Here is a 115343-nt window from a genome sequence, read left to right as displayed (position 1 = left end):
GGTCTAATTCTTTTACATCATCAAAAGAAACGTTAAAAGCAGTTTGAATAACGGGTCTTTCAGAAGCCACTACAACAACTTCATCATCTTTATAATAATATGCAGGTCTAATTCCTGAAGGGTCTCTTAAAACAAAAGCGTCACCATGACCAATTAAACCAGCCATTGCATAACCACCATCCCAGCTTTTTGCTGCTCTTTGCAGAATGCGTTGAATATCTAATTCCTTTTCAATTACCTTAGAGGCATCCCTTTTACTTATATTTTTTTCTTTACACTCATTATATATTTTCTCAACCTCATCATCTAAAAAATGACCAATTTTTTCCATTACGGTAACGGTATCGGTATTCTCTTTTGGGTGTTGACCAAGCTCAATTAGTTCTTCTAATAATTCGCTAGAATTGGTCATATTAAAGTTACCCGCAACAATTAAATTTTGGTGTTTCCAGTTATTTTGACGTAAAAAAGGATGTACACTCTCAATACTATTCCTACCAAAAGTACCATATCGAACATGACCTAAAAATACATTACCTACATATGGCAGGTTGTTAAGTTGCCATTGTACATCGTCTTTTTTTGTAGGATGTTTTTCTAACTCCTTATTTAAACGATCGTTAATTTGAGCAAAAATATCTTGAATGGGTGCCGACTGATTTGAACGAACACGGCTCATAAAACGAGTGCCAGGTTTAACATCAAATTTTACACTTGCAAAACCAGCACCGTCTTGACCACGGTTGTGCTGCTTTTCCATTAATAAATACATTTTATTAATGGCGTAAAATGAAGTGCCATATTTTTCCTTATAGTAAGATAATGGCTTTAATAATCTTACTAGTGCTATTCCACATTCGTGCTTAATGGCGTCACTCATTCTTATTTAGTATTTAATAAAAAATCCGCATAAAAATGCGGACTATAATTAATTTAACTCTATTTCAAACTGTGTCAGTTCCTTAAATTGACCAAGGCGTTTTTTAATTTCATCCTTAGTTAACTCTTCCATTCTTCGTGTTCCAAATTTTTCAACAGAAAACGAAGCCATGTTAGATCCATAAATAATGGCATTTTTCATATTTTCAAAAGAAATATCTTTTGTTTGAGCTAAATAGCCAATGAAACCACCTGCAAAAGTATCACCTGCTCCCGTTGGATCAAAAACCTCTTCCAATGGTAAAGCTGGGGCAAAAAAGATATTTTCTTCATGAAATAACAAAGCACCATGTTCTCCTTTTTTTATTACCACATATTTTGGCCCCATTTTAGAAATTTTTTGTGCTGCTTTTACTAAGGAATATTCACCACTCAATTGTCTTGCTTCTTCATCATTAATGGTAATTACATCTACTTTTTTAATTACCTCTATCAAATCATCCCAAGCATTATCCATCCAAAAATTCATAGTATCTAATACTACTAGCTTTGGTCGGTTTGGAATCTGTTTAATTACAGACATTTGTACTGCTGGATGTAAATTACCTAACATTAAAAATTCTGTGTCTTTGAAATTTTCAGGAACAATAGGATTAAAATCTGCTAACGTATTTAATTCTGTTACTAACGTATCACGAGTATTCATATCATTATGATACTTACCACTCCAAAAAAATGTTTTACCACCTTTTACAATTTCAACACCAGTAGTATCAATATTTTTGCCTTTTAGCATGTCTAAATATCCTTGAGGAAAGTCATCACCAACAACAGAAACGATACCTGATTCTACATCAAATTGTGATGCTGAAAGACCAATAAATGTGGCAGCACCACCTAAAATTTTATCTGTTTTTCCAAACGGCGTTTCAATTTTGTCAAAAGCTACTGTACCTACAATCAAAAGTTTACTCATAATATATTATAATTTTAAAGGGTAAGTTTCTATCTTCTACAGACTCCCAACACGGGTCTTCCGCCTTTTCCCTATCTTTGCAAAAATAACTTTAAAAAATGACTATAAAAGAAATACAAGAAGAAATTATTGATGAATTTTCTATGTTTGATGACTGGATGGAACGTTATGAATATATTATAGAATTAGGTAAATCAATTCCTTTAATTGAAGATCAATATAAAACAGATGATAACACTATAAAAGGTTGCCAATCTAAAGTTTGGTTAAATGCTGATGTAAAAGATGATAAAATTTTATTTACTGCAGACAGCGATGCCATATTAACTAAAGGGATAATTGCGTTGTTATTGCGTGTTTTTACAAACCATACGCCTAAAGAGATTTTAGATTCAGATACTGATTTTATTGATGAAATTGGATTAAAAGAACATTTATCACCAACAAGGGCTAACGGTTTGGTTTCAATGATTAAGCAATTGAAATTGTATGCAATTGCATATCAATCTAAAATGAGTCAATAAGTAGTATCTTTGTGCCAATAAAATTATGAATTATGACAGATATAGAAGTTCAAGATATAGGAGATAAAGTAGTTACCGTTTTAAAGACAATTTATGACCCAGAAATACCAGTAGATATTTATGAGTTAGGCTTAATTTATGATGTTTTTGTAAATGATAATTGCGAAGTTAAAATATTGATGACATTAACTTCACCTAATTGTCCGGTTGCAGAAACGTTGCCTGTAGAGGTTGAAGAAAAAGTAAAAACACTTGAAGAAGTTAAAGACGCAGAGGTAGAAATTACCTTTGATCCTACATGGACACAAGATATGATGAGCGAAGAAGCTAGGTTGGAGTTAGGTTTTTTATAAATGGATAATGAAATTGTAAATAGAGTAGCTAATAGTAAACTACTTACTATTGACTTAGAAGATTTTTATCCAGACGGAGAAAGAATACTTTTAGATATTTCTGATTGGTTATTTGAAGGCATTATTTTAAAAGAAAAAGACTTTAGAGAAAGTCTTCAAAATCATGATTGGACGCAATACAAAAATGCATATATAGCATTAGCTTGTAAAACAGATGCTATTATCCCTTCATGGGCATATTTGCTTATTTCTACCTATTTAAGTCCTTATGCTAAAAAAGTTGTAGTTGGTAATTTGGAATTGCTAGAAACGTCTATTTTTCAAGATATTATAAATAATTTAGATTTTACAGTTTATAAAGATAGTCCCGTTATTATTAAAGGTTGTTCTAGTAAACCAATACCAGAAACCGCTTCGGTAATGCTTGTGGAAAAATTAGTGTCAGTAGCTAAAAACATCATGTTTGGCGAGGCCTGCTCTACGGTTCCATTGTATAAAAAGACAAGGTAAACTTTACAATTAGTGGAGCTTTTTATGCTATATATTTTAAATTGTTTATTTTTGCACGCTCAAAACAAAAACTAAAAATGAAAAACATGAGAAAAATTGTATTAACGTTAGTTGTAATGTTAGCAATAACAAGCACTTACGCACAAACACGTGAAGAGTTAAAGGCTGAACAATCAGCAAAAAAAGATTCAGTTACTGCTATTCAAGGAAGAGTTGACGCTATTCAAGGTCAAATTGATGCTCTGCCAGGTTGGAAAAAAGGAGCATTTGGAACTATTGGTGGAAATATTTCTGGTTTTAATGACTGGTATTCTAAATCTGCACCAAATTCTTCAACAGGAAGTGTTGGAATTACTTTCAATGGTTATGCAAATTTAATGCAAGAGAAATTCTTTTGGAGAAATTCTTTAGGTGTTAATTTAGCTTGGATTAAAAATGATAATACAGATGATCCTACTGATAGTGATAATTTTGACGCGGCTAATGATGTATTTACATTAACATCATTATATGGTCGTAAATTAAATAGTAAATGGGCTATATCTGGTTTAGCAGAATATAGAACTGCACTTCTTGAAGGTAACTTTAACGATCCTGGTTATTTAGACCTTGGTGTTGGTGCAACTTGGACACCAATTACAGAGTTAGTAGTAGTTATACATCCTTTAAACTACAATTTTGTTTTTAGTAAAGGTGCTACTTCTTATGAGTCTTCTTTAGGTGCTAAAGTTGTTGCTGATTATACTAAGAAAATTGCAGGAGTAAACTTCAAATCGAATTTATCAGCATTTTTAAGTTATAGTGAAACTGATTATTCTAACTGGACATGGACGAACTCAATCGGTTATACATTTTGGAAAGGAATTGGTGTAGGAGCTGAATTAGGATTAAGAAAAAATAAACAAGAAGCTTTTAATTCTGCTGATAACACTAGTCTTACTTTAGCTGGTGCAGATAGCGTTTTACAGAGCTATTGGTTAGTAGGTTTAAACTACGCGTTCTAATTAGACAATATAAAATTTTCAAAAAGCACTCTCTAGTTAATTCTAGACGAGTGCTTTTTTATTTCCAATTTATTTTACCTTATTTTTGTATTAAATTATATCTTAAATGACCTTACTGATAATATACGCCGTAGTTTCTATCTTTTTTTCTTTTTTATGTTCAATTTTAGAAGCTGTTTTATTGAGTATTTCTCCTACTTTTATAAATCTTAAAAAGAAGGAAGGGAAGCCTTTTGCTGATACTTTAGAAGTTTTAAAGAAGGATGTAGATAAACCTTTAATCGCCATACTTACATTAAATACCATTGCCCATACAGTAGGAGCAATTTTAGTAGGTGTACAAGCGGAAAAAGCATTTGGATCTGGAACTAATTTGGTGGGTATTGTATCGGCAATTATGACTTTTTTAATTTTGGTATTGTCAGAAATTATTCCAAAAACTATCGGAGCTACATATTGGAAACAATTGGCCAATTTTACTGCCAAAACCTTAAAAATAATGGTGGTTATTCTAAAATACACAGGTATTTTATGGATACTGCAGTTGTTTACAAAAATGGTTGGTGGTAAAGGGCATCATGGTAGTATATTAAGCCGTGAAGATTTTCATGCGATGGCAGACATCGCCCATGAAGAAGGTGTTTTTGAAGAGGCAGAAAGTACCGTAATAAAGAATATGTTAACGTTTAAAGATGTCTTAGCAAAAGATATTATGACGCCCAGAACAGTTATGATTTCTTATAATGAAGAGAAAACTGTTGAACAGTTATTTTCCGAGCACCCAAACCTTCGCTTTTCTAGAATTCCTGTTTATAGTGGTAAAACTGATAATATTACAGGATTGGTTCTAAAAGATGAGGTGTATAAAGAAATGGCTTTAGAACATGGTTCTAAAAAATTATCTGAATTGAAAAGAAATATTATTGTAATAGACCGAAATATGCCTATTCCTTCTTTATTTAATCAATTAATTGAAAGTAAAAACCATATCGCTTTAGTGGTAGATGAATATGGTTCAGTTAGTGGACTTGTTTCTATGGAAGATGTTATTGAAACCTTGCTTGGTTTGGAAATAATGGACGAAAGTGATGTTGATTCTGACATGCAACATCTGGCCAGAAAGAATTGGGAAAAACGAGCTAAACGTTTGGGGATTATTGATGAGAATAGTGAACTATAAGTTGTCAATTGTAGCTTACAAACAAATCTCATAACCATAGAGAATAGACCTTATTTATTTTCATTCTAATTTCAATAATTATATTCTTAAAGTGATCCTTATTTTTAGCCGTTTTGTATCTTTGTAAAACACCCATTTTACTTAGAACCCTTTACAATGGTTAAGGCTAAGAAATACATAATTGCCCTTCTCTTTTTAATAGTATTGCCTACTTCTTTTTACGGTCAAAAGTTAACTGAATATCAAGTAGATAGCTTGTTTAATGAATTGCGAATTAAGCCAAATACAACCGTCAAAGTTGATAACCTAATATCATTGTATAAACAGGCAAATAGGTCTAACATAAAAGGTGAAGTTATTATAGATGAAGCCATTGCCGTTTCAGAAGAATTATTTTACCTCAAAGGTCTTGGTGAAAGTTATAATAGAAGAGGGTTGGTGGCTAGATATAATTATGATTATGAAAGTTCGGTTAACGATCATAAAAGAGCTCTGAGTTATCTTGACAAAACAACAGATACTTTATTAAAAATTAAATGCTTAAATAATTTAGGTGTTAGTTTTAGAAAATTAAATTTGGAGAAAGAAGCCTTTGAATACTATTTTCAGGCCTTAGAATTATCTGAAAAGTTAAATCATGAAAAAAGTATCAGCATTGCGTTAAACGGAATTGGTAATGTTTTTCTTGACATAAAAGATTACGACAAGGCTATTCATTATTTTAGAAAAGTTTACGCGTTTGACATAAAGAATAAAAATATCGAAGGTCAGCAATATAGTTTATCAAATATTGGTGAATCATATTTGTATAAAAAATCATATGATACTGCTTATTTTTATATTAATAAGGCGTTAACGTCTACTAAAAAATTCAATAACAAGGAAAGTGAAGCTATTAGATACAATCTTTTAGGATTGCTTTTTCAAAAGAAAGGAGAGTATAGTAATTCAACGGAATATTACAAGCAGGCTATTCCTATGTTTGTAAAATCTAACAATATTAGGTATTTAAGCAATACACTTATTAATATTGGTCGTAATGAACTTAATTTGGGTTACTATGATGAAGCAATGATTAATATTACAAGTGGCTTAAAAAATGCAAAAATTGTAAAATCTAAAGAAAACATTGCTTTGGGTTACAATGCCTTGGTAGATTATTATTCACTTACAAAAGACTATGAAAAAGCACTTGATGCTTATAAAATGGCAACTACCTTTAAAGACAGTATTGTAAACGAAACCACACAAAAAAGCATTATAAGTACTCAGATTGCTTATGAAACTTTGAAGAAGGATAACGAAATAAAACAATTGGCTATTGAAAATAATGTAATACAAGAAGACGCAAAAACCAATTATAATAGGTTGCTGATTTCAATATTTTTAGGTACTGGTGCACTAGTTGTTTTATTTGTGCTGTTTTATTTATATCGTAAAAATTCTGATTTAGAAATTGAACATAAAAACAATCAATTACAGAATTATATTTATCAGATTAAGGAGTTGAAAAACAAGGTAGATTATAAGGATGAATTGAGGCATCAAAACTTTATAGAAAATTTGAATGATTATGATTTAACGAAACGAGAAATTGAAGTTTTTACGAATATAGCTCAAGGCCTAAATAATGACGAAATTGCAAAAAAAATGTTTGTTTCAAAAAATACTATAAAAACACACATCAAGAATATTTATTCAAAACTAGATGTAAACAATAGAATTCAAGCAATTAAAAAATTAAATACTTATTCTTCTCCACATCCCACTAAAATTTAGGTTTTAGAGCTTGAAATCACCCTTTTGGGGGAGAAATATCATACTTTTTAATGAAGTAATTTCTGTTATTAGAAATTAATTTAGCAACGAGAAAATTGCTAACATTAAATTCAAACGCATGAAAAATTCAATCCATCATTACCGATTTAGTATGGCTATTAAATTAGTACTTGTAGCTATGTTATATGTTTTTGCACCGCAACAAACGGAGGCACAAATTTTAAAAAGAATACTAAAAAAGACCGAAAAAAAAGTTGAAAGTGAAGCGGAAAAAAGAACTGAAAAAAGAATAAATAAAAAGATTGACAAAACCTTTGATGATGCTGAAGATACCATCGATGGTAAAAAGAAAAAGGGCGAGGAAACAGACAAAGAAAAGTCCAATGACGAGGTGGCAAAAAAAATTAATGGTAATACAGACCCAAATGAAATTCAACGGCCTAAAAAACCAAATGTAGTTTGGAATAAGTTTGATTTTATTCCTGGAGATACCGTAATTTTTGAAGATGGGCCAAGTGCCGATGAAGAAAATGGAGAATTTCCAAGCCGATGGGATTTATATAAAGGTAATGCTGAAATTGGGAATGTTGATGGCGAAAATGTGATTATGTTTCTTAGTCACCAATCTTACATTATACCCTACCTTAAGAATTCTAATGAAGATTATTTGCCCGATGTTTTTACTGTAGAATTAGATGTATGGTTTGCAAAAGGATACACAACATCAAACAGATTATGGATTTATTTGTGTGACCAAAAAAACAATAGGCAAAAGACAGAACGATTGGTTGTAATGCCTCACGCTTTATCGTTTATGGATTCAGATAAGTCTTATCCAGGAACTGAAAAGATAGGATGGTCAAAAGAGATTGAAGGATCATGGAAACACATTTCTATGGCTTATACCAACGGGAAATACAAAGCCTATTTTAATGATACACGTTTAATAAATGTACCTCATTTAGAAGTTAATCCTTCAGGAATTACCATTGAAGCAGGTAATGACAATATGTATATTAAAAATATCCGTATCGCCAAAGGTGGTGTTAAATATTATGACCGTGTACTTACTGAAGGGAAAATTGTGGTAAACGGAATTAAATTCGATGTAAACAAAGCCACGTTGAAAGCCGAAAGTATGGGGCCAATTAACAAAATTTATGAGTTAATGCAAAAACAACCTGAACTTAATTTTAGTGTAGAAGGCCATACAGATAGTGATGGTGGAGATGATGCAAATATGACTTTATCTAAAGCAAGAGGTGAAACCGTAATGAATCAGTTAATTACAATGGGAATTTCTTCAAACAGATTAAAATCAGATGGTTTTGGAGAATCTAAACCTATAGACAATAATAGTTCACCAGAAGGTAAAGCAAATAATAGACGGGTAGAATTTGTAAAATTTTAGTCCCTAATAGACAATTATAACAATCTAAAATCTATTAAAATGAAAAAATTACAACCATTAAAATCAGTCTTATTTATACTCTTTTTTATTCTAAGTACAAATGTATTTGCTCAGGAGAATAAAACCTATACATCCGTTGAAGAAGCATTAAAAACTCCAGATCAAGTTTTTAGTTTAGAATTAAGTGGGCAAGAAACTACCACTATATCTAGTTCAATTAAGAAACTTAAAAGTTTAAAATATCTAACCATAGCAAATACACAAATTACAATCCTTCCTAAAGAAATTGGCGAACTCCAAAACCTTTCAACTATTGAATTTAGGATGAATCAGTTTACAAATCTGCCAGAATCTATAGGAAATCTTAAAAATTTAAAATACTTAAATATCTCCATCAGCAAAATTACCGAATTACCGAAGTCTATAGGAGAATTAACCAATTTAGAAAGCCTTTCTATTTCTCAAAGTGACCTATCAAGCCTTCCAGAATCCATAGGAAAATTAAAGAATTTAAAATCTATTAATATCTCTTCCAGTAAACTGACAATTATTCCAGAAACTATTGGAAACCTTACTAATTTGACGGAGTTATCATTGGGTGGAAACAAACTTACCGAGTTACCTGAAGCTGTAGGTAACCTCATAAATCTTAAAACATTATTTCTGATTGATAATCAAATCTCTATAATACCTAAATCAATTGGTAAACTATCTAATTTGACCAAACTTTCATTTAGTAGTAATCAACTTACAACCTTACCAGAATCTCTTAATGAGTTAACAAATTTGGTAGGGTTTGATGTAAGTGGTAATAAACTGGATAGTTTACCCAAAGTTATTTTATCTTTAACTGCATTAAATGAACTTAATCTAAGTGCTAACCAATTAAAGACACTTCCAGAATCTATAGGGAACCTTAACAATCTTTATACTCTTAATCTTTATGGAAATCAGTTAGAATTACTTCCAGAATCTTTTGGAAATTTATCTAATCTTGAAGAATTATACCTTACAAGTAACCAGCTCAAAAAGTTACCTGAAACCTTTGGAAACTTAATAAGCTTATCAATGCTTTATGCACAAAAGAACCAATTATCTAGTCTTCCAGAATCAATAGGAAAACTGAATAACTTAACCTTCTTAAATTTAAATAATAACCTATTTGAAAACCTCCCTGATGCAATTGGTAATCTCACCAATTTAAACAGCCTTACAATGGAAGATAATCAATTGGTAGAACTGCCTGATTCATTTGGTAATCTCACCAATTTAAACAGTCTTTCTTTAGAAGGTAATCAATTAAGTAGTTTACCTAAATCTTTTAGCAAATTAACAAATTTATACAATCTTAATATTTCTGATAATCAATTAAATGAACCAGAAAGAGAACAAATTAAGGAGCTATTGCCTAATTGTGACACTTATTTTTGAATAAAAATAAATCTATAAAAACAACATTATGAAAACAACTGTAAAAATTTTATCGGCATTACTTATGTGTTTCGTATTTATATCTTGTGACGACGATATTTTAGACGTAGATTTTGATACTACAATAAAATCTACCATTGTTGCTCAGGTTAAACAAGGTCAAGAAACCATTAACGAAAGTGTTGATTTAAGTATCGACAACAATGATACACACGATTATTTAAACAAGATAAAAGATGTGAAAATTAAAAAATTAACCTACAAAATCATAAGTTTTTCTGGAAATACAGAAGCTTATGTTGATGTAGATTTTTATGCTAACACTATTATTTTAAAAACAGAAGGTTTTAATGTAAAATCAGCTTATGATGCAGCCACTATTTTCGAAGTTACAGAGGTTAGTAAGCTAAACAGTATGGCCGATTTATTAAAAAACAATAAAAGTATAATCGTTGGTATTTCAGGGCAAACAACTTCAGATGAAAGTGACGTAAATTTTACTATTGAAGTCACAGCAGAATTAGAAGTTACAGCAAACCCGTTATAATCTTTAAATATAAACAAATGAAAAAGTCGAGTTTATTAATTTTCTTATGTGCAACGTTGGTAAGTTGCACAGGAAACAGCCAAAAAGAATTGAAACGTTATCAAATAAAATCAGGTATTGTAAGCTATGAATCTACAATTAATGGTAAAGTTTTAGGAAGTACCATGTCTGGATCAGGTACAGAAACTATTTATTTTAAAGATTGGGGAGCCATTGAGCTAAAAGACGAAAAGTCAACCCAAAACACGCAAACCAAAATATTTGGAAAGAAAACGGAAGAGAAAGAGGAATCTCATATCATCAATAAATTAGATAATGGTGAATGGTTTACGGTAGATTTTGATACTAAAGAAATTATTGCTCAACGTTCAATACCTATGGATATGATTACTGCATTTCATCCAGATGCTGATGCTGGAGATGTTGGTAGAGGTATGATAAAAAACCTAAATGGAAAAATGATTGGTGAAGAAGATTATATGGGTTATAAATGTGAAATCTGGGAAGCTATGGGTGTTAAACAATGGGTGTATAAACATTTTACACTTAAAATTGAAAGCACAGTAATGGGAATTACAACTTCTAAAAAAGCAACTAATATTCAATTTGATATTAATGTACCTGATTCAAATTTTGAATTACCTGATTTTCCAATTAAGAAAACAGAGAACTTTTTTAGTAACGAAAATTTTGATGAAGACATGGATATGGACATGGAGAGCATAGATGAAGACATGGATAAACTAAGTAAACTCTCTTTTACGGAATGGAAAAAAATGGCATTGGCAGACAAAGAAGACGACGAAATGCAAAATATGAGCGAAAAAGAATTGCGGGAAATGTATGATATGATTCAGAAAATGGTAAAAATGAGACAGGGAAAATAAACCTATTCATTTTTCAAAAAAAAAGCATCCTATACAGTAGGATGCTTTTTTCTTTTACTCTTCTTCTTCCTTATATTCATGATATAAGAAATCATTATAGGGAAACCGTTCAATATGAATTTTCTTAACAGCTTCAAAAACCTTATCCTTAAAGTCGTCTATATTTTCTTTGTTTAAGGCAGAAATAAAGATGCAATTCTCATCTAATTTAGACATCCATGTTTTTTTCCAATCGTCTAAGGTATAATGTGCTGAAGTTTTTTCAGTAACTAAATCATCATCATCAATAGTATCATAGGTATAATTGTCAATCTTATTAAAGATCATTAAACTTGGTTTATCTGCACTTTTTATCTCATCTAAAATTTTATTTACAGAATCTATATGTTCTTCAAAATTAGGATGAGAAATATCAACTACATGTAATAACAAATCTGCTTCACGTACTTCATCCAACGTAGATTTGAAAGACTCTACCAGTTGTGTAGGTAATTTTCTAATAAACCCAACAGTATCGGTAAGTAAAAAAGGAATATTTTTAATAACCACCTTTCTAACAGTGGTATCTAACGTAGCAAACAACTTGTTTTCTGCAAAAACATCACTTTTACTGATAACATTCATTAACGTAGATTTACCCACGTTTGTGTAACCCACTAAGGCCACACGTACCATTTTACCACGATTGCCACGTTGCACGGCCATTTGTTTATCAATGGTAATTAATTTCTTTTTTAATAAAGTAATTCTATCTCGTACAATACGTCTATCTGTTTCAATTTCTGTTTCACCTGGTCCACGCATACCAATACCACCTTGTTGTCTTTCAAGGTGCGTCCACAATCCTGTTAAACGTGGTAATAAGTATTCATATTGAGCTAATTCAACTTGCGTACGAGCATAACTTGTTTGGGCACGCTGAGCAAAAATATCTAATATTAGACCTGTTCTGTCTAATATTTTACATTTCAGCATCTTCTCTATATTTCTTTGTTGTCCTGGTGATAATTCATCATCAAAAATAACGGCACCAATGTCATTTGCCTCAACGAATTGCTTTACTTCTTCCATTTTTCCAGAACCAATAAAGGTTTTCGGATTAGGCGTGTCAACTTTTTGTGTAAATCGTTTTACGACTTCACCTCCTGCTGTAAACGTCAAAAATTCTAGTTCATCTAAGTATTCTTGAGATTTTTCAGCATCTTGTTCTTGATTCATTATACCAATAAGTACAACTTTTTCAAGCTCTAAACTCTTTTCTTCTATCATGTTACAAAGGTATGAAGAATACCGAACTTAATGATGAACTGATTTTAACTTTTTCCATTCGGTATAAAATTATCCTTTTTCACCTATTTTTTTCCTTTTTATCCTTTCATAGCTGTGCTATGCAACTTTAAAAAGCCTTCAATTGGACAAAAAATCAATAATACTCGCTTAAATGTGAAAAGTAAAAACCAGTTCAATATTTTTTGTACTTTCGATGCATACTAATTTTATATTTTGACGGAAGACAAAGAGAAGCACAATTTATATTCTATTGCATTTTACAATCTCGAAAACCTATTTGATATTACAGATACAGATAAGGTGTTGGATAGAGATTATACACCAACAGGTAGAAATAAATGGAATAAAAAAAGATACGAAAGAAAATTAAATCTATTAAGTAAAGCCATTTCTCAAATTGGAGTTAATGAAACAGGTTTTTTACCTGCAATAATTGGTGTTGCCGAGGTTGAAAACAGAAACGTAATAAATGATTTATTAGATAAGAACGAGTTAAAAGATAAGGGATATGAAATTGTTCATTTTGATTCTCCTGATGAGCGTGGTGTAGATGTTGCTTTTTTATACAGGAAAGCTGTTTTTGAATTAATTAGTTCTGAATCAATTACACTTTTGGTAGATAATTTTGATGGGGTTAGAGATCAAACTCGTGATATTTTATTGGTAAAAGGGAAATTACAAGGTAAACTGATTCACTTTTTTGTAAACCACTGGCCATCTAGACGAGAAGATGGAGATACACAATATAAAAGAGTACAGGCAGCAGCTCTAGTTCATGAAACTATAGAAAAAATTAAACTTGAAACACCCAATCCAACTATCGTTATAATGGGCGATTTTAATGATGATCCAACAAACACAAGTATTAAACAACATTTGGTAACTGAAGATTTTTACAATCCATACGAATCAATCTTTGATAAGGGATTTGGAACATCTACTTATAGAAGGCAATGGCATCTTTTTGATCAGATAATTGTAAGTAAAAACTTACTTGATGCAACTGAATTCACTTTTAAAGAAGCTCATATTTTTGATGAAGAATTTTTAAAAGAATGGAAAGGTAAACATAAAGGGAGACCATTTAGAACCTATATTGGCCCTTGGTTTCAAGGTGGGTATAGCGATCATTTTCCAGTCTATATTATTGTAAAAAACAATAAACCCTAATCCAGCAACCAGCTTTGGAAAAGGGTTTACCTATTAATCAACTCAAATAATTAACTTCTATTTTGCATAACAATTTTTAATGGCATTTTGAAAATCTTACCTTTTAGCAATGAATTAGGCTTTACCCTTTTATAATTTAATCTGCTTTTTACAAAACTTTCAACTTGGGTTTCAGCACATTTAACTTCAATAATGACTATTTCATCATTGGCATTTAACATTAAAAGAACAGTTGCATTTAATTCTTCCTTGGTTGACTTAAATTCTGGAGATTCAAGCATTTTTTTTATTTGAACCGTAAGATTAATATCTGGTTCGTTGTTAATGTTTGTAGGAAAGGCAGTTAGGCATCCCATAAAAATCATTACAATTGCTACTTTTAGTTTTTTCATGATACATAGTTTTTTGTTTAACACGAGTCAAAAATACCATATCATATAAAAAACTAGATTTAATTAAAATTACGAAAAGATTGTGATTACTTTAAATATTGACAGACTTTACGTCGTTTTAAAGTTAAATTTCCATAAAGATAATCTGAGGCTATTATAAAAAAAAACCTCTTATAAATTAAGAGGTTTTTGTGAGATAAAATGTTGGAATTATAAATTTGGTTGCGGTGTCATTCTCAAATAAGGTTTTATTTCTTTTACACCTTTTGTGAATATTTTTTTCGCATCTTCAGTTGCAATTGCAGGACTCACCACAACATCATCACCTTGTTCCCAATTGGCAGGAGTGGCTACTTTGTGATAAGCAGTTAATTGTAACGAATCTATAACACGTAACAATTCTTTAAAGTTTCTACCTGTTGATGCAGGATAGGTTAAAATCAATTTAATGGTTTTATCTGGTGCAATAATAAATACAGAACGTACTGTTAAACTATTATCCGCTTTTGGGTGAATCATATCATACAACGTAGATACATTTCTATCTTCATCAGCAATTATTGGAAAGTTAACTTCCGTTTGCTGTGTTTCATTAATATCTTTTATCCATTCTTTGTGAGACTCAACACCATCTACACTTAATGCAATCATTTTTACATTGCGTTTATCAAATTCAGGTTTATATTTTGCGGTTGTACCTAATTCAGTGGTACAAACAGGAGTAAAATCTGCTGGGTGAGAAAATAAAATTCCCCAACTATCTCCTAAATAGTCATGTAAATTTAATTCACCTATTGAGCTTTGAGCTGTAAAATTTGGAGCTGTGTCTCCTAATCGTAAAGTTGCCATAATTTTTGTTTTTATTTTAGTATCCTACAAATTTAGTAGATTAATAATACATATGTATTTTTTTTGGCTAAATAAATGTTAAAGTTGTTTTTAGGCTTTCAATTTAATAGGTATCCAGACCTCTTCTTCGGCATTAGGGTCATTTGGTTTATTATGTTCTGGTATATATTCAAAATGGGGACGGTTATCTAAATCATAATTAGAATTTGGTAGCCATTCACCATAAATAAATGCGGCTGTTTTCGGAAATTGTTGGGGTGTACCTTTATGAATAAAAACAGCATAGTCTCCTCCTGGTAAAGTAAAAGATTTTAAACCTTCTGGTGTAGTATCAACATCAGAAACCTCAGTGGCTGCCCATTTTTTAAAAATGGTATGGGGTGTAAATTGCCGTATATCAAAATCATCATTGTAAACCTGTATTGAATAATAACCTGTATTTATTCTCTTATTTATTTCTTTTACACGGGGTTTAAAGGCTTTCCATAATTCAAAGGCTTTATTTTCTGCTAAAGAAGTTTGGATAGACAAGCCTATTAGTTTTTTGTCTTGTATGTTTATAATTTTTGCTTGCTGCATAACTGCTAATTTATAAAAACTATCTAACTCGTGGCGTAAAATTTCCTAGTGCAGTTTGTGGTAACTTCGTTGTTCCTGCTGCACCGGTATCATTCCAGATTTGCCATTCAGAAAATGTATACACTGGATTTCCTTGTGTTACAGAGGTGTTTCTTAAGGCACGATCATTTTCAAATTCATGATTGGTGTTAGTTCCATCTTCTCCAATTACTCCAAAAATATCTATGATGGTTCCATTAGGGTCAACTAATTGAAGAATATCATTGCCGTTTCTTGTTTTTGATAGTGAAATTTCTTATTTTTAATGATTGTAAATACTAAGAAATAAAATTAAACGTTGTAACCAAATATGTTCTTTTACGTCTAATGTTAAAAGGATGATGTTCTTTTGTTTACATTTGTAGTCTTATTTAATAGACAAAACTGCAATTATTGAGTCATTTAAAAAATAAATCGGAAATTAATTTGGCCGCTGCGGAAGTATTAATAGAGAGAGATGATTTTTTTGCTCCTAGTGTGCATTGTTCTTACTATGGATGTTTACAATATATAAAGTCTAAATTAAATCAAATAGGTATCTCATATCAACAAATGAATTCGGAAATATCAGCATCTAGGCAAGTTGGTGTTAGAACACTTAACTCACATGCTTATCCAATTGATTTAATTTGTCGTAAAATTGAAGAAAAATCAGATTTGATTTATAAAAAGTCTGTAAAAGACAAAATTAAAACGTTGAAAACTTTTAGGGAAATTTCAGATTATCAGAATGAAAATATTAATAGGGAAAAAAGTATAGCAGCTTTAGAACTTAGTAAAGAAATAATAAAATTAATTAAAAATAAGATTTAGATGGAATCAATAGATTTTTTAAAAGAAAAATTAGAATTGCTCCATGATATTTGCCCATATTTAGAAATTAAATATGAGTATAGGAGCTATATAAATACTCACATTATTGAAGTTAAACCTATTCATTGTTTTGAGAAAGATATAGAATATGTAAATGGTCAAATTTTATTAGAGGATGATTTTGAAGAATCATTTCCTGATGAAGAAATCTTATTTATTACTGATAATGAGTTAATATCAGTTGAAAACCCAATTTTAGAATTAGGCATTTTACAAGATGATTGTGAATATGATTTAATTACACCTCCGGTCATAGCTGAATATAGCATGAATAATTCAATTTTGTATGGAGTTGATTCTACAATGCCTTATGAATTTGAAATACCAATTGCAAAGCATAATCATTGGTGGAATAGACCATTTAAAAATAAAAAAGACTCTGAACAATATTCAGAGTCTTTTTTTTTATAATTTTGTTTTATGGAAAAACCGAAAAAAGCAGCATTTAGTTTTAAAAAATTTACAGTACCAAGGTTTTCATACAATCAATCGCTAAATGAAAAACCAGAATTGGATTTACTTTTTAACCCGAGAGGTGAATATAATAAAGAAAAGGGTTTGTTTAATCTTATTTTGAATTTAAGTGGGACTGAAAAAACTGACAAAGCAGAAATAATTCAAATTGAATCGGTAGCTACTTTTAAATTTTCCGAAAATATTGATATTAAGGATATACCTGAATATTTTTATGCTAATTCTATTGCAATTATGTTCCCTTATGTAAGATCATTTATAAGTACTCTTACTTTACAGTCTAATACTGGTATTATAATGCTCGAAATTTTAAATTTGTCGGCCATGAAGGAAACTCTTAGAGAAAATACTAAAGCAAAATAAAAACTATTTTCCAAAAAGAAATCTGGTGAAAAAAGAAGAATAGTCTATTATCTATTAAATATCTTTTTTAGATTTTATATTACCTAACTCCTGGCGTAAAATCATCAGGTGCATTTTGTGGTAATTTCGTTGTACCTACTGCTCCCGTATCATTCCAGATTTGCCATTCAGAAAATGTGTACACCGAATTTCCTTGGGTAACCGAAGCGTTTCGTAAGGCTCTACCATCTTCAAACTCATGGTTGGTGTTAGTTCCATCTTCTCCAATTACTCCAAAAATATCTATGATGGTTCCATTAGGGTCAACCAATGTGATATTGTCATCACCATTTGAACCTGCTGGGCCTGTGCTGGTACCATCCATATTTGGAGCAAAACCATAAACGGCTTCAAACTCAACATCATTTACCGCAATTACAAATGCTTGGTCTACGGCAAGGGTGATTCCGGTCAAATCCATAGATGAAGATATGGTTTCGCTATCGTTGGTATATCTGTTGAGTGTCCATGCCGTAAGGTCGATGGGTTTAGAATCGGCATTATAAATTTCTATAAAACGAGCATTGGCATTGTTATCTGGGTCGGCTATTTCTGAAATAAAAACTTTATTGGTAATATCTCCTGTGGGTACACATCGGGTTGCGGTCATGTTAACCGTGGCCTCTATGTTTTTAAGTAATAATACAGGGTCTGTATAGGTTGAAGCAATTCCTATAATTGTTCCGTTGCCAGTCGGATACTCTTCATTGGCAAATGTAGCGGTTGAAACGGTTAAAACATCTACTAATTTTTTGCAATCGGTTAAAGGAATACTACCTTTATACGTACCTTCTTCCTCTTCAAACTGTACATTGTCTATACGTACCAATTGAGCTTCGTAATTACCAGTATTAAGGTCTTCAATGGTAATGGAGGTTGGAGTTGGTAAAGTAACATTATCAGCTACAAAAAGTACATGCTTGTATTGCGTAATATTTGCTTGTAATAATCCTCTTAAGCTCCCTAATACAACATCTTTCAAATTGATTTTTACTTGATAGCCACTGCGTAATGAACCTGCAGAAGAGAATCGTAATGCGATGGCTCCTGATTCATCTTGAATAAATGCATTACGGTCTGACATATTGTTTTCATCAATTCCTGACATGGTAATAACACCCTCAATATAAATATCATCGGTAATTTTAGAATCTGTACCTGTAAATAATGTTCTTATCTCTGCAATTGATGCTTTGGTGCCACTAATATTTTCGGCAAAACCAATTCTTTTTCTATCATTGTTTAATTGAACATCTTCAATACTTCTTATCAATATTTGATAGGTATTGCTAAATTTAGATAATACACCTCTAATGGTACCATTTCCGCTTGGAACTTCTGTAGTTCCAAAGTTTGCAAAGGCACTTGTTCTAAATGAAATGGATGATGTTGAAATGTCTTCAATTAAATAATTTGTGCCTCCACCAGAATCTGTATTGGTTTCGTATAATGTTTTGCCCAATGCAGCATCTTCAAATTGAACATCTTTAAGCTCTATTAACGTGTTTAGATGTGCATCTGTAATTTGGCTCAATGTTATTTTATTAACGAGTTGTTCTTCATCCACAATATCGCAAGTTTTTACCAACACATTCTTAAAGTTTGCAGCCGTAATTTTACCGATAGATTCTTCCTTGGTACGTTCATCAACATATAAATTACCAATTTCTAAGCTCTCAAAATTTAATTGTGTAAAGGTGTTTTTAAGGTTTATGGATACTTTTCTACCGGGATTAAAAATGGTGTATAAATCGGGCACATCAACAGGAATACTAAAACCATGACTTCCGTCTAGCGTCTGAAAATGCAATTCATTATAAAAATTTCCTGATTGGTCGTTGGAAGTTACATAGGCTTCAATAACATCTGCCTCTGTGTATTGTGAGGTAATACTTGTTGTTAAATTATATATTTCTTCAACTGTTTTTGTTGGTGTCAAAATAGATGCATCACAATCATTAATATTTGGAATTTTATAATCATCATCTTGTACACATGAAACTAGGGCAAGAAAGACGAAAAAAAAGTATTTTTTTAATCCATTCTGCATTTTGAATAATAGAGTATGATAGAACGCCTCCCGAGGGTTCGGGATGATTGATTTTGAGGAACTAAAAATAGTATCGAGAACTACATTTGACTCAAAATTCTTATTCTCGATACTAATTTTACGCTTTTCAATCGCAAAATTCACTCGAACAGACGAATTTTTATCAAAATGAAAAATGGTTCTAGTTATTGTCTTCATAACGTTTGTGATTTTTAAAACTTAAAGCAAGATTTATAAAATAAGTCCGCCCAAATCCATACCAGTATTTTGGTCCGAAATTGCGTTGTGCAGAACCATTGGCAGTATCTGCTACCAAAGAAGCATAATTTGCAGTTCGTGATTGTTCATAACCTCCAGAGATGTAGTTTACATCAAATAAATTATGAATACTAGCGACTAGTTTTAGATTGATATTTTTATAATGCCATAACTTTCCTCCTGATAAATTAACGATTGAATAACTACTAAATTTTTCTTGTTTAAGTAAGGTTCTTGCTAGATCAAAATCAATATCCTGATATGGCTGACCATAATCATTTGGGTTACTAAAAAAGGCATCTGTTCGTGTTATAGCAGAAATATCTAAATATCCATTTGAAAAATAATTTGCAGATGCATTAAGCCACCAGTTTTTAGAATTTTTATAAAATAGGCCTATAGAAAAGGCTTGTTGTGGACCATTTGCTACCTTATAATTTTTGAGATAGGTTTCACCAAGATCAATAAAACCTGTATTGTTAATAATGTCTTCACTGAGTCCAGCAGTATCAAAATTAACACCTACATTGGCATTGTTTGTATAGGTATGTTGCCCCAATGCTGCTACAAAAGAACTGCTAAAATTGGAGTTGATTTCATACTCTAATCCTAATTCTAAACCTAGATGTCGTTTGTCAATTCCAGTAATTACTTCTTGAAAAAAATCGGCTCCTGTTCCTATTTCTGCAAAAAAGGAATTGACTGTAGTCCCATCTTTAAAATCAGTAAAATAACCCGTTAATCGAGACTGTAATTTGGGACTATTGATAAGGTATGTAACATCTGCTGAGGTAATCTTCTCTGATACCAAATTGGGAACAATGGCATTGTTTTCTCTACTATTTATAAATGAATTTTGAATTGTTGGCCCTTGGGTTAAGTAAGCAGTGTTTATTTCAAAATAATGTTTTGATATAAATTGATATTTAGTGCCTGCTTTAAAAGCGTAATCATCAAAGATTAGTTGTTCACTATTACCTAAAGAATTATTTACATAAGCTTGGTTCAAGAATAAACCCTCTCTTTGAAATTCTTTTCTCGAGTAGTTGGCAGCAATAAAAAATTCAGTTTTCTCCGTTTTGTATTGTAATTGCGTAAATGCCGAAGCTTGATATGCTTGTAAATTAAAATTGTACTTGATTTTATCATTTAAACCTTTGTTTTCTGGGTCTAATACATCATTATTGGATGGATTGCCCTCAATAAGGGTAAACGGATTTACATCTAAATAAAATTGCCCTCCTAAAAGATCTTTTGGCTGGGCGTAATTATTAGAATTACTGTTTTTAAAAGATAGTCCAATGTCAAAATTTAGCTTGTCATTTAGTTTCCTATTTAATACGGAGTTTACCATAAAAACAGCATCTTTTTTTACATTGTTGTATATTAAATATCGAGCAGAACCGCCATCGGAAATGTTAGTTGTATTTAAATTGGTTTCATATAAGTTAATCCAATCTATTTGTGGATTTTCACTAATTTCAGGTAAATACTTCCAATAATTGGGATATGGGTTTGGAGCATCTGTATAATCTAATCTACTATTTTTTTGATCAATAGTTTGATAGGAAACAGAAGTAGTAAATGTTGATTTGTCATTTTTAAAATCATAACCTAGTATAAACATAGGAGCCTTAAATGTAGAAATACTAGAATTTCGTTTTTCGTCTTCTTGCCATCCCCAATAGGGATTGTAATTACTACCAAATTCATTAAAAGTACGTTCGGTTATGGCTGTAGTTTGTCCTTTTCTACTGGGAGCGTAAATTGCAGTGGCATTAATACTGTGAGCTTCGTTTATGTTATATGATACAGCACCAAAAAGACTATAAGCATCATACAAGGTAGCATTAACATAGCCTTCATTTCCCCAACGTCTTGATGCTGAAATACTATAGGCCAATCCGTTATTTTGAAGGCCTGAATTATAGGTTGCCATGGTGCTACCCACATAGTTTTTATTAGAGACAGAACTTGAAATACGCAAGCCTTTTCGCATTTTAGAGGCATCAGTTGTTATTGATGTTATTCCAGATAGCCCACCAAAATTTTGAGAGGAATACGAAAGCCCTACAGTTGATTCCCTATTTCTAGTAATATCATTTAAACCGCTAAATGTATTCCAAAAGGGTCTATTATTGTATAAATTGGTTATATCTAAGCCATTCAGTAGTATTTTAGATTGACTAGCACCGTATCCTCTAAAACTGAAAAATGTGGGACTAAAATCAAAACTCACACGTTGCAGAAAAATATCCTTTGCCGTTGCGTAATAGGTTTGATTATTTTCATAACTATTTTCATCAAGCCAAATTAGTTGGTCTGAATTGTCAAAAACAATGTCGTTAGGATAGAGGTATATGGTACCTAAATCAAGAATTTCACCTTCTTTTATTGAAATAGGATAATTTTGTAACTCATAATTTTCATTAAAAAGTTCAATAATATAATCTCCAACAGGAACTTTTAATAATGTAAATTGGCCATTAATATCAGTAAGAGTAAGGTTGTTTAATTCTTTTATAGTAACAGAAACATTTATAAGTGGGTTTTGATTTTCATAATCAATTATAACTCCTTTGATTGTGCCTGTTTCTTGAGAAAAAACACAAATAGAGGTAAGTATATAAAGAGTAAGTGTTAGCGAAAATCTACTCATATCCTATTATAAGAGATTTATAAGTTACGAAATTTTTAACAAGTGCTCATAAAAAGGCAATTAATCGTTAGTAAATTCGTTAATTTTTTACATATTTTTGCGTAAATGAACTATTCAAAAAAATGTAAATAGGTCATTTTTATTTAATCTTTAAAATAGTAATTCATGAAATTTAAAATTGTATTTGTATTGGCTGCACTAATAGTAGTTAGCTGTGGAAAATTAGGAGATAAAGCCAGTAGTGCATTAGATGCTGTAAGTGATATGGGTTCTGGAGGAGCCAACAGTGTTATTGCCTACAATAATGCTATGGTAGACTATATGAACGATGCAGGTGATAAAATAACTAAGGCTAGTGATGATTATGAGAAAATGAGTAAAATGGTAACTCAAAAGAGAAAACCAACGTTGTTTTTAGGTCATGCTTTTATTGGTAGGGTTCCTGATATTAACAAAGAGAGAGACGATATTTTCTTATTAAACCCAGGTAATAACTTACCATCTGAAATTAAAGAAGAATTGACAAATAGTGTAAAAGCGACTGGTGAGGCATTTGCAAACACACATGAAGCGTATAAGAAGTTTAAAGATTATTATGATAATGAAGATTTTAAGGATGATGATTGGGCAAAAGGAGGTGAGTATCTAGAAATTATAAAAACGAATATTACTGCTTTTTATGAAAAACGTTCTGAAGCGTATAAAATACTAAGACCAATTTCTGATCAAGCAGAAATAGAGCTTTTAAAAGATCATCCATTAAAAGAAAGTATTATCGCTTCAAAAACAGATTTAGCTATTGCTGAAGAAATTGTAGATATAGTTTATGCTGAAGAAGTTGATATTGATGCATTAAATGCTAAATATGACGAGTTAGAAGCTAATCATGCAAAAAATAAAGGTTTAACACCTGAATTATTAGAAGAGCAAAATAAAGCGACTTATTACAAGAATTTTTATGATGAAATTGAAGAGTATTTGGGAGAGGTAAGAAAGAGTAAGAGAGATGGTAAAATTACTGATCGTGAAGCTGAAAGTATTGGTCGTGATTTTAAAAGTCTTATTAACTATTACAATAGGTTCGTTTAAATAAAAAACAATGTTTATATTTATCCTGCAAAGTATTTTAAATATTTTGCGGGATTTTTATTTTAAAAAGGCATCATTTTTGATAATTGATTAAGGGAGAAAATCAAACCATTTATATGAGAAAAAAGATATCCACAAGTATTTTTTTATTGCTATGCGTTTTTTTATCAAGTTATGCTCAAGATGATTGGGGTAATTATGTTATTGAAAAGGAAAAAGGTATAATGTCAGTAACCGTCAATTACAAATATATGTTGGGTAAACCCAATTATAAAAATCTTGTATTGGTTGGTAAAAGAACAAGTAAATGTTTTAATAACGGAATGCCAACTACTGAAGGTCTAGAAGAAATTTATGACTACTCAGATGCTGTTGCTAATGAAATTATTGAATCATCTAAAAAGAATAGACTGGTAGGTATACTCACTTACCAATGTACAGGTTTTGATGTCTATTATGTAAAAGATACGATTAACTTGAGAACTAAAATTGATTCGTTATACAAAGCTAAATTCTCTGATTCTAAGAATTACTTAGTTATAAATCGAGATAAAAAATGGGAATATTATAAAGAAGTGCTTTACCCAAAAGATGTATCTGATAGCTTTTTTATGAGCCAAGATCTTTTAAGTCAAATGTTTTTAGAAGGAGCAGACCTTACTAAAAAACGTAAAGTAAATCATTATTTTTATTTCAAAAGAGAGACGAATAGGAAGCGGTTTTTAGAGAAAATTAAAACCATTGATTTTAAAGTTGATTCTTTAAAGTTTACTGAGGATAAAGACTTTCCTTATGAGTTGCAAATTCATCGAGAAGATTCTTTATCTCCCACTTTTTTAGCGGAATTGACCAAAGCATTAAAATCATTTGCATTATCTAACATGGGGTATTATGATGGTTGGGGAATTGATTAAACTTACAATAGTTTATGGTAATGGGTGCTTAAAAACAAAAATAAATGACCTCAAATAGCCAATTTTTTGATGAGCTTTCAGATGATTATGATGTAATGATCAATTTTGAAAATGCACTTAAGAATAAAACCTCTTTTTTTAAAAACTTTCTGCTGACAAATTATAAGATGGCTCTTGACTTAGGTTGCGGTACGGGTGCAGATTCAATTGCATTGTCTAAATTAGGACTGCAAGTTGATGCCATTGATCACTCTAAAGGAATGTTGCAGCAAGCCAGAAAAAATGCTGAAAAATTTGATGCTAAAATTAATTTTATAGAATCAGGATTAACTGATTTTTCGTTAAAAGACAAGAGATATGATTTTATTGTTTCTCTAGGTAACACCATAGCCAATATCAATATGCAAGAGGTTAGTGGTCTAGTGTCAAAACTATATGGTATTTTAAATTTTGGAGGTGAGGTACTTTTCCAAATTGTAAATTATGCGAAGCTGCCCAAAAGTGGAATCCATATACTGAATGTATATGAAAATGATGCGGTTTCTATTCTTAGAAAGTACAACATCAATACAGATAATATTGACTTTATCATAGAAAAAAATGACAAAAAAAAGAACCAAGTTAGCCAGATAATAACAACGTTATACCCTCATTCAAAAATTGATTTTGAAAAAACGGCAACTGAAATCGGATTCACTAGTAACTTCTATGGAAATTTAAAAAAGGATAAATTTGTAGCTACAGATTCACCAAATCTTGTTGTGCAGCTAAAGAAAGTTAAGTAGTTATGCATTTATTTGACATAAAACCAATATACACCAATTGGTTTGTTTTTAGAATTACTTATAAAGGTAGGTAAAACTATAGAGTGCTTGACAATCAGTAATTTAATACTTTTTAGAGTTGTGTTAAATACTAAGTAGTATTTTTTCTTAACGTAAAATTTCTAAAAATTATTGATAATTCGTTAAAATTAAGTCTAAAATAACTGCTGATATACATCTTCAATTTTAGAAACGAGTACTATTTTAATGTTATACTTTTTAGATGGAATTTTGTTGTACTTTGAAACCATAATCTTTTGGAATCCTAATTTTTCAGCTTCTAAAATGCGTTGTTCAACACGATTAACGGGTCTAATTTCACCTGCCAAACCAACTTCAGCTGCAAAGCAATAATCTTGAGGAATGGCTTCATCTTCATTTGAAGAAAGTATAGAAGCTACAACTGCTAAATCAATGGCGGGGTCGTCTACTGAAATTCCCCCTGCAATATTTAAAAAAACATCTTTTGCACCCAAACGGAATCCCGCTCGTTTTTCTAATACGGCTAAAATCATATTGAGCCTTTTGGTATTATAACCTGTTGTAGATCGTTGAGGTGTACCGTAAACTGCTGTGCTCACTAATGCTTGAACTTCTATCATTAAGGGTCGCATGCCTTCTAATGTTGCTCCAATAGCTGTACCGCTTAATGATTCGTCCTTTTCTGAAATCAGTATTTCAGATGGGTTTTCAACTTCTCTTAATCCTGAACCTTGCATTTCGTAAATACCAAGCTCTGCAGTGGAACCGAAACGGTTTTTTTGTGCTCGTAAAATACGATAGGTATGGTTTCTATCGCCTTCAAACTGTAAAACCACATCTACCATGTGTTCTAAAATTTTTGGTCCTGCAATAGTTCCTTCTTTAGTAATATGACCAATTAAAATAACAGGTGTTGCCGTTTCTTTAGCAAATTTTATAAGTTCTGCAGTGGTTTCTCGTATTTGAGAAATACTACCAGGTGACGCTTCAATAGTATCAGTTTGTAAAGTTTGAATTGAGTCAATTACAACCACATCTGGCTGAGTTTCTTCTATACTTTTAAATATGTTTTGGGTTTTAGTTTCAGTAAGAATCAAACATTCTGTATTGGTGTTTTTTAGCCTTTCTGCTCGCATTTTAATTTGCGATTGACTTTCCTCACCCGATACATATAGTACTTTTTTATCTATGGTTAAGGCTACTTGCAAAATCAAGGTCGATTTACCAATACCAGGTTCACCGCCTAATAGCGTCATAGAACCTTTTACCAAGCCCCCACCCAATACTCTATTTAGCTCATTATTTTGGGTGTCAATTCTATCTTCTTCATTAATGGCAATATCATTAATTTTTAATGGTTTAGCTACTTTTTTAGAAGGTGAAGATTGTTTCCAAGCACGTTTTTCTTCTTTTTGAATTACTTCTTCAACAATGGTATTCCATTCATTACATACATTACATTTACCCGCCCATTGAGCATGTTGTGCACCACAGTTTTGACAGAAAAAAGTTGTTTTTGTTTTAGCCATTGAAAAAATGTTTAATCGTTGGGTTGTTTAATTTTGTAATCGTTTAATTCTATCAATTTATCTGTTGCGTCCTTAACACCAAGTTCTCCTGATTTTTTAAAGTGCATATAGGCGTTTATTGTGTCTTTTTTTTTAAAAAAGATATTGCCTAAAAAAAATTGGCTTTCACCGATTAGATAATTGGATTCAATACATTTAGTAAAATCTAAAATTGCCATATCATACTGATTATCTAAGAGGTAAGCATGAGCTCTTTCATAATAAACTTTATAATCATTTACATAATAATCGGCATCATTATCTTCTTCATTATGAAATCTCAATTCGATTACACTAGATCCACTTTTTATTGCTCCTTCAGTAATTAAAGCCTTATCATAATACTCAATAGCTTTTTTTATATTTCCTAAACGCTTATAACTATTTCCAATATTCAATAATGCTATAGAATTATCCGAATCAAACACCAGGATTTTTTTGTAATCCTCAATTGCCCCCGTGTAATCTTCAAGCATTGATTTATCTACTCCTCTGTTTAACAGTGCTGGTCTGAAATCAGGTTTTCTTTTTATGGCTTTATCTAAAAAGAGAATTGCTTCCTTAAAATCACCATTCTCTTCTAAAACAGTCGCCTCATTAAAATAATGGGTATGCGATATAAAGTCACATGACACCAAAGGTATCAGTAGAAGGATTACTGGAGATATTAATTTATTCAAGACTATAGGTTTTCAATTCAACTTCTTTTCCATCAAAAACACCATAGGTAAAATGGCTAATCCAATCGCCTAAATTGATGTATCTGCTGTTATCTCCGACTTGAATTTCCATTGGTAAATGACGGTGTCCGAAGATAAAATAATCGTAATGTTTTGTTTCTAATTTTCGTTTACAATATTGTGCCAACCATTCATTTTCTTCGCCCAAAAATTTAGCGTCTTCATCTCCAGAAATCATTTTGTTTTTGGTAGATAAATACACGCCTAATCGTATGCCAATATCAGGATGCAACCAACGGTATAACCATTTTGAAACGGGATTGGTAAATACTTTTTTCATCCTTTTATAACCTTTGTCTCCTGGGCCTAAACCGTCGCCATGACCAATTAAGAATGTTTTATTGTTGATGATATATTCTTTAGGTTTATGATAAATTGGAATGTCCAATTCTTTTTCAAAATAATCATCCATCCATAAATCGTGATTACCGACAAAAAAGTAAATGGGGATGCCACTGTCTCTAATTTCGGCCAGTTTGCCTAAAACACGTACAAACCCTTTAGGCACAACCTTTTTATACTCAAACCAAAAATCGAAGAGATCGCCTAATAAAAAAATGGCTTCTGCATCTTGTTTGACAGTATCTAACCATTTTATAAAAATTTTTTCGCGTACTAAGCTATCTTTATGATTGGGTAACCCCAAGTGTTGATCAGATGCGAAATATATTTTTTTGTTGCTAGGAATGGTGATGTTCATTAAGGCTATTTAAATTCAAAATTAAGGAAATTTTTACCACAGTGGTCATTGCGATTTTTCTAAGACTGATCTGAAGCAAACCATTCTGCATATGAATTATTGGTTTCGCATAATTTTAAAGAATGTAATGTAACTGAATTTGGTAAATTTTTACTGATTTTATTGGCAAAATCTACAAGCATATTCTCACTCGTTGGCTGATAATCTACCAAAATAACTCTTGACGAATGGCTTTCAATTTTAGCCGCTAATTCTTTGTGTGGTGAATTCGCATTTAATACTGTGGCATGGTCAAAAATATCTATAACCTCAGATTTTACAATATTTTTTAAATCTCCAAAATCGAGTACCATTCCGTTTTTTACATGATTGGCATCGTTAATTGGGATACCTATTATGGTAACATACAATTGATAACTATGCCCGTGAATATTTTTACACTTACCATCGTAACCATATAGTGCATGTGCTGTTTCAAAATCGAAATGTTTAGTAATTCGTATGATGCTCATAGGTTAAATTTATTGAATGACATTAAGTTGTTTTCCTACTTTAGTAAAAGCAGCGATTGCCTTATCTAAATGTTCTTGACTATGTGCTGCCGATAACTGTACTCTGATTCTCGCCTTTTCTTTTGGTACTACAGGAAAGAAGAATCCAATAACATATATACCTTCATCTAACAGAGCATTTGCCATATCTTGAGATAATTTTGCATCGTATAACATTACAGGCACAATTGCAGCATCTGCACCTACAAGGTCAAACCCTGCTTTTTCCATCCCGTTACGGAAATAATTGGTATTCCATTCTAATTTATCTCGTAAGGAAGTGTCATTTTCTAGCAAGTCAAATACTTTTAAAGAGGCTCCAACAATAGCTGGAGCTAACGAATTTGAAAATAAATAAGGTCTAGAACGTTGTCTTAATAGTTCAATAATTTCCTTTTTAGCGGTCGTATATCCACCCATGGCTCCGCCCAATGCTTTTCCTAATGTTCCTGTAACAATATCAACACGATTTAGTACATTTTTTAATTCTAATGTGCCTTTTCCTGTTTTGCCAATAAATCCTGTGGCGTGACATTCATCTACCATAACTAAGGCATCATACTTTTCAGCTAAATCACATATTTTATCTAAGCTAGCAACAATTCCATCCATTGAAAATACGCCGTCTGTAACAATTAGTTTAAATCGAGCTCCCGCTTCATTGGCTTCTTTTAATCGAGCTTCCAATTCCTCCATATTGTTATTTTCATACCGATAACGTGCTGCTTTACACAGACGAACACCATCAATAATTGAAGCATGATTTAAAGAATCAGAAATAATAGCATCTTCTTTTCCTAAAAGGGGTTCAAAAATTCCGCCATTGGCATCAAAAGCAGCGGCATATAAAATAGTGTCTTCAAAACCATAAAAACTAGCTATGCGTTTTTCTAATTCTTTATGAATGTCTTGTGTGCCACAGATAAAACGAACGGAAGACATACCGTAACCATGTGTGTCCATAGTGTCTTTTGCTGCTTGAATAACTTCAGGATGGTTAGAAAGTCCTAAGTAATTATTTGCACAAAAATTAATCACTTCTTGACCAGTAGATATTTTTATAACGGCATCTTGAGCGGAAGTAATAATCCGTTCAGATTTATATAAACCTGCTTCTTTAATATCTTGTAATTCGTTTTGTAAGTATTGTTTGATATTGCTGTACATAATTGAGTGTTTTTGTAAAAATACAAATGTAATAGATTTCTAAGTATCCTTTTGGAAAAAGGTCTAAAAACAGGTGACTCGTTAATTTAAAAATATTATATTTGCCTTCCATAAATCTGGAATATTAATGTTGAAAAAAAGTCTTTCTATTATTTTATTAGTAGTATTTGTTAATTTTATTTTAACACCTACTATTATTTCTTTATTAGATAGTTCTAATGATATTTCTTCGGTGTTTAGTTTAAATGAAGAAGAAAAAAAGGAAAACGAATTGGAGAAGGACATTAAAATTAAAATATTCCAAAATGAAAATAATGAAGATTTTATTTCAGAATTTGCCCTATTAAGTAACCAACGTTATGGGGAGTTATCTTCAAATTATTTTCCAAAACTTCTCTTACCACCGCCTGAATTTTCTTAATTTTATAGGTATAAATCTTTATTGAAGATTTATCTTTTACTTTTTAACATATAAACCATACTATTATTGGTTTAGGTTAAAGCTATTATAATAATATATTAAACATAAAAAAATTAAGAATGAAAGCACATACAAAAGAAACTCAGGCTACAATGACTCCTCAAAAATCATTGGAATATTTAAAAGAAGGAAACCAAAGGTTTCAAAACAATCTAAAAGCTAACCGAAATCTTCTAGAGCAAGTAAACGATACAAGTGACGGACAATTTCCATTCGCTACTATTTTAAGTTGCATAGATTCAAGAGTGTCAGCTGAATTGGTATTTGATCAAGGACTTGGCGATATTTTTAGTGTACGTATAGCAGGTAATATTGTTAATGAGGATATTTTGGGTAGTATGGAATTTGCCTGTAAGTTAGCTGGAACGGAGCTAATTGTAGTTTTAGGACATACAAGTTGTGGTGCGGTAAAAGGTGCATGTGATCATGCAGAAATGGGCAATTTAACTAAGTTAGTTCAAAAAATAACACCGGCAGTTCATGCTGTTTCAGAGCCTAAAGATGAAAAGTTAAGAAACTCGAAAAATTTAGAATTTGTAGACGAAGTATCACATGTGAATGTGCAATTAATGATTGATAGAATCCATGCTGAAAGCCCAATACTTACTGAAATGGAAAAAAATGGTGAAATTAGAATTATTGGAGCCATGTATGATGTAAATTCGGGTGAAGTAAAGTTTGATGAATAATCTTTCTGATTATACAAGACTACTGTAATAAAATATAAATTATGCTCTAAAAATGGCATAACAATTAATCAAAACGATAAAATAGTATTATATGAAAAAATTATTTTCAAATTTTAGAGGAGATGCATTTGGAGGAATTACTGCAGGGATTGTAGCTTTACCATTAGCTTTAGCTTTTGGGGTATCTTCTGGATTAGGACCAAGTGCAGGATTATATGGAGCTATCTTTATCAGTTTTTTTGCAGCACTTTTTGGAGGTACCAGCACACAAATATCTGGACCAACGGCACCAATGACGGCGGTAAGTATGGTGATAATAGCAGGTTTAGTAGCTGCTTATGATGGGGATGTCAATAAAGCCTTACCAGTAATTTTAGCAGTTTTCTTATTAGCCGGATTAATGCAAATAGGTCTTGGTGTACTCGGAATGGGTAAGTATATTAAATATATTCCTTATCCGGTTGTATCTGGTTTTATGACGGCCATTGGGGTCATTATTTTAGTTACCCAAATACTACCAGCCGTTGGTTATTACCCAAAGGAAGATGTAGCATATGTAAATCAATTTAAACCGCAGGCTGAAGAGATTATTTTAGAGAATATACTAAAAGAGGAAGCAGGTGAAGGTCTTTTAGTTTTAGAAAATTTTACAGAAACAACTAGAAGAGCCGAATTAATAACCGAGGAAGATATCAATAAAGAATCTAAAACCTTAGCAGGTAAAGAGGCTTCTGGTGTTTTGGGTACTTTTAAAGTTATAGGTAGAGCCTTGCAAAATATTAATTTTTTAGAACTAATATTGGCGTTAGCTACTATTATCATTATTTACGGTTTTAAGAGAATTACAACGAAAATTCCAAGTGCATTAGTGGCACTTGTTGTTGTGTCAGGAGTTGCTGTTGGTTTTGATTTGCCTTATAGACCTATTGAACAAATACCAACAGGGTTACCCATTCCTAAATTAGAAATTTTTACGGAGTTTAGTTTAAGCAGCCTAACGCCTTATATTTTTACGGCTCTTACCCTAGCTTTATTAGGAGCTATTGATTCCTTGTTAACGAGTGTTGTAGCAGATAATATGACAAAAACAAAGCACAAACCAAATAAAGAATTAGTGGGTCAAGGAATTGGAAATTCTATTGGAGCACTTTTTGGAGGTTTACCAGGAGCAGGAGCAACGATTAGAACGGTTGTAAATATTAATGCTGGTGGTAAAACAAAGCTTTCAGGAATGATTGCTGGTGTTATGTTACTTGTAATTCTATTGGTTTTGAGTCCTGTAGCATCACAGATACCAGCAGCAGTATTGGCAGGTATTTTAATAACCGTAGGTATTGGAGTAATGGATTATAAAGGCCTAAGAGCAATTCCTAGTTTACCAAGAGATGCAAAAATTGCCGGAATAAAAGTGAGTTCTGAAGTAATAATTATGATTGTTGTTTTGTTGCTTTCTACGTTTTGGAATTTGGTTTATGCCGTAGGTATTGGACTTGTAATTGCTTCGTTAATGTTTATGAAAAAAATTGGTGATCTAACAGCGAAACGTTCAGATGTGAAGTCATTGTCAAAAGAGAAATATTGGGATGATGAAATGGAAATGCCAGAGAAATTAAAAGAAGAGGTGTTTATAAAACATGTTAAAGGTCCATTGTTTTTTGGTTCTACAAGCGAATTTCAGAGTTTATCAAAACAAATACCAGAAACAGCAACTGCCGTTGTTTTCAGAATGGATAGGATGCAATACTTAGATCAATCAGGATTGTATGCTTTAGAGGATGTTTTTGTAGATTTAAAACAACAAGGAAAAGATGTTTTACTGGTTGATGTTTTAGAGCAGCCTTATTATTTAATGGAACGTATTGATATTATTCCTGATCTAATTCCAAAAGAGAATATTTTTGCTACTTTTAAAGAATGTTTAGTTTGGATAAAAGCGAATGTTAAAGATAATGGCACTAAAAATAATAAATGAATCTAGATAGTATTTTTGATAATAATAAACAGTGGATTCATAATAAGTTAGCTGTTGATAATGACTACTTTACTAAATTAGGAAGTGGTCAAAACCCAGAGTTATTGTATATAGGATGCTCAGATAGTAGGGTGGCAGCTGAAGATTTAATGGGCTTAGAACCTGGCGATGTTTTTGTACACAGAAACATCGCCAATATGGTTATTAGCATTGATTTAAATGTAATGTCAGTTGTTAATTATGCAGTTGATCATTTAAAAGTAAATCATGTTGTTGTTTGTGGGCATTATGCTTGTGGTGGTGTAAAAGCGGCTATGCAATCAGCAGATTTAGGTATTTTAAACCCGTGGTTGAGAAATATTAGGGATGTATATCGTATTCATAAGGCTGAGTTAGATGGCATAAAAGATGAAGAAAAAAAGTATGATAAATTAGTTGAACTAAATGTACAAGAACAATGTATTAATTTAATTAAAACTGCAGCCGTACAAAAAGCATATAGAGAAAGAGATTTGAAAGTTCATGGTTGGGTTTTCGATATACATACGGGTAAACTGATTGATTTGAAAATTGATTTTGAAAATATCTTAGAACATATCATGGAGATCTATCATTTAGATTAAATTTGCAAGGTTTTTATAAGAAAGAAGAATGTCTAGAGATATAGAATTAAAAGAAAAATGGGAAGTGTTGAAGTCTAAAATTTCAATGCAATTTGCCGATGGAGAAGCCGTTGACCTGGATGCTATTATCTATTTAATTGGTGTTCAAGAATTAGGGCAAGGGTATCGTAAATTTAAGAAAGACGATAAAGTCGACTTAATGCATATTGCTATTTGTAGATTATTAGAACCGCTTGGTTATTACGAATTTGATTTTTTCGATGATGATGGCTGGCCACATTTCAAAAGTAAAGAAGAATTACCTTTTTTAAAAGCAGGCGAACAATCTGTTTTAATGAAAGAGGCCGTGGTACAGTATTTTGTTGAAAAAGGAGTGATATAATTGCGTTTAAAAATTTAAATAGCTTCAAAAATTTTACCTGGCAACGGTTTAATTACTCCTTTCAATTCTAATGTTAGTAGTAAAGTAGCAATTTTAAAAATAGGCAAGTTACAGTGCAATGCAATAATATCTAGTTGTTGTTTTCCTTCTTTTAGTAGATAATTATAAACTTTTTTTTCAGTGTCATTCAGTTCAATAAACAATTGTTGCTGAATAGCTTTTTTCTTTTCATCATCTTTTTCCCATCCTAAGATGTAAGCTATATCTTTTGCAGAAGTTAAGGAAGCTGCTTTGTTGGTTTTTATCAACTGGTTGCAACCTCTGCTATAGGCATCAGTAATTCTACCAGGAATGGCAAATACATCTCTGTTGTAAGAATTGGCGATATCAGCCGTAATTAGTGAACCTCCTTTTTCAGCAGATTCAATGACAATTGTCGCTTGCGATAGCCCGGCCACAATTCTGTTTCTTTTAACAAAATTCTCTCTATCAGGATTCGTTTTTGACCAAAAATCTGTTATTAAACCTCCATTTTTGAGCATTTGATCAGCTTGTTTTTTATGTAGGGTAGGGTAAATTCTATCCAAACCATGAGCCAATACCGCAACCGTTTGCAATTTGTGTTCTAAGGCTAGTTTATGTGCATGAATATCTACACCATAGGCCAAGCCGCTAATAATAACAGGATTGTATTCTTTTAAATTTATAATGAGTTCTTCTAGTACAGCTTTACCATAACTAGTCATCTGTCTCGTACCTACTATGCTAATGGTTTTATAATTGTTAATGTCAATGTTTCCTCTTTTGAAAAAGAACATTGGGGCATCAAAACAATGTTTTAGGTAATTAGGATAATCATCATCTTGAAAATAGGAATATTGAATATTGTTATTTTCAATAAATTCAATTTCTTCTGCAGCTCTTTCAAATATAGTTTTGTCTTTTAAGGCATATGTAATTGAAGTTCCTACGCCTTGAATTTTCGCTAAACTTTGTTTGTTTTCTGAAAATATAGCTGTTGCACTACCACATTGAGCTATTAATTTTTTAGCCATAACATCACCAACGCCATTGGCATTAATTAATGCTAATAAATGAAGTAGTTCTTCGTTTTTCAAGTTTTAGGTTTTAAAAATTTCAAGATACAAACTTTGTTAATAAAAAAGTGAAGCATTACTAAATTAAACTAAAGTTTTTTTTACATTTGTTGCACTAGACTTTTAACCCCTAAAACTTTACTCAACTGAGACTTTGTAATTACATAAGTGATTTATTATATCGTTACGAATGTGTAATTGTACCTGGGTTTGGTGGTTTTGTAACGAATACAAAATCGGCAATTATCAGTCCGTATTCCAAAACATTTTATCCTCCTCATAAGCTCATTACTTTTAATAGTCATTTAAAAAATAATGATGGTTTATTGGCAAATTATATTGCAGCGTTAGACCAAGTACCTTACGAGCATGCTTTAAATTTTATAAAATTTGAAGTTGGTCAATGGTATGATATTATTAAACAATCAGATTTAACGTTAGAATCTATAGGTAAGTTTTCTTTAGATAATAATGATACTATAATCTTTGAAACTCAAACAGAGATTAATTATTTAACGGAATCATTTGGAATGTCTTCTTTTGTTCTACCAGAAGTGAAAAGAGAAACGTTACTTAAGGAAACGCCACCAATTGTTGCAAGACCAGTTCAGTTAGACGCAAAAAGGAAAAAAGAATCTAATGCATTTTTAAAATATGCAGCCATATTCGTAATAGGGCTTTCTTTATTAGGTTTGGGAGCTAATTCTATTTATCAAAAAAACCTTTCAGAGCAGCAAAATATTGCGAATCAAGAACAGTTGCGTGAAACGCAAACCAAAATTGAAAAAGCTACTTTTATTGTATCTGAAGCTTTGCCATCATTGAGTGTAGAAGTGTCGTTAGATAAAAAACCTTATCATATTATAGCGGGTGCCTTTCGTTATCCAGAGAATGCTCAGCGTTTGGTAAATCAATTGATCTCAAATGGTTACAAGGCTCGAGTTTTAGGAGCTAACAAATGGGGGTTGACGCAAGTTTCTTACGAAAGTTATAGCGAAATAAATGACGCTATTAATAGCTTATACAGAATTAGAGAAACCGAGGCCAATGCTGCTGCTTGGTTATTAACTCAAGATTTGTAAAGACCTTTCTATATCCTTCCATTTAACGAATTACTGACTACATTAATATTTTTTTCATTATACTATTTATTTAGAGTTACCGTTCTATCTTTGCCTACTTAAATAACGATTAACATTTTTAAAATGAAAATAAAAACTCCAAAAGAATCTTTAACGGTATTAACTGATATGGTACTGCCTGGAGAAACGAATTCTTTACATAACCTTTTTGGTGGTGAGCTTTTAGCAAGAATGGATAGAGCTTGTAGTATTGCCGCACAAAGGCACTCGAATAGAATAGTAGTAACGGCATCTGTAAATCACGTAGCTTTTAATAAAGCCGTACCTGTAGGTAGTGTGTTAATTATAGAATCGAAGGTTTCTAGAGCTTTTAACTCGTCTATGGAAGTTTATGCTGATGTATGGACAGAAGATCGTGAAAGTGGTGAGAAATCAAAGGTGAACGAAGGTATTTACACTTTTGTCGCGGTCGATTTAACGGGCTCTCCTGTAAAAGTACCTGTTATTAAACCTGAAACAGAGTTAGAAAAAGAACGTTTTGAAGGAGCTCTACGCAGAAAGCAATTAAGTTTAATTTTGTCTGGTAAAATGAAACCTGAAGAAGCCGATGAGTTAAAGGCTCTTTTTGCTTAAGTCTTTAAAGGATTTTACCAATCCAAGATTCAGGGTTTTGAGGATGTATCTCTTTCATAAAACTGAATATGAGAACGGTTTTACCATTAATTGCATCCGTATGAATTGTGCCTATTTCAACTCCAGTATCAACATTATCGCCTAATTTAACCAATACATCATCAAGGTTTTTATATGCAGTAATGTAATTACCATGTTGTATCAGTACCATTTTTTTTCTGCCAGATTGTAGTTGGATAGATAAGACTTTTCCCTTAAAAATAGCTCTGGCTTTGGCTCCTTTTTCCGTTGCAATATGTATACCACTTGAGTTAATGGTAATGCCTGGCATGGTGGGATGTTTTTGCTTTCCGAATTTTCTGATAATAAGACCTTTTTTTACCGGCCATGGTAACTTACCTTTATTAGCAACTAGATTACTAGCCAATTTTTTATTTTCAGGAGTTAAATGAAACCCTGAAGATGCTTTTTTTCCGGCACTTTTATTTGATTTGGCAATAGCAGCGGCAATTATTTTGTCTACTTGTCGGTCAATTTTACGCTCTTCAGCTTGTTTGCTTTTTATTTGAGCAATATATTTTCTTTCTTTTGCTTTTACCTTACCAACCAACCTTACTTGTGAATTTTTTTCACGTCCAATGCTGTCTTTTTGTTGTGTGTGAAGAGCGATAAGCAGTCGTTTTTCGTCTTCTTTATTTCGTAAAGAATCAGTTAAGACACTTAAGGTATTTGCAGAAATCTTTATTTGTTCTCCTTGTTTTTTTCTATAAGTAGCGTACTGTTTTATATACTGTAAACGTTTATAGGCTTGAGTAAAACTTTCTGAGGATAGTAAAAATAGTAAACGACTTTGTTTATTTTTACTTTTATAAGAACTTACCACCATGTTGGCGTAATCCTTTTTTAAAACAGATAGATTTTTTTCTAATGAATTGATTTCCTTTTCATTTTTTGCAATGGCTTCTGAGAGCACTTCTGCCTCCTCGTCAATGGTTCTAATTAATCGAGAACGAACACTTATTATTTTAGTTAAATCATCAAGTTCAGACAATAAGGTCTCGGCTTCTTTTTTCGATTTAAATAAAAGATTTTGCGTTTCTTTTATTTCTTCTTGAAGTTGTTTTCTCTTTTTTTCTAATTGAGATTTCGATTGCCCCAACGAAGAAATCGTGAAGAATATGGAGATAATAATAAATAAGACAACTCTTAAGTTCATATTACAAAACTATCCTTTTTTAGATAAATAGCATTTTAGATTCTAAAAATATTTCAACAAAGTTATACCAATTTATTTGGACTAAAATATTTTATTATTTCAGTTCTATCTTTTCGTAATTTTTTGGTATTTCAAAAGGGAAACTAAGTGATTTATTGAATTCAACGGTTTTATAATCAACATCTATGGTAGAAGTATTTTTTTTGTCTGACGCAATAATGTAAATTTCTCTAGGAAAAAATTCATTTTCTATAGTTTCATAATTACCATAATTAATAACCAACGTATTGTTTTCTTCTTTTTGATTCAGTTGTTGACTATTAATTTTAAAGTTAATAGGGTTTATTAAAAAAAGAATATCAAATAAAGGATTGCTAACTTTTGGTTTTAACTGATAATTTTTTTCAGAAAAAGAGATATCAAAAGACTCTTTTTTAAGGTCTAGTAAACTCTGCCCCAATAAAAGATCTTGTACTTTTTGAAAATCTAATTCTGTACCTAAGAAATTACTTAATAACTTAAAATCACCATCAAAATAGGTTCTGTTTATTTTTTCATAAAAGCTAACTCTATTTGGAGTTATTAATACTTTACCTACAGAAAAACCTAATTTTGATAAGCTAATCCAGATGGTTTCATCTTTTTGAAGTCTTAATGAACCTGTTACACTTGGTAAATTACTTTTTCCTTTATATTTAATTTTTAACTTGGCGTTGATGGTCTTTTTATCAAAGGAATTGATGTAATGATTCTTGATTACTCTTTTAGATGACAAAGCCGTATTCTCTGATGTGTTTGTTATTTTTTTTGATTTACAGGCCGAAAATGACAATAGTACAATAGCTATAAAAGCAATTTTTTTTAACATTTTATGATTTTTTTTGTCTTATTGCTGTTGCTTTATTATAATTCTTAGAAGCTTCAACATTATTTTTTAATCCTTTATAGCTCAATCCCATTTGATCATAAAAATCAGCTTCAAGGACAGCATCATCAACTATATAATCTAATCCTACTTCTAATTTAAGAAGTGCTTGATCATATTTTTTGGTATAATTAAGAGCTTTAGCATTCATTAAATAAACGAAAGGTTGGGCAGGAAAAAGTTCTGTTCCAGTTGCACTTTCTTTTTCCAGCTCTAAATATTTCTCTTTATCATTCAACTTAATCAATAACTGCTTCAACACTCTAAATGATTTTTCAGATTGATAGGTAGCTTTTAATTCAGTTAGAGTTTGATCTTCTATATTTTTGTCATTAGATGCATCGACTGGTGTTGAAACGCTACCGCTTAAAATGGATTCTTTAAAGGGTAGGAAATTTTCGTCTAATGTTCCCTTTTTTTCTAGATCTAACAGAATCTTTTTAGCGTCTTCAATTTGATTATTTTTAATATACAGAATAACTAAATCTAATTCGGAATTGGCATTTTTTTCAGCAATTTTTTTCTGAACTTCTAAAGCTGCTTTAAAGTTGTTTTGACGGTTATAAATATCTCTCAGCAAAATTTGCATAAACAAATTATTTACATCTTTTTTTAAGGCACTTTTTACAAAGGCTTCAGCTTCTGTGTATTTTGCAAGTTCAAAGTAATTTTTACCAAACTCAAAATTTAATGCCTTGTCATCACTTCTTATATCTTGACATTTTTCTAGAGCTACGATAGCTTGATCAAAATTTCCGATAGCTTTTTGTTGCAAGGCTTCAAAGAAATACTTTTCAAAATCTAGATCGCTTTGTTCTTTTTTAAGCTCTTCTACATTTTTTGTTTCTAAAAATACTTGAGCCAATGAATCATTCTGAGTAAATCCCATAAAAGAAAAACTCATCATAATTAAAACAATGATATGCCTAATCCACTTTGTCATTAAACTTAAACCAAATTAGAATAATCGCCTATACTTATTGAGGTGAAATCACCATTGTATTCAACATTATTACCAATCATTGCATTATCTAAAGTTGCATTCTTAATCGTAGTATTCGTTTGAATTAATGAATTACTAATTGTTGAATTTTCTACAACACTATTTGTGCCAAGTGATACATTTGGTCCAATTTTAGCATTAATTAACTTTACATTATCACCGATATAGCATGGTTCTATAATTTCTGAATTTTCTAAAATTACAGATTTTGATACCAAGTTTTGTCCAGCTTGCTTTGCAAATTGCAAGACTCTACCATTTGTTTCAACGGTGATTGCTTTATTACCACAGTCCATCCATTCGTCAACTTGACCAGGTACAAACTTCATACCTTTTTTCTTCATGTTTTCTAATGCATCAGTTAACTGATATTCGCCTTTGTCTTTGATATCATTATCTAACAAATATTGTATTTCGTCTCGTAAAATTTCACCCTTTTTAAAGTAATAGATACCTATAATGGCTAAATCTGAAATAAATGTTTCTGGTTTCTCAACGAAATCGGTAATAACACCATTTTGCATTTTTATAACACCATAGGCACTAGGGTTTTCAACTTGTTTTACCCAAATAGCACCATCTGCATTTTCATCAAGTGTAAAATCAGCTTTAAAAAGCGTGTCGGCAAAAGCAACGACACAAGGACCATTTAAAGATTCCTTTGCACATTGTATAGCATGAGCTGTACCTAAGGCTGTTTCTTGAACTGTTACCACACCTTTTGCTCCTAAGTCTTTTGCTATAGCCAATAATTTACTTTCAGTATCCTTAGGAAAAGTAGGACCTATTATAAAAGCAATTTCTTCAACATTTTGTTTTAAAACAGCAGCAATGTCTTCAACCAATCGTTGTACGATAGGTTTTCCGGCTATTAATGTTAAAGGTTTAGGAATTGTTAAAGTGTGAGGTCTTAGGCGAGAACCTATACCTGCCATAGGGACAATTATTTTCATAAGTAACTTTGTTTTTAAAGAAAGCAAATATAGTTATTTGAACTGGTTTAGTATTTTTCCATAAATGCTCCATCTTTAACGGTGTAATGGAAGTGAATATTGTTGGTTTTACTCGTTTTTTGCCATTGTTCTACTAGGTTTTTGTAGTTTGAAGCATCTGCAATTATTGTTTTTGGTTTCATTTGATCTATTAATCGGTCTAAATTTAACTTTGGTGAGTTTCGCAACCAAATTATTTCCGGATTAATGTTTAGATTTTTGTAAACACCAAAACTATCTATTACAACTATGCTTTTTGACCCAAATTGATAGGTGTTTTTAATTAAATTTTCATCAGATGCAAGCTTTGAATTTGTGCCGATTAAATAATCTTTAATAAAACCTTTATTTGTTAAACTGTCTAAATTATGTTCAATACTGGTTGCATTACCATTTCTTTTTAAAAGAATTGAATATCTCGATTTATTAAAAATTACAAATTCAGATCCATGATGGGTATTGTATTTTTCTAGAATTAAATTCGATTGAAAAAAAATAACAGCTATTAAAATATATTTTATGGCAGTTTTGTTTCTAGTTTCAAACCATTTAAAAAATGTGATTATAAGCAAATAGCTTAAAATAGTAGAAACTACGGTAAAAGAAATGTTCTGAAATAAGAAAGACTCTTGTTTTCCTATCCAACCCACTGTTGTATTAAGTATAGAGATTATTTCTTCATATATATTGGCTATGAAATTCGGTAATATGTCCAACAGAGCGAGGAGAATTACTAATATCCCCAATCCTAAAATTAGCCCTAAAAAGGGAATAATTATAAGATTTGCCACTAAAAACAGCCCTGGAAATTGGTGAAAATAATACAAACTCAGAGGTAAAACACCTAACTGAGCGGCTATAGAAACCGTAAACAGTTGCCAAGGGTAATCAATTACTTTATACTTAGGTTTCCATAGATTATATAATTTTGGTTGTACCCAAACTATAAAAAACACAGCTAAATAACTGAGTTGAAAACCAACTTCAAAAAGATAAAGAGGATTAAATAATAACAGAAAGAAAACAGAAATTAATAAGGTTTTATACGTGTTAATCTCTTTTTTGGTTGCTAATGCTACGGCAACGGCAGTAAACATTGTGACTGCTCTAATAACGGAAGCTGATAATCCCGCAATAAAAGCAAATGCCCATAAAAAGAATACAACAATACATAATTTTATAACCTTACCCTGTTTTAGTCTTTCTAAAGGTTTAAACAAAAAGTTGAGCAGTAATAAGATTATTCCCACATGCAATCCTGAAACAGCTAAAATGTGTATGGCTCCAGCATTTTGGTAATTTTCTATGATTTCTTTTGATATTTCTTTTCGCTGCCCTAACAGTAATGCATTAATTATGGCTAACTCATCTCCCTCAAACCCATTTTCAAGTAATGAAGTATTTATTTTTTGTCTAAAGGTATGTGCTAATCCTTTTAGAGATGTTTTATTATTATTTAAGGGTATTATGGTACCGTCATAAATTGTCATTTGATGATGAATCTGCTGTCTGGCTAGATAATTCTTATAATTAAATTGATAGGGATTTAAAGGTTTATCAATTTCTTTAAAATCTTCAAAAACCATGATTTTATCATCTATGGAAAAATCATTCTTTGTGGAATCTTTTAAAATATTAAGTTTTATTTTCCCTACTGAATGAGCACTGTTAATGCTTACAACTGTAGCAATGTAGCTATCGTAATAAGCGTTGGGTTTTAAAATGTCTATAATTATTAACTCCGTTTCATTTGAATTATCTGACAAATGGTTGAGATAATTTTTTTCATTTACATTAGGATTTTTAAAGGTAACCGAAGCAAAACCTATGAGGATAAAAATAGCGTACGTACAGACCGTAAAATAATGATACTGATTTTCCTTTTTTTTTGAAAGTAAGTATGTTATTAATAGTAATAGTAATGAAAAAACTAAGAGTGCACTAACCAGAAGAAAACGTAATTCAATATAGAACCCTAACACAATACCAATAATTAAAAAAAAGACAAGTTGTGCAGGTATGTATTTTAGTATTTTCAAATATGTACAGTATTAAATAAGTCTCAATTTACCATTTATTGTTAAATCTATACCATTTGTTAAGAAAAACAATACTTACGTTTAATTTACTTTAAATTAATCCTTTTCTGACCTATCTTTGAAGTAAGTATCAACCCAAATACTTAAAAATATTGTGAATAGTCAAAGTACTATTTAAAGAAATTAAATTTAGAGTTATTTAATTAAAAGCCTCATCTGCATCTCATGTCATTTGGGGCTTTTCCCATTTTTATAGCCAACTATTTTTCTCTTTTTTATTCCTTCTTTTTTGATAATTAATTGCCGAACTTTGCATTTTAAAACCGGCTGATTTAGTAGCATGCAATCCAAACCAAAAATTACCTTTACATATATTAATAAATTAGCACTACCAGCACTAATAGCAGGTATTGCAGAACCATTGCTTTCTCTAACAGATACTGCGATAGTCGGTAATATTGATGTAAATGCTACAGAGGCATTGGCTGCGGTAGGTATTGCAGGTTCATTTTTGTCTGCTTTAATCTGGATTTTAGCTCAAACACGTTCGGCTATATCTGCCATAATTTCACGTTATTTTGGAGCTAATAGATTAGATGAAATACAATCTTTGCCAACCCAAATTATTGTAATTAATTTAGCATTAAGTGCTATTCTGTATTTTGTATCCATAGCTTTTGTTGAATTTATTTTTAAACTCTATAATGCAGAGGGACTTATTTTAAATTATACAGTTTCTTATTATAAGATTAGAGCTGTTGGTCTGCCATTAACGTTATTGGTATTTTCAATTTTTGGTGTTTTCAGAGGTTTGCAAAATACGTTTTGGCCTATGATAATTAGTATTACAGGCTTGCTTTTGAATGTTGGTTTAGACTTTGTTTTGGTATTTGGTATTGAGGGTTTTATTCCAGCAATGCATATTGAAGGTGCGGCATATGCCAGTCTTATTTCTCAAGTTGTTATGGCGGTAATGGCTTTGTATTTATTCATAAAAAAAACACCGTTCGAATTGAAGTTTCTATGGCCATTTAATACTGAAATAAAACGATTGCTATTGTTAAGTTTAAACTTATTTATAAGAGCATTGTCTTTAAATATTGCTATTTATTTCGCCAATTCCTATGCTACAGCTTATGGAAACAATTATATAGCCGCTCAGACAATCGCATTTCAAATATGGTTGTTTTTTGCTTTTTTTATTGATGGATATGCAAGTGTTGGTAACATTGTTTCGGGTAGGTTATTAGGAGAGAAAGATTATAAAAGCTTATGGAAATTAAGTGTTGACCTCAGTAAATATGCTATTGTCATAGCGTTTATTTTGGCGATTATTTGTTTTATATTTTATATACCTATCGGTAAGGCTTTTACAAAAGAAACAGACGTTTTAGATTCCTTTTATGGAATTTTTTGGATTGTATTATTGATGCAACCCTTAAATGCCATTGCTTTTGTTTTTGACGGATTGTTTAAAGGCTTAGCAGAAGCCGTAACATTAAGAAATACACTACTAATTGCGACATTCTTAGGATTTATACCTGTGTTATTAATCGGAGATTATTACGGATTAAAACTATATGCGATATGGATAGCTTTTACCGTTTGGATGTTTTTAAGAACAATTATATTGGTGATTGTTTTTAGGAAGAAGTATTTGGTCAATACTACTATTTAGAGTTATAGATTAGCCCAGCTGCTTTATCACTTGCACCTTTACCTCCTAATTTTTTTTCTAATTCAAAATAGTCTAAAAAGAGTTTTTCCCTGTATTTATTGTCCAATATATTAGTGAGCTCTTTCTCTAACCTTTTCGGATTAAAGTCATGCTGAATAAGTTCAGTGACGACTTCACGATCCATAATTAAATTCACTAATGATATGAATTTTAACGTGATAATTCGTTTAGCTATTTGATAGGATATATTACTCGCTTTATAACATACCACTTGAGGTACTTTAAACAAAGCGGTTTCTAATGTGGCAGTACCAGATGTTACTAAAGCAGCATATGAAACGGATAATAAATCATATGTTTTATTCGATATAAACTTAACATTTGAATCTTTTATGAAAGGTTTGTAAAATTCAAAATCTTGACTTGGAGCACCTGCAATTACAAATTGATAGTCCTTAAATTTATCAACCATTTTAAGCATTACTGAAAGCATTTTAGTTATTTCTTGCTTGCGACTTCCAGGTAATAGTGCTATAATAGGTTTTTCGGATAGGTTGTGTTTTTTCTGAAAAATTTTTTCACTTACTTGAGTTCTATCTGAAATGGCATCAATCAAAGGATGGCCTACAAAATTAACTTTATAGTTATATTTTTCGTAAAAAGCCTCTTCAAAAGGTAAGATGACAAACAAGTTATCTATATCCCGTTTTATGTCTTTTACACGGCTTGCTCTTGACGCCCAAACTTGAGGTGATATATAATAATTGGTTTTAAAACCTTCTTTTTTTGCCCATTTTGCGATACGCAAATTGAAACCAGAATTATCAACAAAAATAATATGATCTGGTTGATATTGTGCAATGTCTTTTTTACAGAAAGAAATTAGTCCTAAAATTTTACGAAGATTGAAAATAACTTCCGCAAAACCCATAAAAGCTCGGTCTTTATAATGCTTAACTAAGGTGCCGCCAACGGATTCCATCAAGTCTCCACCCCAGAACCTAAACTCAGCATTTGCATCTTTTTTTTGCAATGCTTTCATTAGATTTGAAGCATGTAAATCACCTGAGGCTTCTCCTACAATGATGTAATATTTCACTTAATTTAATCTTAGGTTTAGATTTAAAGTTTTATTGAACCGTAGGACCCCTCCGCCCATAAAAATTCTCTAAAGCTTAAAACGGCCACTGAACACCTCCCCTTGAAAAAAGAGGAGGACCATTCGTTTTTCTATTCATTATAATTTTAATGACATCATATCATCTTCAAATTATTAACTTCTTGCTGTGTTAAGTGCTTCCAATGTCCTCTTGGTAAGTTTTTCTTGGTCATACCAGCAAAAATAACACGGTCTAATTTAGTTACTTTATATCCAAAATGTTCAAATATTTTTCTAACAATTCGGTTTCTTCCAGAGTGTATTTCAATACCGATTTCAGTTTTTGATTCATTTTCTATATAAGAAATTGCATCTACAAAGACCATTTTACCTTCTAGCACAAAGTTTTCAGAAATTTTTTGTAAATCGGTTAATGCTAACTTTTTATCAAGAGAGGCATGGTATAATTTTTTAATATTATGCTTTGGGTGTGTTAGCTTTTTAGCCATTTCACCATCGTTAGTGAAAAGTAATAAACCCGTAGTATTTCTATCCAACCTTCCTACTGGATAAATGCGTTCTTTTGTAGCTTTTCCAACCAATTCCATTACAGTATGTCTACCACGTTCATCATCCATAGTGGTAATGTAATTCTTTGGTTTATTAAGTAAAACGTAGCGTTTTGGTTCCGGATTAATTGATACGTCATCAAAACGAACATCATCTGTCGGTTTTACTTTATAGCCCATTTCGGTAATTACTTTACCGTTAACAGTAGCACTTCCAGCTTTAATGTAGGTATCAGCTTCTCTACGAGAACAAATTCCAGAATTAGAAATGTATTTATTCAATCTGATTTCGGTAGGCTCTTCAAGACGTTGTTTTGGAGTGTCTTTTCTGATATCCTTTCTATATGGGTTTGCTTTACCTTTTGTAAAAGTTTTACCTTTATTAAAAGATTTTCTTACCGTAGTTGATTTCTTTTTTGAATCTGAATTTGGAGAAGACGTTTTGGCTTGTCGTCCTCTCGACGAGTTTTGTTTTGCCATTTTATATATTTTATGAACTTCTTATTGTTAGAAGTTTGAACGGCAAAATTAATACATTTAGGGAATTTAAACTACTCTTTAATCTCAATTATTTGTTGTCGCTCTCTGTTTACCATAAGTTTAGTAACATCTGGCCGTGAATAATGCCCAACAGGATCGAAATTCTGACGTTCTTCTAATACACGATTAAAATCTAATGTTTCAATAAGTAGCCCTTCTTTATGTAAAACAGGTTCTAACAACCATTCACCATCCGGACCAGCAATACACGAACCTCCATTGGCTAAAACTTCTGGAGCATTTTTAAGTATTTTTTCTAAATGTGGTGTGTTTTTAGGAAAATCACTTTTAGCCATTAAGCTAGATACAGAGATTACAAACGAACGTGATTCTCTTGCTATAAATCGAGTTATGTCTTTGGTGTTATGGTCACTGCCAGGCCAAACTGCAATATGTAAATCTTCTCCCATACCATACAAAGCAGTTCTTGGTAATGGCATCCAATTCTCCCAACAATTTAAACCACCTACCGTAAAATTTTTAAGTGGATGTACTCGTAATCCGTTTCCATCGCCAGGGGCCCAAGTTAATCGTTCGTCATAGGTTGGTTGAAGTTTTCTATGTATCGACTGTATTTCTCCTTTCTGATTGATATATACAAGTGAACAATATAGGCTATGACCTCCTCTATTTTTTGCTCTTTCAATTATGCCTAAATATATGGAAATAGTATTTTCTTGTGCCAATTTACAAATACTATCTAGCTCTCCAGCTTCAATTTGAATTGAATTATTTGCATAATGAGCATGGAGTTCTTTATTTGTTTTAGTATTCCACTCGGCACCGCCTGTTAGTGCCAGCCAAAAAGGATAACCTGGCAATAGAGCCTCTCCAAAAACAACTAATTCACAATTTTGATCTGCAGCAGTCTTAATATTTGAAGCAATTTTTTCAAGAGTTTTGTCTTTATCTAACCAAACAGGTGAAATTTGAGCTAAAGCAACTTTTAGTAAATGTGAATTCATCTGTTATTATTTTTTAATGGTCAGATGGAATGCCAAGATTATGATATTGGTGTTCTCCAAATTTTATTTAGTCATTTCATAGTATTCTTTTAATTATTACAGAAGTGTCAATAAAGGCTAAACTAAACACGCCCGCAATAATTAATAATTTAAGAATGGTATGCAAGAGCATGTAATTTTTTTTAGTATTTGATCGCCATAATAAGATTAGAAAGACTAATAAAACTATTGCCGTGAAATAAAAATAATACTTCATTAAACCTATTTCAGGATATTTTAATAAGAATAAAATAGGAGGTATGGTTAAAAATACAATGAGTGTAATAAGGGTTTTAGTAAACCGTTCGCCATATTTTATGGGTAAAGTCATGTAATTTGAAACAATATCACCCTGTATGGTTTCTAAATCTTTGATAAGTTCTCTTATTAATAATATAAAAAACAGGAAACAAGCATGGGTAAAAATGATAGTAGAAAAGTTCCTATAGTATACAAAAATTACAAAAAAAGGTAATAGTGCTAAAATGGCGGCGGAGAATAATTTTACTAATGGATAATGGCGTAGTTTGTGAGAATAAAACCAGATTGAAAAAATATAAACTGCAAAAAACACTGCTGCTTTCCATGACACAAAAAATGCAAATGCGAAACCTAAAAAGTTAAGTGTAAAGTAAATATATAATTTAGTTTGCTGAGTAACAATACTATCTAGCTTTGTTTTTTGAGGTTTATTTATTTTATCTTTATCTACATCATAAAAGTTATTGATAATATAACCTGAGGCAATTACACATATAGTCGCCAAAACGATTAGATACAAATCTAAATTAAGTAAGACGCCACGTAACGATTTTTCAGGAGCAAAAATAAATATAGACGCTAAATATTGTGCAATTACGATAATTACAATATTATAACCTCTTACTACAGATAGTAAACTGAAAAATTTATAGTAAAAAGGGTATTTTTTTGGTTTTTTGGGTGTGTTCTCTTCCGCGGCTTTAAGTAAGTCCATAACCCATAATTAAAATCTGTAAACTAATTCTAGCTTATAATTTTTTAGAATCTCTTGAGCTTTTGCATAGTCAGGTGTAAAACCTAAAATATAGCCACCTCCACCAGAGCCACATAATTTTAAATAATAGGCATTGCTATCAATACCATGTTGCCAAAGTTTATGAAATGCTTTAGGAATCATTGGTTTAAAATTAGCCAACACAACTTTAGAGAGTTGTTTTACATTTCCAAAGAGCGATTTCGCATTTCCATGTAAAAAATCATCAATACAAGCATCAGTATATTTTGCAAAATCTTCATTGATCATTTTTCTAAAACCTTCATTTTTCATTTTATTCATGAAAAGGCTAACCATAGGTTCAGTTTCACCAATTTGTTCAGAATCTAATAAAAACACAGCACCTTTACCTTCTTTTTGAGATGGTATTCCTGTTGGCTCTAAATTATCTTTAGAGTTGATCAGAATGGGTAAACTTAAATAACTGTTTAACGGATCTAATCCGGAACTTTTACCATGAAAGAAAGATTCCATCATTCCAAAAATTCCTTTTAACTTTAATAATTTATCTCTGGTTAAATTTTCTAATACAGTAATTTTGTCATCGGCATATTTGTCGTAAATCGCAGCTACTAAGGCACCTGAACTTCCAACACCATAACCTTGAGGTATACTAGAATCGAAATACATACCATTTTGTATATCTCGCTTTAATTCATCCAATCTAAAATGTACAATATTGTTATCAGTCTCTGATAAATAGTTGTAATATTTCAATAAATTTTCATTGGATTTTTTAGCAGTATCCGATAAATTATTTGATGTTTTTAAGGCACCTTTAAAAAAATTATATGGTATCGCCAAACCCTTAGAATCTTTTATAATTCCGTACTCACCAAAGAGTAAAATTTTAGCATAAAATAAAGGTCCTTTCATCAATTTATGAATATTAACATAATAATATGTTGCAAATATAATATAATCTCACTAATAATATTGCTTCTATGGTTCTTAAACGCTGTTATATAACGTTTATTATCAAAACAAACGTCATTGTTTAATCTTCTATGGTACCATCATAATAATATACTTGCCATGTTTCTGACTTTTTTCCATTGGCATATTTACCTTCGGCTTTTAATTTTCCACTTTTATAATGTTCTTTCCAATCACCAATTCTTTCTCCAATTTTATAGTTACCAGATTCTGAAAGTTGGGCGTTTTCATGATATGCTACATACGCACCATCAATTTTACCGTTAACATAAGAATATTCACTTTTTAACGGACCACTCATATAATAATTTTTACGTAAACCATGAGGTACATTATTTTTATAATGAACGGTTTGCATTACTTTTCCATTAGGATGGTACCAAATTACTTTTCCGTGGAGAACTTCTTCATTTTCTTTTAATGACAAGGCTTCCATTTGTTTAGTACCATCAATATAATAGTCTTTCCACCAATAACCATTATCTTTTTTATCAGGTGCGGGTCTGTAATATGAGGCTTGGGCTCGTGCTGTTTCTCCCCAATTAGAATCGTACCAAAGGGTGTCTTTTTGAGCAAATAAAAGTGTAGAAAAAAGGAATGTAAGTAGGCAAAATAATGTAGTTAAGTTTTTCATGACCGAAATTTTAAGTTAATAAAATTCAAAACGATATACCTAGCTTTTGCATGATTAAGCTCTATGTATATATATCGTTTTGCTAATTCAGTCTGAATTTATTATAACGTTGTATCGGCCAAAAAATCAAAAGAACAAATTATAAAAGGATTGGAAATCTATTGAATTTGCCTCGCTCCAAATCCGACCCTGTCACAAATATAATGATTATTTTGACAAAATTGAATTAATTCACTGATAATAAAATCGTTAACTTTTTCCTTTTCTTTTTCAGGAAATAAGATATGAACATTGGCACCAGCATCTAACGTAAAGCAGATGTTTGAGTTTGTCTTTTCTCTGAATGCCCAAATTTTATTTATTATTTCTAACGTATTCGGCTTCATTAAAATAAAATATGGATGGCTGGTCATCATCATAGAATGGAGCGTAAGTGCTTCGCTTTCAACAATACTTATAAACGATTTTAAGTCGCCCGATTTTAAAGCTTCTGAGATTTTAATCATGTTTTCATTTGCTTGTACAAATCGTTGTTGAGCAAAAGGATGATTGTTCATTAAGTTATGGCCTACGGTACTCGATACTTGTTTTTCTCCCTTGTCAACTAGTAAAATTGTATCGTGGTAATTTTTAAAATTTTCATGAACAGTTCCAGATAATTTTACTCCAAACAGGTCAGAACTCTTATCAATTTTATCGTGTTTACCCCAAACGACAAGCGGACCCTCGATGCTCCTAGCTGCACTACCTGAACCTAAACGAGCCAAAAAAGAGGCTTTTTTGCTAAATAATTCGTCTGAAATATCGGGATTTAAGGCTTTTTCCATGCTCATAATACACAATGTTAAAGCCGCCATTCCGCTAGCTGAAGATGCAATTCCGCTACTGTGCGGAAATGTATTCTGTGTTTTAATTACAAAATTATAATCTGAAATAAATGGAACATATTGTTTTATACGCTCAAAGAACTTTTCTATTTTCGGTTTAAAGTCATCCTTCTTTTCGTCTTCAAAATAGATATCGAAATTGACATTTTCGTTAGGTTGACCTTTTCTAAAATCAATAGTAGTGATTGTTGAGCAAGCATCTAAAGTAAAACTGATAGAAGTATTTTTAGGAAGTTGCGGTTCTTTTTTTCCCCAATATTTTACTAATGCAATATTACTTGGAGCTTTCCATGTAAAAGAGCCATCATCTAATATTCTTTTCTGTGTTGGTTTGTAAATAAAATTGTCGCGTTCCAAAGTTGAGATTTTTCACAAAGATAAATGTTAGGGAACAAGTTTTCTATTTTTTTTAGATTTATTCAGAGAAACAAAAGTAATACCAATGATTACAATTACTGCACCTAATAATTGCATTATGGTTAATCTTTCATCAAGAAAAATATAAGCTAAAATTATGGTAGATATTGGACCAATACTACCGATGATTGAAAAATTAGAAGCTCCTATTTTTTTAATAGCTAATGAGACTAAAAACGAAGGAATTAATGTTGATAAAATAGCCATCATAAAACCAAGTAGATATACTTGATAGGAATATTGAAAAACACTTGTTCTGTCGAATATTAAGTAATGAATTATGACACAAACTGACGATATTATCATAGCGTAAGACGTAAAACGCAAGACTCCAAATTTTGGTATTAACCATCCGCTACCAACGAGATAGGAGGCATAGGTGAGGGCACTTAAAAAGATAAGAAATCCGCCAAGGAAAATATGGTCACCGTTATATTGCAATTCTCCACTAAATGTTATAATTACTCCAAAATAGGTGATTAAAATGGCGATAATCTGCTTTGGTGAAATTCTTTCTTTTAGAAAAACTCTTGAGATTAAAAGCACCAAAGTTGGGTACACAAACAGGATAATTCTTTCTAAACCAGCCTTGATGTATTGTAGGCCTAAAAAATCGAAATAGCTAGCTAAATAATAGCCGATAAATCCAAAAAAGAGCAACCACAGATAATCTTGTTTCTTAATATTTGTTGTTGATTTTGATTTCTGAAAGTATAGAATTATCAAATAGAAAGGAAGTGAAAAAAGCATCCTAAATAATAGTAAATGTAACGAACTTACATTGTATTGGTAGGCTAATTTAACCATAATGGCTTTTGCGGAAAACAAAACGATACCAACAATGGCAATAAGTACAGCCGAGTTTTTGATTTTTGAAAATAGCATAAGCAAATGTATTGTAATGCAATTTTCTGAATATCATGAATTACTTATAATTACGATGCTCAATACTGTATTATAGACTTTCTAATTTTTTAAGCACATCATTTTTGTAGGTTCTGCTTATTGGGATGGCTTTGTTGCCAAGTTCTACAAATTCATTGGTAAATAATTCTATTTTATGAATTGAGATTATAAATGAACGATGTATTCTTAAAAATTGATGTTGTGGAAGTTTCGCTTCTATATTGCTTATAGTTTCTCGTGTAGTAATGGTTTTATCAATTAAATGAATTTGAATATAATCGCTTAAACTTTCAATATATAGTATTTCAGAAAAATTAATTTTAACCATTTTTCTATCTGCACGTACAAAGATAAAATCATTTTTTTCATAAGCTTCAACAATTGGCTTCCCAATTATTTCAATATTTTCATTGCTGAATTTGTTGATGGCTTTCAATAAACGTTCAAAAGATATGGGTTTTAATAAATAATCAACGGCTTGTAAATCAAACCCATCAATGGCATATTCGCGATAGGCGGTTGTGAAAATTACCTTTATATTTTTATTGATTGATTTCGCAAAGGCTAATCCCGATATTTCGGGCATATTGATATCTAAAAAGATCAAATCAATTTTATTTGAACTGATGGCATTAAAAGCTTCCACAGCATTTTTGCATAATTTAGAAACCTTTATAATATCGATTTTTTGCAAATGCGTATCTAAAATTTCACGAGCTATAGGTTCGTCATCTACAATTATGCAGTTAATCTGTTTCGCCAATTTAGTTTGCTTTTAAGTTTAAAACGTTGAGGTTAACATTATACCAACCCTCAAATTCAGAGATATTTAATGTATAATTATCAATATACAAAATATCCAATCTTTTCTTTATGTTTTTAAGTCCAATACCATAATTTTCTTTTGTGGCTTCATTTTGAATAGTGGTATTTTTTATAGTAAATTTAAGGTTGTCATTTGAAAAACGTATTACAATCTCCGTGTTTAAAAACCCATCTATTAAATTACCATGTTTAAATGCATTTTCTACGAATGGTATTAAAAGCATTGGAGAAATTTGAATGGATTCAGGAATTTCATCAGCAATAAAGGACACTTTTAATGTATCTTGAAATCGTATTTTTTCAAGTTCTATATATTCTTTAATATGAGCAATTTCTTCTTTTAAACTAACTTTAGGTTTGTTTACTTGGTATAAAATATAATCTAACAAATTTGATAATTTTAATATTATTTCAGGTGTATCTTCAGATTGTTTTAAGGCAAATCCGTAAATAGTATTTAATGTATTAAATAGAAAATGTGGGTGAATTTGCTTTTTTAAATATTGCAATTCTTGATTTTTAATCTGCAATTGAGTTTCCAAAATTTTGTTTTCTAATGCTTTGTTTTTAGAAATGGTTTTGAAGTTCTGATTTAATAAACTGATAAAGCTAAAAATGGCAACCACTAAATACACTAGAATTAAAACAAATACAAAGTTTCTACTCATGGGAGGCATTTTTTTTATTTCCATATTTGATAAGAAAATAAAGCCCCCAAAAATTGCCAACACAATCAGGTAAGTAGAAAAAATAGCGGTGTATAAACTATAAATACTGAAAAGAACATATTTTTTAGTTAATAAATATCTTGGAATTAAGTAGTACACCATAAAGTACGTGGTGACCATAGTTATAGGCAATAAAAAACTTGAAAACCAAATGATATAACTGGTGTTGTTGGAATTGTAACTGAAAAAATAAACAAAGAAAAAATACACAACAACCCACAGTAAAAAATGTACGAGTACAAATTTGCTTTTATGCAATAGGTTTATATTCATCATTACAATCTGTAAATGGTTAATTATTTTTAAGCTAAGTTTAGTGTTGCAAGTTGCTTAATTTATTTTAAAATGTATAATATCATAGGTGAATTACCATTTTAGTTATGCTTTTTACAAATAAAAGGTTAAAAGTAGGCTTAGGATGTTAATTATCGTGGTTAATACTGATTCTATCGCTAAAGTATAAATCAATGCTTCTTTCACTTTATATTTGATTATTATTAATCTTAAAATATAATTATTATGTCTGTATTATTTGATCGTCTCAACGAAGGTGGTGCATTTTTTATGTATCCTTTATTATTGATATTAATTCTAGTCATCGTACTAATTGTTAAAGGATTACTTAAAAAAGAATATTCCGAAAAAACAATAAAACTAATAAGTTCTATAACATTATTTGCGTTGGTTTGGGGTTTTTTAGGGCAACTAATTGGTATGATTGGCGGGTTTGATGCTATTGACTCCATTGACACTATTTCGCCAGCGGTTCTGGCAGGAGGTTTAAAAATTAGTTTGTTACCACCCGTTTTCGGTACTGTAGTATTTTTAATAGGTAGGCTGGGAATTATTGCTTTAACATGGATAAAAAAATAAAATATGATACGATTTGTTTTAATAATAGCACTTTTATTTTGCTCATACTTACAGTCTCAAACTGGTGATAAAACGAAACTTGATAGTTTATTTAGCAACATTGAAGAAAATAAAATAGGAATGGGAACGGTTTCCATTTTTAAGGATGGGAAAGAGGTCTATCAAAAATCTATAGGTTTTTCTAATATCAATTCAAAGTCAAAAGCTAATGCTTTAACTAAATATAGAATAGGTTCTATTACCAAAACATTTACAGCTACAATCATTATGCAATTGATTGATGAAGAAAAACTCAACCTTAATTCGAATTTAAGTACTTATTTTCCTGAAATTGAAAATGCCGAGATAATAACAATAGAAAACCTTTTGTATCATAGAAGTGGTTTACATAATGTAACAAATGAAAAAGATTTTCAACTTTGGATAAGCAAACCAAGAACACGAAATGAAATGCTTGAAAAGTTCATTAAAAACGGTGTGGATTTTGAACCTAATGAAAAAACGGCATATTCAAATACAAACTATATTTTACTTTCTTATATAGCTGAAGATATTGATAATAAGTCCTTCTCAGAAATTTTAGATACTAGAATATCTAAACCAATTAAATTAAACAAAACAATTTATGGTAAAGATATTATTCCGAGTGAAAATGAAGCGGTTTCCTATTATCAAGAAAATTCTGCATGGAAGCCTATCACATTAGAAACAGATTTAGCCGGGCCAATGGGGGCTGGGGCAATTGTGTCAACACCAAGAGAGCTAAATGTTTTTTATGATAACTTATTTTCAGGAAAATTAGTTTCAAGGGTGGCTCTAGAACAAATGAAATCTGTAAAAGAGAATATGGGGATGGGATTGTCAAAATTAGTTTTTAAAGGTTTGGAAGTATATGGCCATGATGGAGGAATTGATGGTTTTAGATCTATGGCTGCCTATATACCGAGTAAAAATGTTTCAATTGCCTTTTCTTTTAATGCGGCAAGCACTTCAACGACACCAATTTTGATAGCTATATTAGAAACCTATTTCAGTGATGACCCAAGCCTTGAAAATACATCTAAAATAGTATTAAAGTCTGAAGATTTAGAGGTGTATTTAGGCGTTTACAGTGGTTCAACATTTCCAGCAAAAGTAACTTTTACTAAAGAAGGAAATACATTATTTGCTCAGGCCACAGGACAACCTATTTTTAAATTGATTGCAATCGATAAAGATAGTTTTAGCTATGACTCTATGGGGATCAAGTTTACGTTTAATCTAGCCAATAATTCTATGATTCTTAATTTTGGAGGAAAGATACATGACCTGCAGAAGGAATAATGGTTATTTTTGTGTTTTAAAAACTATACGTTGAGCAGAAAAATAAAATTAATATGGGACTTTAGAGGCCCCGAAGCTTTACCGACAGCAAAGCACCATGCCATTCATTTAAAGGAGTTTGCAGTCAAGGAAAAGCTGTCATATCATCAAGTTGATGTTACTCAACATTCAGAATACTTTGCCATTGCCTTTATCGTTGTGGATGAAAAAGATATGCTTACCTATCGTGATGCGTTAAAGCCACATAGAGGAGAAGTAGCACCTTAAAAAATAAATCTCAAAAAAGGAAATAACGAATTTCAAAAATCTTAGAACAAAATTTTGGGATTTTGAGTTTTTATTTTTCGATGGTTCTAAACGTCAAATTTACTCTTGGTTTAAAGAATTTCTTAGTTGGCGGTAATCTATGTAGCCAATGTGTTTGTGTTTCGTCTTTCATTACCAACAAACTACCATGTTCCAAAACTAAAGAGACAACTTCTTTAGTTAGTTTGTGCTTAAAAGCAAATTTGCGTTCAGCACCAAAACTGAGGGAGGCAATGGCACCATTTTTCTTTAAATCTTTTTCGCCATCGCTATGCCAAGCCATACCTTCTGATCCGTTATGGTATAAATTTAACAGGCAAGAATTAAAAGTTTCTCCTGTTTCTTGCTCAATTAAAGTTTTAAGTTTTAGTAACTCTTTGGTCCAAGGTAATGCTAATTTAGTATTGTTAGAATAGGTATATTCGAAAGGTTTTTCACCGTACCATGCCACCTTTCTTTTGGTTTCAATTCGTTTTCCAAATATAATGGCGACATCATTTTTCCACTTAATATTTTTTAATAAGCTTTCGTAGTATTCAGTTGCTTTTTGTTGCGTAAATAGCCTGCCGTAATAATTTACAGTGCCTTCTTTTGGTAAAAGATTATTTTTGGGGTTTATAAGGTCATCAAAAAGATACATTCGGAAAATTATTTTATCAAAAGTATTAATTTTCCACCATTGTATTACCAACAATATAACCACCTGTCCAAGCATTTTGAAAATTAAAAGATGGTATTACAATTTCTGGTTTTTAAGAATTATTGAGTGAAACGTAATTATTAATCTATTCTCTTCAATTCTTTACTTATTTCTAACTCAACCTTATAATCATGTTGATTTATTACTTCATTATTTTCTGGATATGGAAGTAATTTGATCAGTTTGATCCTGTAGCCATTTATTAAAGTGTCACCTCTGTATTCATTATTGGAATACGTATGTAAAGTAAAACCTGTTTCAATCCCAATAGAGTTCTTAAAATTAAATAGAATTGATGCGTTTCCGGCCCATATACAGTTAAATTGAGATGGACATCTTCCTTCTGAAACGGAGTCAAATTTTATTTCAATATTTTTCATTTGATATATTTCGTCAAAATTAAGTTTTACAATTTCAGGCTCTTTTATATCATCTGATTCACAACTCATAGTTAGTAACCCTACGAAATTTAAGACTATGACAACTACCATTAAACTTTTATTCATAATTAATAACTGTTTTTTTAAAAGATACAGTTCTATGTTTGAGGTTGCGTTCTTATATTTAATTTTCGGCCATTGAATTCCCAACAATAAAACCACCCGTCCAAGCATTTTGGAAATTAAATCCGCCTGTAACTGCATCTATATTTAGCACTTCACCCGCAAAAAATAAATTACTATGGAGTTTACTTTCAAAGCGTTTAAAATTAACTTCTTTTAAATCTATACCGCCCGCGGTTACAAATTCCTCTTTAAACGTACTTTTTCCATTAGCATTAAAAATTCCTTTAGTAAGTTGATTGCTGAGGTTTTCGAGCTGTTTGTTAGATACATCTGCCCATTTAGATTCTCTTTTAATCTCAGAAGCTAAGATTAAGTTTTCCCATAGCCGTTTTGGTATTGCTGGAAAAACAGATTTAATAATTATCTGTTTTTTTTGATTGTCTTTTCTTATGCCCTTTAAGGTCTCCAGAACATGTTGAGTTGGTTTTGATAACCAATTTACTTCTACATTATATTGGTAGTCTTTTTCGGCTAAAAAGCGAGCTCCAAATGCAGAAAGTTTTAAAATGGCTGGTCCACTCATTCCCCAATGGGTAATTAATAAAGGACCGTTCGTTTGGAACTCTGAATTTATTATTGATACTGTTGCATTGGCTACAGAAACCCCTGGAATTTCTTTGATTCTCTTGTCGTTTATTTTAAAGGTAAATAATGACGGTACGGGCTGAACAATGGTATGTCCAAGTTTTTCCAACATTTCCCATATTTTGGTGTTACTACCTGAAGCTATCAATAATTTATCAGCGATAAAATCACCTTTATTGGTAATTATACTCCATTGATTTCCGACCTTTTTAAAAGATTCAACTTTGTGATTTAATTTAGTATCTATTCCCAATTTTGTAGTTGAATTAAGCAATACATCCATAATGCTTTGTGAAGAATTGGATACAGGAAAAACGCGATTGTCAGCTTCAATTTTTAATTCGACACCACGATCTTCAAACCATTGCATGGTGTCGCCAGTCATAAACTGATGAAAAGGCCCAAGTAATTCTTTATTTCCTCTTGGGTAAAATTCACAAAGTTCTTTTGGGTCGAAACAAGCATGTGTTACATTACATCTTCCTCCGCCAGATATTTTTACTTTTTGAAGTACTTCTTTACCACGTTCTAAAATTATAATTTCAGTATTTGGATTGTTTTCTGCACAGGTTATTGCAGCAAAAAATCCTGCAGCTCCACCTCCAATAATTACTATTTTTTGTTGCATAATATCATGTCAGTATATGAAATTATGGTTCCATAACCTTTTTGCTTAAAGTATTCAGGCGTATCCTCATTTCCTGTAGCTAAAATAAAATCGCCTCCCCAAGCACCTAGACTTTTTGTGTGACCAAAATAATCAGAAAAAAATTGCTCTTGAACAGGTTTTTGTTTAATTATTTTTGAAATAATCTTTTCGTGCTCAGCTATTAACTTTTCAAAATTTGATAAAGATTCAACATTACTAATTTCATTGGTTAAATTAGATATTTCGAGGGCCAATTCTTGTACGTTACCCTTAAAATTTCTATACGAAGCAATTCCCTCTCTACTATTCTGTTTTTTGTTTAGGTGTACAAAATAAAGTTGTTTTTTAAACTTTGGATTAAAAGCTATTGGTTCAACGATGGGGTTTTTATTTAATATCTGGTACACAATTGGAGTGTCATTTTGTGCACAAGCAATATCATATCCGCTACCACCAAAATTAGAAAATTGCAACTGAAAAGCATTAATAGCTGCCCATTGAGCAATGTTATTGATTAAAGTAGAGGAAGAGCCTAATCCCCAATTTCTCGGAAAATCAAGTGTTGATTTTAAATAATATCCCTGTTTTTCTGCGAGAAAGTTTGTCCCGAGTATTTGGGATTGCGATTTAGCACTTAGCAATATTTCTCGAAGTTTTTCAGCTAATAAATCGCCGCCGCCCTCTTTACTAGATTCAAAAGTAGCCGAGATAATTCGCAATCTAGGCAAGTCAAATTCTACTTGTAACCACAACTCATTTTGGTCAGTATAACTTTCCCAAACTAGTTTATCTTCTTTAATTTTTTTGATGGTTATGTTCTGCCCAAATTTTGTAGGTAAAGCCAAGGCTTTTGCTCCGTCAAGGACAAGATATTCGCCAGTAAGCAGTAGTTTTCCGTTACTGTAATAAGTTTTCATTACGTTCTATTTCTATTGTAGATAGGTAAAATTAAGAAAGATAAAGCACCAAATAACAATACCATTAACGTTTGGGCTGTCCACATTATCCATGCAAAAGCTCTTGCTGGATTGTCAGGTATATCATACAAAATTAACACACTAGCAACGGCAATAGGGTAGGTTCCTAAACCTCCATTAGTTACTGCCATGCTTATTCCGCCAACTACAAAACCAACGATGATGGCTTCAAAAGGTAAATTTGAGGTTTCTGGTAAAGCAAAACTCACAGCATAAAACATTAAAACATACATTAACCAAATAAACAGCGTATGGAAAATGAATGACCATTTGTTGTCCATTTTAAAAATACTGATAGCACCTTCTATAAGTCCATTAATAAATTGCTTTATCTTAATAAAAAATGGGTTTTTTGATTTTTTGATGATAAAGTAAAAGCTAATTGCAAATACTGCTATTACGGCAAATACAATATATTTTTGAATGCCACTATCTTCACCTTTAAATAAATATTCTGAAAGCAATTCAGCTTGGAGAAAAAAGGCCAATCCTATAATTCCAAGTAGCATAATAGCATCTGCAATACGTTCAGCAACGATAGTACCAAAAGCTTTTTCAAATGGAATGTTTTCGTACTTTGAAATTCCTGTTGCACGAGCAATTTCACCAGCCCGTGGTATACCAAGATTCACTAGATATGCAACAAAGACGGTCATAACACTATTGGCAAATTTTGGTTTATAACCCAACGGTTTTAACATGAATTGCCAACGATACGCTCTTGATAAATGGCTTAAAGCCCCTAAAACTAAAGACAGTAATACCCACCAATAATTAGCTTCCTTAAATGAGTTAATTATAGCGGTTTTATCTTCGGGTGTTAGTTTTGATAAAAAATACCAAACTAAAAAAACTCCCAAGGCAATTGGGAGTATTAAAAATAATGATTTTCTAAGTTTTTTGTTCAATAAGGTCAGTTTAACTTAACAACGTATTTGTTTTTTCATCAGGAAATATTACAGTCGGTTCAAAGGTTTTTGCTTCTTCAAAATCCATTATACCATATCCAATAATAATAACAATATCTCCTTTAGCAACTCTTCTGGCTGCAGGTCCGTTCAACACAATTTCACCTTTCCCTCTTTCACCTTTAATAATGTAAGTTTCAATTCTTTCACCATTATTAACGTTAACAATTTGTACTTTTTCTCCTTGAATCATATTTGCGGCATCCATTAAATTTTCATCAATGGTTATGCTTCCAATATAATTTAAATCGGCACCAGTAACGGTAACCCTATGTATTTTTGATTTTAATGCGACAATATCCACAAGCGTTTTTTTAATTTTGTGCAAAGATAATTAATTTTAAGGTCTTTTATAACGCTAAATTGTCAATTAATCTAATCTCACCTGCAAATACAGCAATATATGCTCTGTAATTATTGCCCTTTCGTTTGCGGTTTGCGGATATTAAAGTTGTTTCATTGGCAATTTCAAAATATTCTAACTTTAGAATACTATTGGCATTGAACTGTTGTTCTACCCACTTTATAACTGTAGAAATAGATTCTGATTTAAATTTTTCTTTGGCCGTTTTTAATGTTTGAAATATAAATGGAGCTTCTTCTCTTTGAATGTTTGTTAGTCTCGTATTTCTAGAGCTCATGGCTAATCCATCATCTTCTCTGTAAATGGCACACGGAATAATTTGAACGGGTAAATGATGCTTTTCAACCAGTTTTTTTATTATTTGTAATTGTTGAAAATCTTTTTCTCCAAAATAAGCCCTATTTGGTTTTACTATTTCGAACAACTTTTTTACTATAGTTCCAACACCATCAAAGTGTCCTTTTCTGTGTTTACCTTCCATTTGATGTTCTAATCCATCAAAATTGAATGACTTAGATGTAATTTGATTGTTATAAATTTCTAAGGCATTTGGGGTATAAACTACATCGCAATTGACACTATTTAGAAGCTCGAGATCTTTTTTTAAATCTTTAGGATATTTTATCAAATCCTCTTCTTTGTCAAACTGTGTTGGGTTAACGAAAATGCTCACTACCACTATGTTATTCTCAGATTTTGCTTGTTCAATAAGTGAAATATGACCTTTATGCAAAGCTCCCATTGTAGGTACAAATCCTACAGAAACAGTACTATCAAGCGAGTTTAAATACGCTCCGATAGTTTTATTTTTATAAAAAACATCCATCAATTTTAATGTTAATTAGTGTTAAAAGGGCGTAAACTTAACATTTTAAGCCTAAATCTAAGCAAAAATTCGTAATTTTGCTTATTCTTAAATACAGACGGATTTTATGAAAGATAAGAGAATATTGTATGTATCATCGGAGGTAATTCCTTATTTACCAGAAACAGATACAGCAAGCACTTCCTTTGAGTTGGCTAGACTAATGCACAGTAAAGGTGCTCAAATTAGAATTTTTATGCCAAGATTTGGTGTTATCAATGAGCGAAGACACCAATTGCATGAAGTTATTCGATTGTCGGGTATGAATTTGATTATCAATGATATGGATATGCCGTTGATCATTAAAGTTGCTTCTATACCAAAAGAAAGAATGCAAGTTTATTTTATTGATAATGATGAATATTTTAAGCGTAAGGCTGTTTATTCAGATGAGGATGGAAAATTATTTGAAGATAACGATGAACGTGCCATATTTTTTGCAAAAGGAGTCATAGAGACCGTCAAAAAGTTAAATTGGACTCCTGATATTATTCATGTACATGGATGGATGGCTTCATTATTACCTTTGTATTTGAGAGAATACTATAAAAATGATCCTTTATATATCAATAGTAAAATAGTTACTTCTGTTTACGATACTGGTTTTAAAGGAACCATAGGTGATAAACTTAAAGATAAAATTAGATTTGATGGTATAAATGACGAAAAACTACAGTCCATTTCTACCACTAGTTATAATAATCTGATGAAAATAGCAATAGAAAATTCAGATGCTGTTATTAAGGGAAGCGAAACTATTCCTGAAGAAATAGTAGCGTTTATTAATCAAAAAGAAATTCCTCTACTAGGGCACCAAGATGGAGAAGAACCTTCAGATATATATTCCAACTTTTACCTTACCGAAGTTTTATAAAAAATTAAAGATAATTTATTGTTTATGACTAAAAAAATTGTGAGCAGCATTAAATATATTGCTATATTTTCTACTGTATTATTGGGTATAATTTCTTGTGAAAAAGATTTTGAAAATGTTGGTGTAGGTTTGGTAGATAATGAGTTATTTACAACTGAAAGTCAATCTTTTGAGGTGGTGGCTTATAACGAAAATGTTACTAGATCTCAAATTAGTACTAGTAACCCTCACCTCTTAGGTGTAATTAATGATGATAAATTTGGACTTTTAAAATCTTCAGTTATCGCTCAACTAAGTTTAGGCTCTATATCATTCACTGATAATATGTCTATTGATGCTGTTGTCTTAGATATACCTTATTATACAACTCAATTAGAAAATAATTCTGGAGGTACACCTAATTTTGAGTTGGACTCAATTTTTGGAAAAGAAGATGAGGAATTCATGCTTTCGGTTTATGAAAATGGAACTTATCTGAACAATTTGGACCCATTAGATCCAACTCAAGGTAAAAAGTATTATTCTAATGACTCTTACACAAAAAAAGACCTACTTTATTCAGGTCTTTTTAAGCCGAATGCAAATGATACGGTTTTATATGTTAAAAGAAATTTCTTAGATGGAGATGCAAATACAGTTGATGATACGGATACCATAAAATCGGCAACAATTTCACCTTCAATAAAAATACCTTTAGATACTACCTTTTTTAGAACGAATTTTATTGATCAGCAAAATTCTGGTGCTTTTGATTCTAATGATAATTTTAAAAATTATTTTAGAGGCTTAATTATTGAAGCAGACGGTACAGATGGATCGATAATGAACCTTGCAATGTCAAATGCTACAATGACTTTTTATTATAGTAATATTGTCTTAACAGATGAAACTACAACTACGGGCGATCTAAATGGTGATGGAGATACAGATGATGAAGATGTTCCAGTAAAAACGAAGCAAACAGCAATTTTTCCACTAAGTGGTGTTATAACTGATACTTATAATAGAGATTACTCAGAAGCTACATCTGACATCTATACTAAATTGATGAGCCCTGATACTAGTAATGGCGAAGAAAGTTTGTATATTCAAGGAGCTGCTGGTTCCATTGCAGTTGTTGAGTTATTTAAAGGGCTTGATGAAACTCAATTTGAAGAAATTAAAAATAAAAATTGGTTAATTAATGGAGCAAAACTTTCATTATATATAGAAACTCAAGAAGATACAATAATACCGCAACAATTGTTTTTATACAATTATGATGCTCATACCCAAATTCTTGATGCCATGACAGAAGCTTCATTACGAGAGTTTGAAGGGGTGTTGAGAAGAGATGACGACAATAAACCTTTAAAATATGAGTTTACTATAACGGATTATATTTCAGAAGTTTTAAAATCAGATGAGTCTTTAAGTCTAAATAAGCTGGCAATTAAAGTAGCTCATTCATCGGCTAGTTTTTCAGATGCACCAACAAGTACTCTTGACACTATTGTTAAAGATTATAGTTGGAATCCCAAAGGGGTAGTAGTAAAAGGCAATAATCTTATTAATACTGATGAACAAAGATTAAAACTTGAAATATTTTACACAGTTATTAACGAATAATAATTAAAAACAATAATTGCAATGTGTGGAATTACGGGTTATATAGGGTATAGAGATGCTTATCCTATAATTATAAACGGTTTACAACGATTAGAGTATAGAGGTTATGATAGTGCAGGTCTAGTACTATATGACGGTAATCAGATAAATTTAGCAAAAACAAAGGGTAAGGTAAGTGACCTTATTGAAAGGGTTACTAATAAAGAAGGTCATTTAGGAATCGGTCATACACGATGGGCTACCCACGGTGTGCCTAATGATATAAATTCACATCCGCATACTTCACAATCAGGCAATTTAGTAATTGTGCATAATGGTATTATTGAAAATTATGATACTATTAAAAAAGAATTAATAAACAGAGGCTATATTTTTCATAGTGATACAGATACTGAAGTTTTGATAAATCTGATAGAAGAAGTTCAGAAAAACAATAATGTAAAACTTGGTAAAGCGGTTCAAATTGCTTTAAATGAAGTGGTTGGTGCATATGCTATTGCAGTGTTTGACAGAAGAAATCCAGATGAAATTGTTGTTGCACGTTTAGGAAGTCCAATTGCTATTGGTGTTGGTAAAGATAAAAAGGAGTTCTTTATAGCTTCAGATGCGTCTCCTTTTATAGAATATACCAAAGATGCTATTTATTTGGATGATGAGGAAATGGCAATCATAAGAGTTGGTAAAGATGTCAAAATTAGAAAAATAAAAGATGATTCATTAGTCGATGCTGATATTCAAGAGTTGCAAATGAATCTTGAACAAATAGAGAAAGGTGGCTATGAGCATTTTATGCTGAAGGAAATTTATGAACAACCTAGAGCTATAAAAGATACCTATAGAGGACGATTATTACGAGACGAAGGTATTATTAAAATGGCTGGTGTTGAAGATAATATGAAAAAGTTCTTAAACGCAGATCGTATTATCATTGTGGCATGTGGTACTTCTTGGCACGCAGGTTTAGTTGCTGAATATATTTTTGAAGAATTTTCTAGAATACCCGTTGAGGTTGAATATGCCTCTGAATTCAGATATAGAAATCCAATTATAACAGAAAAAGATGTTGTAATTGCAATTTCACAATCTGGAGAGACAGCGGATACCTTGGCTGCAATCAAGCTAGCAAAAGAAAAAGGAGCGTTTGTTTTTGGAGTTTGTAATGTCGTAGGATCATCTATTGCAAGAGAATCTCATGCTGGTGCGTACACGCATGCAGGACCAGAAATTGGTGTAGCTTCAACGAAAGCATTTACTACTCAAATAACGGTGCTATCTTTAATTGCCTTACGTTTAGCGAGAGCAAAAGGAACAATGTCTAGTTCTGACTATAGGTTACATTTACAAGAGTTAGAATTAATTCCTGGAAAAGTAGAACAAGCATTAAAGGTAAATGATCATGTAAAAGAAATTGCTAAAGAATACTTACTATCTACTAACTGTTTATACCTTGGAAGAGGTTATAATTTTCCCGTTGCCTTAGAAGGTGCGTTAAAATTAAAAGAAATCTCTTATATACACGCTGAAGGTTATCCAGCTGCTGAAATGAAACACGGACCTATTGCCTTAATAGATGATAGAATGCCTGTAATTGTAATCGCAATAAATAGAGGGCATTACGAAAAGACGGTAAGTAATATTCAAGAAATAAAATCTCGTAGTGGTAAAATTATTGCGGTAGTAACTGAAGGAGACACCACGGTTAAAGGAATTGCAGATCATATTATTGAAATTCCTGATACTGAAGAAGCATTTTCGCCATTGTTGACTACTATTCCATTACAACTTTTATCGTATCATATTGCGGTAATGCGTAACTGTAATGTTGATCAACCTAGAAATCTAGCGAAATCGGTTACGGTTGAGTAAATAGCAAAGATAATTAGAAAAAAAACTCCAAAAGAACATTTGTCTTTTTGGAGTTTTTTTATTTACCATTAAAATCACTCATCGTATTATTCAATCCGGCAGTACCATAAGATTTGATAAGTTCACAAGATTTATCTAATCTTTCTACCAGTTTAGTCTCTTCTTCTGGAGTCCATTTACCTAATACATAATCAATTTGTCGGCCTTTGCTAAATTCATCACCAACACCAAATCGAAAGCGAGGGTAGTTTTGCGTGTTTAATTGTACATTAATATCTTTTAGACCATTATGTCCGCCAGCACTACCTTTGCCCTTTACTCTAATTGTTCCAAAGGAAATGTTTAAATCATCACATATGATTAGTACATTTTCCAGAGCAATGTTTTCTTTCGTCATCCAGTATTTTACAGCTTTACCACTCAAATTCATATACGTAGAAGGTTTTAATAGGATAAAGGTTCTTCCTTTAAATCTGAATTGACTAATGGCTCCTAGTTTTTTATTTTCAAACGTAATATTTTCTTTAGAAGCTAAGCTATCTAAAACTTTAAAGCCAATATTGTGACGCGTATTGTCGTATTCTGAACCAATATTACCTAGTCCTACAATTAAGAATTTTTTCATATCGGGTGAGGTATTATTTTTTGTGCTTAATAATGATTTTATAAAGGATAACAATCCCATTTTGGTTGTGTTTAGATGACAAAAATAGAAAAAGCCTCACTATCGCGAGGCTTTTTTAACTATTTATGAAAAGTTGCTTTTTAAGCTTCTCCTTCTGCAGCTGGGGCATCTTCACCTTCAGCAGTTGCTCCTTCTTCACCTTCTTCACCTTCTTCTTCATCAACTACAATAGCCGCACGTGCAGTTCTTACTTGCACAACAACCATGTCTTCTGGATGTAAAATTTCAAATTCATCACTCATAAGAGATTCAACAAATACTTTATCTCCAATTTTAAGTTTAGAAATGTCAATATTGATAAAATCAGGTAAATTACCAGGAATTGCTTTTACTCTTAATCTACGATTTGGAAAACGCAATACACCACCATTGATAACACCAGGGGCACTACCTTCTAATTTTACAGGAATATTTAACGATACTGCTTTGTCATCAAATAATTGATAAAAGTCAATATGAATAATTTTATCCGTAACTGGGTGAAATTGAATATCTTGAACAATGGCACTAAACTTGTCTCCGCCTTCTAGTTCAATCGATGCAGTATATACATTTGGAGTATAAACTAAATGTCTGAACTCTAATTCATCTGCTGAAAAGTGAACAGGTTTTTCTCCTCCGTATAATACGCAAGGTACCTTTCCAGCATTACGTAAAGCTTTGGTTGCTACCTTGCCTACGATTTCTCTTTTGGATCCTTTGATTGTAATCGATTTCATTTATTTATTTATTTAATTGTTTCTGATTTATATTACATTAAAAATTGTCCACTGATAGAATTGTTATTTTGTACTTTATGCATAATATCAGCAAATAAAGGGGCACAAGATACTACTTTAATCTTATCAATTTGTTTTTTTAATGGTATTGTGTTTGTAATTATAAGTTCCTCTAGTTTAGAGTTTTGAATTCGTTCATATGCTTGACCAGATAAAACGGGGTGTGTACAAATTGCACGTACACTTTTAGCTCCTTTTTCCATCATTAAATCCGCAGCTTTAGTTAACGTTCCGGCAGTATCGATCATATCATCAACTAGAATTACATTTCTACCTTCTACATTTCCAATGAGCTCCATATGAGAAATTACATTCGCTTTTTTACGTTCCTTGTAACAAATTACAACTTCGCTTTTCAAAAATTTAGAATAAGCATACGCTCTTTTTGAACCTCCCATGTCTGGAGATGCAACCGTAATATTATCTAAATTAAGAGCTTTAATTGCCGGTAAAAAGATGGTTGAAGCAAAAAGATGATCAACGGGCTTTTCAAAGAAACCTTGAATTTGATCTGCGTGTAAATCCATGGTGATAATTCTTGTTGCACCGGCAGATTCTAATAGTTTAGCAACTAATTTAGCTGCAATAGGCACTCTTGGCTTGTCTTTACGATCTTGTCTAGCCCATCCAAAATAAGGTATAACTGCAGTTATATGTCTAGCTGATGCTCGTTTAGCGGCATCAATCATTAATAACATTTCCATTAAATTATCAGAATTAGGAAATGTTGAACCAATGATAAAAATACGACGCCCTCTTATAGACTCCTCAAAAGAAACCTGAAACTCACCATCACTAAAAACATTCTTTTTAGATTTGCCTAATTTACAACCGTAAGCTGCAGCAATTTCTGTAGCTAATTCAACAGACTGAGAACAAGCAAAAAGTTTAGGTTTAGGTATTTTTTGTTTCATAGGGAATGCTATGTTAGACTTTATATATGAGATTTAGACACTCGTATTCAGAACTCACAATTTATAACTCTTTTAGTACCTTGGGTGGGAATCGAACCCACACTCCCGAAAGAACTGGATTTTGAATCCAGCGTGTCTACCAGTTCCACCACCAAGGCATTGTAAACAAACATTAACATATCATGTTGGATATGAGGGTGCAAAAGTAAAAAATATTTTGATTCCCTTGACATTTAATTGTTATATTTATTTTTAAAGTTTAAAGTACTTAATATAACTCGTTATAGTAGCTCTTTATTTTACGTCATATCTATATGGACATGATGCAAAAAATTCTATTCTTTTTATTACTTTTGCTAAAAATTAAATAAAGAGAAATGAGTTCAAAAAAGAAAGATGTTACATTTGATGTATTGATTGAAATACCAAAAGGTAGTAGAAATAAATATGAATATGATTTTGCCTTAAATAAGATAAGATTTGATCGTATGCTCTTCTCATCAATGATGTATCCAGGGGATTATGGGTTTATACCAGAAACGTTAGCTTTAGATAGTGATCCTTTAGATGTCCTAGTTTTAGGACATGAGCCTACTTATCCAATGGTTGTTATGGAAGTAAGACCAATCGGAGTTTTTCACATGACAGATGAAAAAGGACCTGATGAAAAAATCATTTGCGTACCAGTTTCAGATCCTATTTGGAGTAATAATAGTGACGTTAGCGATTTAAATCCACATAGATTAAAAGAAATTGAACATTTCTTTCAAGTGTATAAAGATTTAGAAAAAAAGAAAGTTGATACAGGTGGCTGGGGAAATGCTGAAGAGGCGTTGAAAATATATAATGAATGTGTTCAAAGATATAATGACAGTGAGCATAAAAAGAATAGAACTTTTACTATTTAATTTCTAAATAGTTATTTATAAATTGTTTAAACTACGTTATTTTATAGCGTAGTTTTTTTTATATATACAGTTTTACTACTTTTGTTTGTATAGACGTTTGAAACTCAAAAACGTCTAAAACTTAAACTAACCTAATTTATACTCTATGGAATTAATAATAAAATTTTTACCACTATTTGGTGTTGTAGCTTTAATTTTCGTTTTACTAAAAAGCGGATGGGTTTCAAAGCAAGAAGTTGGTGATGAAAAAATGTCAAGAATTGCAAAGAACATTGCAGACGGAGCTATGGCATTTTTAAAAGCAGAATACAAAGTTCTAGCAATTTTCGTGATAGCAGTTGCTATCTTACTTTTCTTTAAAGGTACTTCTGAATATGGGGAGGAAACCGATGTTCACATTTCACATTGGATGGTAGCGATATCATTTATTGTAGGAGCTATTTGTTCTGCCTTGGCTGGATTTATAGGAATGAAAGTTGCAACCAAAGCAAATGTTAGAACGACACAAGCCGCTAGAACATCTTTAGGGCGTGCATTAGAAGTAGCCTTTGCCGGAGGTGCTGTAATGGGATTAGGCGTTGTAGGTCTAGGTATTCTAGGATTAAGTAGTTTATTCATGTTCTATCAAAATATGTGGCCTGGCAGTGAAAATTTAGCAATGGTATTAAATGTGCTTTCAGGATTTTCATTAGGAGCATCTTCCATTGCATTATTTGCCCGTGTAGGTGGTGGTATTTATACTAAAGCTGCCGATGTAGGTGCAGATTTAGTTGGTAAAGTGGAAGCGGGTATTCCCGAAGATCATCCGTTAAACCCTGCTACAATTGCAGATAATGTTGGTGATAATGTTGGTGATGTTGCAGGTATGGGAGCAGATTTATTTGAATCTTATGTAGGTTCTATTATTGGAACTATGGTATTAGGTGCTTTTATCTTAACTCCTGATTTTGATGGCTTAGGTGCTGTATATTTACCTTTAGTTCTTGGAGCAGTAGGTATAATAATGTCAATCTTAGGTACATTTTTTGTAAGAGTAAAAGATGGTGGAAACCCACAAACAGCATTAAATATTGGAGAATTTGGTTCTGCAGGTTTAATGGTGGTGGCTTCTTATTTTATAATTAATGCTCTAATTCCAGAATCTGTAGAAGGGTTACCTTCTGGTGCTATGGGTGTATTTTGGGCAACAGTTGCTGGTTTAATTGCTGGTTTGGGTGTTGGTAAAATAACCGAGTATTATACAGCTACAGGTAAAAAACCTGTAATGTCAATTGTTAAACAATCTGAAACAGGGGCAGCTACAAATATTATTGCTGGTCTAGGTGTGGGAATGATGTCTACAATGATTCCTATTCTTTTAATTGCAGCTGCAATTATGGTATCACATCATTTTGCTGGTTTATATGGTATTGCTATCGCTGCGGTGGGTATGTTAGCAAATACAGGGATTCAATTGGCAGTAGATGCTTATGGTCCAATTTGTGATAATGCAGGTGGTATTGCTGAAATGGCAGAATTACCAAGTGAAGTTCGTCAACGTACAGATAAATTAGATGCAGTGGGTAATACAACTGCGGCGGTTGGTAAAGGTTTTGCAATTGCTTCTGCAGCATTGACTGCTTTAGCTTTATTCGCAGCTTTTATGAAGACAGCAGGTGTTATTGCAATTGATGTCTCTCAGCCTAAAATTATGGCAGGTCTTTTAGTAGGTGGTATGTTGCCATTTGTATTCTCTGCCTTGTCAATGAATGCTGTAGGCCGTGCTGCTATGGCGATGATTGAAGAAGTTAGACGTCAGTTTAGAGATATACCAGAATTAAAGGCTGCATTAGGTATTATGCGTAAGTATGATTCTGATATGACCAAAGCTTCTAAAGAAGATAGAGCTATTTTTGATGCTGCTGATGGTGTAGCAGATTATGGAAAATGTATTGATATTTCTACAAAAGCTTCAATAAGAGAAATGGTATTACCAGGTTTATTAGCAATTGCTGTACCTGTAGCTGTTGGTTTTATTGGTGGTGCTGAAATGTTAGGAGGCGTATTGGCAGGTGTAACTACCTGTGGTGTGTTGATGGCAATTTTCCAATCAAATGCAGGTGGTGCTTGGGATAATGCAAAGAAAACAATTGAAGAGGAAGGTCGTAAAGGTACAGACGCTCACAAAGCAGCGGTTGTAGGTGATACAGTTGGTGATCCTTTTAAAGATACTTCTGGTCCTTCTTTAAACATTCTTTTAAAATTAATGTCAGTGGTAGCTTTAGTTATTGCTCCTAGTATTGCAATTTCTGCTGAAACAGTAACAGCCTATACTAACGAAAGTACATCAGCTCAACAAGAGACGGTAATTTCAGTTGCTGACGACGTTAATAAAGAAATGAAAGTTTTGGTTAAAAAGGAAAACGGTGAAAAAAATGCTACTGTTATTACTACTACGGAAGTGGATGGTGTAAAAGACGTTACTGTTGAAACTGTAGAAGGTGACGATGTTGATTTATTAGTTGCCAATCATTACGAAGAGTAAATAATAAATTAAATAATTATAAAAAAGCCGTCTCATCCCAATACTTCGGAAGAGACGGTTTTTTGCTTTATAACGATTACCTTTACCAAGTTTTGTTAGACCAGTTTTCTGAACATATCACCACTAGTTTTCCTTATCTAAAAGATAAGAAACTACTTATTGCCATTTCAGGAGGTGTAGATAGTGTTGTGCTTGCTGAACTGTTAAATGAGTTGGACTTTGACATTTCATTAGCCCATTGTAATTTTCAATTAAGAGGAGCTGACGCTCATCAAGATGAGGTTTTTGTAACCGAAATGGCGAGTAGAATTCAAAGTCCCCTGTTTACAAAGAAGTTTGAAACCAAAGCAATTGCAAAAGCGGAAAAGCTTTCCATTCAATTAGCAGCTAGAGAATTACGATATAATTGGTTTGAAAATTTATTAGTTGATAACGATTTAGATTATATAGTAACAGGACATCATGCCGATGATAATTTGGAAACTTTTTTAATCAATTTAAGTAGAGGTACAGGGTTAGATGGATTGACAGGTATTCCAGAAAAAAATGGAGTTATTGTAAGGCCTTTGTTACCTTTTAGTAGAAATCAAATTGAGCAATATGCTCGAAAACAAAATTTAAATTGGAGAGAAGACGCTTCAAATGCAGAAACTAAATATCTAAGAAATAAATTAAGACATGATGTGATTCCTGCATTAAAATCAATCAATCCAAGGTTTTTAGATACTTTTTCAACCACTATTCATCACCTAAAAGGTACACAACAAATAGTTGCAGCATCTGTAGATAATATAAAGCTCAAAGTTGTGCATTCTGATGCTAATGGTATTCTAAAACTAGATATTGTTGAGCTTAAAAAATTGGTACATAGTAGAGCCCTATTATATGAGCTTTTAAGGGGTTATAATTTTACGGCTTGGGATGATATTTTTAATTTGTTGGAGGCACAAGCAGGTAAATTTGTTGTGAGTAATTCACATCGTATTCTCAAGGATAGAGATTTTTTAATTATATCGCCAATATTAGTTGAACCTGGAAATGAAGTTTATACTTTAAATAGCTTTCCAAGTAGTCTTCAAACGGCATCGTTTCAACTTAAAATCACTAAATCTGATAACTTTTATCCTGTTAAGGAATCACATATAATATTTGTAGATGCTGATCAACTTAAATGGCCAATAGCAATAAGAAAATGGCAACATGGTGATTATTTTTACCCTTTTGGCATGCAGGGTAAAAAGAAATTGAGTAAATTTTTTAAAGACCAGAAATACTCTTTATTTGACAAAGAAAATACTTGGGTATTAATTTCAGATGATAAAATTGTTTGGGTTATTGATTCCAGGTTAGATGAAAGATTTAAAGTAACTGACAGTACAAAAACTATTCTGAAGTTAGAATTGATTTAAACTATATTTGTGTATCAAATTATACGGAATGGATAAGAACATTGAACAGAGAATAAAACTATTAAAAGAAAAATACGACGCCATCGATCAAGATTTAGAAACGCAATTGGATGGATTGTTGTACAGTAAACCCATCACTTATTGGGATTATATTCAAACCGATGCCTTGCTAAATTTACAAGTACAGCGAACCGGTTTTAAAGATGAAATGGTCTTTATCATGTACCATCAAATTAATGAACTTATCTTTAAAATGATACGTTGGGAAATTGAACAGGTGGCCCATCATGAAAATTTGACTACTAAATTTTTTACAGAAAGGTTAATGCGGATAAGTCGTTATTTTGATATGCTTACTGCCTCTTTTACTATTATGGGAGATGGCATGGAACGTGAGCAATATGCGAAATTTAGAGATACATTAACACCTGCGAGTGGGTTTCAAAGTGCTCAATATCGATTGATTGAGTTCTGTAGTACAGAATTAATTAACTTAATAGATTATAGATTTAGGTCAAAAATTGATCGGAATACTCCATTTGAAAATGCCTTTGAACATTTGTATTGGCAAGCTGCTGGTAAAGATTATAAAACAGGTGAAAAGTCATATTTATTAGAACAATTTGAAAAAAAGTATAAAACGAAATTTTTAGATACTATGAAGGAATATAATAGTATCAATTTATGGGCAAAATTTAAATCGTTACCTAAAAAAGATAAAGAAAATATTGATTTAATTAATGCCATGCGTCATTTAGATTATTGTATTAATATTAAATGGGTAATGTCGCATTACGAGGCTGCAGGTAAGTACATAGGCACTCAAGATGAGGCTACAGGAGGTAGTGATTGGCGAAAATACATGCACCCAAAATATCAAAAAAGAATATTTTTTCCTGATTTATGGAGTAGAGAAGAATTTGAGAATTGGGGAGTAACAAATTTAGAAGCTTATAAAATATTGACTTAGTTTTCTCGTTAAGGTAGTCAACCTAATGATTAACTACTAATGAAAACCTTTATATTATTACTTACTGTTGCCATAACTTTTATGGCTTGTGACAATAATGAAGACGCTTCCAATCAAGATGAATTACTTGGAAAATGGAAGTTGATTGAAATTAGGTCTCATGGAATTGTGAATACAATAGATTGTAAAGATGCCGTTTTACTTGATTTTAAGACAGATGGACTCTTTGAGGTGGAACATTTTGGTTCTAATGATACTAATGCATGTATTTCAATGGGTAAAATTGATGAAGGTTCTTGGGTAAACGTTGGCAATAGCCTATATAATATTGATGGTGATGTGGTAACTCCTAAATTTGATGGTGATCTACTAATTATGGTTTCAAATAGCGGAGAAGAAACTGAAAGTAGTGGTGTTTTTGAGCGACAATAAATTACCTCTAATAAAAAGAATAAATTGACCGTTAGAAACTATAGGGATGATGAGGTTTTGAAAGTATTGAACAAGCTACTATAATAAAATTGACAATGAAATTAGTTAAACTCTTAAAATGTATTATTTTTAAGGGTTTTCTTTTTTGGAACAATAATTGTATTTTATCATACAAATAGATTAAACATGTATAAAAAGACACTATTTCTTTTACTTATCTTTTCTTTTGTTCTGCAAGCACAAAATGTTAGACCTGCGTTTAAAAAGGGAGAATTATTAAAATATAGAATCAGTTATAGTAATTGGTTTAATGCGGGTAGTGCAACCTTAGAGATTAAGGAAAGTACTAATAATGGGAAGTCTTCTTTTCATATCAAGGGGAAAGGAAAAACTACTGGAGTTACAGGATGGTTTTTTAAAGTTAATGATGATTATCAAACCTATTTTTATAAGAATAATTTACTTCCATATAAATTCATTAGAAAGATAGATGAAGGTGGTTATACAAAAGATAAAGAAATACATTTCCATCAAAATAGTAATAAAGCTACTGTTAAAGATCATGAAAAAAAGACAGAAGAAATGTTTAGCACAGCTCAGGGTGTGCATGATATGCTTTCTACTTTATATTATTTAAGAAATCAAGATATTTCAAAAATGAAACCTGGTGATGAAGTCAAATTAACCATGTTTTTTGATGAAAAAAATTATCCTTTTAAGTTACGTTATTTAGGTACAGAAACAATTAAAACAAAATTTGGTAAAGTAGCCAGTGCAAAGTTTAGACCATTGGTGCAGGCGGGTCGTGTTTTTAAAGCTAAGGAAAGTATAACCGTTTGGGTTAGTAATGATAAAAATAAAATACCACTTCGTATTAAGGCAGATTTAGCTGTCGGATCGTTAAGAGCAGACTTAGATATTTATAAGGGTTTGGCAAATTCTTTTCCTATAATTTTTGATTAATATCTGTGCTTTCAAAATCCTAGATACAAATTTTTGTTACTTTAACTTTATTCATAGTTGGTAAAATAGTAGATTTGTGGCATTCTATTAAAAAAAGCCAATAAAACACAGTGAAAAACGTTATTTTTCTCCTCATAATTGTATTCTTTTTTTCATGTAAAAGTGATAAAATTGAAGAAGAAGTTATCTCAACTAAAATTGAAATTCCCGAACTGATTCAAAAATTTGGTTATACTTTGGATGATTATAAAGTAATTGAAGACACCATTAGAAATGGTGATAGTTTTGGTGAAATACTAAACAGTCATCATGTAGATTATAGTGAAGTTTACAACATAGTGGAATCGGTTAAAGATACATTTAACGTAGCCAAATTAATAGTTGGTAAACCTTATGTTATATTAGCCAATAAGGATACTACAGAAAAAGCTCAGGTATTTGTATACCAACCCAGAATAACTGAATATGTGATTATTGATTTTACAGACACTATCTTTTACGAATTTCATGAAAAGAAAATTAAAACAGTAGTAAAAGAAGCTTCTGGAGCTATTTCTGATACTTTATATGCCCTTTCTTTGGTGATGCAAGACAAAGGTCTAGATTATGCTTTGGTAAATGAATTGTCTGATGTTTATGCTTGGACGGTCGATTTTTTCCACCTTCAAAAAGGCGATAATTTTAAAGTTATATACGAAGAAAAATTTATTGACGATACTATCTATGCTGGTTTAGGAGAAATAAAAGCAGCATACTTTGAACATAAAAATCAACCTTTTTATGCGTTTAATTTTGTAACAGATTCTACTAAAAATATATCTGATTATTATGATGATACAGCCAACTCATTAAGAAGACAGTTTCTTAAGGCTCCTTTAAGTTTTAGTAGAATATCATCTCGATATAACCTAAAGCGTTTTATTAGATATTATGGTAAAATAAAGCCACATAGAGGTACTGATTTTGCCGCTGGAGTAGGTACACCAATTATGAGTACCGCAAATGGTACGGTAATAGAATCTGCTAGAAGAGGAGGTAACGGAAATTATGTTAAGGTTAAGCATAATTCAGTGTATACTACTCAATATTTACATATGAGTAAACGTGCTGTAAAAAAAGGCGATTTTGTTAAACAGGGCGATGTCATAGGCTATGTTGGTATGACTGGTAATACTTCTGGACCTCATGTTTGTTATCGTTTTTGGAAAAACGGAGTGCAGGTAGATCCATTAAAAGAAAAATTACCATCAGCAGAACCTATTAAAGACAGTCTTAAAACAGGGTATTTAAACTTTATTAAACCATACAGACAACAGCTTGATAATTTAAGTGTTGATTAAGGTTAAATTTACTTCATTATAGCCACTAGATAAATGCCTAACCTATAATTAATAGGAATTGTGCCTAAACACATTTGATATTTCATTAAATTTGTAGTACTAAAATCTAGATTAAAATGGCATTAAAAAATCAAAACCCAACGAAAACTAACGCTTGGAAGAGTTTACAAGAATTATATCAAGGAATTAAAAATACTGATATGAAAAAACTCTTTATGCAAGATTCAGAGAGACTAGAAAAATATAGCTTAAAACACGATGATTTAAGTTTGAATTTTTCTAAAAATAGAATTAGTGATGACGTTTTAAAATCTTTAGTTGCATTAGCGAAAGAGGTTGATTTACAAGATGGTATTGATAAAATGTTTGCAGGTGACATTATAAATGAAACTGAAAACAGAGCTGTTTTACATACTGCTCTACGTAATAAATCGGGTAATGCAGTAATGTTTGAAGGAGAAAATGTAATGGTTGAGGTAAATGAAACGCTTCAAAAAATGAAAGTTTTTTCTGAAAAAGTAATTTCAGGTAAGCATAAAGGATATTCAGGTAAAGCGATTACTGATGTTGTAAATATAGGTATTGGAGGTTCTGATTTAGGCCCTAGAATGGTTGTAGATGCTTTGCAATATTATAAAAACCATTTAAAAACCCACTTTGTTTCTAATATTGATGGCGACCATGTTGCAGAGATTATTAAAGAGTTAGACCCTGAAACTACGTTATTTGTTATCGTTTCTAAAACATTTACTACACAAGAAACCTTGACCAATGCCGAAACAATTAAAAAATGGTTTTTATCAAAAGGAGCAACACAAAACGATATTCAACATAATTTTGTAGCGGTATCAACCAACTTATCTAAAGTTGTTGCTTTTGGTATAGCTGAGGATAATATTTTTACCATGTGGGACTGGGTTGGTGGTCGTTATTCATTGTGGAGTGCCGTTGGTTTATCAATTAGTTTAGCATTAGGGTTTGATAATTTTGATCAATTATTGACGGGTGCTTATGAAATGGATGAACATTTTAAAACAACATCGTTTGATGAGAATATTCCAGTTACGTTAGCATTAATTAGTATTTGGTATAATAACTTTTTTGAAACCGAATCTGAAGTTGTTATACCTTACTCTCAATATTTAACACAATTTGTACCTTATTTACAACAAGGGTCAATGGAGAGTAATGGTAAATCGGTTGACCGTGATGGAAATCCAGTTGATTATCAAACAGGAAATATCATTTGGGGAAATACGGGCACCAACGTACAACATGCTTTTATGCAATTGGTACATCAAGGTACAAAGTTAATTCCAGTCGATTTTATCGGATTTAAGGAATCGTTATACGGAAATGAAGATCATCATAATAAATTGATGTCAAATTTTTATGCTCAATCGGAGGCTTTGTATTTAGGAAAAGCTAAGGAAGAGGTGCATTTAGAGCTAAAAACTGCTGGACAACAAGATAAAATTTCAAAATTATTACCCTTTAAAGTGTTTGAGGGTAATAAACCGTCAAATTCCTTTTTAATGGATAAACTCACTCCAAAAAATTTAGGTAAGCTTATAGCAACCTACGAGCACAAAACTTTTGTACAAGGCTATATTTGGAACATTTTTAGTTTTGATCAATTTGGTGTTGAACTAGGAAAAGAACTAGCAAAAAAATTTTTAGCATAAAATTTCAACTAGTTATTTAGTAAACCTTTGTAAAGGTTTTATATAAATAATTGTGATTGTTAAAATTATTAATAGCAACGGTTTTAAGAATATCTAATCTTAAAAACGTTGCTATTTCTATGTTGTTTGTAATCAATCTCATTTTTTTTTCAATCTTTTTTTTCTACTCAATCTTATTGAGTTACTTTTTTTTCTCTTCATTTATTTTACAAAACAAGTTCGTCATAACATTAAGATAAACTAAACGTAACAAATCTTTAATTTTCAGTTAACCTAAACTTTACATTGGTGTTATTTATTTGCAACGTAAAATTTAAACAAAAAAAGTAAACTAAAAATTAAGAAAAAAATGAAGAAATTATTTTACTCGTTAAGTATCGTGGTTTTATTAGCATCATGTACAGGTAATGATGATCCAGAGGTTATTATTGAGCCACCTGTAGATACAGTACTAGAGGGTACTATATCAACTGACAGAACGTTAACTCAAGACAAAATTTGGGAAATTAGTGGTCGAGTTATCGTAGCTAATGGAGCAAAATTAACTATTGAGCCGGGTACAATTATTAAAGCATATGCAGGTACGGGTACGCAAGCTTCTGCATTAATTATTGCTAGAGGAGCTAAAATTGATGCTCAAGGAACTGCTTCTGCACCAATTATTTTTACTTCATCAGCAGATAATGTAACAATTGGACAAACTACTGGGACAAATTTATCTGAAAATGATAGAGGTCTTTGGGGTGGGCTTATCATATTAGGATATGCTCCAGGTTCTTTTAAAGGAGACGTTACTGAAGTACAAATAGAAGGTGTTCCTGCAACAGATACAAATGGCCTTTTTGGAGGTGATGATGCTGCTGATAATTCAGGTATTTTAAAATATATTTCTATCCGTCATGGAGGTGCAGAATTGAGCCCAGATAACGAAATCAATGGTTTAACATTAGGTGCAGTTGGTAGTGGAACCGTTATTGATAATATTGAAGTTGTAGCAAATGTAGATGATGGTATTGAGTTTTTTGGAGGTTCAGTTAATGCTTCTAACTTGGTAGTTTGGTCTGCTGGTGATGATGGTTTAGATATTGACCAAGCTTATTCTGGTACAATTACTAACTCAGTTGTAATTTTAGGAACAGCTTCTGATCATGCATTAGAAATTGATGGTCCTGAAGGAAGTTTAGAAGGTCAATTTACGATTGATGGTCTTACTTTAATAGGTAATGAGACTACAGAAAGAGGTGAGTATGCAGATTACAGAAGTAGTGCAATGGGAACTACAAAAAATGTTCTTGCTTATGGCTTTAAAGCTGATTCAGATGTTGAATTAGATAATGATGGTGTTGCTGCAAATTATACTGCTGGTAAATTATCGTTTACTAACTGGCAAATTGTTTTACCTGAAGGTGTAAGTACATCAGCATCAATTTTTGCTGATAAGTCAGACGTGGGATCAACTTTTGGAGCAGATGCAGCTACTTTCTCTTCAGATGTTACTTCAAGTTCAAAAACTACTGGTGCTGATATGTCTGGATTTACATGGACAATGGCAGACATTAAAAATGCTTTAGAATAAACTAAAATTAATAATTTGAATTATTCAATTGCTCATACTACGGTATGGGCAATTGACATTTAAAGAATATACAAGAAAGAGCACAACTTTAAATGCTTTGTAATATAAAATAACATGAAAATTAAATTTATACTATTCCTAACTTTTACCTTAATTATTAATTTGTTAAATGCTCAGAAGGGAACTTTATCTGGTACAATTAAAGATGGCGAAATAAACGATGTTTTACCGTTTGCAACAGTGTTAATTAAGGGTTCTGATAAAGGAACAACATCAGATTTTGAAGGAACGTATTCCATGGAATTAGAAGCAGGAACATATATCGTTGTTTTTAAATTTTTAGGATTTGAAACTACTGAAGTTACTGAAGTGGTTATAAAACCAGATGATGTTACTGTTTTAGATATTACTTTGAACGAAGCTTCAGGTACTCTTGATGAGGTAATTATTACTGCAGAAACGGCTCGCAATACAGAATCTTCAGTATTAAATATTCAAAGAAGATCTGTTAATTTATTAGATGGTATTTCTTCTCAAAATTTTAAAAAGTTAGGAGCAAGTGACTTGGCAAATGCCGTTAAAAGTGTTCCAGGAGTTTCTATTCAGGGAGGTAAATATGTTTATGTCCGTGGTTTAGGAGATAGATACACCAAAACTATTTTAAATGGAGTAGATATACCAGGATTAGATCCTGATAGGAATACAATACAAATGGATATTTTTCCAACAAATATTATTGATAATATTATTGTTGTAAAATCAGCAACTGCTGATCTGCCTGCAGATTTTACAGGTGGTATTGTTGATATTGTTACTAAAGAATTTCCTTCCAAAAAAGAGTTTAGCCTATCGTTAAGTGGTTCTTATAATCCTGATATGCACTTTAAAAGTAATTACTTAAGTTATGATGGTGGTAATACAGATTTTCTAGGTTATGATGATGGTACAAGGGCATTACCAATAAGTCCTTATCAGCCCATTCCAAATACGTTTGATAATAGTGCAGTATTAACAGAAATCACAAAAAGGTTTAATCCAAATTTAGCGGCTCTAGAATCAAATAGTACAATGGACTATAGTATTGGGTTAACAGCTGGTAATCAATATACCATAGGAAAGAAGGACCATAGATTGGGTTATATTGCTTCTGTATCTTATAAAAATGAAACAAATTTTTATGAGAATGCTCAGAATAATTTTTATAGAAAAGACCCAAACACATCTAATATAGAAATGCCTTTAAGTAAAAGTCAAAAAGGTAATTTGGGTGAACAAAATGTAGTACTTAGTGGCTTGGTTGGCTTGTCTTATAAAACAGATCGATCTAAATATAAAATAAACGTAATGCGTATTCAGAATGGTGAGTCAAGTGCAGGTTTATTTGATCAAGAACTGAATGAAGGAGATTTCGCTTTGGCAATAAAGAATAGCTTGGTCTATACAGAAAGATCAATTACCAATGGTTTACTATCAGGTACACATACTAATAATGATGCTTCATGGAAAACGGAATGGAAGTTGGCTTCAACACTATCTACAATATACGATAAGGATGTGCGTGCAACTTCATTTAGAATAGAAGAAGATGGTAGTTTTAGTATTCCTCAAAATAGTGAACCAAGAAGAATTTGGAGAAACTTAGAAGAAGAAAATCATGTAGGTAAATTAGATGTAACTAGAAAATATAGTTTATTCCAAAAAGACGCTAAATTAAAAGTGGGTGCATACGGTTCATATAAACAAAGAACATATAATATTTATACTTTTAGAATTGGTATTGCTGGTCCAAGTGGATTTAATGGTAATGCTGATGCCATCTTAGCAGATGAAAATTTATGGACAACGAGCGATCAAGAAGGTTCGTTTATAAGAAATACTTCAGTTGTAGATCCTGTTAATATTTTTGAATCTAATCAAATGAATATGGCTGGTTATATTTCTAATGAATTTAATTTAGGAGATAAACTGAAAACTATTGTTGGTGTAAGAGTTGAAAATTTTATGATTAACTATACCGGTGAAAACAGTAGCGGTGCTGTATTAAATAATGAATCTATTATTAATAAATTCGATTTATTTCCATCGGTTAACTTTATCTATGCTTTAAAAGATAATAAAAATATACGATTATCTTATGCAAGAACTACAGCTCGTCCTTCTTTTAAGGAAGCATCAAATGCTGAAATATTTGACGCTCTTTCTGACATTACTTATATAGGAAACATAGATTTAAAACCAACTTATATTAACAATATTGATTTGCGTTATGAAGTGTATGGAGAGAATTCTGAATTGTTTGCCGTGAGTGGATTTTACAAATCATTTAAAGACCCAATTGAGTTAACTTACTTTCAATCAGCGTTAGATAATTTTACACCGCAAAATTTAGGTGAAGCTGATGTAATTGGAGCTGAACTAGAATTTAGAAAAAACTTAAGTTTTCTATCTTCTCGTTTAGAAAACTTTAGGTTCAACTTAAACGCCTCTGTAATACAATCAAAATTAAAAATGGGTGCTGACGAGTTTGCATTACGAACAAATACCGCAAGACCAGGAGAAGAGGTTGACGATACTAGAGAGCTTCAAGGGCAATCACCATATTTAATTAATGCAGGTTTAGATTATGACAATGATAAAATTGGTTTACAAACTGGAGTCTTTTATAATGTACAAGGAAAGACGTTGGAAGTTGTAGGTGGTGCAAACCCTGATGTGTTTACAAAGCCTTTTAATAGTTTAAACTTTACATTAAACAAATCAATAGGTAAAGAGAGAAAGTCGAACCTAAGCTTTAAGATTACAAATTTATTAGGCTCTAAAAAAGAGAGTGTTTATGAGTCTCATAATGCAGCAGATCAAATCTTTTCTAGCAGAAATCCTAGCACTTCTATTTCATTAGGATATAGTATAAAGTTTTAAATTTAAAACAAAAAAAAGGAGCTTACAAGCTCCTTTTTTTGTTTATTTTATAAATTATTTTACTCATTTTTTGAGGCTATTGCAGCATCACGAGACCAAGAATTTACTTTTTCTATTTGATCGTTAGAATAATCAACCTCTTTTAAAACATCATTCGTTTTAAAGATCCATTTTCCTACTTTTTTACCCGCCTCATAATTACCTATAGCAATTTTTTCACCAGTTAAATTAAAGCTAGTCCATGTTCCATGTAACTTCCCATCTTTAAAAGATCCTTGTTGATCAATTTCTCCATTGTCATAGTAAAAAGTAGCTTCCGTTATATCTCCCTTTTTTTCTAATTTTACTTTATTATCATTTTCTTGTGCAAAAGAAAAACTCACACAAAAAACAATTAATAGAACAGCTATTTTTTTCATAATTTTAGTATTTACTTAACATTAACGGTATTAAGGTATGAATTATTTTACAATTACACAACATTTTGTTAACTTTAAATTAACATTGAAAATGTAACATTTTGATTGTTAGTGATGTAAATAAAAGTAGTAAAGCTTTATTTTTTACATTAAATGAAATAACTTGCAAGCAATTAACCACTACGAACCTATCCAATAGATGGAATCAAAGAATCTATTTTCATTTCTTATTTGTCTACTTTCCTTAACTATTTTTGCTCAAGAAAAAGAATCTAATCCTTTTAGTTTTAAATGGGACAATGGATTTAAGTTAAAAAGTGCTGATGAAAATTTTCAATTAAAGTTTGGAGGTAGAATTATGGTCGATCATGCTTTTTTTTCTCAAAATGAGGCTTTAGATGATGTATACGGACAATTATTAGCCACAAGTGGCACAGAATTTAGACGTACAAGAGTATTTTTTTCAGGTCTATTGTATAAAAATATTGAATTTATTTTAGATTTAGGATTTGAAGGTGGTGAAGTAGCATTTAAAGATGTTTATTTAGGAATAAGAGATATACCTGTAGTAGGTACGATAAGAGTTGGGAATTTAAAAGAACCATTACGATTTGAATCGCTTACAGGCAGTAAGTATATTACGTTTATGGAACGTGCTGTACTCAATGACTTTTCTCCTACACGGAACAATGGAATCCTTTTGTTGAATGATTTTTTGAAAGATAGGCTTAGTGCACAAGCTGGTCTTTTTCGGAATGCAGGAGGAAATGGAAATGACCTAATGGCAAATAATGGATACGTTTTTACAGGGAGATTAACAGGTCTTCCCATAAAAACAGAAAATCAATTATTACATTTAGGATTAGGGTATAGTTTTAGGAAGCCTGGTTTAAATCAATATAGAATATCTGCAAGACCAGAAGCACATTTAAGTAATAAAAAGTATATTGACACGGAATTAATTGAAAATGTAAAAAGCCTAAATATGGTTAATTTTGAGGGAGTTTTTGCAACAGGCCCATTTTCATTTCAAACAGAATATTTAAGAACAGCATTGGAAGGTGATACCAATTATAACTTTTCTAGTTATTATGGAGTATTAAGTTACTTTTTAACTGGTGAACAGAAAGTTTATAAAAGCTCGTATAAAGGTTTTGATAGAGTGAGTCCAAAGAATAATTTTACAGGCAAAGAAGGTGGTTTAGGGGCATGGGAAGTTGCCTTACGTTATTCCAATTCTGATTTGAATAGTAAAGATATTTATGGAGGTGAACAAGCAAGTATTACATTGGGTCTCAACTGGTATTTAAATCCAGCAACTAGAATTATGTTTAATTATATAAATGCGGATATAAAAAACGCAGGGAATGTTAATGTTTTTCAGGCACGATTTCAGATTGATTTTTAAAAGAAAATATAACTATTTGTTAATATACACGTAAATTAAAAAATACACATTTGCACACTAAATATTAGATATGGAAAATCCTTACATTATGATGATTGTTGCACTTGCTATTCTAGCAATTGCAGACTTAGTAGTGGGTGTCAGTAATGATGCCGTTAACTTTTTAAATTCAGCTATTGGTTCTAAGGCCATATCGTTCAGAACGATAATGATCGTTGCTAGCTTAGGTGTCGCATTTGGAGCTGTTTTTTCTAGTGGTATGATGGAGGTTGCTCGAAAAGGAATATTTGTTCCAAGCGAGTTTTATTTCAATGAAATCATGATCATATTTATGGCAGTAATGATTACCGATATATTACTGCTCGATTTTTTTAATACGTTAGGGATGCCTACATCAACTACCGTATCAATTGTATTTGAATTATTAGGTGCTGCTGTAGCAATGGCACTTATTAAAATAGCGGCTAAAGGCGATTCTATTTCAGAATTGGGTAACTATATAAATACTGATAAAGCTACGGAGATTATTATAGGAATTCTGCTCTCGGTGGTTATTGCATTTTCTATTGGTGCCATAGTCCAATATATTTCCAGAGTCTTATTGTCCTTTAATTTTGAGCGTAAAGCTAAATGGGTAGGTGCAGTTTTTGGAGGTTTTGCATTGGCAGCAATTACTTATTTTATATTTATTAAAGGTCTTAAAGGAACAGACTATTATAAAGAAATTGAACACCTTATTGAAGGTAAAACTATATTTATATTGATAGGGAGCTTCGTTTTATGGACCTTGCTATCTTTTGTTTTTGTTAAAGTCTTTAAGCAAAATATTTATAAACTGATTATTTTAGTGGGTACTTTTGCTTTAGCATTAGCGTTTGCGGGTAATGATTTAGTTAATTTTATTGGTGTGCCAATTGCGGCTTGGCAATCTTATGAAACATGGGCGGCGTCAGGTATTGCTGCGGTAGATTTCCCGATGTCATCTTTGGCTGAAAAAGTGCAAACTCCAACATTTATGTTATTAGGTGCGGGTCTTGTTATGGTTTTAACATTGTGGTTTTCTAGTAAAGCAAAAGGAGTTGTTAAAACATCATTAGATTTATCTAGTCAAGGAGAAACACAAGAACGTTTTAATCCTAATTTTATATCTAGAAGCTTAGTAAGGGTCTCTATACTGGCTTCAAAATATACGAATTCAGTTATACCAACACCGATTCAAAATCACGTAGAAAAACAATTTGAAAAGCCCGTTATTAAATTGGTTAAAGGTAAAGAACATGAGTTACCTGCATTTGATATGGTACGTGCTGCAGTTAATTTAATGGTAGCAAGTATATTAATATCATTAGCTACTTCAATGAAATTACCATTATCAACAACCTATGTTACTTTTATGGTTGCAATGGGTACTTCTTTGGCAGATAGAGCTTGGGGCAGCGAAAGTGCAGTTTACAGAGTTGCTGGTGTTCTAAATGTAATTGGAGGGTGGTTTGGTACTGCAATAAGTGCTTTTATTGCTGCTGGTACTATAGCTTATTTAATCCATTTAGGAGGCATAACTATGATTGCAATACTTTTATTAGTTGCCGTGTTATTGTTGGCAAGAAACTATATTAAGCATATTAAAAAAGGAAGAGAAATTAAAGCGGAAGATAGTTTGAGTAAAGCTGAGAGTAATTCTATTCATGGTGTTATTGAAGAGAGTGCAGACAATATTTCGAAAGCATTAAAAAGAATAAGTAAAATAAATAAAAGTACTATTGACGGATTGATAAATGAAGATTTGTCTAGTCTTAAAAAAGCAAAAAATACAGTAATTAAGTTGGAGAATGAAATAGAGGGCTTACAGAATAACATGTTTTACTTTATTAAAAATTTAGATGACTCTTATTTAGGGGCAAGTAAATTTTATATTGATGTTATTGGTAATTTACAAGACATGGCACAATCGGCTAGTTTTATTTCTAAAGTCAGTCATAAACATATTAATAATAATCATAGACCGTTAAAGAAAAAACAAGCGGATGAATTGATTGAGATTAATGACCAACTCGTTTCTTTATTTGATAAGACAAGAGAAGTATTTGATTCTCGTTCTTTTGAAAAAATTGTACCAGACTTAATAAATGACAAACAAGCTTTATTAGACCATGTTGAAAGTGCTATTCATCAACAAGTGGAACGTACAAGAACGATAGAGTCGAGTCCGAAAAACACTACGCTGTATTTTAGTATTTTATTAGAAACGAAAGATTTAATTAAAGCGGGTATTACCATATTAGAGCTCTATTATAGTGAGCACGATCGCAATGTTAACTTGATGAATGCAGAAAGTTAAAAGTTGTATTAGCAGTAAATAAAAATGGTCTGAGAAATTAAAAATCTCAGACCATTTTTTATTCTGGATTGTTTTCTAATAAAGAATCTTTATTACTATATAAAAGTTCAGCTACTTCAATTAGCTTTTTAATAATATCATTAACGTATGAGTAATCATTAAATAGTGATGATGCCATTTCAGGAGTAATCAATTCTTTTCTTATTAAATTGTCTATTGAATGGTTACCTTTTGCTTTATTTTGTTTTGCAGCAGTTTTTAGTTTATTCATTTTTTTACTATAGTTTTTAGTGTCATCTCCTTTTCTAAATCTATAAATAACCCTAAGCACTTTTAAAACCTTTTTTCGATAAAGATTATATTCTTTAATCAAATATTTATTATTTAATGTTGAAGACATGTTTACATTTCTGTTCAGTTCTCTAACATCTTTTATTATTTCTACCATTTTTCTGTTGGCAATTTTTATTTCTGAAATAGTGGTGTTTTGAGATTCTGTTAGCTTCAGTTTACTTTGAGCAGTTGCCGCATAGCGGATTATCTCACCGTATATATATTTAACTTTTGCATGGTATACTTCGTCAATGGCGATATCTAAGTCTTTGGTTGAATTTTTAATTATATTTTTAGGTTTCTCATTAGACTTTATATCTTCTCTATGAATATTGATTCCATGGGCTACAATTTCAAAAATGGCATTCTTATATAAGTCCTTAGATTCGTCTGTTAATGCTGTGATAACTGATGCCGGAAATGCTAAAACGGCTTCATTCAAATAATGAGGTCTTGCTGCATCACTATTAGGTTTATCTTCAATGTATTTTACTAAGAATTGTTCTAGTTTCTTTATAAAAGGTATCATTATAAGCACACCAACTACATTGAAAATAGTGTGAAATAAGGCAAGTTTTAGCGTGTAGTCGGTAGCTGAAATACCAAATGCATTTGCCAAATAATTTACTAAATTCCCTAAAGGATATATGAATGCTAAAGCTAGAGTTGCCGTTATAACATTAAATATTAAATGTGCTATGGCTAATCTTTTACCAGCAATATTTGAGCTGATAGATCCAAGGATGGCTGTAATAGTAGTACCTACATTGGCACCAATAGCTAACGCAAGTGCGTTTTCATATTCTATTTGTCCTGCGGCCAATGCAGTTAGAACTAAGACCAAAGATGCGGCACTCGACTGCAGAAGAACAGTTATAATTATTCCGATACCGGTGTATAAAATAAGACCTAAAAAACCAGAAACCGCATATTTTGTTAAATCGATATCGTTACTAAAAACATCGAAGCCTTCTTTCATAAAAAAAATCCCCAAAAAGAAAAATCCTAAGCCAATAAGTACGTTACCTATCCCTTTAAGGGTATTTACTTTCTGTAAAGAAAAAATTAAACCAAAAATAAGCATGGGCATTGCCAATGCCGAAATTTTAATTTTAAGACCGAAACCTGCTACCAACCAAGCGGTTGTTGTGCTTCCTATATTTGCACCAAAAATAAGACCAATACCAGATGATAAACTTATTAAACCAGCACTAATAAAGGAAATGGTTATGACTGAAACTAAAGAACTCGATTGAATAAGCGTGGTTAGTACTGCACCAGTAGTTATACTTTTATAAAGTTTGTCAGTAGTTTTTTTTAGAATTTGTTGAAGCGGTCCTTTAGTGAAAACTTTAAAGCCCTCTTCTAACATTATCATACCAAATAATAATATAGCAACACCAGCGGCTATGGTTTCAAAATTGGGACTAAAATATAAGGTAATTGCTAAAGCTAATAATAAAAGGAAAAAAAGTGATTTTTTATACATTTAATTAAATCGTCTATTATAGTAGTTAAATTTAAAGAAAAAAAACAATAAATAATGTATGCGATATTTTAAAAAGTATGTTTACTCATTTGTGGTACCTAGTTCTTGGTAATTTTTATGTTGCCTTTTTTGCTCATTAAATACGTTATCATCCACAACGTAGGTCTTAGAAATTGAATCATGCCAGCCCTTTGAACCTAAAAAAGAAATGGGATCAAAAGGTATAATCCTACATAAAGAACGTTTAACAAATACTTCGAACGGTGGTCGTTCTCCATTTTCTAGTACAACCTTTGTTCTGGTAATTAATTTACCGATAGTTTTCTGAGATAGGCTTTCTAAAACAGTATAGTATATAACTAATAGAACTGCAGTTAGTAAGCGGTCAATAATTGGGTTAACGTTTTCTAATTCAATAAGGAAGTCATATAGACCTTCACTGCCCGTTATTTCAGCTATTATATATAATAGAACACCTAACAGTATAAACAACGCATAAAAGAAGCCTAGGTCAATTAAATAATTAAGAAATCTTTTGCCTTTGCTGGCAAACATCTCGTCAGTTACTTTAAATTTTTTGTAGTTTAAAACTTCCATTTCTGCTGAACTAAAAATTAGTTATTGTTTTAACGCATCAATAAGTTTCTTATTTCGTAAAAACTAAAAATCTCGAAACAGGCAACGTTTCGAGATTTTATAAAAGTTCTTGTTACTTTTATTAACTAGTTCATATGTGGTCATATGTTATTAAGATCCGCACATTAAACAATCATCACCTTCATTTTCTTTAGCCAAAGCAATCATTGCTTTATATTCTTCAGCTGTCATTGAAGTGTCATCTGTTATTAAAGGAGATGGCTCCTTTTCAACATTTACAGGTGCTTCAACAGCTGCAATTTGCGTTTTTTTAATTTCCTCTTTTTTACTATTACTCAATGTAAACTGAGTAGCATTTACGGCAGATTTTGTTCTAAGGTAATACATACCTGTTTTTAAACCAGATTTCCATGCGTAATAATGCATTGAAGTCAATTTACCATAATCTGGATCTTTTAAGAAAAGATTTAACGATTGTGATTGGTCTATGAAATAACCTCTTTGACGAGCCATATCTATAATATCTTTCATACTTAACTCCCAAACGGTTTTGTATAAGTCTTTCAGCTCCTGAGGAATTGCTTCAATATGTTGTACGGAACCATTCGCTCTCATAATACTTTCTTTCATTTCGTTGTCCCAAAGATTAAGTTCAACCAAATCTTCCAGTAAGTGTTTGTTCACGACAATAAATTCACCAGAAAGTACTCTACGTGTATAAATATTAGAAGTATAAGGTTCAAAAGCTTCGTTGTTTCCTAATATTTGAGAAGTAGATGCTGTTGGCATTGGAGCAACCAATAATGAGTTACGTACACCGTGTTTTATAACATTTTTACGTAATTTTTTCCAATCCCAATTACCACTGAGATCATCTTCAGAAATATTCCACATGTTAAATTGGAATTCACCTTCTGACATTGGAGACCCTTTAAATGTGGAATAGGGTCCTTTCGCTTTAGCAATTTCCATAGATGAGGTTACTGCGGCAAAATAAAGTGTTTCAAAAATGTCTTGATTGAGTTGTTTAGCTTCATCAGATGTAAACGGCATCCGTAACATAATAAAAGCATCTGCCAATCCTTGAATACCTAAGCCGATAGGTCTATGACGAAAATTTGAATTCTCCGCTTCTTTAACAGGATAATAATTTCTATCAATAACAGTGTCCAGATTTCTAGCTGCTTTTTTGGTAACGTCAAATAACTTTTTATGGTTAAAATATTTCTGCCCTTCTCCATTTTCACTAATAAACATTGGCATGGCTATAGAAGCCAAATTACATACAGCAACTTCATCTTTTGCTGTATATTCCATAATCTCAGTACATAAGTTTGAAGATCGGATAACCCCTAAATTCTTTTGATTTGATTTTCTATTAACCGCATCTTTATATAACATATAGGGCGTACCAGTCTCAATTTGAGATTCTAATATTTTCTCCCATAAATCGCGAGCCTGTATTGTTTTTCTTCCTTTACCCACTTTTTCATAACCTTCATATAATTTCTCAAATTCATCACCATAGGTATCAAATAAATGTGGACATTCATTAGGGCACATTAAAGTCCATTCACCGTCTTCTTCTACACGTTTCATGAATAAATCAGGAATCCACATCGCATAGAATAAATCGCGAGCACGCATTTCTTCTTTACCATGGTTCTTTTTTAAATCTAAAAAGTCGAAAATATCGGCGTGCCAAGGTTCTAAATACATGGCAAAAGAACCTTTTCTTTTCCCTCCACCTTGATCTACATATCTCGCTGTGTCATTAAATACACGAAGCATGGGTACAATACCATTAGAAGTGCCGTTGGTTCCTCTAATATATGAACCTGTTGCTCTCACATTATGTAAAGACAAACCAATACCACCTGCTGATTGCGAGATACTAGCCGTTTGTTTTAGAGTATCATATATACCGTCAATACTATCTTCTTTAATTTGAAGTAAAAAACAAGATGACATTTGCGGTTTTGGTGTACCTGCATTAAATAACGTTGGAGTTGCATGCGTAAAATATTTTTTACTCATAAGCTCATACGTCTCAATTGCTGCATCAATATCATCCAAGTGAATTCCAATAGACACACGCATCAACATATGTTGAGGACGCTCAATTATTTTTCCATTAACTTTTAATAAGTAGGATCTTTCTAACGTCTTAAACCCAAAAAAGTCGTAGTTAAAATCGCGATTATAGATGATAGTAGAATCTAACTTTTCGGCATTGTCTTGTATAACTTTATAAACATCATCAGCAATCATTGGTCCTTTTTTTCCCGTACGTGGATTTACATATAGGTATAAATCCGTCACTGTTTCAGAAAATGACTTTTTAGTGTTTTTATGTAAGTTAGAAACGGCTATCCTAGCAGCTAATTTAGCATAGTCAGGATGTTGAATGGTCATTGTAGCTGCAATTTCAGCGGCTAAATTGTCTAACTCAGAAGTTGAAACTCCGTCGTAAAGACCTTCAATAACTCGCATGGCAACTTTTACAGGATCAACCAATTTGTTTAATCCGTAACACATTTTTTTTATCCTTGCGGTAATCTTGTCAAACATTACTGGCTCTCTCTTTCCGTCTCTTTTTAGTACATACATAGCTCTTTTTGGGAATTAAGTTATTATTTAGTTAATGTGGTTGGTTTGGTTAAAAATCGGCATCAAAACTGATGCTTCCGGTACCTCCAGATTTTACACCAGCTTTTTGGTATTCAGATACTTTTTTCTCAAAGAAATTGGTTTTTCCTTCTAGAGAAATCATTTCCATAAAATCAAATGGGTTTGCTGAATTGTATACTTTTTCACATCCAAATTCTACTAAAAGTCTGTCGGTTACAAACTCTAAGTATTCGGTCATTAATTTTGAATTCATTCCGATAAGACTTACAGGAAGAGATTCTGTAATAAAACTTCTTTCAATAGTAAGTGCATCACAGAGTATTTCTGTAATTCTTTCTTTTGGCACTTTATTTACCATATGATTATTATGCAAGTGCACGGCAAAATCACAATGCATACCTTCATCTCTAGAAATAAGTTCATTTGAGAAGGTAAGGCCAGGTAAAAGACCTCTTTTTTTCATCCAAAATATTGAGCAAAAACTTCCAGAAAAGAATATACCTTCAACAGCAGCAAAAGCGATTAAACGTTCTGCAAAACTTGGACTATCAATCCATTTTAACGCCCACTGAGCTTTGTCTCTAATGGCTGGAAAAACCTCAATGGCTCTAAATAATTGATCTTTTTCTTTTTCATCTTTCACATAGGTATCAATAAGTAATGAATACACTTCAGAATGGATGTTTTCCATCATAATTTGAAAGCCATAAAAGAATTTAGCTTCCGTGTATTGTACTTCAGACACAAAGTTTTCTGCTAAGTTTTCGTTCACAATTCCATCCGAAGCCGCAAAGAATGCCAAAACGTGTTTTATAAAATATCTTTCGTCTTCAGTAAGCTTATTATTCCAGTCATGCACATCTTTTTCTAGATCAATTTCTTCAGCTGTCCATATACTTGCTTGTTGTAATTTATACCATTCCCATAAATCTGGATGTTGAATTGGAAAAATTACAAATCTGTTATCGTTGGGCTGTAAAATAGGCTCTTCTTGTTGCATTTTTGAATTGGTTTTGAAGTTATAGTGCTGATGGAACACTACAGTAAAATTATTTACTTAGTACGGTATCTTACAAAGATTGATTTTTTTAGTGAAGAAACAAAGTCATAATTATAAACAAAACTCGAGAAGTTTTTAACAAATAAGGGTGTAAATGTTTATTGCTCAGTATTTATTTAATATATAAAATGCTGATAAACAGGAATTTAAAATGGTATTAATTCTGTGAGCCTTGAAGTTTACTAGGTTTTTTGAATTCTGCTTAAACTGTATTTTCTAAAATAAAAAAAGAGCCCATTTAAATGGGCTCTTTTTTGTAGATTTTATAATGGAAATATTTTTATAGTTCATACAAGATTCCAGCACCTAAAACAACTTGACTAAAATCACTAATAGTATATTTCAATTCTGCAAAAACACTTAACTGATCAGAAAAAGACCATCTGCCTCCACCACCAATATTAAGCCCCAAAGCATTACCAGTTGATTGACTAAATCCACTTTCATCAAAATAGACATTTGCTCCATTTTTATAACTTGAATAATTTAAACCTGCTAATGGATATACATCTAATTCATCCATCATTATTTCAATTTTATAATGACCGTTAACGTCAACTGCAAATAAATTATTTTTATAATCACTTCCTGATAACCTTGCCGCTGAGCCCGAAAAATAGGATATACTCGGAGAAATGGCAATGTTTTCCATAATCTCTACTTCAGCTTTTACAACTAACCCAGGAGCATTAATTTTATCATTATAACCTAAACCTCCACCCACGGAGAATTGTGCACTCACTGAACTAATACTACCAATTAAGGCGATTGTAAGAACTAACTTTTTAATAATTTTCATAGTTTAGAATTTTTTGTTTTGTACTGCAAATATATAAATTTACCAAAATAACAATCTTAAAAAATAGATAAAAAATTGACACTATTTTGTGATAACTGTAGAACTTAAGGGTTGATGCTATTACAGTTACATGTTTTTAAACCATTCTTCATATTTTTTACCCAAAATTGGGGCTGGTTTTTGTTTACCATTAAGAGCGTTTAGCAAACTTATAATCCACATATATACGATTACAAAAAAGCCTAAAAAACTAACGATCCATCCCAGAATGGGTATAATATTAATCGTACTAAGTGCCAAACCTGTTAAACCCAAACCGAGTGACTGCTTAATATGATAGGTCGCAAAAGGGTCTTTCTTTTCGTTGTTCATTACAAAAGCAACAATTAATCCTATAAGGGTAATGTAAGCTATAATGGCTATTGTTTTACCTTCTCCTTCAATAGTTGTGCTCCTTGCATGTTTTGTTTTTGATTCTGAATTTTCCATAATCTATTTTTATATTTAGTTATTTAACTACTATTTTTTTACCGATAATTCCATTATTACTGCTAATTTTTACAAAATAGACCCCGGAAATTAAATTGCCCAAATCTATTGATGAGGTACTTGTTTTTTCTATAACTTTTTTACCTAAAACAGAATATATTTTTACATTGTCAATGGGGTATTTTGAATTGATATTTAGAATGTTTTCTGTTGGATTTGGATAAACCTGAATATTAGTATCTAATTGAGAACTTGCGATATCTAAGACATTTGAATTAGGAGTGTACTCCGATGCTAAATCATCATCAATAAGTTTGTAAGCAATGATTGAGCCATGTGCCCAAATACTGCCTTCACTATCTATGGTTAAAGCAGAGAGTCCATTAGTTTCTAATGAGGGTAGAATCGAATTGTAATTTCCTAAATTAATATTGGAAAATATGGGGTTACTACTAGTGGGGTTTTCAATTGTAGTTATAATTGCATTACTATTGATTATATATGCTTTTCTATTAGTATCAACAACAATATCACTAAACGTTGTTAGTTCTGTATAATCTGTAGCTTTAAAATCGTAAAACAAACCTGCTTCTTGGTAAATTGCATACGAGTTACCTATAAACCAAACCCCACCGTCCGGTGCTGCAGTCACTTTAGTTGGAGAAGTAAAAGTACCTAAAGCACTTAAATCGTAAGTAGTACTTGTTAATGCTGTAGTGTTAAATTTTTTAATTTCTAGAATACCTCCTACACTTCTTATAAACCATGCATCTTGATTATCATCTACGGCAAAATAAAATGCTTGTTCGTACCAATCTTCATCTAAATTATAGGTTGTTAAAAGTGCATCATCTTTATATACATCAATTTTTTTATCACCACGATCAAAAACCCATATTTCATCTGCTACGCGTTTTATATCATTAGCTTGATTAGTGCCTACTTCGATTGAACTGGCATTTGGGAAATCAATTTTTCGTAACTCACGTGGGTTTCCACCTTTTATAATTGCTTTGTCATCATCATCAATTGCTGAAGCGTTTCCTAAATTTTCAATAAGAATGGATTGATGGTTATCATCTCTATCTCTGTGTACAACAATATCATCATAACGATTAAACCACCAAACGCCACCGTTATTATCTGGAAAACTATTAGTAAAACGTCTATTCATTCTATTAGACAAATTTCCTTCTTCATTATCATTTCGTCCGGACCAAACGTCGTTATCATTGATAATGACTTCAAAATTATTATTGGTACCGCTAGAACCATCTGATGTTGTGAAATAAAATTTGCTGTTTCTATAGTAAACATGGTTTGGGTTATACGTTATTGGAAAACCTAAAGTTGTTAAATCGGTTTTTGGTAGTAGTGTCCAGTTTGGTGTAGCATTTTCAATTCTTAATTTAGCCAAACCTGAATAATTTTGTCCAACAGCCCAAATTAACCCTGATGGATCTATAGCGAGCTTATTAAACTTAATGTTTATTAAGGCGTTATTTGGTGTTGGTATTTGGTATGAAGTATAGGTTTCATTGGTTATATCAAATTTTACGATACCTCCATCATTATTAGAGCTAGTTGCCATCCATAAATCGTTGTTGGCATCGAATTGTAAATCGTCAACACGGTCAAAAGGTAAACTTGGAGTTGTTGTAGCACTATAATGTGTTACTGGTACTGAATTTTGGTAATCCGTAATGTTAATTTTATAAAGCCCATTGCCATTTCCTAAATAAATATGGTTGTTATTATAGATCAACTCTATTGAATTACTACCAATGCTTATATTTCCTAAATCTGCAACCTCTGTGATTACATTGTCTACTTCACTATATTTAAAAAGATATGTTGTGTTTCCGCTAGTTGCAAAAGCCCAAGTTAAATTTCTATCCGTATCATATACAAATTGTTGTGGATATTTATTATTAGGGAAATCGACAGATGTAAAGGTTTTTAAGTTTCTGTCATATACATAAAAAAGAATACCTCCATTGGATGCTTGTAACACTACTTTACCATTTGGTAATACAAAACCCGTTCTTAACGCTGGTAAATAGGTGTTTCCCCATAATGGGAAAGCAATATTTGGTATGTTTTCCCAAGAGTCATCCGTGTTTCTTATAGACAAGCCATAGCGGGTTACATAAAACTCATCTTCATTAAAATAATTTGGAAGCATTTTAGTTACACCTCTATCATTCAATCCATAACTACGCTCTACTACGCCTAAATTATTGGCTCTATCACAAAAAGTGAGTTTTCCAGCGGCTTCCGGAATAGTATTACCGCATTGGTTCATGTAAAATGAAAGTTTGGTGCCTGTGGTAAATGCTTCGGTTTTTGTGATTTGTGCTTCTGCTAGTATTGAATTTAGTAAAGCAATAATGAGTAGTTTTGTTTTCATGATGTTAATGTTTACTTAGTAATTTCTTTTGTCACTTTTGTTTACTACTTACTTTAAATTCACCGCGAGTAATAGGCTGTTATTGCGTCTTAAATGCTTTAAATTTCACGTCTGTGACTACTAATTGATTCGTACTATCTTCCATTCCTTTATCAAAAGCGTTGGCTGTAAAAGAAAAAGTGCCTTCAAGGTATTTTCCAGATTCTGTGAGCTTACCGGTAAAATCAAAATTATCTGGTAATTTCCAAGTAACTTTTTCGTTTTCATCTTCTTTTTCAACAAATCCATATCGCTTTATTTTCTGATCAGTTTGATCATTATTGTTTTCAATAATTAAATTGAATGCAAACTCTGAAGGGTCTGAGTTATCTGCAGTAGTTAAATACGTTTGATTGTTCGCTGTAAATGTGACTACTTTAACAGAACTAGAAAATTCTTCCCCATTTATTGTGGCAGTTAAAAACGTACCCCAATTATTAGTGTTTGTTGATTCATCTACTTTAGTGGTACTGTTTTTTTTGTCTTCTTTGCATCCTATTGCTGTAAGTAATAATAATATGATTATGATTGGTTTTTTCATGTTATTCTATAGTTTTTACGTAATACGCTTTGCTTCCTTCTAATGTCAGCCTGTTATTTTTCGTTATTTCTGCATAAACTTTTACTTTTTTACCAATACTTTCATTGTCTTCAGTAAATCGAATACCTGTAACCTTTCCGCGTTCTTTTTTTCGATAGCTGGGGTCTCTTTTTCCGTATGTAATGGCAATCCACCATTTCTTATCTACCTCAATGCTACATTTACCATCAACCCAGCAATCGTTTTTAGCATTGGTAATTATTCCTTCAAATTTTACCGTTTTCGAATCGACATTTTTTGTGATTACAGTAGTTCATTGATCTTTCAATAATTTTTCTACATTTAGTTTTTGAATATATTTCCATAACTCTTCTCCATTTATATTCCCTGCCGAAGCGGTAACAAATATTCTGTCTTCAACTTTGTACAATAGGTTTGTGGCCTTTTCTTTTTCGTTATATTGTGTTACATAAGGTTTAATATCCTTGTCACTTTTATCCTTATTTTCCATTGCATAAGCAAAATTTATCATGTTCATATCATCAGGGCTCTTAGCACAATCAACCACATAAAGTTCTATTTCTTTTTGTTGCGATTTGTTAGTATAGATTAAATGCAAATTGTTCTTGTTTTTAAATCTTTTTGGTGGATTACCATATTCTTTGGTAGTTATTGACAAATCATCTAGTTTATTAGGTGCCCATTTTTCAAATTGTTCTTTTGTTAAAGGCGTTAAACTGTGTAGTTTTTTGGCCGTTTGTATTTTCTCATCTTTCGCTATTTGCCTCAAAGTCCATTTTACTTTTTTATTTTCAGGAGAAATTTTGGTAAAATGAATCTTACTGGGTTGGATGGCTTGGGAATCATCCTGATTATTGTATTGAACGGAGATAAGATTTTCTTCAATAAAATTCCATCCTTTTTCAAATTGGATGTCGGTGCTAATATTGGCGTAAACAGCACCTGTTCTAGAATTTGTTTTATCACATTTCTCTTTGTACGGAATAGCTCTATCAATATAAAACCAAAAATAGTTGTTACTATCAGCAACGCTATCCTTAGTACTGTCATTATTACTTGACATTTTCTTGTCGCTCTTAGGTTCTAATACGGCTACATTTATTCCATACTTCTTTATGAAAATAGCGTTTGTTTTTTGCGAGTAAACATTATCAAAAGGGGTTTCTTCAAATACATCTCTGTCTTTACAATCACTGGATATTTTAAACAACTGATGAAAATTATGATGTTGTAAATTAATACTATCATAAAGTGCTTTAATATCAAAATTTGGCATATTGAAATGAATGGTACCGTCGGTTGTGATTTTACCTAAACTGATTTCCTTTCCATTTGGCTGCTTTTGGACTAAAATTAGGGTTTCATGCGTATAATCTAATGGTCCGTTGAGGTTGTTTTCAACCTGTGGTAAAGCGGTTTGTGCTTGTTGTGCATTGCAAGACTGGAAATAAATTATAATGAGTAGAGTTATTAAATAAGTTTTAGTTTTCATGATTTAAGTTTTAATTATTGGGTAATAAACATACCAAAAGCTCCCGATGCAATAACCGTATTTTTAACCAATGGCACAACGGTATCGTTTTTCCAGTATCTAGCAACATTATTTATTCCGTTATTCTCGAAACCGACTATGTGTACGTCATTTCCTATTACGGTTATTGCTGTAGCATCAGCATGGTTCGTGCCATCGGTTAAAGAGGTGACTACTCCATTTTTCCAGTAGGTAGCTATATTTTTTGTTCCGTTATTTTCGTAACCTGCGACATATTTGTCACTCCCAACCACGCTCATAGCAATGGCTCTAACATTTTTTGTTCCATCGCTAATGGATGTAGCTACTCCATTTTTCCAATAGGTAGCCACGCCCTTTTTATTCGAATCTTCAGAACCTACCACGTAAACATTATTACCTACCATAGTGATACCGTTTGCATAAGCATTGTTTGAACCGTTGGTTAAATATGTTGCCACTCCATTTTTCCAGAGGGTTGCAATTCCATTTGTTCCGTTAAACTCATAACCTGCTACATAGACATCACTACCTACTACTATTATGGCATTGCCAAAAGCAGGTCTTGTGCCATTGCTTAAAGAAGTAGCCACTCCATTTTTCCAATATTTAGCAACGGCATTGGTTTCATATTCATAACCTACAACATATGCATCATTGCCTATTACACTTATATCTGTAGCGTAAGCATTATTATTGCCATTCGTTAAAGCAGTAGCAATGTCATTTTTCCAATACTTTGCCACATTTTTTGTTCCATTAGATTCAAAGCCTACATTATACACATCATTATCAACTACAATTATTGCGTTTAAATAAGCTCCGTTTGTGCCATCTGTTAAATGCGTAGCCACTCCATTTTTCCAATAGGTGGCTATTTCATTTTGTCCATTATTTTCATAACCGCAGACATAAACGTCACTTTCAGTTTGTGGGTTGATATTAGGATCTTCTTCATCACAGCTTACCGTAAGTATAGTTACTAGTAAAACTATTAGGATAGTTTTTATTTTAAATGTTTTCATATTTTTATTTTATTAAGGTTTTAAAACCGATAACCTACAGAGATTCCGCCACGAGTAGCAGGGTTCGTAGAAACATAATTTATTCTAGATGGGTCCATAGCATAACCAAAATTGATATCGATGGATAGGTTTTTTCGGCTTACTATTTTTAAACCAATACCGATGCCTAGTCTAAAAGTTTTATATTTTTTAAAAATGATTATCGACATTGTGTCTTTAGAATCTGGAGTACTTTCAAATTCTTTACCGGTGGCATACATTGCAAAACCTTCTATAAATATACCTTTGGCATATTTTTTTGATAAAAAATAGCGATAGTAAGGTGTCAATGAAAAGTATCTGGTATAACTTATTTCAGGTTCAAAAAGTTTTCGTTCCTTGGCTTTTAATGGTTTTAATTTAATTAACAAACCCATGCCTATACTTTGATTTTCGTTTAATAGGTATTCATAAGACACGTCAGCGGCTTTATATATTATTAAATTAAAAGCGTTTACTTTTATTTCGCTATGAGGTGTTTTATTAATACTGTCTTGTTGAGCTACCCCATTTATGGTTAGTAATACTATTAAAATGAATAAGCACGTTGTTTTCATATTTAAAGCTTTTTTGCTTTAAATTTTCCTTCGGTAATCGTTTTTGTTGAATCGTCGATAACAAGAATACCTGTAAATGAAAACGTACCTGCTATAAAGGTGTCATTATTTTCGGTTATTGTTATTGTGCCTGAACCCAATTCCTCATTTGCTGGCCACCATACTACGGCTGTAGTTGTGATTTCTTGATAAAAAAGCGTTGGTGTCTCACCTGACCCTGTTATAAATGTGCCTGTAGAAGGTGGGTTTTCTATTACTAATCCTATATTTTTATTATTACCTATTCCAGAAATAGTATAATGATCAGTTTGGCCAAGTACGGTATTAGCAGTAACTAAATCTGCTGAATAATTTAAGCCATCTACCATAGCGGTTAAATAGTAATTGTCATCGCTTTTAAGTTTATCTTTTTTAGAGCAACTAATAACTAATACTGCTAATAACAGGATAAATGTTGTTGTTTTAGTAAGTATTGTTTTCATATTTTTAATTTCTTAATCAAAAGTATGACTGATAGTTGTAATTATTTTTTAGAATTATACGAACTGTAATGAATAGTGTATGTATGCAACTTTAAACTGTACAAAGCTTGTTTTTACCGTGTATACGGTGTTTCTTACCATTTATACTATGCCTATAGCTCTTTTAAATTAAAACATGGAAATTAGTTGATAGTAACTTATTATGTTTATTCTATGTTTTTTCTTGAAATTTTGAAATCTGTAACTTACCGACCTTGCATGGTGATCCGGCTCGTTGTATTTTAGTAATGCAATCAGTACCTTGGTTTAAAGCGGTAATGTAATTTAACACGAGAAAGGGCTTTTACCCCCCATTAAGCCAATAATAGTTTCAAGAGTTCCTGCTGCGTCTCCTATTTTACCAAAAGAAAATTTTAAAATTTCTAGTCGGATATTACAAGCTAATTTTTGCATTGTTTTGATAATTTCTTCATCCATTCCTCTTGTATCCATAACAATAATACTTTCGCTTGCAATTGCGTATAATTTAACTAATGTTTTACCCAAAAGTCCAACCACAGCGGTTGATGGATTTACTAATCCTGCTAAACCAGCACCGAGTAAAAGTATATCGATGACCTTACCAAAATCTTCCAATTGCTCTTCGAAAGTGTCACCGCCGCCGCCAGACCCGTCTGGTAATATTCCATATAACTCTCCAGATCCATTTTTTAATAGCCAAAATGATTTTGAGCTTGCTCCTTTATCAAAAATTGTGGTATATCCATATTTGCCCCTCAATACATATTCATTCCAATATTGGTAATCAATATTGTCGTTATTGATTACTTCTTTTATCCAACCCTCAATATTTGCAGATTTTGAATCTATAGTGTTCGTATCTTCTAGTAAGGCATACGTACTTTCCTGAAACAACGAACCTTCTCTAACCGCTAATTGTGCTGTTTTCTTAAGTGTTATACTAAAACGTTCACTTTTATTCACCGCTATTGTTTCGTAGAAAGAAGTTGGCAAATAATCAAACGTAAAAACAGAAGGTTGGTTTAGACCTACCATATTTTTAAGGATACACATTCTATATCCTGTAGGATAGGTTATAGATGTTGCAGTGACTTGGTCTTGTAAAGGAGCAAGCATAGGTAATAATATACTAGGAATGTGGACGCTACCCTTACTTAATTCTTCGCTGGCTTTTTTAATATTGTTCTCTAAATAAGCTTCACCCCATTCTCTGTTGGATAATTTTGATTTTAATACATCTGATAACGCTACGGCCATTGTTGGTCCTTCTCCCTCTACTGCTAGCATAATGCCTCCTAAAAACAACTCTTTTATAGATGCAACATCTGTATTGTCTGGCTTACTATAATAACCTGCAATTGGATCCCAACCTGCCAATACTCTTTTAATAGGTGATTTGTTTCCAACCTTTAACTCTAGATATACACCAGCAATGCCATTTTTTTGTTCCATTTCAAGTTTGGGAACCGTATAGCTGCCTGTAGCTTTTAGTCGTTCATTGTCTATTGTTACTTCTACGTTATGCGGGTTTGTTTTATCTGCTGATGCATAGGTAAAGACATAAGGCGGTAATTCCATTTTTATAATATAATTCTTTATCTCATCTAATACTTTATCTTGATTTTTTGCATTCAGGACTATTCCGTTTGTTATTTCGGCCATTTTGTTAAAAGATTCCAAACGAGTAGAGCTGTCATCATATACATTCAGAATAATTGCAGGTGGGCCTGAATTGTAAGTCTTAAGGTTTTTCTCTAGGAGTTCATCATCATTATCACCGTCTGTCGCAAAAAGAATTAAATCATAATTGGTCTGGGACGCTTTTAATAACCAAGTGAATAGTGAAGATGGCGTTTTCCAGAAATCTATTATGGCAGCAGGGTAGCTCTCTTTTATTTTTTGTTCTAAAGAGGCATTGAATTTTTTCATTCCTTCCTTTGCATAAGCTGCTGGCATACTTCCCGAGCCATCACTCAGTACTAAAATTTTTGGTGTACGTTGATTATTTTCAAGCAAAGCACTTATAGGCTTACCATTGTCTGTAATTTTAAAATCTCTAGCAGAAAGGCCTTCAATCATTTTATCGGCGGCATCTCTAGCATCAATACTTAACTTTACAATAGGATAACCAGATGCTGAAGGAATAACAGTCAGTCTATGAACTTCTTTTTGCAACTGTGGCTGTGGTTTTGCTAGAATTTCATCACCATTGGCTCCAAAAGTTTTACCCTCTACAATCGGTATTCTTTTGCCGTCTATAGTAATAGGGTCGGCTATAAAAGAGCGTTCTTGAACATATTCCAAATCTTTGTCAATAGCTTGTAATGCTAAGGCGGGCGTAAAAACCCGCATACTTCCTATTGAAGTTACAACTTGCTCTTCTAAGCTTAGTCCGTGTAAAAAACTAAGCTGTATTTGCTTGCCTACAAGTTCAGTAGCATTCCATTCTCCTTGAATTAAATCTCTTACTATTTGATGATCAATAGTATCCCGATACGTAATTTTTAAGCTTACCTTTTCTTTATTTTCTTTAACGGCTTTTGCTTTGCTTATTAGACCATTTGAAGAGTTATGTTTTTCTCCAAAAGGCGTTTTTGGGTCAAAAAGATGTGCATACTGTGTTTTGTTGTTGTGTGTGAATTCAACGGTTGGGGTGGCACTATTGTCCCATTTAAAATTAAATTCAGTACCAAAATCGTCAATATTGGGTATGGATTCAATGATTTTATCTCCTAAAATATTAGCATCTGCAGTGTAATCTTTTATCAATTCTTTTTGATTTGGTTCTTTTGATGAACCGCCCATTTCTTTTTCCCAACGTTTAAATTGACTGTTGGAAATATCTGGTTTAAAAGCTCTGTCTATTGGTCTATTAAAAAATGAAGGCACATCATTTTCTGTAATGGCGGTATTTTCATAAACCACTTTAGATGAAATACCGGCTTTGGTATACATCTGAGCCAATAAATCTGCTTTTTCTCGTGGCGTTGCCATACCACAACGCAACACTGCTTCCAATCCCCATTTATGCCCGTTACCCAAATCATAATTACTAATAGCATTTGTAGTTGTGGGAATGAGAGTAATCTCATTCTTTACAAAATTATACATCGCTTCTAGATCCTTAGAAACGATTAAATCTTCTACACGTTGGGGTAGAAAATCTGGACTCGTTTTCAAAGCTTCTAGCATTTCTTCCCAAACTTTAAAGGGGGATAATCCAGAACCTTGGTATTCTATCTTATTTTCACAACTGCTAAGCATAAACGGAGGTAATGAAACTGCAACGCTGGCTAGAGCAATTTTAACAAAAAAATCACGTCTACTGGGTATTTGGTCGGTTTTGGCTTTTTTGTTCATTACATTTTATGTTTTTGCGAAAGACATTGAATTTGATACCTTTGTTTTATGGTCAAATTTTTTAAATATTCTCTTGTACTTATTACTTGAAACTAGGAAGAGCAATAATTCTTATTTCTTTTTTTGTTTTACTGACAACCTTAAATTTAGTGTTGTATAGATTAAACTGATCTCCAAGATTAAATTGATCTCCAGGAATAAAGTCATCCCCAGGGCTAAACATATCACCAGGTAGAAACATATCGCCTGGAAGAGACTGGTCTCCAAGAACGATTGGTTGCTCTATAGCAAAACTAATTGTAGTGCCACTAGAGATTTTTTTAGGGTCTAGTTTGTGGTTACTTTTTCCATAGAACATAATGGTGTTTTTATTACGTTTTGATAAACCTATTTTATTTTTTTTATTATCATTTAGTACTTCGATTAATTCACCACTTTTTTGATTAAAAACGGCTATAATTGTATTGGTTTCTTTCTTTAAGGGATGTTTCAGTAGTTTTTTTAATGGAATGTTAAATGTTCTAAATTTTTTATTAATTACTGTAAAACCTGGAGCTGTTGTGTATGAGCTATACCCATTGTGCTTTATTGCTACAATATACCTTGCGGGTTTTAATGTTATTTTATAATTACCATAACTATCTGTAGTAACCTTTTGTGTAATTGTGCCATCTTCACTTTTAAAAATAATCTCTGCTTTTGATATCTTTTTACCTATACCTTGTGTCGTTGTTTCTTCATAAACAAAACCTTGATTACCTCCATTGATCAGTTTTAAAATTTTTGGCTGATTTTTATTTGTTTTAAAGCCTGTAGGTATTTGGGCATATGTATTTATAATTCCCATTAGGAATAATGACAGAACTATCGTGTTTTTTGTTTTCATGATTTTTATATTTAATTATTACTCGCAACTGGTTTCGTTAATTTGGGCTTTACTTTCTTCTAAAGCCTTTTTCCAATCAGCTTGATTAAGTGTAGGTACACATTTTTCAACATCTTTTAGAGCATCGATATAGTTATTACCTGCTTTTTTTAAATCATTACAATTTTCTGGTGTAGGATCAGTACTGTACGCTGATATGGCATTACCATACGCAGTCAGTTCATCTTGAACTTCTGTAGTCCAATTGTTCTCACAATTATTATCGAGTTTCAAAACATCAGTTGGGTCACAACTACTTATTAAAAAACCTAAGGTAAGGATGCCTGTTATTAATAGTAATTTGTTAATTTTTTTTAAATTTTTCATAATGGTATTGTATTTAAATTGAGATTTATTTTTGAAAGGTTAAGATTCTGCTTTAGTGTTGTTTTAATAAAGACAGTTGTTTATAAAGGTAAAAATTGAAGATGTTTTAGTAAACCAATTCAAAACGGTAATACAGACGTACATAAGTTTCCTTATTATTAGCACCATATTCTAAATGACCAATTAAAGAGTTGTTAGACCCTTTTTTAAACCACATGACATCACCAAAAGCACCATATTCATGCATATCACCATTTCTGCCGCCTTTAAAATAGCTTTTATCATATTTGCTGCTTGTTGGGTTTTGAAGGTAGTCTATGACTTCATGAATTTTTACGTCTATAAGGTGTTGTGAAGCAATAGTTTTTATTTTATAAGTATGATCTTGAAAAAGTTTGAAAATATTTTTTGTAAACCAATTATCGTTTGAGCCATCATTCTCCCCTAGATTAGTGTAGAACTGAAATTCTGCATATTTATCTTTTATTTCTTCAGGCGTAATTTCATAAACCAGAGAGTTGTTAATAAAATGGTTTTCATCCCCTTCTCTAACATGTGTCTGCCAAGCATTAAAAATAGAACTGGATTCGTCTTTGACGTGGTATGATTCTCCTGTATTTATAATGTTTTTACCTACATTAATTTTCTTTTTAATTGCAAGTTTTTGTTTTCCTTTAGTTGTGTAATGAATTTTTTGCTCAAGAACAAAGTCGGCTATATTATCACTATCTCTAGCTTGTATAGATTTAATACGTGTTAAGGTTATTTTTAGGCGTATGTTATCTTTTGTAGAAGAAGGAACATTATTTGCTTTTTCAGCAAACGAAAGCCCTTTCCAACCATCTTTACCAATAGTACCTGTTTTGTCCACTTTTTTTGCACCAATATTATAACGGTAATAGGTATTTCCTTTAAAAAAGTAGATTTTACCATTGGTATGCCATAAAGCAGCATCTACATTATTGGGTACACCTTTCCAGCTTGCACTGATAGCGGCTTTTTTGTCCATTTTATTCGTTGAGCTATTGTAACGGTAATAGGTACTGCCTTTAAAAAAGTATGCTTTGCCATTTGTATGCACAACTGCAGCGTCTATGTTACTAGGCATACCTTTCCAACCATCTATACCTATCTTGCCCGTTTTATCGACTTTGCTAGTGCTAAAATTATATCGGTAATAGGTACTGCCTTTAAAAAAGTAACCTTTACCATTGGTGTGTAATAAGGCAGCATCAATGCCATTAGCCAAGCCTTTAAAATTGCCATTAATAACAGCACTTTTTTCTAATTTATTTGTAGACAGGTTATGCCTATAATAGTTTTTATCTGTAAAGAAATAGGCCTTGCCTGTTGAGGTTTTTAATGCAGCTTTTAATTGTCCAAAATTTGCTGTCAATTTTGTAGTCTTTAATTTATCCTCTTTTGTATCACTAGTAAATGACATAAATACTACAACTAAGCTTAGTAGTATTGCTAATTTTATTTGCTTTTTCATAATTTTGTTTTTAAGAAATAGATTTTTGATTTGGCTAATTATTCCCTGCCCATTTCCATAAGAGATTTGTATTTATTTAAGTTTACAGTAAAGGGTCTTATATTTAATCAACCAACTCAAAACGGTAATACAGACGTACATAGGTTTCTTTTTTATTGTCACCAAATTCTAAATGCCCTATTAAAGAATTGTTAGATCCTTTTTTCATCCACATTACATCACCAAAAGCACCATATTCGTGCATTTTACCACCCCTACTATCTTTAAAATAGTTACCGCCATATTTACTGCTATTTGGGTTTTGTAGATAGTCCAATACTTCGTAAATACTTACTTCAATATCGTTTTTGTTAAACTTAGCTATCTTTTTTTCATCATATTCGCCATAAATTCCAAAACCAATGCTAATTTCTGAAAGAACAGTCTTTATCTTAAATTCAGCACGTTTATCAATTATTTCTTGAGGTGTAATTTCATAAACCAAAGAGTTGTTAATAAAATGGTTTTCATCTCCTTCTCTAACATGAAGGTGATGAGAAAGCCCCATCATATTAATAATAGTACTGTATTCCTCATCTGTGTTTATTATGTTTTTACCTACTTTAATTTTCTTTTCAATTACAAGTGTTTGATTTCCCTTGGTGTTATAATCTACTTTTTGATCAAATTCGAAATCCGCAATATCATCGCTATCTCTTGCCTGTATTGATTTAATACGGGTTAGGGTTACTTTTAAACGGATGTTGTTTTTTGTAGAAGCAGTGGTATTACTTGTTGATTCAGCAAACGAAAGCCCTCTCCAACCATCTTTACCAATAGTACCTGTTTTGTCCACTTTTTTTGCACCAATATTATAACGGTAATAGGTATTCCCTTTAAAAAAGTAGATTTTACCATTGGTATGCCGTAAAGCAGCATCTACATTATTGGGTACACCTTTCCAGCTTGCACTGATAGCGGCTTTTTTGTCCATTTTATTCGTTGAGCTATTGTAACGGTAATAGGTACTGCCTTTAAAAAAGTATGCTTTGCCATTTGTATGCACAACTGCAGCGTCTATGTTACTAGGCATACCTTTCCAACCATCTATACCTATCTTGCCCGTTTTATCAACTTTGCTAGTGCTAAAATTATATCGGTAATAGGTACTGCCTTTAAAAAAGTAACCTTTACCATTGGTGTGTAATAAGGCAGCATCAATGCTATTAGCCAAGCCTTTAAAATTGCCATTAATAACAGCACTTTTTTCTAATTTATTTGTAGACAGGTTATGCCTATAGTAGTTTTTATCTGTAAAGAAATAGGCTTTGCCTGTTGAGGTTTTTAATGCAGCTTTTAATTGTCCAAAATTTGCTGTCACTGTTGTAGTCTTTATTTTATCCTCTTTTGTATCACTAGTAAATGACATAAATACTACAACTAAGCTTAGTAGTATTGTTAATTTTATTTGCTTTTTCATAATTTTATTTTTAAGTAATAGATTTTTGTTTAGCCTAATTATTCCCTGCCCATTTCCATAAGAGATTTGTATTCATTTAAATAAATAGTAGTGGGTTCTTTTACTAATTCTATACAAGTCATTTTCATATTGTTCTTTGGTTTATTAGAACTGGTAAAAGTCATTTCCATCATTAGTCCATTCTTAAACTCGTTTAGCCATTCTTGCTTAAACCCTTTAGGTGCAAATTTTGAATCTCCGCTATGGTTAAAACTTACAGGGGCATTTGGGTTTATGTAAACTCTGCTAATACCTTCTTCTAGTTGTATTTCAAAACCTTGACAGGTATATCCTAATATTACTTTAGTTCCTATTTTTTTGATAGTGGTATTGTCTAGATTGTTTTCAGTTTCATTATTCTCACTGGACATATTGGCCATAGAAGGCATTTTTTGAATTACTTTTTCGCCATTAATTTCCATAAGGGTAAAGTTTATACCAGCAGTAAGGTCCATTACCATTAATGTATTAGACATGCCCTTGCCTTTATTACCCATATCAAACTGAGTAGCAAAAGCGGTGGACTGGGTACTAAGTAAATATGTAAAGTTCATATCACCTATTTCTTTTTGCTTCTTTTTAGTAGCTTCAGATTCTATTTTCATTACATATTTCCAATCAAAGGAATATGATTCAGGTAAGTCAATGTCCTCATCTTGCTGTAAATAATCTTCGAGTATGTTTTCATTTACGCTCGCTTCTTCAGACTCATTCGTAGAATTAGGGTTTTGGTTCTTTTTTTTCTTTTTTCTCTTTATTTTTTTATCAACATTAAATAGGCTATCTATTGCCTGTTCTGTTTTTTCTGATGCTTTTTCTTCAGCTTTTCTATTGACAGTTTCTTTTGCTGCTTCTTCTACTTTTTTACCTAATTTTTTCCAAAATTGAGCTTCACTATTGGTGCTAATTATAAAAAAGGTTAGTAATAGTGTTAATGTTTTAATCGATTTCATAACAAAATGTTTTTTATTTCTATTACAAATCTAAAAGAGAAAAGAGCAGTTAAGTTTAGAACTTTATAGTTTGTAGTGAATATTGTATAAATGTAATTATGTGGTGTAAAAAGCATCCTTTTACCACGCATACAGTTTTTTTTACCATTTATACAATGGATTAGTTATTTTTAAGTTGAAAGCGATGCTGTGATATTGAAATCAAAACCAATTTCATTGTTTTATATGGAAGAATGAAAGTTGTTTTTATTGTTTCTAGAGGCATTAGTTCTATTGTCAACTTTAAAAATGCATAGCTATAATTAAACTTTTTTTAGAATAAAACATAAAAAGATAAATTTCATATTCTTTTTAATTAATTCTCACCAAAAGTATGTCCACAGTCAATAAAATAATTAGAGAATTGTATGGCAGGCGTATAATTTTGTATAAACGGAATATTATTTTGTACCTTGACACTTTAAGATAAATTTTTACGGTAATTACACTTAATACAGTTTTTTATACCAACGATACTTTTTATAGAACTGATTATGAAATTTGCGATTAATAACGGAGGTGATACAATTATATTTATCAATCAAACCCAAAACAAATGATAAAAGCGATAATTGTAGATGATGAACTAAGTGCTATAAAAAGCCTTCAATGGGAAATAGAAACTTTTTGTAAGGGCATAGAAATATGCGAAAGTTTTACAGACCCTATAGAAGCTATTTCTGCCATAAACTATATAAAACCTGATTGTGTTTTTTTAGATATTGAAATGCCAGAAATGGATGGTTTTCAATTGTTACAAAACTTAACTTTTAGAAATTTTGACCTTATAATTACCACTGCTTTTGATAATTATGCTATAAAAGCTTTTAAAGAAAGTGCGATAGATTATTTACTCAAACCCATTGATTCAGATGATTTAATTAAGTCAGTTTCTAAGATAAAAGTGAACAAGGATAAAAACGTTTTAGGTAATGAGTTAAAGATGGTATTAAAAAACTTTATGGCGAATGCTAACCAATCTAGAATAGCTTTGCCACTTGCAGGTAAAACCTTATTTGTTAGCCCAGAAGATATTTTTTATTGCAAAGCAGATGGCAATTATTGCGAAATCTACTTTACTAATGGTGCTAAAGAAATGCTTTCAAAAAAAATAAAGGAAGTAGAAACCATTATTAATAACAATACTTTTTTTAGAGTGCATAATTCATATTTGGTCAATACTAATTATATTAAAGAATTTGTAAAAAGTGACGGACAATATTTGGTTTTAGAAAACGGAATAACTGTACCCGTATCACGTTCTAAGAAAGATGAATTACTAGGTTTTTTATCACACTAAAAAATGCTTGATTCTATAAAACAACTATTTGAATATCCACATCAAAACGGTTTTACAACATTTGTTTTAGGCGTTCTGTTTGTACTCTTCGTTTATCATTTTCTATTATATTTTCAGAATAAGGATAAAGTGTACCTCTATTATAGCTTGTATACATTTTTAATTTTTTTGAATCAAACCAAGTTTGTGCTTGCTGATTCGGATTCAATGCTAATTAGCAACTATAAAAGTGCTTTAAACGATTTTCACACACCAATTATTTGGGCTTACAATACAATTTATTTTGTGTTTGGTTTTTCCTTTTTAAACTTAAAAAAGTATTCTGTAAAATGGCATACCTTTATTTTTAATACTATTTATATTCTATTTGCTATTATTCTTATAACGGTTACTCTTTTTTTAATCACAAAAAATAGTGCTTATATCTTTGAGGTTAGTTATTACCTCATCCCTAGTTTATTTCTTTTAGGTATTGTAGGGTATTACGTTCTATTTACTGTTAAAATGCCCTTAAATGGTTATATAATTATAGGTTCATTGGTCTTATATGTTACTTCATTTATTGGCAGAAATTATTTTGATTTTGATGCTTTTTCTAATAATAATGCTGCTAATAGTGTTTTTTATATTGGCGTTATTATTGAAAATATAATCTTCTCGTTAGGTTTGGGGCATAAACAGAAACTGATATTGGAGGATAAAAATGATTCGCAAGAAAAATTAATTAATCAACTTCAAGAAAATGAATTTTTGAGAGAAACAGTGCAAAATCAATTGAAACAAGATTTGGCGTTATTGAAAGAAAAATCGAAAAATGAAAAGTTGGTAACCTTGAAAGAAACGGCAGATAAGGAGTTGGCAGAATTAAAAATTACTTCATTACGTAGCCAAATGAATCCGCACTTTATTTTTAATTCGTTAAATGCCATTAAGCTCTACATTATTAATAATGAAAAAGAAAATGCGGTTTATTATTTGAATAAATTTTCAAAACTTATTAGACGAATATTAAATGCTTCGCAAGATAAAGAAACCTCATTAGAAGATGAAATAGAGACCACAAGCTTATATGTAAATATTGAAAATATGCGGTTTAACAATGAGATAGATTATGAATTGACTATTGATAAATCGTTGAATTTAAATGCAACCAAAATTCCTTCCTTAATTTTACAACCTTTTATGGAAAATGCTTTATGGCATGGGCTTTCGGCAAAAAAAGGTAATAAAAAACTTACCTTAGACATAAAAAAGAATGGCAAGGGCAATTTGATATTTACCATTGAAGATAATGGTATTGGGAGGGGAAAATCTGCCGAAATAAAAGGGAATAAAGTACATAAAAGAGAATCAATAGGATTAAAATTAACCGAAGAGCGATTACGAAATTTTGTGAAAGATAATAGCCGTGACTATAAGTTAACTTTTGAAGATTTATATAATGAAGATGGAGTTGCTTCAGGCACCAAAGTAATTCTAAAATTGTATTATTAAAATAATTAGATATTAATACCTCAATCTGTGGATACAAATGTGTTAAGAAACATACTTTTTAATCCAAATGAAAATGGAATTACCATTTTTATTTTAGGGATACTCTTTGTACTATCAGTATATCACTTTTTACTGTTTTTTCAACATAAGGATAAAGTTTATTTATATTATAGTTTATACACATTTATAATTTTTGTAGATGAATTGAACGATGTTTCCTTCGGGTTTATTCAAACACTGGTTGAGCCGTATACTTCCATTTTAAGTTTTTTAGATTACCCATTAATGTGGTTGTATAACACTATATATTTTGTTTTTGGCTTTACATTTTTGAACCTAAAACAATATTCTAAAAAATGGTACTCCTTTGTTTTTAGAATAATAATTATACTATTAGTTGTAATTTTTAGTACTACTTTTTTCGCAGCTATAATTGATAATGAAAGCTTTTTAGCAGCTGTTGACAATTATTTTGTTTCTTTTCTTTTACTCTTTGGTGTCATTGTTTATTATCCACTTTTTAAACTTAAAATGCCATTAAAAAGTTATATAATAATAGGTTCTTTTGTGTTATATATTTCGTCACTACTTGCTCATTATGGTCATTTATTTGGTGTTGTTCCTTTGGATAGTGATCTTAATTATACCATTTTCTATACGGGTGTTCTTATTGAAAATATAATATTCTCATTAGGTTTAGGTCAAAAGCAAAAAAGAATTTTACAAGATAAAAACAACTCTCAACAAAAACTAATTGAACAACTCACCGAAAACGAGAAATTAAAAAATGAAGTACATAAACAGTTAGAAGAGAATGTAGCTTCCTTAAGTCAACAAGCTCAGGCCGAAAAACACGAGAAATTAAAAGAAAAATATAATAAGGAATTGGCAGAACTTAAAGTTACATCATTAAGAAGCCAAATGAATCCACATTTTGTTTTTAATTCGCTAAACGCTATAAAACTGTACATCATCAATAATGAAAAGGAAAATGCGGTTTATTATCTTAATAAATTTTCAAAATTAATAAGAAGAATATTAAATGCTTCGCAAGATAAAGAAACATCTTTGGCAGATGAAATAGAGACCACTAGTTTATATGTAAACATCGAAAATATTCGATTCAATAACGAGATTGATTTTATTCTAATGATAGATGAATCATTAAACTTGGAAACGATAAAAATACCTTCATTAATTTTACAACCTTTTATTGAAAATGCTCTATGGCATGGGCTTTCTGCTAAAAAGGGAAAGAAAAAAATCAAACTAATTATTAATAAAGATATAAATGGCGGTTTAATAATTACCATAGAAGATAACGGTATAGGTCGAAAAAGGTCGGCTGAAATAAAAGAAAATAAGGTTCATAAAAGAGGCTCAGTGGGTTTAAAACTGACTGAAGAGCGTTTGCAAAACTTCGTAAACGATAACAACTATAAATACTCAATTACTCTTAAGGATTTATATAATAAAATTGGCCTTCCTTCTGGTACTAAAGTCACATTAAAAATCAGCTATTAAGATGATTCCATTCAAAGAATTTACACTTTTATTTGCTGGTTTTTTAATCACACTATCGGTGTACCATTTTTTGTTGTATTTTCAGCATAAGGATAAAGTTTATTTATACTACAGTCTTTTTATTTTTTTAATTTTTACCGCCAATTAC

At 31.5% G+C, this 115343-nt stretch carries 105 protein-coding genes, 1 tRNA gene and 1 pseudogene (2 of these 107 running past the window's edge); 48 read left to right on the top strand and 59 right to left on the bottom strand.

Features of this window, described 5'->3' with window-relative positions:
* Positions 1 to 880, bottom strand: the start of a protein-coding gene (locus tag JBL43_RS07485; protein ID WP_198840833.1) for an amidophosphoribosyltransferase. 1022 nt of this gene lie to the left of the window's left edge; 880 of the gene's 1902 nt are visible here — the first part of the coding sequence; its start codon is at positions 878 to 880; its stop codon lies off the left edge, out of view.
* A 48-nt stretch (positions 881 to 928) separates the two neighbouring features.
* Positions 929 to 1855: a PfkB family carbohydrate kinase gene (locus tag JBL43_RS07480; RefSeq protein WP_198840832.1), complete on the bottom strand. Its 927-nt coding sequence runs from the start codon at positions 1853 to 1855 to the stop codon at positions 929 to 931.
* A 98-nt stretch (positions 1856 to 1953) separates the two neighbouring features.
* Here JBL43_RS07480 and JBL43_RS07475 point away from each other — a divergent pair, with 98 nt between their 5' ends.
* The 10 genes from JBL43_RS07475 (at position 1954) to JBL43_RS07430 (ending at position 11481) form a co-directional block, all read left to right on the top strand.
* A complete protein-coding gene (locus tag JBL43_RS07475; protein ID WP_198840831.1) occupies positions 1954 to 2379 on the top strand; it encodes a SufE family protein in 426 nt (141 codons plus the stop codon).
* 32 nt (positions 2380 to 2411) lie between these two features.
* A complete protein-coding gene (locus JBL43_RS07470; RefSeq protein WP_138952194.1) occupies positions 2412 to 2732 on the top strand; it encodes a DUF59 domain-containing protein in 321 nt (106 codons plus the stop codon).
* Positions 2733 to 3242: a DUF2480 family protein gene (locus JBL43_RS07465; RefSeq protein ID WP_198840830.1), complete on the top strand. Its 510-nt coding sequence runs from the start codon at positions 2733 to 2735 to the stop codon at positions 3240 to 3242. It abuts the gene before it with no gap.
* Positions 3243 to 3328: 86 nt separating this feature from the next.
* A complete protein-coding gene (locus JBL43_RS07460; protein ID WP_198840829.1) occupies positions 3329 to 4246 on the top strand; it encodes a DUF3078 domain-containing protein in 918 nt (305 codons plus the stop codon).
* A gap of 106 nt (positions 4247 to 4352) precedes the next feature.
* Entirely contained in the window at positions 4353 to 5426 is a 1074-nt protein-coding gene (locus JBL43_RS07455) for a CNNM domain-containing protein (RefSeq protein ID WP_198840828.1), read from the top strand.
* Positions 5427 to 5582: 156 nt separating this feature from the next.
* Positions 5583 to 7205: a LuxR C-terminal-related transcriptional regulator gene (locus JBL43_RS07450; RefSeq protein WP_198840827.1), complete on the top strand. Its 1623-nt coding sequence runs from the start codon at positions 5583 to 5585 to the stop codon at positions 7203 to 7205.
* 118 nt (positions 7206 to 7323) lie between these two features.
* Positions 7324 to 8616: an OmpA family protein gene (locus JBL43_RS07445; RefSeq protein ID WP_198840826.1), complete on the top strand. Its 1293-nt coding sequence runs from the start codon at positions 7324 to 7326 to the stop codon at positions 8614 to 8616.
* 39 nt (positions 8617 to 8655) lie between these two features.
* A complete protein-coding gene (locus tag JBL43_RS07440; RefSeq protein WP_198840825.1) occupies positions 8656 to 10047 on the top strand; it encodes a leucine-rich repeat domain-containing protein in 1392 nt (463 codons plus the stop codon).
* A 28-nt stretch (positions 10048 to 10075) separates the two neighbouring features.
* Positions 10076 to 10594 carry a hypothetical protein gene (locus JBL43_RS07435; RefSeq protein ID WP_198840824.1) on the top strand — a complete coding sequence of 173 codons (519 nt, stop codon included), beginning with the start codon at positions 10076 to 10078 and terminating at the stop codon, positions 10592 to 10594.
* A gap of 17 nt (positions 10595 to 10611) precedes the next feature.
* Positions 10612 to 11481, top strand: coding sequence for a hypothetical protein (locus JBL43_RS07430; RefSeq protein ID WP_198840823.1), 870 nt, complete (start codon positions 10612 to 10614; stop codon positions 11479 to 11481).
* A gap of 54 nt (positions 11482 to 11535) precedes the next feature.
* Here the strand turns inward: JBL43_RS07430 and hflX are convergent, their stop codons facing one another.
* Entirely contained in the window at positions 11536 to 12750 is a 1215-nt protein-coding gene (gene hflX, locus JBL43_RS07425) for a GTPase HflX (protein WP_198840822.1), read from the bottom strand.
* Between the two features lie 234 nt (positions 12751 to 12984).
* On the opposite strand from hflX, the gene JBL43_RS07420 reads away from it, so the two are divergent.
* Entirely contained in the window at positions 12985 to 13941 is a 957-nt protein-coding gene (locus JBL43_RS07420; protein ID WP_198840821.1) for an endonuclease/exonuclease/phosphatase family protein, read from the top strand.
* 50 nt (positions 13942 to 13991) lie between these two features.
* Here JBL43_RS07420 and JBL43_RS07415 read toward each other — a convergent pair whose 3' ends face one another.
* From JBL43_RS07415 to JBL43_RS07405, 3 genes are all read right to left on the bottom strand, one after another.
* Entirely contained in the window at positions 13992 to 14333 is a 342-nt protein-coding gene (locus tag JBL43_RS07415) for a hypothetical protein (protein ID WP_198840820.1), read from the bottom strand.
* A 210-nt stretch (positions 14334 to 14543) separates the two neighbouring features.
* Positions 14544 to 15182, bottom strand: a complete 639-nt coding sequence (locus JBL43_RS07410; RefSeq protein WP_198840819.1) for a peroxiredoxin — start codon at positions 15180 to 15182, stop codon at positions 14544 to 14546.
* A gap of 90 nt (positions 15183 to 15272) precedes the next feature.
* Positions 15273 to 15761, bottom strand: a complete 489-nt coding sequence (locus JBL43_RS07405) for a GyrI-like domain-containing protein (protein WP_198840818.1) — start codon at positions 15759 to 15761, stop codon at positions 15273 to 15275.
* Between the two features lie 432 nt (positions 15762 to 16193).
* On the opposite strand from JBL43_RS07405, the gene JBL43_RS07400 reads away from it, so the two are divergent.
* The 3 genes from JBL43_RS07400 to JBL43_RS07390 are packed head-to-tail and all read left to right on the top strand — an operon-like array spanning position 16194 to position 17510.
* Positions 16194 to 16613, top strand: a complete 420-nt coding sequence (locus tag JBL43_RS07400; RefSeq protein WP_198840817.1) for a hypothetical protein — start codon at positions 16194 to 16196, stop codon at positions 16611 to 16613.
* Positions 16614 to 17084 (top strand): hypothetical protein, encoded by a 471-nt coding sequence (locus JBL43_RS07395; RefSeq protein WP_198840816.1) that lies wholly within the window; start codon positions 16614 to 16616, stop codon positions 17082 to 17084.
* Positions 17085 to 17093: 9 nt separating this feature from the next.
* A complete protein-coding gene (locus JBL43_RS07390; protein WP_198840815.1) occupies positions 17094 to 17510 on the top strand; it encodes a protein-export chaperone SecB in 417 nt (138 codons plus the stop codon).
* Positions 17511 to 17589: 79 nt separating this feature from the next.
* Here the strand turns inward: JBL43_RS07390 and JBL43_RS07385 are convergent, their stop codons facing one another.
* Together JBL43_RS07385 and JBL43_RS07380 are read right to left on the bottom strand one after the other, a co-directional pair.
* Complete coding sequence (locus JBL43_RS07385; protein ID WP_198840814.1) at positions 17590 to 19797, bottom strand: DUF5689 domain-containing protein; 2208 nt, start codon at positions 19795 to 19797, stop codon at positions 17590 to 17592.
* Positions 19781 to 22516 (bottom strand): carboxypeptidase-like regulatory domain-containing protein, encoded by a 2736-nt coding sequence (locus JBL43_RS07380; protein WP_198840813.1) that lies wholly within the window; start codon positions 22514 to 22516, stop codon positions 19781 to 19783. Before JBL43_RS07380 ends, JBL43_RS07385 begins: the two co-directional genes overlap by 17 nt.
* Before the next feature lie 165 nt (positions 22517 to 22681).
* Here JBL43_RS07380 and JBL43_RS07375 point away from each other — a divergent pair, with 165 nt between their 5' ends.
* From JBL43_RS07375 to JBL43_RS07365, 3 genes are all read left to right on the top strand, one after another.
* Positions 22682 to 23605 (top strand): DUF6845 domain-containing protein, encoded by a 924-nt coding sequence (locus tag JBL43_RS07375; protein ID WP_198840812.1) that lies wholly within the window; start codon positions 22682 to 22684, stop codon positions 23603 to 23605.
* A gap of 116 nt (positions 23606 to 23721) precedes the next feature.
* Entirely contained in the window at positions 23722 to 24519 is a 798-nt protein-coding gene (locus tag JBL43_RS07370) for a DUF695 domain-containing protein (RefSeq protein WP_198840811.1), read from the top strand.
* A gap of 44 nt (positions 24520 to 24563) precedes the next feature.
* Complete coding sequence (locus JBL43_RS07365) at positions 24564 to 25304, top strand: class I SAM-dependent methyltransferase (RefSeq protein WP_198840810.1); 741 nt, start codon at positions 24564 to 24566, stop codon at positions 25302 to 25304.
* A gap of 194 nt (positions 25305 to 25498) precedes the next feature.
* Here JBL43_RS07365 and radA read toward each other — a convergent pair whose 3' ends face one another.
* The 5 genes from radA to kbl are packed head-to-tail and all read right to left on the bottom strand — an operon-like array spanning position 25499 to position 30051.
* Positions 25499 to 26854 carry a DNA repair protein RadA gene (gene radA, locus JBL43_RS07360; protein WP_198840809.1) on the bottom strand — a complete coding sequence of 452 codons (1356 nt, stop codon included), beginning with the start codon at positions 26852 to 26854 and terminating at the stop codon, positions 25499 to 25501.
* Positions 26855 to 26865: 11 nt separating this feature from the next.
* Positions 26866 to 27573, bottom strand: a complete 708-nt coding sequence (locus tag JBL43_RS07355; protein WP_198840808.1) for a tetratricopeptide repeat protein — start codon at positions 27571 to 27573, stop codon at positions 26866 to 26868.
* Positions 27566 to 28333, bottom strand: a complete 768-nt coding sequence (locus tag JBL43_RS07350) for a UDP-2,3-diacylglucosamine diphosphatase (RefSeq protein ID WP_198840807.1) — start codon at positions 28331 to 28333, stop codon at positions 27566 to 27568. The genes JBL43_RS07355 and JBL43_RS07350 overlap by 8 nt, the downstream gene beginning before the upstream one ends.
* A gap of 59 nt (positions 28334 to 28392) precedes the next feature.
* Entirely contained in the window at positions 28393 to 28845 is a 453-nt protein-coding gene (locus tag JBL43_RS07345) for a 6-pyruvoyl trahydropterin synthase family protein (RefSeq protein WP_198840806.1), read from the bottom strand.
* Between the two features lie 9 nt (positions 28846 to 28854).
* Complete coding sequence (kbl, locus tag JBL43_RS07340) at positions 28855 to 30051, bottom strand: glycine C-acetyltransferase (RefSeq protein ID WP_198840805.1); 1197 nt, start codon at positions 30049 to 30051, stop codon at positions 28855 to 28857.
* Between the two features lie 127 nt (positions 30052 to 30178).
* Here kbl and JBL43_RS07335 point away from each other — a divergent pair, with 127 nt between their 5' ends.
* From JBL43_RS07335 to JBL43_RS07315, 5 genes are all read left to right on the top strand, one after another.
* A complete protein-coding gene (locus JBL43_RS07335; protein WP_198840804.1) occupies positions 30179 to 30472 on the top strand; it encodes a hypothetical protein in 294 nt (97 codons plus the stop codon).
* 119 nt (positions 30473 to 30591) lie between these two features.
* Positions 30592 to 31221, top strand: coding sequence for a carbonic anhydrase family protein (locus JBL43_RS07330; protein ID WP_198840803.1), 630 nt, complete (start codon positions 30592 to 30594; stop codon positions 31219 to 31221).
* 91 nt (positions 31222 to 31312) lie between these two features.
* A complete protein-coding gene (locus JBL43_RS07325) occupies positions 31313 to 33193 on the top strand; it encodes a SulP family inorganic anion transporter (protein WP_198840802.1) in 1881 nt (626 codons plus the stop codon).
* A complete protein-coding gene (locus JBL43_RS07320) occupies positions 33190 to 33816 on the top strand; it encodes a carbonic anhydrase (protein ID WP_198840801.1) in 627 nt (208 codons plus the stop codon). The genes JBL43_RS07325 and JBL43_RS07320 overlap by 4 nt, the downstream gene beginning before the upstream one ends.
* Before the next feature lie 28 nt (positions 33817 to 33844).
* A complete protein-coding gene (locus tag JBL43_RS07315; RefSeq protein WP_198840800.1) occupies positions 33845 to 34198 on the top strand; it encodes a hypothetical protein in 354 nt (117 codons plus the stop codon).
* A 14-nt stretch (positions 34199 to 34212) separates the two neighbouring features.
* Here the strand turns inward: JBL43_RS07315 and dprA are convergent, their stop codons facing one another.
* Positions 34213 to 35316 carry a DNA-processing protein DprA gene (dprA, locus tag JBL43_RS07310; protein ID WP_198840799.1) on the bottom strand — a complete coding sequence of 368 codons (1104 nt, stop codon included), beginning with the start codon at positions 35314 to 35316 and terminating at the stop codon, positions 34213 to 34215.
* Between the two features lie 125 nt (positions 35317 to 35441).
* Between dprA and JBL43_RS20435 the strand changes: the two are divergent.
* From JBL43_RS20435 to JBL43_RS07295, 3 genes and pseudogenes are all read left to right on the top strand, one after another.
* A pseudogene (locus tag JBL43_RS20435) lies at positions 35442 to 35603 on the top strand (HU domain-containing protein); the annotation flags it as partial.
* 18 nt (positions 35604 to 35621) lie between these two features.
* Positions 35622 to 36377, top strand: coding sequence for an SPOR domain-containing protein (locus tag JBL43_RS07300; RefSeq protein WP_198840798.1), 756 nt, complete (start codon positions 35622 to 35624; stop codon positions 36375 to 36377).
* 123 nt (positions 36378 to 36500) lie between these two features.
* A complete protein-coding gene (locus JBL43_RS07295; protein WP_198840797.1) occupies positions 36501 to 37010 on the top strand; it encodes an acyl-CoA thioesterase in 510 nt (169 codons plus the stop codon).
* 4 nt (positions 37011 to 37014) lie between these two features.
* Here the strand turns inward: JBL43_RS07295 and JBL43_RS07290 are convergent, their stop codons facing one another.
* The 5 genes from JBL43_RS07290 to JBL43_RS07270 form a co-directional block, all read right to left on the bottom strand.
* Entirely contained in the window at positions 37015 to 38226 is a 1212-nt protein-coding gene (locus tag JBL43_RS07290; RefSeq protein WP_198840796.1) for a murein hydrolase activator EnvC family protein, read from the bottom strand.
* Positions 38227 to 38320: 94 nt separating this feature from the next.
* Entirely contained in the window at positions 38321 to 39094 is a 774-nt protein-coding gene (lolB1, locus tag JBL43_RS07285) for a lipoprotein insertase outer membrane protein LolB1 (protein ID WP_198840795.1), read from the bottom strand.
* Position 39095: 1 nt separating this feature from the next.
* The gene (locus JBL43_RS07280) at positions 39096 to 40058 is read right to left on the bottom strand and encodes a tetratricopeptide repeat protein (RefSeq protein WP_198840794.1); all 963 of its coding nucleotides are present in this window, start codon (positions 40056 to 40058) and stop codon (positions 39096 to 39098) included.
* 41 nt (positions 40059 to 40099) lie between these two features.
* A complete protein-coding gene (locus tag JBL43_RS07275) occupies positions 40100 to 41107 on the bottom strand; it encodes a sugar phosphate nucleotidyltransferase (protein ID WP_198840793.1) in 1008 nt (335 codons plus the stop codon).
* Positions 41108 to 41154: 47 nt separating this feature from the next.
* A complete protein-coding gene (locus JBL43_RS07270; protein ID WP_198840792.1) occupies positions 41155 to 43185 on the bottom strand; it encodes a ComEC/Rec2 family competence protein in 2031 nt (676 codons plus the stop codon).
* Positions 43186 to 43525: 340 nt separating this feature from the next.
* Here JBL43_RS07270 and JBL43_RS07265 point away from each other — a divergent pair, with 340 nt between their 5' ends.
* Positions 43526 to 44863: an MATE family efflux transporter gene (locus tag JBL43_RS07265; RefSeq protein WP_198840791.1), complete on the top strand. Its 1338-nt coding sequence runs from the start codon at positions 43526 to 43528 to the stop codon at positions 44861 to 44863.
* Here the strand turns inward: JBL43_RS07265 and lpxB are convergent.
* From lpxB to JBL43_RS07215, 10 genes are all read right to left on the bottom strand, one after another.
* Positions 44856 to 45962: a lipid-A-disaccharide synthase gene (gene lpxB / locus JBL43_RS07260; protein ID WP_198840790.1), complete on the bottom strand. Its 1107-nt coding sequence runs from the start codon at positions 45960 to 45962 to the stop codon at positions 44856 to 44858. The two genes, JBL43_RS07265 and lpxB, sit on opposite strands and share 8 nt — an antisense overlap.
* Positions 45963 to 46117: 155 nt before the next feature.
* Positions 46118 to 47011, bottom strand: a complete 894-nt coding sequence (locus JBL43_RS07255; protein WP_138952128.1) for a pseudouridine synthase — start codon at positions 47009 to 47011, stop codon at positions 46118 to 46120.
* Positions 47012 to 47082: 71 nt separating this feature from the next.
* Positions 47083 to 48036: a carbon-nitrogen hydrolase family protein gene (locus tag JBL43_RS07250; RefSeq protein ID WP_198840789.1), complete on the bottom strand. Its 954-nt coding sequence runs from the start codon at positions 48034 to 48036 to the stop codon at positions 47083 to 47085.
* Between the two features lie 76 nt (positions 48037 to 48112).
* On the bottom strand, positions 48113 to 49051 hold the full coding sequence (locus tag JBL43_RS07245) for a geranylgeranylglycerol-phosphate geranylgeranyltransferase (RefSeq protein ID WP_198840788.1): 939 nt from the start codon (positions 49049 to 49051) through the stop codon (positions 48113 to 48115).
* A 9-nt stretch (positions 49052 to 49060) separates the two neighbouring features.
* Complete coding sequence (locus tag JBL43_RS07240) at positions 49061 to 49987, bottom strand: mevalonate kinase family protein (RefSeq protein ID WP_198840787.1); 927 nt, start codon at positions 49985 to 49987, stop codon at positions 49061 to 49063.
* A 121-nt stretch (positions 49988 to 50108) separates the two neighbouring features.
* Entirely contained in the window at positions 50109 to 50681 is a 573-nt protein-coding gene (locus JBL43_RS07235; protein WP_198841077.1) for a toxin-antitoxin system YwqK family antitoxin, read from the bottom strand.
* Positions 50682 to 50839: 158 nt separating this feature from the next.
* On the bottom strand, positions 50840 to 51925 hold the full coding sequence (locus tag JBL43_RS07230) for a diphosphomevalonate decarboxylase (RefSeq protein WP_198840786.1): 1086 nt from the start codon (positions 51923 to 51925) through the stop codon (positions 50840 to 50842).
* Between the two features lie 27 nt (positions 51926 to 51952).
* Positions 51953 to 52870, bottom strand: a complete 918-nt coding sequence (locus JBL43_RS07225; protein ID WP_198840785.1) for a DMT family transporter — start codon at positions 52868 to 52870, stop codon at positions 51953 to 51955.
* A 70-nt stretch (positions 52871 to 52940) separates the two neighbouring features.
* Positions 52941 to 53654 (bottom strand): LytR/AlgR family response regulator transcription factor, encoded by a 714-nt coding sequence (locus JBL43_RS07220; RefSeq protein WP_198840784.1) that lies wholly within the window; start codon positions 53652 to 53654, stop codon positions 52941 to 52943.
* A gap of 1 nt (position 53655) precedes the next feature.
* The gene (locus JBL43_RS07215; protein ID WP_233098715.1) at positions 53656 to 54408 is read right to left on the bottom strand and encodes a sensor histidine kinase; all 753 of its coding nucleotides are present in this window, start codon (positions 54406 to 54408) and stop codon (positions 53656 to 53658) included.
* Positions 54409 to 54963: 555 nt separating this feature from the next.
* On the opposite strand from JBL43_RS07215, the gene JBL43_RS07210 reads away from it, so the two are divergent.
* The 3 genes from JBL43_RS07210 to JBL43_RS07200 are packed head-to-tail and all read left to right on the top strand — an operon-like array spanning position 54964 to position 56907.
* The gene (locus JBL43_RS07210) at positions 54964 to 55317 is read left to right on the top strand and encodes a MotA/TolQ/ExbB proton channel family protein (RefSeq protein WP_198840783.1); all 354 of its coding nucleotides are present in this window, start codon (positions 54964 to 54966) and stop codon (positions 55315 to 55317) included.
* Between the two features lie 3 nt (positions 55318 to 55320).
* Complete coding sequence (locus JBL43_RS07205; RefSeq protein WP_198840782.1) at positions 55321 to 56640, top strand: serine hydrolase domain-containing protein; 1320 nt, start codon at positions 55321 to 55323, stop codon at positions 56638 to 56640.
* 30 nt (positions 56641 to 56670) lie between these two features.
* A complete protein-coding gene (locus tag JBL43_RS07200) occupies positions 56671 to 56907 on the top strand; it encodes a hypothetical protein (RefSeq protein ID WP_198840781.1) in 237 nt (78 codons plus the stop codon).
* Positions 56908 to 56977: 70 nt separating this feature from the next.
* On the opposite strand, the gene JBL43_RS07195 is transcribed toward JBL43_RS07200, so the two are convergent.
* From JBL43_RS07195 to panC, 7 genes are all read right to left on the bottom strand, one after another.
* Positions 56978 to 57586, bottom strand: coding sequence for an alpha-ketoglutarate-dependent dioxygenase AlkB family protein (locus JBL43_RS07195; RefSeq protein ID WP_198841075.1), 609 nt, complete (start codon positions 57584 to 57586; stop codon positions 56978 to 56980).
* Positions 57587 to 57726: 140 nt separating this feature from the next.
* Positions 57727 to 58152, bottom strand: coding sequence for a hypothetical protein (locus JBL43_RS07190; RefSeq protein WP_198840780.1), 426 nt, complete (start codon positions 58150 to 58152; stop codon positions 57727 to 57729).
* Positions 58153 to 58210: 58 nt separating this feature from the next.
* Positions 58211 to 59425: a BaiN/RdsA family NAD(P)/FAD-dependent oxidoreductase gene (locus JBL43_RS07185; RefSeq protein WP_198840779.1), complete on the bottom strand. Its 1215-nt coding sequence runs from the start codon at positions 59423 to 59425 to the stop codon at positions 58211 to 58213.
* Positions 59410 to 60363, bottom strand: coding sequence for a GYDIA family GHMP kinase (locus tag JBL43_RS07180; RefSeq protein ID WP_198840778.1), 954 nt, complete (start codon positions 60361 to 60363; stop codon positions 59410 to 59412). Before JBL43_RS07180 ends, JBL43_RS07185 begins: the two co-directional genes overlap by 16 nt.
* Complete coding sequence (locus JBL43_RS07175) at positions 60363 to 61331, bottom strand: lysylphosphatidylglycerol synthase transmembrane domain-containing protein (protein ID WP_198840777.1); 969 nt, start codon at positions 61329 to 61331, stop codon at positions 60363 to 60365. The genes JBL43_RS07180 and JBL43_RS07175 overlap by 1 nt, the downstream gene beginning before the upstream one ends.
* A 10-nt stretch (positions 61332 to 61341) precedes the next feature.
* Positions 61342 to 61695, bottom strand: a complete 354-nt coding sequence (panD, locus tag JBL43_RS07170) for an aspartate 1-decarboxylase (protein ID WP_117880050.1) — start codon at positions 61693 to 61695, stop codon at positions 61342 to 61344.
* A 46-nt stretch (positions 61696 to 61741) separates the two neighbouring features.
* Entirely contained in the window at positions 61742 to 62581 is an 840-nt protein-coding gene (gene panC, locus JBL43_RS07165; protein ID WP_198840776.1) for a pantoate--beta-alanine ligase, read from the bottom strand.
* A 106-nt stretch (positions 62582 to 62687) separates the two neighbouring features.
* On the opposite strand from panC, the gene JBL43_RS07160 reads away from it, so the two are divergent.
* Genes JBL43_RS07160 through glmS form a run of 3 tightly spaced genes read left to right on the top strand, consistent with a single transcriptional unit; the run spans position 62688 to position 66968 of the window.
* Positions 62688 to 63494, top strand: coding sequence for a glycogen/starch synthase (locus JBL43_RS07160; protein WP_198840775.1), 807 nt, complete (start codon positions 62688 to 62690; stop codon positions 63492 to 63494).
* 24 nt (positions 63495 to 63518) lie between these two features.
* Positions 63519 to 65102 carry a DUF4270 domain-containing protein gene (locus JBL43_RS07155; protein WP_198840774.1) on the top strand — a complete coding sequence of 528 codons (1584 nt, stop codon included), beginning with the start codon at positions 63519 to 63521 and terminating at the stop codon, positions 65100 to 65102.
* A 21-nt stretch (positions 65103 to 65123) separates the two neighbouring features.
* A complete protein-coding gene (glmS, locus tag JBL43_RS07150) occupies positions 65124 to 66968 on the top strand; it encodes a glutamine--fructose-6-phosphate transaminase (isomerizing) (protein WP_198840773.1) in 1845 nt (614 codons plus the stop codon).
* A gap of 58 nt (positions 66969 to 67026) precedes the next feature.
* Here the strand turns inward: glmS and pth are convergent, their stop codons facing one another.
* From pth to JBL43_RS07130, 4 genes are all read right to left on the bottom strand, one after another.
* Positions 67027 to 67593 (bottom strand): aminoacyl-tRNA hydrolase, encoded by a 567-nt coding sequence (gene pth / locus JBL43_RS07145; RefSeq protein WP_198840772.1) that lies wholly within the window; start codon positions 67591 to 67593, stop codon positions 67027 to 67029.
* A 140-nt stretch (positions 67594 to 67733) separates the two neighbouring features.
* A complete protein-coding gene (locus tag JBL43_RS07140) occupies positions 67734 to 68372 on the bottom strand; it encodes a 50S ribosomal protein L25/general stress protein Ctc (RefSeq protein WP_198840771.1) in 639 nt (212 codons plus the stop codon).
* A gap of 32 nt (positions 68373 to 68404) precedes the next feature.
* Entirely contained in the window at positions 68405 to 69346 is a 942-nt protein-coding gene (locus JBL43_RS07135) for a ribose-phosphate pyrophosphokinase (protein WP_198840770.1), read from the bottom strand.
* Between the two features lie 76 nt (positions 69347 to 69422).
* Positions 69423 to 69504: transfer RNA gene (locus tag JBL43_RS07130), tRNA-Leu, on the bottom strand.
* Between the two features lie 219 nt (positions 69505 to 69723).
* On the opposite strand from JBL43_RS07130, the gene JBL43_RS07125 reads away from it, so the two are divergent.
* The 10 genes from JBL43_RS07125 (at position 69724) to JBL43_RS07080 (ending at position 84072) form a co-directional block, all read left to right on the top strand.
* Positions 69724 to 70254, top strand: coding sequence for an inorganic diphosphatase (locus tag JBL43_RS07125; RefSeq protein WP_138952092.1), 531 nt, complete (start codon positions 69724 to 69726; stop codon positions 70252 to 70254).
* Between the two features lie 145 nt (positions 70255 to 70399).
* On the top strand, positions 70400 to 72778 hold the full coding sequence (locus JBL43_RS07120) for a sodium-translocating pyrophosphatase (protein ID WP_198840769.1): 2379 nt from the start codon (positions 70400 to 70402) through the stop codon (positions 72776 to 72778).
* A 92-nt stretch (positions 72779 to 72870) separates the two neighbouring features.
* Entirely contained in the window at positions 72871 to 74187 is a 1317-nt protein-coding gene (gene tilS / locus JBL43_RS07115; RefSeq protein ID WP_198840768.1) for a tRNA lysidine(34) synthetase TilS, read from the top strand.
* A gap of 28 nt (positions 74188 to 74215) precedes the next feature.
* Positions 74216 to 75157: a tryptophan 2,3-dioxygenase family protein gene (locus JBL43_RS07110; protein ID WP_198840767.1), complete on the top strand. Its 942-nt coding sequence runs from the start codon at positions 74216 to 74218 to the stop codon at positions 75155 to 75157.
* Positions 75158 to 75196: 39 nt separating this feature from the next.
* Positions 75197 to 75589: a hypothetical protein gene (locus JBL43_RS07105; RefSeq protein ID WP_198840766.1), complete on the top strand. Its 393-nt coding sequence runs from the start codon at positions 75197 to 75199 to the stop codon at positions 75587 to 75589.
* 186 nt (positions 75590 to 75775) lie between these two features.
* On the top strand, positions 75776 to 76552 hold the full coding sequence (locus tag JBL43_RS07100) for a DUF3108 domain-containing protein (RefSeq protein WP_198840765.1): 777 nt from the start codon (positions 75776 to 75778) through the stop codon (positions 76550 to 76552).
* 110 nt (positions 76553 to 76662) lie between these two features.
* Positions 76663 to 77892 (top strand): M23 family metallopeptidase, encoded by a 1230-nt coding sequence (locus tag JBL43_RS20390; protein WP_198840764.1) that lies wholly within the window; start codon positions 76663 to 76665, stop codon positions 77890 to 77892.
* 116 nt (positions 77893 to 78008) lie between these two features.
* Positions 78009 to 79577 carry a glucose-6-phosphate isomerase gene (gene pgi, locus JBL43_RS07090; protein ID WP_198840763.1) on the top strand — a complete coding sequence of 523 codons (1569 nt, stop codon included), beginning with the start codon at positions 78009 to 78011 and terminating at the stop codon, positions 79575 to 79577.
* Between the two features lie 349 nt (positions 79578 to 79926).
* On the top strand, positions 79927 to 81153 hold the full coding sequence (locus JBL43_RS07085; protein ID WP_198840762.1) for a beta-helix domain-containing protein: 1227 nt from the start codon (positions 79927 to 79929) through the stop codon (positions 81151 to 81153).
* A 114-nt stretch (positions 81154 to 81267) separates the two neighbouring features.
* The gene (locus JBL43_RS07080; RefSeq protein ID WP_198840761.1) at positions 81268 to 84072 is read left to right on the top strand and encodes a TonB-dependent receptor; all 2805 of its coding nucleotides are present in this window, start codon (positions 81268 to 81270) and stop codon (positions 84070 to 84072) included.
* Between the two features lie 59 nt (positions 84073 to 84131).
* On the opposite strand, the gene JBL43_RS07075 is transcribed toward JBL43_RS07080, so the two are convergent.
* Positions 84132 to 84491, bottom strand: coding sequence for a toxin-antitoxin system YwqK family antitoxin (locus JBL43_RS07075; protein WP_198840760.1), 360 nt, complete (start codon positions 84489 to 84491; stop codon positions 84132 to 84134).
* A gap of 199 nt (positions 84492 to 84690) precedes the next feature.
* On the opposite strand from JBL43_RS07075, the gene JBL43_RS07070 reads away from it, so the two are divergent.
* Together JBL43_RS07070 and JBL43_RS07065 are read left to right on the top strand one after the other, a co-directional pair.
* The gene (locus JBL43_RS07070) at positions 84691 to 85899 is read left to right on the top strand and encodes an OprO/OprP family phosphate-selective porin (RefSeq protein WP_198840759.1); all 1209 of its coding nucleotides are present in this window, start codon (positions 84691 to 84693) and stop codon (positions 85897 to 85899) included.
* 70 nt (positions 85900 to 85969) lie between these two features.
* On the top strand, positions 85970 to 88237 hold the full coding sequence (locus JBL43_RS07065; protein WP_198840758.1) for an inorganic phosphate transporter: 2268 nt from the start codon (positions 85970 to 85972) through the stop codon (positions 88235 to 88237).
* Positions 88238 to 88295: 58 nt separating this feature from the next.
* Here the strand turns inward: JBL43_RS07065 and JBL43_RS07060 are convergent, their stop codons facing one another.
* From JBL43_RS07060 to JBL43_RS06975, 18 genes are all read right to left on the bottom strand, one after another.
* Positions 88296 to 90059: a Na/Pi cotransporter family protein gene (locus tag JBL43_RS07060; RefSeq protein WP_198840757.1), complete on the bottom strand. Its 1764-nt coding sequence runs from the start codon at positions 90057 to 90059 to the stop codon at positions 88296 to 88298.
* A gap of 81 nt (positions 90060 to 90140) precedes the next feature.
* On the bottom strand, positions 90141 to 90656 hold the full coding sequence (locus JBL43_RS07055; protein ID WP_198840756.1) for an RDD family protein: 516 nt from the start codon (positions 90654 to 90656) through the stop codon (positions 90141 to 90143).
* Between the two features lie 150 nt (positions 90657 to 90806).
* Entirely contained in the window at positions 90807 to 93266 is a 2460-nt protein-coding gene (locus JBL43_RS07050; RefSeq protein ID WP_198840755.1) for a ribonucleoside-diphosphate reductase subunit alpha, read from the bottom strand.
* Positions 93267 to 93315: 49 nt separating this feature from the next.
* Positions 93316 to 94287, bottom strand: coding sequence for a ribonucleotide-diphosphate reductase subunit beta (locus JBL43_RS07045; RefSeq protein ID WP_198840754.1), 972 nt, complete (start codon positions 94285 to 94287; stop codon positions 93316 to 93318).
* 340 nt (positions 94288 to 94627) lie between these two features.
* Positions 94628 to 95146, bottom strand: coding sequence for an outer membrane beta-barrel protein (locus JBL43_RS07040; protein WP_198840753.1), 519 nt, complete (start codon positions 95144 to 95146; stop codon positions 94628 to 94630).
* 126 nt (positions 95147 to 95272) lie between these two features.
* Positions 95273 to 95635 carry a DUF4870 domain-containing protein gene (locus JBL43_RS07035; protein WP_198840752.1) on the bottom strand — a complete coding sequence of 121 codons (363 nt, stop codon included), beginning with the start codon at positions 95633 to 95635 and terminating at the stop codon, positions 95273 to 95275.
* A gap of 19 nt (positions 95636 to 95654) precedes the next feature.
* Complete coding sequence (locus JBL43_RS07030) at positions 95655 to 98045, bottom strand: T9SS type A sorting domain-containing protein (protein WP_198840751.1); 2391 nt, start codon at positions 98043 to 98045, stop codon at positions 95655 to 95657.
* A gap of 79 nt (positions 98046 to 98124) precedes the next feature.
* Positions 98125 to 98625 carry a hypothetical protein gene (locus tag JBL43_RS07025; protein WP_198840750.1) on the bottom strand — a complete coding sequence of 167 codons (501 nt, stop codon included), beginning with the start codon at positions 98623 to 98625 and terminating at the stop codon, positions 98125 to 98127.
* A 313-nt stretch (positions 98626 to 98938) separates the two neighbouring features.
* On the bottom strand, positions 98939 to 100138 hold the full coding sequence (locus JBL43_RS07020; RefSeq protein WP_198840749.1) for a hypothetical protein: 1200 nt from the start codon (positions 100136 to 100138) through the stop codon (positions 98939 to 98941).
* A gap of 14 nt (positions 100139 to 100152) precedes the next feature.
* Positions 100153 to 101181 carry a hypothetical protein gene (locus JBL43_RS07015; RefSeq protein ID WP_198840748.1) on the bottom strand — a complete coding sequence of 343 codons (1029 nt, stop codon included), beginning with the start codon at positions 101179 to 101181 and terminating at the stop codon, positions 100153 to 100155.
* 20 nt (positions 101182 to 101201) lie between these two features.
* Positions 101202 to 101777 carry a DUF3575 domain-containing protein gene (locus JBL43_RS07010; RefSeq protein WP_198840747.1) on the bottom strand — a complete coding sequence of 192 codons (576 nt, stop codon included), beginning with the start codon at positions 101775 to 101777 and terminating at the stop codon, positions 101202 to 101204.
* A 2-nt stretch (positions 101778 to 101779) separates the two neighbouring features.
* On the bottom strand, positions 101780 to 102259 hold the full coding sequence (locus tag JBL43_RS07005) for a DUF6252 domain-containing protein (protein WP_198840746.1): 480 nt from the start codon (positions 102257 to 102259) through the stop codon (positions 101780 to 101782).
* A gap of 324 nt (positions 102260 to 102583) precedes the next feature.
* Positions 102584 to 105640 (bottom strand): vWA domain-containing protein, encoded by a 3057-nt coding sequence (locus tag JBL43_RS07000; protein WP_198840745.1) that lies wholly within the window; start codon positions 105638 to 105640, stop codon positions 102584 to 102586.
* A gap of 82 nt (positions 105641 to 105722) precedes the next feature.
* Positions 105723 to 106526 carry a carboxypeptidase-like regulatory domain-containing protein gene (locus JBL43_RS06995; protein WP_198840744.1) on the bottom strand — a complete coding sequence of 268 codons (804 nt, stop codon included), beginning with the start codon at positions 106524 to 106526 and terminating at the stop codon, positions 105723 to 105725.
* A gap of 18 nt (positions 106527 to 106544) precedes the next feature.
* Complete coding sequence (locus JBL43_RS06990) at positions 106545 to 106892, bottom strand: hypothetical protein (RefSeq protein WP_198840743.1); 348 nt, start codon at positions 106890 to 106892, stop codon at positions 106545 to 106547.
* Positions 106893 to 106998: 106 nt separating this feature from the next.
* Positions 106999 to 108387, bottom strand: coding sequence for a hemopexin repeat-containing protein (locus tag JBL43_RS06985; protein WP_198840742.1), 1389 nt, complete (start codon positions 108385 to 108387; stop codon positions 106999 to 107001).
* 103 nt (positions 108388 to 108490) lie between these two features.
* Positions 108491 to 109846 (bottom strand): hemopexin repeat-containing protein, encoded by a 1356-nt coding sequence (locus tag JBL43_RS06980; protein WP_198840741.1) that lies wholly within the window; start codon positions 109844 to 109846, stop codon positions 108491 to 108493.
* Between the two features lie 38 nt (positions 109847 to 109884).
* On the bottom strand, positions 109885 to 110838 hold the full coding sequence (locus JBL43_RS06975) for a DUF4412 domain-containing protein (protein WP_198840740.1): 954 nt from the start codon (positions 110836 to 110838) through the stop codon (positions 109885 to 109887).
* 595 nt (positions 110839 to 111433) lie between these two features.
* On the opposite strand from JBL43_RS06975, the gene JBL43_RS06970 reads away from it, so the two are divergent.
* The 4 genes in view from JBL43_RS06970 to JBL43_RS06955 are tightly spaced (at most 27 nt apart) and all read left to right on the top strand, a layout consistent with a single transcriptional unit that may run on beyond the window.
* Positions 111434 to 112177 (top strand): LytR/AlgR family response regulator transcription factor, encoded by a 744-nt coding sequence (locus tag JBL43_RS06970; RefSeq protein WP_198840739.1) that lies wholly within the window; start codon positions 111434 to 111436, stop codon positions 112175 to 112177.
* Between the two features lie 3 nt (positions 112178 to 112180).
* On the top strand, positions 112181 to 113671 hold the full coding sequence (locus JBL43_RS06965) for a sensor histidine kinase (protein ID WP_198840738.1): 1491 nt from the start codon (positions 112181 to 112183) through the stop codon (positions 113669 to 113671).
* A gap of 27 nt (positions 113672 to 113698) precedes the next feature.
* Positions 113699 to 115195, top strand: a complete 1497-nt coding sequence (locus tag JBL43_RS20385) for a histidine kinase (protein ID WP_198840737.1) — start codon at positions 113699 to 113701, stop codon at positions 115193 to 115195.
* A 1-nt stretch (position 115196) separates the two neighbouring features.
* Positions 115197 to 115343: the beginning of a histidine kinase gene (locus JBL43_RS06955; RefSeq protein ID WP_198840736.1), read on the top strand. Its footprint extends 1305 nt past the window's final position; 147 of the gene's 1452 nt are visible here — the first part of the coding sequence; it begins with the start codon at positions 115197 to 115199; the stop codon falls past the right edge of the window.

The organism is Aureibaculum flavum, from assembly GCF_016406085.1.
Classification (GTDB): domain Bacteria; phylum Bacteroidota; class Bacteroidia; order Flavobacteriales; family Flavobacteriaceae; genus Aureibaculum; species Aureibaculum flavum.
This window is presented reverse-complemented; position numbering and strand designations above follow the sequence as displayed.

Excerpts from the sequence above, each read along its gene's own strand:
- JBL43_RS07015 (WP_198840748.1), bottom strand. The coding sequence starts at position 101,181 with ATGAAAACATTTAAAATAAAAACTATCCTAATAGTTTTACTAGTAACT.
- JBL43_RS07450 (WP_198840827.1), top strand. The coding sequence starts at position 5,583 with ATGGTTAAGGCTAAGAAATACATAATTGCCCTTCTCTTTTTAATAGTA.
- kbl (WP_198840805.1), bottom strand. The coding sequence starts at position 30,051 with ATGTACAGCAATATCAAACAATACTTACAAAACGAATTACAAGATATT.
- JBL43_RS07005 (WP_198840746.1), bottom strand. The coding sequence starts at position 102,259 with ATGAAAACAATACTTACTAAAACAACAACATTTATCCTGTTATTAGCA.
- pth (WP_198840772.1), bottom strand. The coding sequence starts at position 67,593 with ATGAAAAAATTCTTAATTGTAGGACTAGGTAATATTGGTTCAGAATAC.
- JBL43_RS07320 (WP_198840801.1), top strand. The coding sequence starts at position 33,190 with ATGAATCTAGATAGTATTTTTGATAATAATAAACAGTGGATTCATAAT.
- JBL43_RS07390 (WP_198840815.1), top strand. The coding sequence starts at position 17,094 with ATGGAAAAACCGAAAAAAGCAGCATTTAGTTTTAAAAAATTTACAGTA.
- JBL43_RS07475 (WP_198840831.1), top strand. The coding sequence starts at position 1,954 with ATGACTATAAAAGAAATACAAGAAGAAATTATTGATGAATTTTCTATG.
- JBL43_RS07060 (WP_198840757.1), bottom strand. The coding sequence starts at position 90,059 with ATGTATAAAAAATCACTTTTTTTCCTTTTATTATTAGCTTTAGCAATT.
- JBL43_RS07385 (WP_198840814.1), bottom strand. The coding sequence starts at position 19,797 with ATGAAGACAATAACTAGAACCATTTTTCATTTTGATAAAAATTCGTCT.
- JBL43_RS07245 (WP_198840788.1), bottom strand. The coding sequence starts at position 49,051 with ATGGACTTACTTAAAGCCGCGGAAGAGAACACACCCAAAAAACCAAAA.
- JBL43_RS07365 (WP_198840810.1), top strand. The coding sequence starts at position 24,564 with ATGACCTCAAATAGCCAATTTTTTGATGAGCTTTCAGATGATTATGAT.
- JBL43_RS07480 (WP_198840832.1), bottom strand. The coding sequence starts at position 1,855 with ATGAGTAAACTTTTGATTGTAGGTACAGTAGCTTTTGACAAAATTGAA.
- JBL43_RS07140 (WP_198840771.1), bottom strand. The coding sequence starts at position 68,372 with ATGAAATCGATTACAATCAAAGGATCCAAAAGAGAAATCGTAGGCAAG.
- JBL43_RS07085 (WP_198840762.1), top strand. The coding sequence starts at position 79,927 with ATGAAGAAATTATTTTACTCGTTAAGTATCGTGGTTTTATTAGCATCA.
- JBL43_RS07325 (WP_198840802.1), top strand. The coding sequence starts at position 31,313 with ATGAAAAAATTATTTTCAAATTTTAGAGGAGATGCATTTGGAGGAATT.
- JBL43_RS07055 (WP_198840756.1), bottom strand. The coding sequence starts at position 90,656 with ATGGAAGTTTTAAACTACAAAAAATTTAAAGTAACTGACGAGATGTTT.
- JBL43_RS06970 (WP_198840739.1), top strand. The coding sequence starts at position 111,434 with ATGATAAAAGCGATAATTGTAGATGATGAACTAAGTGCTATAAAAAGC.
- JBL43_RS07065 (WP_198840758.1), top strand. The coding sequence starts at position 85,970 with ATGGAAAATCCTTACATTATGATGATTGTTGCACTTGCTATTCTAGCA.
- JBL43_RS07315 (WP_198840800.1), top strand. The coding sequence starts at position 33,845 with ATGTCTAGAGATATAGAATTAAAAGAAAAATGGGAAGTGTTGAAGTCT.
- glmS (WP_198840773.1), top strand. The coding sequence starts at position 65,124 with ATGTGTGGAATTACGGGTTATATAGGGTATAGAGATGCTTATCCTATA.
- radA (WP_198840809.1), bottom strand. The coding sequence starts at position 26,854 with ATGGCTAAAACAAAAACAACTTTTTTCTGTCAAAACTGTGGTGCACAA.
- JBL43_RS06980 (WP_198840741.1), bottom strand. The coding sequence starts at position 109,846 with ATGAAAAAGCAAATAAAATTAACAATACTACTAAGCTTAGTTGTAGTA.
- JBL43_RS07205 (WP_198840782.1), top strand. The coding sequence starts at position 55,321 with ATGATACGATTTGTTTTAATAATAGCACTTTTATTTTGCTCATACTTA.
- JBL43_RS06990 (WP_198840743.1), bottom strand. The coding sequence starts at position 106,892 with ATGAAAAATTTAAAAAAAATTAACAAATTACTATTAATAACAGGCATC.
- JBL43_RS07100 (WP_198840765.1), top strand. The coding sequence starts at position 75,776 with ATGTATAAAAAGACACTATTTCTTTTACTTATCTTTTCTTTTGTTCTG.
- JBL43_RS07030 (WP_198840751.1), bottom strand. The coding sequence starts at position 98,045 with ATGAAAACAAAACTACTCATTATTGCTTTACTAAATTCAATACTAGCA.
- panC (WP_198840776.1), bottom strand. The coding sequence starts at position 62,581 with ATGGATGTTTTTTATAAAAATAAAACTATCGGAGCGTATTTAAACTCG.
- JBL43_RS07405 (WP_198840818.1), bottom strand. The coding sequence starts at position 15,761 with ATGCAGCAAGCAAAAATTATAAACATACAAGACAAAAAACTAATAGGC.
- JBL43_RS07295 (WP_198840797.1), top strand. The coding sequence starts at position 36,501 with ATGAAAATAAAAACTCCAAAAGAATCTTTAACGGTATTAACTGATATG.
- JBL43_RS07440 (WP_198840825.1), top strand. The coding sequence starts at position 8,656 with ATGAAAAAATTACAACCATTAAAATCAGTCTTATTTATACTCTTTTTT.
- JBL43_RS07375 (WP_198840812.1), top strand. The coding sequence starts at position 22,682 with ATGAAATTTAAAATTGTATTTGTATTGGCTGCACTAATAGTAGTTAGC.
- JBL43_RS07460 (WP_198840829.1), top strand. The coding sequence starts at position 3,329 with ATGAGAAAAATTGTATTAACGTTAGTTGTAATGTTAGCAATAACAAGC.
- JBL43_RS07160 (WP_198840775.1), top strand. The coding sequence starts at position 62,688 with ATGAAAGATAAGAGAATATTGTATGTATCATCGGAGGTAATTCCTTAT.
- JBL43_RS07290 (WP_198840796.1), bottom strand. The coding sequence starts at position 38,226 with ATGAACTTAAGAGTTGTCTTATTTATTATTATCTCCATATTCTTCACG.
- JBL43_RS07155 (WP_198840774.1), top strand. The coding sequence starts at position 63,519 with ATGACTAAAAAAATTGTGAGCAGCATTAAATATATTGCTATATTTTCT.
- JBL43_RS07215 (WP_233098715.1), bottom strand. The coding sequence starts at position 54,408 with ATGGAAATAAAAAAAATGCCTCCCATGAGTAGAAACTTTGTATTTGTT.
- hflX (WP_198840822.1), bottom strand. The coding sequence starts at position 12,750 with ATGATAGAAGAAAAGAGTTTAGAGCTTGAAAAAGTTGTACTTATTGGT.
- JBL43_RS07380 (WP_198840813.1), bottom strand. The coding sequence starts at position 22,516 with ATGAGTAGATTTTCGCTAACACTTACTCTTTATATACTTACCTCTATT.
- JBL43_RS07080 (WP_198840761.1), top strand. The coding sequence starts at position 81,268 with ATGAAAATTAAATTTATACTATTCCTAACTTTTACCTTAATTATTAAT.
- JBL43_RS07255 (WP_138952128.1), bottom strand. The coding sequence starts at position 47,011 with ATGGCAAAACAAAACTCGTCGAGAGGACGACAAGCCAAAACGTCTTCT.
- JBL43_RS07330 (WP_198840803.1), top strand. The coding sequence starts at position 30,592 with ATGAAAGCACATACAAAAGAAACTCAGGCTACAATGACTCCTCAAAAA.
- JBL43_RS07190 (WP_198840780.1), bottom strand. The coding sequence starts at position 58,152 with ATGAATAAAAGTTTAATGGTAGTTGTCATAGTCTTAAATTTCGTAGGG.
- JBL43_RS07050 (WP_198840755.1), bottom strand. The coding sequence starts at position 93,266 with ATGTATGTACTAAAAAGAGACGGAAAGAGAGAGCCAGTAATGTTTGAC.
- JBL43_RS07235 (WP_198841077.1), bottom strand. The coding sequence starts at position 50,681 with ATGAAAAACTTAACTACATTATTTTGCCTACTTACATTCCTTTTTTCT.
- JBL43_RS07020 (WP_198840749.1), bottom strand. The coding sequence starts at position 100,138 with ATGAAAACTAAAACTTATTTAATAACTCTACTCATTATAATTTATTTC.
- JBL43_RS07210 (WP_198840783.1), top strand. The coding sequence starts at position 54,964 with ATGTCTGTATTATTTGATCGTCTCAACGAAGGTGGTGCATTTTTTATG.
- JBL43_RS06985 (WP_198840742.1), bottom strand. The coding sequence starts at position 108,387 with ATGAAAAAGCAAATAAAATTAGCAATACTACTAAGCTTAGTTGTAGTA.
- JBL43_RS06975 (WP_198840740.1), bottom strand. The coding sequence starts at position 110,838 with ATGAAATCGATTAAAACATTAACACTATTACTAACCTTTTTTATAATT.
- JBL43_RS06965 (WP_198840738.1), top strand. The coding sequence starts at position 112,181 with ATGCTTGATTCTATAAAACAACTATTTGAATATCCACATCAAAACGGT.
- JBL43_RS07035 (WP_198840752.1), bottom strand. The coding sequence starts at position 95,635 with ATGGAAAATTCAGAATCAAAAACAAAACATGCAAGGAGCACAACTATT.
- JBL43_RS07180 (WP_198840778.1), bottom strand. The coding sequence starts at position 60,363 with ATGAAAACTTATTACAGTAACGGAAAACTACTGCTTACTGGCGAATAT.
- JBL43_RS07185 (WP_198840779.1), bottom strand. The coding sequence starts at position 59,425 with ATGCAACAAAAAATAGTAATTATTGGAGGTGGAGCTGCAGGATTTTTT.
- JBL43_RS06995 (WP_198840744.1), bottom strand. The coding sequence starts at position 106,526 with ATGAAAACAAAAAACACGATAGTTCTGTCATTATTCCTAATGGGAATT.
- JBL43_RS07075 (WP_198840760.1), bottom strand. The coding sequence starts at position 84,491 with ATGAAAAAAATAGCTGTTCTATTAATTGTTTTTTGTGTGAGTTTTTCT.
- JBL43_RS07430 (WP_198840823.1), top strand. The coding sequence starts at position 10,612 with ATGAAAAAGTCGAGTTTATTAATTTTCTTATGTGCAACGTTGGTAAGT.
- JBL43_RS07250 (WP_198840789.1), bottom strand. The coding sequence starts at position 48,036 with ATGAATTCACATTTACTAAAAGTTGCTTTAGCTCAAATTTCACCTGTT.
- JBL43_RS07040 (WP_198840753.1), bottom strand. The coding sequence starts at position 95,146 with ATGAAAATTATTAAAAAGTTAGTTCTTACAATCGCCTTAATTGGTAGT.
- JBL43_RS07025 (WP_198840750.1), bottom strand. The coding sequence starts at position 98,625 with ATGAAAAAACCAATCATAATCATATTATTATTACTTACAGCAATAGGA.
- lolB1 (WP_198840795.1), bottom strand. The coding sequence starts at position 39,094 with ATGTTAAAAAAAATTGCTTTTATAGCTATTGTACTATTGTCATTTTCG.
- JBL43_RS07455 (WP_198840828.1), top strand. The coding sequence starts at position 4,353 with ATGACCTTACTGATAATATACGCCGTAGTTTCTATCTTTTTTTCTTTT.
- JBL43_RS07275 (WP_198840793.1), bottom strand. The coding sequence starts at position 41,107 with ATGAAAATAATTGTCCCTATGGCAGGTATAGGTTCTCGCCTAAGACCT.
- JBL43_RS07410 (WP_198840819.1), bottom strand. The coding sequence starts at position 15,182 with ATGGCAACTTTACGATTAGGAGACACAGCTCCAAATTTTACAGCTCAA.
- JBL43_RS07280 (WP_198840794.1), bottom strand. The coding sequence starts at position 40,058 with ATGATGAGTTTTTCTTTTATGGGATTTACTCAGAATGATTCATTGGCT.
- JBL43_RS07265 (WP_198840791.1), top strand. The coding sequence starts at position 43,526 with ATGCAATCCAAACCAAAAATTACCTTTACATATATTAATAAATTAGCA.
- JBL43_RS07045 (WP_198840754.1), bottom strand. The coding sequence starts at position 94,287 with ATGCAACAAGAAGAGCCTATTTTACAGCCCAACGATAACAGATTTGTA.
- JBL43_RS07470 (WP_138952194.1), top strand. The coding sequence starts at position 2,412 with ATGACAGATATAGAAGTTCAAGATATAGGAGATAAAGTAGTTACCGTT.
- JBL43_RS07225 (WP_198840785.1), bottom strand. The coding sequence starts at position 52,870 with ATGCTATTTTCAAAAATCAAAAACTCGGCTGTACTTATTGCCATTGTT.
- pgi (WP_198840763.1), top strand. The coding sequence starts at position 78,009 with ATGGCATTAAAAAATCAAAACCCAACGAAAACTAACGCTTGGAAGAGT.
- JBL43_RS07350 (WP_198840807.1), bottom strand. The coding sequence starts at position 28,333 with ATGAACATCACCATTCCTAGCAACAAAAAAATATATTTCGCATCTGAT.
- JBL43_RS07195 (WP_198841075.1), bottom strand. The coding sequence starts at position 57,586 with ATGTATCTTTTTGATGACCTTATAAACCCCAAAAATAATCTTTTACCA.
- JBL43_RS07395 (WP_198840816.1), top strand. The coding sequence starts at position 16,614 with ATGGAATCAATAGATTTTTTAAAAGAAAAATTAGAATTGCTCCATGAT.
- JBL43_RS07345 (WP_198840806.1), bottom strand. The coding sequence starts at position 28,845 with ATGAGCATCATACGAATTACTAAACATTTCGATTTTGAAACAGCACAT.
- JBL43_RS07010 (WP_198840747.1), bottom strand. The coding sequence starts at position 101,777 with ATGAAAACAACGTGCTTATTCATTTTAATAGTATTACTAACCATAAAT.
- JBL43_RS07445 (WP_198840826.1), top strand. The coding sequence starts at position 7,324 with ATGAAAAATTCAATCCATCATTACCGATTTAGTATGGCTATTAAATTA.
- JBL43_RS07070 (WP_198840759.1), top strand. The coding sequence starts at position 84,691 with ATGGAATCAAAGAATCTATTTTCATTTCTTATTTGTCTACTTTCCTTA.
- JBL43_RS07110 (WP_198840767.1), top strand. The coding sequence starts at position 74,216 with ATGGATAAGAACATTGAACAGAGAATAAAACTATTAAAAGAAAAATAC.
- JBL43_RS07125 (WP_138952092.1), top strand. The coding sequence starts at position 69,724 with ATGAGTTCAAAAAAGAAAGATGTTACATTTGATGTATTGATTGAAATA.
- JBL43_RS07000 (WP_198840745.1), bottom strand. The coding sequence starts at position 105,640 with ATGAACAAAAAAGCCAAAACCGACCAAATACCCAGTAGACGTGATTTT.
- JBL43_RS07135 (WP_198840770.1), bottom strand. The coding sequence starts at position 69,346 with ATGAAACAAAAAATACCTAAACCTAAACTTTTTGCTTGTTCTCAGTCT.
- JBL43_RS07120 (WP_198840769.1), top strand. The coding sequence starts at position 70,400 with ATGGAATTAATAATAAAATTTTTACCACTATTTGGTGTTGTAGCTTTA.
- JBL43_RS07240 (WP_198840787.1), bottom strand. The coding sequence starts at position 49,987 with ATGAAAGGACCTTTATTTTATGCTAAAATTTTACTCTTTGGTGAGTAC.
- JBL43_RS07465 (WP_198840830.1), top strand. The coding sequence starts at position 2,733 with ATGGATAATGAAATTGTAAATAGAGTAGCTAATAGTAAACTACTTACT.
- JBL43_RS07415 (WP_198840820.1), bottom strand. The coding sequence starts at position 14,333 with ATGAAAAAACTAAAAGTAGCAATTGTAATGATTTTTATGGGATGCCTA.
- JBL43_RS07105 (WP_198840766.1), top strand. The coding sequence starts at position 75,197 with ATGAAAACCTTTATATTATTACTTACTGTTGCCATAACTTTTATGGCT.
- JBL43_RS07435 (WP_198840824.1), top strand. The coding sequence starts at position 10,076 with ATGAAAACAACTGTAAAAATTTTATCGGCATTACTTATGTGTTTCGTA.
- JBL43_RS07335 (WP_198840804.1), top strand. The coding sequence starts at position 30,179 with ATGTTGAAAAAAAGTCTTTCTATTATTTTATTAGTAGTATTTGTTAAT.
- JBL43_RS07370 (WP_198840811.1), top strand. The coding sequence starts at position 23,722 with ATGAGAAAAAAGATATCCACAAGTATTTTTTTATTGCTATGCGTTTTT.